At 48.5% G+C, this 114420-nt stretch carries 116 protein-coding genes, 1 tRNA gene and 2 pseudogenes (2 of these 119 running past the window's edge); 51 read left to right on the forward strand and 68 right to left on the reverse strand.

Annotation, left to right across the window (positions count from 1 at the left end):
- On the forward strand, positions 1-1168 hold the 3' portion of the coding sequence (gene paaZ, locus FH968_RS00340; RefSeq protein ID WP_139876407.1) for a phenylacetic acid degradation bifunctional protein PaaZ. Its footprint begins 878 nt before the window's first position; the window shows 1168 of its 2046 coding nt (coding positions 879-2046); its start codon lies beyond the left edge, outside the window; the stop codon is at positions 1166-1168.
- A gap of 173 nt (positions 1169-1341) precedes the next feature.
- Positions 1342-3603 (forward strand): primary-amine oxidase, encoded by a 2262-nt coding sequence (tynA, locus tag FH968_RS00345; protein WP_139876408.1) that lies wholly within the window; start codon positions 1342-1344, stop codon positions 3601-3603.
- A gap of 51 nt (positions 3604-3654) precedes the next feature.
- On the opposite strand, the gene FH968_RS00350 is transcribed toward tynA, so the two are convergent.
- The 3 genes from FH968_RS00350 to FH968_RS00360 all read right to left on the reverse strand — a co-directional run bounded on the left by FH968_RS00350 (position 3655) and on the right by FH968_RS00360 (position 4956).
- Positions 3655-4290, reverse strand: coding sequence for a carbonic anhydrase (locus FH968_RS00350; RefSeq protein ID WP_139876409.1), 636 nt, complete (start codon positions 4288-4290; stop codon positions 3655-3657).
- 99 nt (positions 4291-4389) lie between these two features.
- The gene (locus FH968_RS00355) at positions 4390-4680 is read right to left on the reverse strand and encodes a hypothetical protein (protein ID WP_223271253.1); all 291 of its coding nucleotides are present in this window, start codon (positions 4678-4680) and stop codon (positions 4390-4392) included.
- A gap of 51 nt (positions 4681-4731) precedes the next feature.
- Entirely contained in the window at positions 4732-4956 is a 225-nt protein-coding gene (locus FH968_RS00360; RefSeq protein WP_139876410.1) for a DUF6500 family protein, read from the reverse strand.
- 276 nt (positions 4957-5232) lie between these two features.
- On the opposite strand from FH968_RS00360, the gene tyrP reads away from it, so the two are divergent.
- Positions 5233-6444: a tyrosine transporter TyrP gene (tyrP, locus tag FH968_RS00365; protein WP_139876411.1), complete on the forward strand. Its 1212-nt coding sequence runs from the start codon at positions 5233-5235 to the stop codon at positions 6442-6444.
- On the opposite strand, the gene FH968_RS00370 is transcribed toward tyrP, so the two are convergent.
- Entirely contained in the window at positions 6445-7338 is an 894-nt protein-coding gene (locus FH968_RS00370) for an ABC transporter six-transmembrane domain-containing protein (RefSeq protein ID WP_139876412.1), read from the reverse strand. It abuts the gene before it with no gap.
- A gap of 94 nt (positions 7339-7432) precedes the next feature.
- Between FH968_RS00370 and FH968_RS00375 the strand changes: the two genes are divergently transcribed.
- Positions 7433-8011, forward strand: a complete 579-nt coding sequence (locus FH968_RS00375; RefSeq protein WP_139876413.1) for a TetR/AcrR family transcriptional regulator — start codon at positions 7433-7435, stop codon at positions 8009-8011.
- 11 nt (positions 8012-8022) lie between these two features.
- Here FH968_RS00375 and FH968_RS00380 read toward each other — a convergent pair whose 3' ends face one another.
- The 8 genes and pseudogenes from FH968_RS00380 to FH968_RS00415 all read right to left on the reverse strand — a co-directional run bounded on the left by FH968_RS00380 (position 8023) and on the right by FH968_RS00415 (position 15667).
- Entirely contained in the window at positions 8023-8895 is an 873-nt protein-coding gene (locus tag FH968_RS00380; RefSeq protein ID WP_370451459.1) for an ABC transporter substrate-binding protein, read from the reverse strand.
- 33 nt (positions 8896-8928) lie between these two features.
- Entirely contained in the window at positions 8929-9708 is a 780-nt protein-coding gene (locus FH968_RS00385; protein ID WP_139876415.1) for an amino acid ABC transporter ATP-binding protein, read from the reverse strand.
- Complete coding sequence (locus tag FH968_RS00390) at positions 9692-10630, reverse strand: amino acid ABC transporter permease (RefSeq protein ID WP_139876416.1); 939 nt, start codon at positions 10628-10630, stop codon at positions 9692-9694. The genes FH968_RS00385 and FH968_RS00390 overlap by 17 nt, the downstream gene beginning before the upstream one ends.
- Before the next feature lie 9 nt (positions 10631-10639).
- The gene (locus FH968_RS00395; protein ID WP_139876417.1) at positions 10640-11149 is read right to left on the reverse strand and encodes a GNAT family N-acetyltransferase; all 510 of its coding nucleotides are present in this window, start codon (positions 11147-11149) and stop codon (positions 10640-10642) included.
- A 10-nt stretch (positions 11150-11159) separates the two neighbouring features.
- A pseudogene (locus FH968_RS24105) lies at positions 11160-12101 on the reverse strand (ABC transporter substrate-binding protein); the annotation flags it as partial.
- Positions 12102-12193: 92 nt separating this feature from the next.
- Positions 12194-13496, reverse strand: a pseudogene (locus FH968_RS24110) (LLM class flavin-dependent oxidoreductase); the annotation flags it as partial.
- Positions 13497-13512: 16 nt separating this feature from the next.
- The gene (locus FH968_RS00410) at positions 13513-14634 is read right to left on the reverse strand and encodes an amidohydrolase (protein WP_139876420.1); all 1122 of its coding nucleotides are present in this window, start codon (positions 14632-14634) and stop codon (positions 13513-13515) included.
- A gap of 10 nt (positions 14635-14644) precedes the next feature.
- Entirely contained in the window at positions 14645-15667 is a 1023-nt protein-coding gene (locus tag FH968_RS00415; protein WP_139876421.1) for an MsnO8 family LLM class oxidoreductase, read from the reverse strand.
- A gap of 313 nt (positions 15668-15980) precedes the next feature.
- Between FH968_RS00415 and FH968_RS00420 the strand changes: the two genes are divergently transcribed.
- Genes FH968_RS00420 through FH968_RS00430 form a run of 3 tightly spaced genes read left to right on the forward strand, consistent with a single transcriptional unit; the run spans position 15981 to position 17655 of the window.
- Positions 15981-16304 carry a helix-turn-helix domain-containing protein gene (locus FH968_RS00420; protein WP_139876422.1) on the forward strand — a complete coding sequence of 108 codons (324 nt, stop codon included), beginning with the start codon at positions 15981-15983 and terminating at the stop codon, positions 16302-16304.
- Positions 16289-16603: a HipA N-terminal domain-containing protein gene (locus FH968_RS00425; RefSeq protein WP_139876423.1), complete on the forward strand. Its 315-nt coding sequence runs from the start codon at positions 16289-16291 to the stop codon at positions 16601-16603. Before FH968_RS00420 ends, FH968_RS00425 begins: the two co-directional genes overlap by 16 nt.
- Positions 16604-16605: 2 nt before the next feature.
- Entirely contained in the window at positions 16606-17655 is a 1050-nt protein-coding gene (locus FH968_RS00430; protein ID WP_139876424.1) for a type II toxin-antitoxin system HipA family toxin, read from the forward strand.
- Positions 17656-17698: 43 nt separating this feature from the next.
- Here FH968_RS00430 and tsr read toward each other — a convergent pair whose 3' ends face one another.
- From tsr to FH968_RS00445, 3 genes are all read right to left on the reverse strand, one after another.
- Complete coding sequence (gene tsr, locus FH968_RS00435; RefSeq protein WP_139877184.1) at positions 17699-19363, reverse strand: methyl-accepting chemotaxis protein; 1665 nt, start codon at positions 19361-19363, stop codon at positions 17699-17701.
- Positions 19364-19451: 88 nt separating this feature from the next.
- On the reverse strand, positions 19452-20036 hold the full coding sequence (locus FH968_RS00440; RefSeq protein WP_139876425.1) for a PadR family transcriptional regulator: 585 nt from the start codon (positions 20034-20036) through the stop codon (positions 19452-19454).
- 10 nt (positions 20037-20046) lie between these two features.
- The gene (locus FH968_RS00445) at positions 20047-20808 is read right to left on the reverse strand and encodes a siderophore-interacting protein (RefSeq protein ID WP_139876426.1); all 762 of its coding nucleotides are present in this window, start codon (positions 20806-20808) and stop codon (positions 20047-20049) included.
- A 264-nt stretch (positions 20809-21072) separates the two neighbouring features.
- Between FH968_RS00445 and FH968_RS00450 the strand changes: the two genes are divergently transcribed.
- Complete coding sequence (locus FH968_RS00450; RefSeq protein ID WP_139876427.1) at positions 21073-21288, forward strand: YdcH family protein; 216 nt, start codon at positions 21073-21075, stop codon at positions 21286-21288.
- Positions 21289-21341: 53 nt separating this feature from the next.
- Here the strand turns inward: FH968_RS00450 and yqfB are convergent, their stop codons facing one another.
- Together yqfB and FH968_RS00460 are read right to left on the reverse strand one after the other, a co-directional pair.
- Complete coding sequence (gene yqfB / locus FH968_RS00455) at positions 21342-21656, reverse strand: N(4)-acetylcytidine aminohydrolase (RefSeq protein WP_139876428.1); 315 nt, start codon at positions 21654-21656, stop codon at positions 21342-21344.
- A 32-nt stretch (positions 21657-21688) separates the two neighbouring features.
- Positions 21689-21862, reverse strand: coding sequence for a GhoT/OrtT family toxin (locus FH968_RS00460; protein WP_139876429.1), 174 nt, complete (start codon positions 21860-21862; stop codon positions 21689-21691).
- Positions 21863-22029: 167 nt separating this feature from the next.
- Here FH968_RS00460 and FH968_RS00465 point away from each other — a divergent pair, with 167 nt between their 5' ends.
- From FH968_RS00465 to FH968_RS00480, 4 genes are all read left to right on the forward strand, one after another.
- Entirely contained in the window at positions 22030-22218 is a 189-nt protein-coding gene (locus FH968_RS00465) for a YegP family protein (RefSeq protein ID WP_139876430.1), read from the forward strand.
- A gap of 195 nt (positions 22219-22413) precedes the next feature.
- A complete protein-coding gene (locus FH968_RS00470; RefSeq protein ID WP_139876431.1) occupies positions 22414-22740 on the forward strand; it encodes a DUF3302 domain-containing protein in 327 nt (108 codons plus the stop codon).
- A gap of 4 nt (positions 22741-22744) precedes the next feature.
- Entirely contained in the window at positions 22745-23881 is a 1137-nt protein-coding gene (locus FH968_RS00475; protein ID WP_139876432.1) for an HlyD family secretion protein, read from the forward strand.
- A gap of 135 nt (positions 23882-24016) precedes the next feature.
- Positions 24017-24481 (forward strand): nuclear transport factor 2 family protein, encoded by a 465-nt coding sequence (locus FH968_RS00480; RefSeq protein ID WP_139876434.1) that lies wholly within the window; start codon positions 24017-24019, stop codon positions 24479-24481.
- Between the two features lie 59 nt (positions 24482-24540).
- On the opposite strand, the gene patD is transcribed toward FH968_RS00480, so the two are convergent.
- Genes patD through ydcS form a run of 5 tightly spaced genes read right to left on the reverse strand, consistent with a single transcriptional unit; the run spans position 24541 to position 29911 of the window.
- Positions 24541-25965 carry an aminobutyraldehyde dehydrogenase gene (patD, locus tag FH968_RS00485; protein ID WP_139876436.1) on the reverse strand — a complete coding sequence of 475 codons (1425 nt, stop codon included), beginning with the start codon at positions 25963-25965 and terminating at the stop codon, positions 24541-24543.
- Positions 25966-25984: 19 nt separating this feature from the next.
- Positions 25985-26791, reverse strand: a complete 807-nt coding sequence (locus FH968_RS00490) for an ABC transporter permease (RefSeq protein WP_139876438.1) — start codon at positions 26789-26791, stop codon at positions 25985-25987.
- Positions 26781-27719 carry an ABC transporter permease gene (locus FH968_RS00495; RefSeq protein WP_370451460.1) on the reverse strand — a complete coding sequence of 313 codons (939 nt, stop codon included), beginning with the start codon at positions 27717-27719 and terminating at the stop codon, positions 26781-26783. Before FH968_RS00495 ends, FH968_RS00490 begins: the two co-directional genes overlap by 11 nt.
- 7 nt (positions 27720-27726) lie before the next feature.
- Entirely contained in the window at positions 27727-28752 is a 1026-nt protein-coding gene (locus FH968_RS00500) for an ABC transporter ATP-binding protein (RefSeq protein WP_139876442.1), read from the reverse strand.
- Positions 28753-28765: 13 nt separating this feature from the next.
- Positions 28766-29911 (reverse strand): putative ABC transporter substrate-binding protein YdcS, encoded by a 1146-nt coding sequence (ydcS, locus tag FH968_RS00505; RefSeq protein WP_139876443.1) that lies wholly within the window; start codon positions 29909-29911, stop codon positions 28766-28768.
- Between the two features lie 288 nt (positions 29912-30199).
- Between ydcS and FH968_RS00510 the strand changes: the two genes are divergently transcribed.
- Positions 30200-31000: an MBL fold metallo-hydrolase gene (locus FH968_RS00510; RefSeq protein ID WP_139876444.1), complete on the forward strand. Its 801-nt coding sequence runs from the start codon at positions 30200-30202 to the stop codon at positions 30998-31000.
- Positions 31001-31189: 189 nt separating this feature from the next.
- Here FH968_RS00510 and benD read toward each other — a convergent pair whose 3' ends face one another.
- The 7 genes from benD to FH968_RS00545 all read right to left on the reverse strand — a co-directional run bounded on the left by benD (position 31190) and on the right by FH968_RS00545 (position 37393).
- The gene (benD, locus tag FH968_RS00515; protein ID WP_139877187.1) at positions 31190-31963 is read right to left on the reverse strand and encodes a benzoate diol dehydrogenase BenD; all 774 of its coding nucleotides are present in this window, start codon (positions 31961-31963) and stop codon (positions 31190-31192) included.
- A gap of 9 nt (positions 31964-31972) precedes the next feature.
- Positions 31973-32989: a benzoate 1,2-dioxygenase electron transfer component BenC gene (gene benC, locus FH968_RS00520; RefSeq protein WP_139876445.1), complete on the reverse strand. Its 1017-nt coding sequence runs from the start codon at positions 32987-32989 to the stop codon at positions 31973-31975.
- Positions 32990-33003: 14 nt separating this feature from the next.
- Entirely contained in the window at positions 33004-33492 is a 489-nt protein-coding gene (benB, locus tag FH968_RS00525; protein WP_139876446.1) for a benzoate 1,2-dioxygenase small subunit, read from the reverse strand.
- Entirely contained in the window at positions 33489-34874 is a 1386-nt protein-coding gene (locus FH968_RS00530; protein ID WP_139876447.1) for a Rieske 2Fe-2S domain-containing protein, read from the reverse strand. The genes benB and FH968_RS00530 overlap by 4 nt, the downstream gene beginning before the upstream one ends.
- A gap of 79 nt (positions 34875-34953) precedes the next feature.
- Positions 34954-35880, reverse strand: a complete 927-nt coding sequence (gene catA / locus FH968_RS00535) for a catechol 1,2-dioxygenase (RefSeq protein WP_139876448.1) — start codon at positions 35878-35880, stop codon at positions 34954-34956.
- Positions 35881-35955: 75 nt separating this feature from the next.
- Positions 35956-36246 carry a muconolactone Delta-isomerase gene (gene catC, locus FH968_RS00540; RefSeq protein WP_139876449.1) on the reverse strand — a complete coding sequence of 97 codons (291 nt, stop codon included), beginning with the start codon at positions 36244-36246 and terminating at the stop codon, positions 35956-35958.
- A gap of 10 nt (positions 36247-36256) precedes the next feature.
- The gene (locus tag FH968_RS00545) at positions 36257-37393 is read right to left on the reverse strand and encodes a muconate cycloisomerase family protein (protein ID WP_370451449.1); all 1137 of its coding nucleotides are present in this window, start codon (positions 37391-37393) and stop codon (positions 36257-36259) included.
- A gap of 370 nt (positions 37394-37763) precedes the next feature.
- On the opposite strand from FH968_RS00545, the gene FH968_RS00550 reads away from it, so the two are divergent.
- Positions 37764-38501 carry an IclR family transcriptional regulator C-terminal domain-containing protein gene (locus FH968_RS00550; RefSeq protein WP_223271271.1) on the forward strand — a complete coding sequence of 246 codons (738 nt, stop codon included), beginning with the start codon at positions 37764-37766 and terminating at the stop codon, positions 38499-38501.
- On the opposite strand, the gene FH968_RS00555 is transcribed toward FH968_RS00550, so the two are convergent.
- Positions 38498-39034, reverse strand: coding sequence for a GNAT family N-acetyltransferase (locus FH968_RS00555; protein ID WP_139876452.1), 537 nt, complete (start codon positions 39032-39034; stop codon positions 38498-38500). The genes FH968_RS00550 and FH968_RS00555 overlap by 4 nt on opposite strands.
- 2 nt (positions 39035-39036) lie before the next feature.
- A complete protein-coding gene (locus tag FH968_RS00560) occupies positions 39037-40449 on the reverse strand; it encodes a PLP-dependent aminotransferase family protein (RefSeq protein WP_139876453.1) in 1413 nt (470 codons plus the stop codon).
- A 150-nt stretch (positions 40450-40599) separates the two neighbouring features.
- Here FH968_RS00560 and FH968_RS00565 point away from each other — a divergent pair, with 150 nt between their 5' ends.
- From FH968_RS00565 to FH968_RS00575, 3 genes are read left to right on the forward strand one after another with little or no spacing between them, the layout of a single operon-like run.
- Positions 40600-42000 carry a cytochrome ubiquinol oxidase subunit I gene (locus FH968_RS00565; protein ID WP_139876454.1) on the forward strand — a complete coding sequence of 467 codons (1401 nt, stop codon included), beginning with the start codon at positions 40600-40602 and terminating at the stop codon, positions 41998-42000.
- A complete protein-coding gene (gene cydB / locus FH968_RS00570; protein ID WP_139876455.1) occupies positions 42000-43013 on the forward strand; it encodes a cytochrome d ubiquinol oxidase subunit II in 1014 nt (337 codons plus the stop codon). Before FH968_RS00565 ends, cydB begins: the two co-directional genes overlap by 1 nt.
- Positions 43013-43135 carry a DUF2474 domain-containing protein gene (locus FH968_RS00575; RefSeq protein WP_139876456.1) on the forward strand — a complete coding sequence of 41 codons (123 nt, stop codon included), beginning with the start codon at positions 43013-43015 and terminating at the stop codon, positions 43133-43135. The genes cydB and FH968_RS00575 overlap by 1 nt, the downstream gene beginning before the upstream one ends.
- On the opposite strand, the gene FH968_RS00580 is transcribed toward FH968_RS00575, so the two are convergent.
- From FH968_RS00580 to nrfB, 3 genes are read right to left on the reverse strand one after another with little or no spacing between them, the layout of a single operon-like run.
- Positions 43136-43999: a DUF4434 domain-containing protein gene (locus tag FH968_RS00580; protein ID WP_139876457.1), complete on the reverse strand. Its 864-nt coding sequence runs from the start codon at positions 43997-43999 to the stop codon at positions 43136-43138.
- On the reverse strand, positions 43999-46782 hold the full coding sequence (locus FH968_RS00585; RefSeq protein WP_139876458.1) for a tetratricopeptide repeat protein: 2784 nt from the start codon (positions 46780-46782) through the stop codon (positions 43999-44001). The genes FH968_RS00580 and FH968_RS00585 overlap by 1 nt, the downstream gene beginning before the upstream one ends.
- Positions 46779-49004, reverse strand: coding sequence for a cyclic di-3',5'-guanylate-activated glycosyltransferase NrfB (gene nrfB / locus FH968_RS00590; RefSeq protein ID WP_139876459.1), 2226 nt, complete (start codon positions 49002-49004; stop codon positions 46779-46781). The genes FH968_RS00585 and nrfB overlap by 4 nt, the downstream gene beginning before the upstream one ends.
- Positions 49005-49329: 325 nt before the next feature.
- On the opposite strand from nrfB, the gene FH968_RS00595 reads away from it, so the two are divergent.
- Positions 49330-49659 (forward strand): SMR family transporter, encoded by a 330-nt coding sequence (locus FH968_RS00595; protein WP_139876460.1) that lies wholly within the window; start codon positions 49330-49332, stop codon positions 49657-49659.
- Positions 49660-49868: 209 nt separating this feature from the next.
- Entirely contained in the window at positions 49869-50114 is a 246-nt protein-coding gene (locus tag FH968_RS00600) for a DUF2554 family protein (RefSeq protein ID WP_223271254.1), read from the forward strand.
- 305 nt (positions 50115-50419) lie between these two features.
- Here the strand turns inward: FH968_RS00600 and FH968_RS00605 are convergent, their stop codons facing one another.
- The 4 genes from FH968_RS00605 to FH968_RS00620 form a co-directional block, all read right to left on the reverse strand.
- Positions 50420-50974: a hypothetical protein gene (locus tag FH968_RS00605; protein WP_139876461.1), complete on the reverse strand. Its 555-nt coding sequence runs from the start codon at positions 50972-50974 to the stop codon at positions 50420-50422.
- Between the two features lie 475 nt (positions 50975-51449).
- Positions 51450-52568 carry an S-(hydroxymethyl)glutathione dehydrogenase/class III alcohol dehydrogenase gene (locus tag FH968_RS00610; protein ID WP_139876462.1) on the reverse strand — a complete coding sequence of 373 codons (1119 nt, stop codon included), beginning with the start codon at positions 52566-52568 and terminating at the stop codon, positions 51450-51452.
- 48 nt (positions 52569-52616) lie between these two features.
- Entirely contained in the window at positions 52617-52892 is a 276-nt protein-coding gene (locus FH968_RS00615) for a metal/formaldehyde-sensitive transcriptional repressor (RefSeq protein WP_139876463.1), read from the reverse strand.
- Between the two features lie 782 nt (positions 52893-53674).
- On the reverse strand, positions 53675-53959 hold the full coding sequence (locus FH968_RS00620; protein ID WP_139876464.1) for a hypothetical protein: 285 nt from the start codon (positions 53957-53959) through the stop codon (positions 53675-53677).
- Positions 53960-54306: 347 nt separating this feature from the next.
- Here FH968_RS00620 and FH968_RS00625 point away from each other — a divergent pair, with 347 nt between their 5' ends.
- Complete coding sequence (locus FH968_RS00625) at positions 54307-54816, forward strand: hypothetical protein (protein WP_139876465.1); 510 nt, start codon at positions 54307-54309, stop codon at positions 54814-54816.
- 87 nt (positions 54817-54903) lie between these two features.
- On the opposite strand, the gene FH968_RS00630 is transcribed toward FH968_RS00625, so the two are convergent.
- On the reverse strand, positions 54904-55452 hold the full coding sequence (locus FH968_RS00630) for a helix-turn-helix domain-containing protein (protein WP_139876466.1): 549 nt from the start codon (positions 55450-55452) through the stop codon (positions 54904-54906).
- 102 nt (positions 55453-55554) lie between these two features.
- Here FH968_RS00630 and FH968_RS00635 point away from each other — a divergent pair, with 102 nt between their 5' ends.
- A complete protein-coding gene (locus FH968_RS00635; protein ID WP_139876467.1) occupies positions 55555-56217 on the forward strand; it encodes an AzlC family ABC transporter permease in 663 nt (220 codons plus the stop codon).
- The gene (locus FH968_RS00640) at positions 56217-56540 is read left to right on the forward strand and encodes an AzlD domain-containing protein (RefSeq protein WP_139876468.1); all 324 of its coding nucleotides are present in this window, start codon (positions 56217-56219) and stop codon (positions 56538-56540) included. Before FH968_RS00635 ends, FH968_RS00640 begins: the two co-directional genes overlap by 1 nt.
- A 4-nt stretch (positions 56541-56544) precedes the next feature.
- Here FH968_RS00640 and cybB read toward each other — a convergent pair whose 3' ends face one another.
- Positions 56545-57075 (reverse strand): cytochrome b561, encoded by a 531-nt coding sequence (gene cybB, locus FH968_RS00645; protein ID WP_139876469.1) that lies wholly within the window; start codon positions 57073-57075, stop codon positions 56545-56547.
- A gap of 191 nt (positions 57076-57266) precedes the next feature.
- Here cybB and gap point away from each other — a divergent pair, with 191 nt between their 5' ends.
- Positions 57267-58268, forward strand: a complete 1002-nt coding sequence (gap, locus tag FH968_RS00650; RefSeq protein ID WP_139876470.1) for a type I glyceraldehyde-3-phosphate dehydrogenase — start codon at positions 57267-57269, stop codon at positions 58266-58268.
- A 46-nt stretch (positions 58269-58314) separates the two neighbouring features.
- Here gap and dbpA read toward each other — a convergent pair whose 3' ends face one another.
- Positions 58315-59688 carry an ATP-dependent RNA helicase DbpA gene (dbpA, locus tag FH968_RS00655; RefSeq protein WP_139876471.1) on the reverse strand — a complete coding sequence of 458 codons (1374 nt, stop codon included), beginning with the start codon at positions 59686-59688 and terminating at the stop codon, positions 58315-58317.
- Between the two features lie 224 nt (positions 59689-59912).
- Between dbpA and FH968_RS00660 the strand changes: the two genes are divergently transcribed.
- The 3 genes from FH968_RS00660 to FH968_RS23580 all read left to right on the forward strand — a co-directional run bounded on the left by FH968_RS00660 (position 59913) and on the right by FH968_RS23580 (position 63100).
- Entirely contained in the window at positions 59913-61355 is a 1443-nt protein-coding gene (locus FH968_RS00660) for a lytic transglycosylase domain-containing protein (protein ID WP_189388923.1), read from the forward strand.
- Between the two features lie 35 nt (positions 61356-61390).
- Positions 61391-62587 (forward strand): DUF2235 domain-containing protein, encoded by a 1197-nt coding sequence (locus FH968_RS00665; RefSeq protein WP_189388925.1) that lies wholly within the window; start codon positions 61391-61393, stop codon positions 62585-62587.
- A 144-nt stretch (positions 62588-62731) separates the two neighbouring features.
- The gene (locus FH968_RS23580; protein WP_189388927.1) at positions 62732-63100 is read left to right on the forward strand and encodes a hypothetical protein; all 369 of its coding nucleotides are present in this window, start codon (positions 62732-62734) and stop codon (positions 63098-63100) included.
- Positions 63101-63133: 33 nt separating this feature from the next.
- Here FH968_RS23580 and FH968_RS00675 read toward each other — a convergent pair.
- Positions 63134-63208 (reverse strand) — tRNA-Gly (locus FH968_RS00675).
- Positions 63209-63522: 314 nt separating this feature from the next.
- On the opposite strand from FH968_RS00675, the gene ttcA reads away from it, so the two are divergent.
- Positions 63523-64443 (forward strand): tRNA 2-thiocytidine(32) synthetase TtcA, encoded by a 921-nt coding sequence (gene ttcA / locus FH968_RS00680; RefSeq protein WP_139876474.1) that lies wholly within the window; start codon positions 63523-63525, stop codon positions 64441-64443.
- 440 nt (positions 64444-64883) lie between these two features.
- On the opposite strand, the gene zntB is transcribed toward ttcA, so the two are convergent.
- Complete coding sequence (zntB, locus tag FH968_RS00685; RefSeq protein WP_139876475.1) at positions 64884-65867, reverse strand: zinc transporter ZntB; 984 nt, start codon at positions 65865-65867, stop codon at positions 64884-64886.
- Positions 65868-66021: 154 nt separating this feature from the next.
- Here zntB and FH968_RS00690 point away from each other — a divergent pair, with 154 nt between their 5' ends.
- A complete protein-coding gene (locus FH968_RS00690; RefSeq protein WP_139876476.1) occupies positions 66022-66120 on the forward strand; it encodes a YoaK family small membrane protein in 99 nt (32 codons plus the stop codon).
- A 240-nt stretch (positions 66121-66360) separates the two neighbouring features.
- Positions 66361-66666, forward strand: a complete 306-nt coding sequence (locus tag FH968_RS00695; protein WP_139876477.1) for a hypothetical protein — start codon at positions 66361-66363, stop codon at positions 66664-66666.
- A gap of 200 nt (positions 66667-66866) precedes the next feature.
- Here the strand turns inward: FH968_RS00695 and FH968_RS00700 are convergent, their stop codons facing one another.
- Positions 66867-68486 carry an ABC transporter substrate-binding protein gene (locus tag FH968_RS00700; RefSeq protein WP_139876478.1) on the reverse strand — a complete coding sequence of 540 codons (1620 nt, stop codon included), beginning with the start codon at positions 68484-68486 and terminating at the stop codon, positions 66867-66869.
- 277 nt (positions 68487-68763) lie between these two features.
- Here FH968_RS00700 and mpaA point away from each other — a divergent pair, with 277 nt between their 5' ends.
- The gene (mpaA, locus tag FH968_RS00705) at positions 68764-69471 is read left to right on the forward strand and encodes a murein tripeptide amidase MpaA (RefSeq protein ID WP_139876479.1); all 708 of its coding nucleotides are present in this window, start codon (positions 68764-68766) and stop codon (positions 69469-69471) included.
- 6 nt (positions 69472-69477) lie between these two features.
- Here mpaA and ycjG read toward each other — a convergent pair whose 3' ends face one another.
- Entirely contained in the window at positions 69478-70443 is a 966-nt protein-coding gene (gene ycjG / locus FH968_RS00710; RefSeq protein WP_139876480.1) for an L-Ala-D/L-Glu epimerase, read from the reverse strand.
- A 142-nt stretch (positions 70444-70585) separates the two neighbouring features.
- On the opposite strand from ycjG, the gene tpx reads away from it, so the two are divergent.
- Positions 70586-71092: a thiol peroxidase gene (gene tpx, locus FH968_RS00715; protein WP_139876481.1), complete on the forward strand. Its 507-nt coding sequence runs from the start codon at positions 70586-70588 to the stop codon at positions 71090-71092.
- 34 nt (positions 71093-71126) lie between these two features.
- Here the strand turns inward: tpx and tyrR are convergent, their stop codons facing one another.
- From tyrR to pspA, 7 genes are all read right to left on the reverse strand, one after another.
- Positions 71127-72689: a transcriptional regulator TyrR gene (gene tyrR, locus FH968_RS00720; RefSeq protein WP_139876482.1), complete on the reverse strand. Its 1563-nt coding sequence runs from the start codon at positions 72687-72689 to the stop codon at positions 71127-71129.
- A gap of 158 nt (positions 72690-72847) precedes the next feature.
- Complete coding sequence (locus FH968_RS00725; RefSeq protein WP_139876483.1) at positions 72848-73912, reverse strand: YcjF family protein; 1065 nt, start codon at positions 73910-73912, stop codon at positions 72848-72850.
- Complete coding sequence (locus FH968_RS00730) at positions 73909-75306, reverse strand: YcjX family protein (protein ID WP_139876484.1); 1398 nt, start codon at positions 75304-75306, stop codon at positions 73909-73911. The genes FH968_RS00725 and FH968_RS00730 overlap by 4 nt, the downstream gene beginning before the upstream one ends.
- 122 nt (positions 75307-75428) lie before the next feature.
- Positions 75429-75650 (reverse strand): phage shock protein PspD, encoded by a 222-nt coding sequence (pspD, locus tag FH968_RS00735; RefSeq protein WP_139877196.1) that lies wholly within the window; start codon positions 75648-75650, stop codon positions 75429-75431.
- 84 nt (positions 75651-75734) lie between these two features.
- Positions 75735-76094 (reverse strand): envelope stress response membrane protein PspC, encoded by a 360-nt coding sequence (pspC, locus tag FH968_RS00740; protein ID WP_139876485.1) that lies wholly within the window; start codon positions 76092-76094, stop codon positions 75735-75737.
- The gene (gene pspB, locus FH968_RS00745) at positions 76094-76321 is read right to left on the reverse strand and encodes an envelope stress response membrane protein PspB (protein WP_139876486.1); all 228 of its coding nucleotides are present in this window, start codon (positions 76319-76321) and stop codon (positions 76094-76096) included. Before pspB ends, pspC begins: the two co-directional genes overlap by 1 nt.
- Before the next feature lie 67 nt (positions 76322-76388).
- Positions 76389-77060 (reverse strand): phage shock protein PspA, encoded by a 672-nt coding sequence (gene pspA, locus FH968_RS00750; protein WP_139876487.1) that lies wholly within the window; start codon positions 77058-77060, stop codon positions 76389-76391.
- A 173-nt stretch (positions 77061-77233) separates the two neighbouring features.
- Here pspA and pspF point away from each other — a divergent pair, with 173 nt between their 5' ends.
- The 6 genes from pspF to sapF all read left to right on the forward strand — a co-directional run bounded on the left by pspF (position 77234) and on the right by sapF (position 83603).
- Positions 77234-78202, forward strand: coding sequence for a phage shock protein operon transcriptional activator (gene pspF, locus FH968_RS00755; RefSeq protein ID WP_139876488.1), 969 nt, complete (start codon positions 77234-77236; stop codon positions 78200-78202).
- A gap of 123 nt (positions 78203-78325) precedes the next feature.
- Positions 78326-79966 carry an ABC transporter substrate-binding protein SapA gene (sapA, locus tag FH968_RS00760; protein WP_139876489.1) on the forward strand — a complete coding sequence of 547 codons (1641 nt, stop codon included), beginning with the start codon at positions 78326-78328 and terminating at the stop codon, positions 79964-79966.
- Positions 79963-80928, forward strand: a complete 966-nt coding sequence (gene sapB, locus FH968_RS00765) for a putrescine export ABC transporter permease SapB (protein WP_139876490.1) — start codon at positions 79963-79965, stop codon at positions 80926-80928. Before sapA ends, sapB begins: the two co-directional genes overlap by 4 nt.
- Positions 80915-81805 (forward strand): putrescine export ABC transporter permease SapC, encoded by an 891-nt coding sequence (gene sapC / locus FH968_RS00770; RefSeq protein ID WP_139876491.1) that lies wholly within the window; start codon positions 80915-80917, stop codon positions 81803-81805. Before sapB ends, sapC begins: the two co-directional genes overlap by 14 nt.
- A complete protein-coding gene (sapD, locus tag FH968_RS00775) occupies positions 81805-82797 on the forward strand; it encodes a putrescine export ABC transporter ATP-binding protein SapD (protein WP_139876492.1) in 993 nt (330 codons plus the stop codon). Before sapC ends, sapD begins: the two co-directional genes overlap by 1 nt.
- Positions 82797-83603: a putrescine export ABC transporter ATP-binding protein SapF gene (gene sapF, locus FH968_RS00780; protein ID WP_139876493.1), complete on the forward strand. Its 807-nt coding sequence runs from the start codon at positions 82797-82799 to the stop codon at positions 83601-83603. The genes sapD and sapF overlap by 1 nt, the downstream gene beginning before the upstream one ends.
- Before the next feature lie 52 nt (positions 83604-83655).
- Here the strand turns inward: sapF and FH968_RS00785 are convergent, their stop codons facing one another.
- Positions 83656-84066: an SRPBCC domain-containing protein gene (locus tag FH968_RS00785; protein WP_139876494.1), complete on the reverse strand. Its 411-nt coding sequence runs from the start codon at positions 84064-84066 to the stop codon at positions 83656-83658.
- Positions 84067-84313: 247 nt separating this feature from the next.
- On the opposite strand from FH968_RS00785, the gene fabI reads away from it, so the two are divergent.
- The 4 genes from fabI to pdeR all read left to right on the forward strand — a co-directional run bounded on the left by fabI (position 84314) and on the right by pdeR (position 90863).
- Positions 84314-85105 (forward strand): enoyl-ACP reductase FabI, encoded by a 792-nt coding sequence (fabI, locus tag FH968_RS00790; protein ID WP_139876495.1) that lies wholly within the window; start codon positions 84314-84316, stop codon positions 85103-85105.
- A gap of 278 nt (positions 85106-85383) precedes the next feature.
- Positions 85384-86553 (forward strand): CMD domain-containing protein, encoded by a 1170-nt coding sequence (locus FH968_RS00795; protein WP_139876496.1) that lies wholly within the window; start codon positions 85384-85386, stop codon positions 86551-86553.
- A gap of 92 nt (positions 86554-86645) precedes the next feature.
- On the forward strand, positions 86646-88580 hold the full coding sequence (locus FH968_RS00800; RefSeq protein WP_139876497.1) for an exoribonuclease II: 1935 nt from the start codon (positions 86646-86648) through the stop codon (positions 88578-88580).
- A 291-nt stretch (positions 88581-88871) separates the two neighbouring features.
- The gene (gene pdeR / locus FH968_RS00805) at positions 88872-90863 is read left to right on the forward strand and encodes a cyclic di-GMP phosphodiesterase (protein WP_139876498.1); all 1992 of its coding nucleotides are present in this window, start codon (positions 88872-88874) and stop codon (positions 90861-90863) included.
- A gap of 25 nt (positions 90864-90888) precedes the next feature.
- Here the strand turns inward: pdeR and FH968_RS00810 are convergent, their stop codons facing one another.
- Positions 90889-91263: a carboxymuconolactone decarboxylase family protein gene (locus FH968_RS00810; protein WP_139876499.1), complete on the reverse strand. Its 375-nt coding sequence runs from the start codon at positions 91261-91263 to the stop codon at positions 90889-90891.
- A 98-nt stretch (positions 91264-91361) separates the two neighbouring features.
- On the opposite strand from FH968_RS00810, the gene FH968_RS00815 reads away from it, so the two are divergent.
- The gene (locus FH968_RS00815; protein ID WP_139876500.1) at positions 91362-92270 is read left to right on the forward strand and encodes a LysR family transcriptional regulator; all 909 of its coding nucleotides are present in this window, start codon (positions 91362-91364) and stop codon (positions 92268-92270) included.
- A gap of 67 nt (positions 92271-92337) precedes the next feature.
- Here the strand turns inward: FH968_RS00815 and FH968_RS00820 are convergent, their stop codons facing one another.
- A complete protein-coding gene (locus FH968_RS00820; RefSeq protein ID WP_139876501.1) occupies positions 92338-93207 on the reverse strand; it encodes a crotonase/enoyl-CoA hydratase family protein in 870 nt (289 codons plus the stop codon).
- A 217-nt stretch (positions 93208-93424) separates the two neighbouring features.
- Between FH968_RS00820 and FH968_RS00825 the strand changes: the two genes are divergently transcribed.
- Positions 93425-93607, forward strand: coding sequence for a hypothetical protein (locus FH968_RS00825; RefSeq protein ID WP_139876502.1), 183 nt, complete (start codon positions 93425-93427; stop codon positions 93605-93607).
- Between the two features lie 42 nt (positions 93608-93649).
- On the opposite strand, the gene fsa is transcribed toward FH968_RS00825, so the two are convergent.
- Complete coding sequence (gene fsa, locus FH968_RS00830; protein ID WP_139876503.1) at positions 93650-94312, reverse strand: fructose-6-phosphate aldolase; 663 nt, start codon at positions 94310-94312, stop codon at positions 93650-93652.
- Between the two features lie 132 nt (positions 94313-94444).
- On the opposite strand from fsa, the gene FH968_RS00835 reads away from it, so the two are divergent.
- From FH968_RS00835 to osmB, 4 genes are all read left to right on the forward strand, one after another.
- The gene (locus tag FH968_RS00835) at positions 94445-95344 is read left to right on the forward strand and encodes a glycyl-radical enzyme activating protein (RefSeq protein WP_139876504.1); all 900 of its coding nucleotides are present in this window, start codon (positions 94445-94447) and stop codon (positions 95342-95344) included.
- A gap of 4 nt (positions 95345-95348) precedes the next feature.
- Positions 95349-97781: a formate C-acetyltransferase/glycerol dehydratase family glycyl radical enzyme gene (locus tag FH968_RS00840; RefSeq protein ID WP_139876505.1), complete on the forward strand. Its 2433-nt coding sequence runs from the start codon at positions 95349-95351 to the stop codon at positions 97779-97781.
- Positions 97782-97824: 43 nt separating this feature from the next.
- Positions 97825-98583, forward strand: a complete 759-nt coding sequence (locus FH968_RS00845) for a DNA-binding transcriptional regulator YciT (RefSeq protein WP_139876506.1) — start codon at positions 97825-97827, stop codon at positions 98581-98583.
- A gap of 267 nt (positions 98584-98850) precedes the next feature.
- Positions 98851-99069 (forward strand): osmotically-inducible lipoprotein OsmB, encoded by a 219-nt coding sequence (gene osmB, locus FH968_RS00850; RefSeq protein WP_139876507.1) that lies wholly within the window; start codon positions 98851-98853, stop codon positions 99067-99069.
- Between the two features lie 133 nt (positions 99070-99202).
- On the opposite strand, the gene yciH is transcribed toward osmB, so the two are convergent.
- The 5 genes from yciH to pgpB all read right to left on the reverse strand — a co-directional run bounded on the left by yciH (position 99203) and on the right by pgpB (position 102874).
- A complete protein-coding gene (gene yciH, locus FH968_RS00855; protein WP_139877199.1) occupies positions 99203-99529 on the reverse strand; it encodes a stress response translation initiation inhibitor YciH in 327 nt (108 codons plus the stop codon).
- 11 nt (positions 99530-99540) lie between these two features.
- Positions 99541-100281 (reverse strand): orotidine-5'-phosphate decarboxylase, encoded by a 741-nt coding sequence (gene pyrF, locus FH968_RS00860; protein WP_139877202.1) that lies wholly within the window; start codon positions 100279-100281, stop codon positions 99541-99543.
- A 204-nt stretch (positions 100282-100485) separates the two neighbouring features.
- Positions 100486-101655: a lipopolysaccharide assembly protein LapB gene (gene lapB / locus FH968_RS00865; RefSeq protein WP_139876508.1), complete on the reverse strand. Its 1170-nt coding sequence runs from the start codon at positions 101653-101655 to the stop codon at positions 100486-100488.
- Positions 101656-101661: 6 nt separating this feature from the next.
- Positions 101662-101967, reverse strand: coding sequence for a LapA family protein (locus FH968_RS00870; protein WP_139876509.1), 306 nt, complete (start codon positions 101965-101967; stop codon positions 101662-101664).
- Positions 101968-102109: 142 nt separating this feature from the next.
- A complete protein-coding gene (pgpB, locus tag FH968_RS00875) occupies positions 102110-102874 on the reverse strand; it encodes a phosphatidylglycerophosphatase B (RefSeq protein WP_139876510.1) in 765 nt (254 codons plus the stop codon).
- Between the two features lie 208 nt (positions 102875-103082).
- Between pgpB and ribA the strand changes: the two genes are divergently transcribed.
- A complete protein-coding gene (gene ribA, locus FH968_RS00880; protein WP_139876511.1) occupies positions 103083-103676 on the forward strand; it encodes a GTP cyclohydrolase II in 594 nt (197 codons plus the stop codon).
- Between the two features lie 36 nt (positions 103677-103712).
- Here the strand turns inward: ribA and acnA are convergent, their stop codons facing one another.
- From acnA to topA, 6 genes are all read right to left on the reverse strand, one after another.
- Positions 103713-106388 (reverse strand): aconitate hydratase AcnA, encoded by a 2676-nt coding sequence (gene acnA, locus FH968_RS00885; protein WP_139876512.1) that lies wholly within the window; start codon positions 106386-106388, stop codon positions 103713-103715.
- 179 nt (positions 106389-106567) lie between these two features.
- Complete coding sequence (ymiC, locus tag FH968_RS24095) at positions 106568-106666, reverse strand: small membrane protein YmiC (RefSeq protein ID WP_305038331.1); 99 nt, start codon at positions 106664-106666, stop codon at positions 106568-106570.
- 285 nt (positions 106667-106951) lie between these two features.
- Complete coding sequence (locus tag FH968_RS23585) at positions 106952-107116, reverse strand: hypothetical protein (protein WP_189388929.1); 165 nt, start codon at positions 107114-107116, stop codon at positions 106952-106954.
- A gap of 2 nt (positions 107117-107118) precedes the next feature.
- Complete coding sequence (locus FH968_RS00890; protein WP_370451450.1) at positions 107119-107259, reverse strand: YmiA family putative membrane protein; 141 nt, start codon at positions 107257-107259, stop codon at positions 107119-107121.
- Positions 107260-107718: 459 nt separating this feature from the next.
- Positions 107719-108693: an HTH-type transcriptional regulator CysB gene (gene cysB, locus FH968_RS00895; RefSeq protein WP_139876514.1), complete on the reverse strand. Its 975-nt coding sequence runs from the start codon at positions 108691-108693 to the stop codon at positions 107719-107721.
- 290 nt (positions 108694-108983) lie between these two features.
- A complete protein-coding gene (gene topA / locus FH968_RS00900; protein ID WP_139876515.1) occupies positions 108984-111581 on the reverse strand; it encodes a type I DNA topoisomerase in 2598 nt (865 codons plus the stop codon).
- A 401-nt stretch (positions 111582-111982) separates the two neighbouring features.
- On the opposite strand from topA, the gene FH968_RS00905 reads away from it, so the two are divergent.
- Positions 111983-112234: a YciN family protein gene (locus FH968_RS00905; protein WP_064546355.1), complete on the forward strand. Its 252-nt coding sequence runs from the start codon at positions 111983-111985 to the stop codon at positions 112232-112234.
- Positions 112235-112296: 62 nt separating this feature from the next.
- Here the strand turns inward: FH968_RS00905 and sohB are convergent, their stop codons facing one another.
- The gene (gene sohB, locus FH968_RS00910) at positions 112297-113346 is read right to left on the reverse strand and encodes a protease SohB (RefSeq protein ID WP_139876516.1); all 1050 of its coding nucleotides are present in this window, start codon (positions 113344-113346) and stop codon (positions 112297-112299) included.
- A gap of 272 nt (positions 113347-113618) precedes the next feature.
- Here sohB and FH968_RS00915 point away from each other — a divergent pair, with 272 nt between their 5' ends.
- Positions 113619-114380: a YciK family oxidoreductase gene (locus FH968_RS00915; RefSeq protein WP_139876517.1), complete on the forward strand. Its 762-nt coding sequence runs from the start codon at positions 113619-113621 to the stop codon at positions 114378-114380.
- On the forward strand, positions 114377-114420 hold the 5' end (the start) of the coding sequence (gene cobO, locus FH968_RS00920; RefSeq protein WP_139876518.1) for a cob(I)yrinic acid a,c-diamide adenosyltransferase. Its footprint extends 547 nt past the window's final position; 44 of the gene's 591 nt are visible here — the first part of the coding sequence; it begins with the start codon at positions 114377-114379; the stop codon falls past the right edge of the window. The genes FH968_RS00915 and cobO overlap by 4 nt, the downstream gene beginning before the upstream one ends.

Below are 114420 nucleotides of genomic sequence, written 5' to 3' on the forward strand. Positions count from 1 at the left end.
AAAATGTACTGCTATTCGCCGCATCATCGTCCCACAGGCGCAGCTCGAAAATGTGGTGCAGGCGCTAAAAGCGAAGCTTGAAAAAATCCAGCCCGGTGACCCAGCATTGGAAGGCGTGAAAATGGGCGCGCTGGTGAGCATTGAGCAGCGTGATGATGTGCAGCAAAAAGTCGATCAGTTGATTGCCGCAGGCTGCAAAGTTGTTATTGGCGGTAAAGCAGATACTTCACGCGCTGGCGCGTTCTTCCCGCCAACATTGTTGCTTTGCCAACAGCCAGATGAAACGAGTGCAGTTCATGAACTCGAAGCTTTCGGCCCTGTCGCCACGGTAATGCCTTATCAGCATGCCGAACATGCAATGGAGCTGGCGCGAGCGGGCCAGGGAAGCCTTGCGGGGACGCTGGTAACGGCAAGTGGCGACATTGCGCGCCAGTTTATTCTCGGCGCAGGCCGCGCCCATGGGCGAATCCAGGTGCTGAACCAGGAATCATCGGTGGAATCTACCGGACATGGTTCACCATTGCCGATGCTGGTTCACGGCGGCCCAGGGCGTGCGGGTGGTGGTGAAGAACTTGGCGGGCTACGAGCGGTTAAGCATTACATGCAGCGCACCGCTATTCAGGGCAGCCCTTCGATGCTGGCCGCCGTTAGCAAGCAGTGGAGTTACGGCGCGGCGGTACAAGAAAATCCGGTTCACCCATTCCGCAAACATTTTGAAGATCTGCAAATTGGCGAAAGCTTACTGACGGCACGCCGCACCATCACCGAAGCCGATATTGTGAATTTCGCCAATTTGAGCGGTGACCACTTCTACGCGCATGTCGATAAAATTGGTGCGGCAGATTCGTTCTTCGGTGAACGCGTGGCGCATGGTTATTTTGTTGTTTCTGCCGCGGCAGGATTATTTGTCGACCCAGGTGTTGGGCCGGTTATCGCCAACTATGGTATGGAAAACCTGCGCTTTATCGAACCGGTGAAAATCGGCGATACCCTGCAAGTGCGTCTGACATGCAAACGCAAAACCGCCAAACCACAAAAAACTGCGCAAGATAAACCCGTCGGCGTTGTGGAATGGGCGGTAGAAGTGATGAATCAGGAAAACCAGTCTGTGGCGTTGTATTCCATTTTGACTTTGGTTGCACGTAAGCACGGGGATTTTGGCGCTTAACTTCCCCCGCATTCCAACCCTCTTCTTCAGGAAGAGGGTGTTGTTATTAATTTGGCAAAACCAGCAAAGAGATTGGCAAGCAGCACAATATATCTTGCCGCAGAAGTTGTTATGTTGAATTCATTCCTGTTTATAAACCACACAACAATAAAACATCCTAAAGTGAGAATTTCATGAATTTAATAACTGGAAAGAAAGCGCTGGCTTTAGCAATTGCACTCCTGACCTCCTCTGCAGCTTTCGCCCACGGCGGTGAAGCACATATGGTGCCGATGGAAAAAACACTGAATGAATTTGGTGCCGATGTGCAATGGGATGATTACGCGCAGATGTTCACCATCGTCAAAGACGGTGCCTTTGTAAAAGTAAAACCGAATAGTAAATCGGCGATGGTTAACGGCAAAACATTGCAGTTGCAGGTGCCGGTTATCTTCAAAAATAAAACCGCTTATATTTCTGAAGACTTTATTAACGAAGTTTTCCAGTCCGGGCTTGATCAAACCTTCGCTGTTGAGAAAAAACCGCACCCGCTTAATTCATTAACCTCAGATGAAATATCCAACGCGGTAAAAATTATTCAAACGGCACCAGATTATAAACCGGGTACCCGCTTTACTGAAATATCGTTGCATGAACCGCCCAAAGATCAGGTGTGGCAGTTTGTGATGACAGGCCAGGCTGTGACGGCACCTCGTATGGCGGATGTCATTATGCTCGACGGTATTCATATCGTCGAAGGCGTAGTGGATTTGAGCGCTGGGAAGGTTGTTTCCTGGAAACCGATTGAAGGCGCGCACGGCATGGTTCTGATTGATGATTTTGTCAGTGTGCAAACAATCATCAACAACAGCAAAGAGTATGCCGACGCGCTGAAAAAACATGGTGTGGACGACCCAACTAAAGTTGTTACCACCCCGCTTACCGTTGGCTATTTCGATGGTAAAGACGGGCTGGAACAGAACCAGCGATTGCTTAAAGTGGTGAGTTACCTCAACACCGGCGACGGTAACTACTGGGCGCATCCGATTGAAAACCTGGTGGCGGTTGTTGACCTCGAACAGAAGAAAATCATCAAGATTGAAGAAGGTCAGGTGATACCGGTGCCGATGAACCCACGCCCGTTTGATGGCCGTGACCGCAAAGCTCCGTTAGTTAAACCGTTGGAAATTATCGAGCCAGAAGGCAAAAACTACACCATTACGGGCGATACCATTCACTGGCAGAACTGGGATTTCCACCTGCGTTTGAATTCGCGCGTCGGTCCAATTCTCTCGACCGTGACGTATAACGACAACGGCAACAAACGCAAAGTGATGTACGAAGGGTCGCTCGGCGGCATGATTGTGCCTTATGGCGACCCGGACGTTGGCTGGTATTTCAAAGCCTATCTGGATGCAGGTGATTACGGTATGGGCACGCTGACATCCCCTATTGCTCGCGGCAAAGATGCGCCGGGCAACGCAGTGCTGCTGGATGAAACCATCGCTGATTACACCGGCAAACCAACCACAATTGCGCACGCAGTTGCTATTTTTGAACGCTACGCAGGACCTGAGTACAAGCATCAGGAAATGGGCCAGCCAAATATCAGCACCGAACGCCGCGAATTAGTGGTGCGCTGGATTAGCACCGTGGGTAACTATGATTACATCTTCGACTGGGTATTCCATCAGAATGGCACCATCGGTATTGATGCTGGCGCAACCGGTATTGAAGCGGTGAAAGGCGTAAAAGCGAAAACCATGCACGATGAGACAGCCAAAGATGACACGCGCTACGGTACGTTAATCGACCACAATATCGTTGGCACTACGCACCAACATATCTATAACTTCCGTCTTGATATGGATGTGGATGGTGAAAACAACAAATTGGTTGCCCTGGATCCGGAAGTGAAACCAAATACCGCTGGCGGCCCACGCACCAGTACCATGCAAATTAAACAGTACGACATCAGTACCGAACAAGAAGCTGCGCAGAAATTTGACCCAAGCACTATTCGCTTGCTGAGCAATACCACGAAAGAGAACAAGATGGGCAACCCGGTTTCCTATCAAATCATCCCTTATGCGGGTGGCACGCATCCGGTGGCAACTGGCGCGAAATTTGCCCCTGACGAGTGGATTTATCATCGTCTAAGCTTTATGGATAAACAATTGTGGGTAACGCGCTACAACCCGGACGAACGTTATCCGGAAGGCAAATATCCAAACCGTTCAGCACACGATACCGGACTTGGTGCCTACACCAAAGATAACCAGTCACTGGATAACAGTGATGACGTGGTCTGGATGACAACCGGTACTACCCACGTTGCTCGTGCAGAAGAGTGGCCAATCATGCCTACAGAGTGGGTTCACGCGCTGCTTAAACCATGGAACTTCTTTGATGAGACGCCAACGCTGAATCTGGCGGGAAAGAAGGAAGATAAGTAAGTTATTTGTTCTTGCGCCAGGCCTGAGTAACAGGTCTGGCGCAATGCCCTTCTAAGATGCCGTCGCACCTGGGTTATCTGATAATGAAATGAACTTCCCGCATTTGCTGTCAAAGGCTTCAATGCACCCAGATTCAATATCATAAACCCAACCATGCAGCGTAATGTTGCCTTTCGCAAGCGCTAACGCAACACAGGGATGCGTGCGTAAATTCCCCAGTTGAGCAATCACGTTTTGGTGCACCATGCCGTCCACGCGGGATTGGGTTGTGGTGTGCTCTTCCGATTCGTTAATGGCTTTTGCTGCATCTGCATAACGCAACCAGTGGGCAACGGCGGGCATATGGTCAAGACACTGGCAGTTGGCAACGGCAGTCATTGCCCCGCAGTCAGAGTGGCCACAAACCACGATGTCACGAACGCCGAGCGCCATCACCGCATATTCAACCGAAGCTGAAACGCCGCCCGGTTCAGGCCCGAACGGTGGCACAATATTGCCTGCGTTTCGAATAACAAACAGTTCACCCGGTTCACGTTGGGTCACTAATTCGGGGACTAACCGGCTATCAGAGCAGGAAATAAAAAGTGTTTTAGGGTTTTGATTTGAAGCGAGTTTTTTGAATAGTTTGGAGCGTTGAGGAAATGCTTCTTTCTGAAACCTCAAAAAACCTTCAATAACGTCTTTCATCATAAGTCCTGGATATCTTTCGTGCCGTTATGATGCCACGCTGAAAATGGCAGATCAATTAGCGAGCATTCGGTATATATACCCATATATTTACTGGAGTTATATTGCATCGTTACCCAATCCGGTAATAACCCCTGGAATGCTTTGGCGTGGGCCGCTGCGCCATTCTTCACTGCTATAAAAGTCCATCTGAGCGTTTTTCAACTGGGGTAAATCTTCAAAGGCTCTTATCAGGCAGTAAGCGTCGGGGTCATCGAGCGAATTGCCAAAGGATACGATATCGATTCCAGCTGCACGATGAAGCGGCACACTTTGCTCCATCATTATCTTGTGATAATCCCTCTCCTGTTCCCGGCTTAAGGGTATATAGCAAGAACTCCACTGTTTCATCGTTATCTTCCTAAGTGATTTCCCCATCCCTTGAAGGATGTGGGTAAGTGCCTATGCGGTCTTAGCAGGTGTTACAAGTGATATGATTTTTCTGGCCTTTTCAAAGTGGTCCAGTTTCATTTCTATGATCCACCAGTGAGCCACTTCCATAAGTAATTCGGGGTCATCATTCTTGTTGGCGAAAAAAGCATAAAATGACACGCCAACGCCCTCACCTTTAGCAGCCATTTTGGCTTCACACACTTTCACTATCTTCGTTCTAATACTGGCTCTCATTACCTTCCCCTGGTGATTACATGCTGCTGCGGCATTACAGCTAACTGAAGTTATATTCAATTCAGGCGGCGAGCCACAATTACAGCACCTCAATCAATTCAGTCATCTGCGTTATTGACCCGTAGAATTTTAGTCTGCAATTGAATTCATGCTCTTCACATCGAATTCGTAAATATAAAATTACACTCATTGTAAGCCTCATTTGACGGTTGCATTACAATCCCTTACCCTGCGCGGCACAATGTCGTTATAACAAGCGTAAATTCAGAGGGAAGCGTGAAGAATCGCACTCTTGGTAGTATCTTAATCGTCGCCGGAACCACTATTGGCGCAGGAATGTTGGCAATGCCGTTGGCTTCGGCGGGCGTTGGGTTTGGTGTAACGCTGCTTTTACTCGCCGGCCTGTGGGGGTTGATGTGTTATACCGCGCTGTTGCTGGTTGAAGTATATCAGCACGTTTCCGCTGACACCGGGCTTGGCAGTCTGGCGCGGCGCTATCTTGGTAAACCGGGGCAATGGATAACCGGTTTTAGCATGTTGTTTTTGATGTACGCTCTGACGGCTGCGTATATCAGCGGCGCTGGCGAGTTGCTGGCAGCCAGTCTTAGCCAATGGTTTTCGACCTCGATTTCGGTCACCACCGGTGTACTGCTGTTTACTGTGGTTGCCGGAGGGATTGTCTGTATTGGCACGCATATGGTGGATATGTTCAACCGTGTGTTATTCAGCGCCAAAATAGTGATGCTGGTGGTGATGCTGGCGTTGATGATGCCGCATATCCATCACACTAATTTGTTGACGTTACCATTAGAAAAAGGCCTCGCACTTTCCGCTATTCCGGTGATTTTTACCTCTTTTGGTTTCCATGGCAGCGTACCGAGTATTGTCAGTTATCTGGATGGCAATCTGCGTAAATTGCGCTGGGTATTTATCGTCGGTAGTGCCATTCCGTTAGTTGCTTATATTTTCTGGCAAGTGGCAACACTTGGGGCGATTGATTCGGGTGTATTCCGCGGGCTTCTGGCTAACCATTCAGGACTGAACGGTTTATTACAGGCTGTTCGCGAAGTCGTCGCTTCACCCCATGTTGAACTCGCTGTGCATTTGTTTGCCGATCTGGCGCTGGCAACATCATTCTTAGGCGTGTCTTTGGGGCTGTTTGATTACCTGAGCGATTTGTTTAACCGCAATCACAAAGCGTCGGGCCGTGCTCAAACAGGGCTGATGACCTTTATTCCACCTCTGGTCTTTGCCCTGTTCTATCCGCAAGGTTTTGTGATGGCGTTAGGTTATGCCGGTGTGGCGCTGGCGATACTTGCGTTAATCATCCCTTCGTTGTTGGTGTGGAAAAGCCGCGAGGTACAAAAAGAGTCGAGCTACCGCGTGGCTGGTGGCAAACCGTTGCTGATACTGGTGTTCTTCTGCGGTATTGCCGTCATTGTTATTCAGGCATTGATTGCCACGGGCGCATTGCCAGCAGTGGGTTAATTACACCAGTCCGGTGTTCACGCGCTTGCCTATCTCTTTTAGCTGCGAATATTTTTCCAGCAGCGATGGGCCGTCATCCAGGCTCATGGCGAACATCCACATGTAAGTCATGACCGAGTAAATATGCCCGGCGTTCCCAACCCCTTTCACCGTCATCAGCCAGATGGTCATCGAGAACAGGAACGCTGCGGCAGTACCAATCGACAAGTAGCCAATGGCTTCTCTGTCGGACAGACGAATGCGCACTCGCGCCAAAAAGTTGTAATGCTTGTTCAGCGTGTTTTCACTAGCATAACCGACGAATCCGACCTCTTTTTCCAGACGATCGTTAAGTTTCTCATACAGTATTTCGTTCTTGCGCGTATAGCCTGGCAGGAACAACGAGAAGAAAACTAATACCGCCAGACAAGCGACCCCAGCCCAGAATTCAATCGTCAGCAACATAATCACCGCACCGATGATTGAGGCCACCGAAGTAATCAACAGTGGCAGGTGCGTTTCAAAGAAGTCGACAAATTCACGTGACAATGTCACGCGGGCAGCGATAGTGGAATGGTCATGGTTGTCTTTACGCTGTGCGAGAATAACCGGCACCGCAAGCCCGGCATAAATTATTGTGAAAGTTCGCGTATCCATGCTGCGGCGTGCAGCGCCAATCGCCCACATAATAAAAACCACCAGCGCATACAGTAATGCATGCAACGGTTGCCCTTTTATAATGGCATTGATGGCGAAACCGGCCATTAACGGATAAAGCAGGTAAATGATGTTCTCAGCGACCACCAGCATCAGCGTAACAATCAGCTTTTTGTTATGGAGTTTTGCGAGTTTTTTTAAGGTATTTAATGCACCGCGCGATGGCGTAAGCCCGGCGGTGTGATGGGAAGTATGCATGACTTTATATTCTTAGATTGTTATTCTTGAGCGGTTGCTCAAGAATGTAAGAATTCTATTTGAGCGCTTGCTCAAAGTCAATGAAGGTACCGAGATGAAAGAAAAAACGTCTGTTCTAAAAGAGAATATTCTTGATGCCGCAATCGTGCTGTTCACCGAAAAAGGGGTGGAAAAAGTCACCACCCGCGAACTAACAGAACAAGTCGGGATTGCGCGTAGCCATATTTACCACTACTTCCCGGACTGGCAAACGCTGTGTATTGAAGCGTTTTCACGTTTTATGTATGCCGAACTGGAAACCTTTACCCTTAAAACGCGCGCTTTGCCGCCCGAACAAGGGCTGGTTGTTTTTGTGGAAGATTATTTACCCGATCGCGCCGATGCCGTTTGGGAGCTGTATGGCTCGCTGTGGCGTCTTGCGGTACATAACAAGGTTTACGCCGACCTTGCCTTAACGCTGACAGAAAAGTGGGATGCGTTGCTGGCGAGTATTATCGAAGCCGGTATTCAGAGTGGCGTTTTTCGTCAAACCGATGTTTTGCGTGTTACCCGCCAACTTGGTGCCTTGCTGAACGGGTATTCGGATCAATTGATTATCGACAACGCGCCGCTCGCACGCGTTCAGGCTTTGGACGATATTAAGGGCTTTTTAAGCCAGGTTCTTCTGGCTTAAAACAAGCAGTGCTACGGGTAAGTAATCCCGGGAAGATTAACCTCCGAGCTAGCCACTTCTTCGCCCTTTTCTCCCCAACGCACCAGAACTTGCTGATATTCGCCACGTTTAGCCGTGCCATCCAGCGCGGCTTGTAACGCATAAACCAGCCCGTTACCTTTTTTGGTGGTGGTAGCGACATACGCTTTCTTCGGACCAAGCCCAACCACACGCGTTTTACCCGTTAACGCTGCTTTATAGGCCGCAACACTTTGCGGGCCAAACATGGCATCCGCCCTTCCTGCCTGAATATAAAGATTGCCAGAGGCATCATCAGTCAGATAAATCGGCTGCGCCGGTTTTAGCCCTGCGCGTTCATTTTGCTCATTCCATCCCAACAAGATTTTCTCCTGATTGGTACCCGAACCTAAAATGATGCGCAATCCAGCGACATCTGCTGGATGAGTGATTTTTTGAATCGGACTGTCTGATTTCACTGAAAACGCCAGTGAATCTACGCGATAAGTCGCAAAATCAAATTTCGTTTTACGCTCCTCGGTTACAGCAATATTCACCAACGCCACATCATATCTGCCAGAGCTAATCCCAAGTGGCCAGTCTTCCCAGGCTGTAGGCACCAGTTTAAGTTTCAAACCCAGGCTATCGGCCAGCAAACGAGCAATATCCGGATCGCTGCCGATCCTTGTGCGGTTATCACTCGCCAGCATGGCAAGCGGTGGCGAATTTAGCGCAGAAATTGCCACCGTCAGCGTGCCGGGTTCTACAAACTTATAATCCGGTGGAATTTTGCTTATCGCTATCGGGTCTTTCACAGTATGAATCGGTTGCTCGTTAGCTTTAAGGTCAAGCGTTCCTTGGGCATAAAGAGTGGTACTAAACAGCATCAGCGCCAGTGGGACTAATTTCATATCTGCTCCTTAAAGAACTTTTGATAAGAACTGACGCGTTCGGGAATGCTGCGGATGGTTAAGCACTTCGTCGCTGCTGCCTTGCTCAACAATTTTACCATCCACCATAAACACCACGTTATCCGCCACTTCACGGGCAAAACCGATTTCGTGCGTCACCACGACCAGCGTCGTGCCGGAACGGGCGAGTTTTTTAATCACATCCAGCACTTCGCCGACAAGTTCCGGGTCCAGTGCCGAGGTAGGTTCATCAAACAGCATCACTCGGGGGCGCAACGCCAGTGCGCGGGCAATGGCAATACGCTGCTGTTGCCCGCCGGAAAGATGTCGCGACCAGGCATCCGCTTTATTGCGCAGCCCCACCACATCCAGCAATTGATAGGCCTGTTCAATGGCGTCTTTGCGATTAAGTTGTTTGTGTGCAATCGGCGCTTCTATCAGATTTTCCAGCACCGTGAGATGAGGGAACAAATTAAAGTTCTGGAACACATAACCGACGTTCACGCGCTGACGCAGGATCTCTTTCTCTTTGAGCTCATACAGTTTGTCTCCCGCCAGACGATAGCCAATGTAATCGCCATCAATTTGTATAAAGCCTTCGTCTACACGTTCCAGATGATTGATGGCGCGCAGCAAAGTCGATTTACCCGAACCCGATGGCCCAAGGATCACGGTTACCGAACCTGGCTCAAGCTCCAGAGAAATATTATCCAGTGCCTTATGGCGGCCAAAATATTTACTGACTCCGGTAATCGAAATATGGCCCGTCTGATTATGGGAGTGGTGCATGAGCAACCTCCTGGGTTGGCAGCACGGGTTGGCGTGATGTATTACGTACCGGGCTTTGTTGATTAATGGCGGAGCGGCGTTCGCTGCGGGCGAGCCAGCGCTCAACCAGATGTTGAATCAGTGACAGCACGCTGGTGATAACCAGATACCAGACGGCACCTACCATCAGTAACGGAATAACTTCCTGGGTGCGGTTATAGATCATCTGAATGGTGTAGAAAAGTTCAGGCATCGCCAGCACATAAACCATCGCCGTGCCTTTCGCCAGGCTGATAATTTCATTGAAACCTGCGGGTAAAATAGTGCGTAACGCCTGCGGCAGAATAATGCGCAGTGTCCGTCGCCATGCCGGTAATCCTAATGCCGCGGCCGCCTCATATTGCCCGTGGTCAACACCCAAAAATCCACCACGAATAATTTCTGCGGTATAGGCGCTTTGTACCAACGTCAGCCCAACAACAGCGGTAGAAAACTGCCCAAGCACGTTGATGGTCTGGTAACTGCCCCACTGAATCTGGGTAAACGGAATGCCGATTGATAGCGTGTCGTACAGATAAGAGAAGTTATATAAAATGATCAGCACCACAATCAGCGGTAGCGAACGAAATAGCCAGATGTAACCCCAGGCCAGGCTGTTTAGCAGCCACGAAGATGAAAGTCGCGCCAACGCCAGTAAACCGCCAATCACCACACTTAATGCCGTACCAATCAGCGTTAGCAGTAATGTTTGCGCCAGTCCTTCCAGAATCACCGGGTCAAAGAACCAGCGTGCAAACACGCTCCATTCCCAACGCGGGTTAAAGGCAACCGACTGGACAACAATCCCCAGCACAAACAGTGCGATGACTGCCCCCAACGTTCGCAGCGGGTAACGCGCTGGAACAACTTTAATGGTGGATGGTCTGTTTGAAGATCTCGTCATAATGATTCCTCAGGCCGTTTTGCTCAGGTGAATCGGTGCCAGCGCTTTGGTGAAACGCAAGCGCCCATCAAAAGGAGCCACGCCGTACTCTTCGGGATTGCGGTGTACATCGAATTGCGGCTGATAGCCGAGGCTTAAATACAGCTTTACCGCTTCTGGCTGGCGAAAACCGGTGGTCAGGTAAACGTGGCGATAACCGGCAAACTGCGCCCTGCTTTCAAGTTCACGCACCATGCGCTGAGCAAGCCCTTGCTGGCGCAATGTGGGATGTGTCCAGATACGTTTTAACTCGGCGGTATGCTCATCAAAGGGCTTATACGCGCCGATGGCAATAATTTCGCCGTCACGTTCCAGAACAATGAATAGCCCCTGTGGCGCCAGATACCATTCGGTTAATTCCACTTCGGTATCACGTGAAAAGTAGTCCCCGTAACGGGCTTCATATTCACCAAACAGCCCGCTAACAATCGGCTGGAGTTCCGGCGCTTGCGGTGAGACATCACGAAATTGTTCACTCATGGTCTGCTCCTTAGTCGCCAAGACCGGCTGGGTTAATTTCAGATGCCGGGATTTGTTCAACACTTTCCCCCCAGCGGCTCAGCACTTTGTTGTAATCACCGTTTTTGATGACGCCATTGAGTGCAATTTGCACGGGCTCGGCCAGGCCACTTCCTTTTTTGAGTGTGACCGCGATGTGAGCCGCCTTCGGCCAGCCACCATCAACAACACCCACTAGCTGCGTTTTCTGCGTGAGTGCCGCTTTCCAGGCGCCAGTCACGTTCGGGCCAAAGAAGGCATCGGCGCGACCCGACTGCAATGCGAGGGTTTGAGCTGCATCGTCTTTGGTATAAACCGGCGTGAACGTTTTAAGCCCTTTCTTTAGGTTCTCAGCATTCCACGCCAGCAGGATAGATTCCTGGTTGGTCCCTGAGCCGACAATAATGCGCAGCCCGGCGATATCGTCGGCTTTCTCAATTTTCTTAATTGGGCTGTTCGACTTCACATAGAAACCCAGCGAGTCCTTACGGTAGGTCGCAAAGTCGAATTTCTGTTTGCGATCTTTGGTGACGGTAATATTGCTGATCGCGGCATCATATTTTCCCGAGGTCACACCGAGTGGCCAATCTTCCCATGAGGTAGGCACCACGTTCAGCTCAAGCCCTAAGCTATCGGCGACCAGGCGCGCAATATCCACCTCACTCCCCAGCAGCGTTTTATTATCTTCGGCAAATACGGTTAACGGTGGCGAATTGAGTGCTGCCACTGCCACAGTGAATTTACCGGGTACAGCAAAACGATAATCTTTTGGCAGTTGCGCCACTGCCTGCGGGTTTAGCGCCGTGTTAACCGGAGCTTTGTTGGCTTCGAGACTCACTCCCGTACCATTAATGGTGACGCTTTGTGCCCAGGTTGCCGTTGATGAAAATGCCAGAGCGATTGCAAGGATTAGCGATGATTTATGCATAGTGTGTCTCTTTTAATGGGTTTTAATGTCGGATGTCGCTAACGCTAATCCGACCTACGGAAACCGGTGGTTAGCGACATCCACCCTTTTTTACGAAAATTGATTGATCGGGTTGGCGAGCCCAAGGCTTTCACGCAGCGTGGTGCCGGGATATTCCTTGCGAAACAACCCGCGTGCTTGCAGTACCGGAACCACTTCATCGACAAAACGTGGGAAGGTATCTGGCGTGCCGCCCTGAATAATGAAACCGTCTGCGGCATGGCTCTCGAACCATTGTTGCAGCCCATCAGCGACTTGTTGCGCGGTGCCAGCAAAACGTGGGCGCGGCGATGCGGCTTCCAGCGCTACCTGACGTAAAGTCAGCTTGCGTTCGCGGGCATTACGTTTAATTTCATCGGTGGTGCTGCGGAAGCTGTTCTGCCCCAGGTCTCCGATATCCGGGAATGGTGCATCCAACGGATACTGTCTGAAGTCGTGGTGCTCAAAATAACGACCCAGGTAATTAAGAGCATCGTTTATGGATACCAGTGCTGCCGTAGTTTGATATTGGTTTTCTACGTCATCAGCATCTTTGCCGACAATGACGCTGACGCCCTGGAATATCAGCAACTCATCAGCCTTGCGGTCATGGCTTTCCAACTGGCTTTTAACATCGCGATAAAAATGCTGCGCTTCTTCAATGAATTCATGATGGGTGAAAATGGCATCCGCATGGCGGGCCGCTATTTTTTTGCCATCGTCGGAAGCACCTGCCTGAAATATAATTGGTCGACCTTGTGGTGTGCGGGAAATATTCAGTGGGCCAGCCACCTGGAAGAAGTCGCCGCGATGATCCAGTGTGTTCAATTTATTCGGGTCAAAGAATTGCCCACTTTCTTTATCGCGAATAAAAGCGTCTTCTTCCCAGGAGTCCCACAACCCTTTCACCACATCAAGATATTCATCGGCAATGCGATAACGCAGCGCATGCTCAGGGTGTTTTTCACGCGAGAAGTTCTTAGCTGAACCTTCCAGCGGTGATGTCACCACATTCCAGCCCGCACGGCCTTTGCTTAAATGATCAAGACTCGCGAACTGGCGCGCTACGGTGAAGGGTTCGCTGTAAGAAGTAGACAACGTGCCAACTAAACCTAAATGCGTGGTGACGCTGGCTAATGCTGACAGCACTGTTAGCGGTTCAAATCTATTTAAAAAATGAGGGATGGATTTATCGTTAATATATAATCCGTCTGCGACGAATAAAAAATCCAGCTTCCCCTGCTCGGCTTTTAATGCCGTATCTTTTACAAATTCAAAATTAATACTGGCATCGGGAATAGCCGCTGGGTGACGCCACGCCGACATGTTTCCTGAAGCACCATGCAGTATTGTGCCAAGGCGCAATTGTCGATTATTAGACATAGTTAACTCCGAATTATTAATTTACCCGTAGCGCCTGTTCAGCAAGCGTTGCGAAATATCTCGCGGCATCTTCAATTAATGCTTCATCCGGATTAAAGGCCGAATGATGCAAACCATATTCACTTGCGCTGCCAATGCTGACAAACGCACCGGGAATGGTTTGTAAGTAAACGGCGAAGTCTTCACCGCCCATATGTAATTTGGAAGTTTGTGTCTTATAACCCACGTCTTGTGCAACCCGGGTCGCAAACGCTGCCCATTTATCATCATTGATTAACGTGACTGGCCCGTTAAACCACTCCACGTCAATCTGCGCACCAAACGCACTGGAAAAACCGGAGGCTATTTCGTTGACGCGCTTTTCGACCTGCCGCTGAATGTCGGCGCGATGGGTGCGTACGGTTCCTTCAAGCTCAACGCTTTCAGGCAATACATTCCAGGTATTTCCACCTTGAATACGCGTTACGCTAACAATCACCGAATCCAGCGTGTCGATATTGCGACTGGCAATGGTCTGCAATGCCACCACTAACTGGCTGGCAAGAACAATGGCATCGTTGCCCTCATGTGGGCGTGCGGCATGCGCGCCTTTGCCTTTCACCCGTAAAACGAAGCGATCGACGTTGGCATAAAACGCGCCACCACGCGTGGCGAAAGTGCCAACCGGCAAACCGGGTTCGTTATGCATCCCGAAAATGGCAGACACGTTTTCTAGCGATCCGGCTTTTATCAACGCCTTTGCCCCTGTGAAGTTTTCTTCCGCAGGCTGAAACAACAAACGAACACGGCCTGTTAATTGAGCTTCACGTTGTTTGAGTAACAAGGCGGCTCCCAGAATCACGCTGCTGTGAACATCATGCCCACAGGCATGCATTACGCCCTCATTTTGCGAACTAAACGGCACACCGCTCGTTTCCTGAATGGGCAGTGCGTCAATATCAGCTCGCAGCGCAATCACTTTTTCGCCGTGTCCCACTTCTGCCACCACACCGGTTGCGAGTGAATACGGTAACAAACGTAAACCTGCTGATTCCAGCCAGTGGCGGATCCTGGCCGTCGTTGCCACTTCCTGACCAGATAGCTCCGGGTATTGGTGTAACTCGCGTCGCCAGTTAACAAGCTGTTGTGCGAATGTCATCAGCGTCCCCTTACCATGCTTCATGTTCAGCGGCAAAATCAGAGACAGATTTCACGGGTTGAACGCCTGCCAACAAACGCAGCGACTGAAAACGTGCAGTGGGATCGGCAATGGGAGTGTCGATAATGAATTCATCAATGCCAAATTCCTGGCTCAACGCCGCAAGCCCGGCACGCACAGTTTCGGCGGTTCCTTTCAGTAATAAAGGTTCACGGCGTGCGATTTTTTTGATGGCGCTACCGGCCTGGCGAGCAAATGCCTGCGCCTGTTCTTCACTGACGACACTCACGCGCTGTGCGTTTTCCAGTTCAACACTCCAGATTTGAATCAGGCTTGCCAGTTCATCGGCTTTTTGCGCGTCTGTCGCGACAATAACCTGCACCGCCACCAGCGTGTCGCGCTGGCTTTTATTGCGCCAGCCGTTGAGCACTTCGTGCATTAAGGTTTTGTCGCCATTTAAGTGCGCGGCATAAACAAAGTCCCAGTTCAGATTTGCGGCCAGTGCCGCACTTTCAAGGCTTGCGCCCAGCAGGAAACGACTGGCACTTTGGGCTGGAACCGGTGTCGCGCGTAAGATTTCCTCTGCGTCTTTGCCTGCGGGCAAAGAAAGCCAGTTATCAAGTTGGGTGAGCTTTTCGGCAAACGTCTCTTTATCTTGCACACCGCGTTGCAACGCCTGCGTAGAAAGCGGCAATCCACCAGGTGCTTTTCCCACGCCCAGATCAATTCGCCCAGGTGCCAGGCTTGCCAGCAGATTGAAATTTTCGGCCACTTTATACGGGCTGTAATGTTGCAGCATCACCCCGCCGGAACCGACACGAATACGTTGTGTCTGCCCTGCCACCCACGCAATAAGCAACTCGGGTGATGGGCTCGCCAACTGTGAGGTGTTGTGATGCTCGGCAATCCAGAAGCGGTGATAGCCCCACTCCTCAGCAAGTTGCGCAAGACGAAGCGTATGTTTTAGAGCGTCGCCTGGGGTGTCATCCTTAGCGACTGGGCTTTTATCCAACAGGCTGATTCGATAAGACATGCAATAAACTCGTATTGATTAACATGCCTTCATTAATAAGGTTTCCGCTCAAACGAGTGAAACAATTAATTTACATTTGGTTAGCAATAATCTGGATAAGCCACATCTGCGACAGCGAATAAGCTTGTTTATGAGCTATAATTACAAATAAAAGTCACAAACAGACTTTTATTGAGCCTTTAAGTTGACAAAAAACCGTAAATGAACCATTTATTGTATATAGAAAGAGATAAGGTCTATTTATGACACTCAATCGCATTAATGAATCATAAAAAAGCCAAATATCTACTTTAACAAATATTAAAGGTCAAATATGAACCATGACAATGCATCGCTCGCAGAAAAATTGCACACCATGAGTGAGTTATTGAATGACGTTAAAAAAGCAGTGATGCTGCGGGCGCAAGAATTTGAGTTGGCAATAGACGAACAAGTCATCTCTGATTCCGCGCAACTGGGGCAACAATTGAACCAACGTCGCAAAGAATTAGCTATCGATATGGTGACGCTTGAGTTGCAAACGGGTGTATCGGTATCAACACTAAAACGGCTGTTCAAAGATCCTGAACAGGTCAAATTTGGCACAGTTCTGCGTGTCGCGGATGCGCTGGGTGTGAAATTATGCGCCGCCGTGTAGAAGTGTGGTTATACGGCGAAGCCGTGGGTGAACTGAGCCAGGATGACGACGGATTTACGTTCAACTATCGCGCTGATTATATTGGCCCCCCGCTGTCACTAAGCCTACCAGTGCGCATCGGCCACTTTCACAGCAATTCCTTGCCGCCTTTTTTTGCTTCACTGGCACCAGAAGGCTGGTTGAAAATGCGCTACAGCCAGTTACAACAACGCGACGAGCATGATTTGCTCGGAATGCTTATCGACAATGGCAAAAACCTGATTGGTGCAGTGCAATTGGTCTACACGCAGGAGGATTAACGATGGAATTAGCCACACGTTGCCACATTCTTTTGACTCCTCTGGTGCAGGCCAAAGAGCAAGAGTCCGGTTATTCGACGAAAGGTCTGAAGCACCTGACAGGTTCAGGTAAAGTAAACCCGCAACTGAGTTTTACGCGCAGTGAATTTATTCACGAATTGCCAAAGACCCAACGCGGTATGAGCATTTCCGGGTATCAGCCTAAGTTGCAGATGGTGGTGCAGGATGGTGAGTTCGCCGTAGTTGAACACCAGGGCGAATACATCCTCAAACCGTCTCCGGCTGAATTCCCACATCTGGCAGAAAACGAACACGCAACCATGACGCTGATGGCACGGCTTGGTTTTGATGTGCCACCGCATGGGCTGGTGAGTTTTGCGCGTGAGCATGCCGATAGCAAAAATGAACTCGCTTTTGTTGTCCGCCGCTTCGACCGTGATATGCAGACCGGTGCCGCGATTCATCAGGAACAGCTTGATGCGGCCATGAACGTTGGTGAGAAATACGGAAAAACGGGGAGCGACGGTAAGCAGTACGTCAGTTATCAGCAATTAGCTGAATTTTTGACTCAACATGTCAATAACAACCTCGCTTTCAAAATCGATCTGTTTCGGCGCATTGCTTATGCTTATCTGCTGGGCAATAACGATATGCACCTGCGTAATTTTGGTCTAATGCACCCGCGAATGGGCGAGCCTACGCTGTCACCGGTTTATGATTTCGTTTCTGTGGCACCGTATCCCGCCATATTTAGTTCTGGATTTATGGCCTTACCATTGCTGGCATGTGAAGAAGGTGACCGCGAGTTAGCCCCAGGTTTTAAAACGGCTTATGGCGAATACCTCGGGATGGATTTCACAGTGCTCGGGCTTAGCATGGGGCTGACAGAAAAACTTATCGTTAAACTGCTCAATGATTTGCAAAAAGAGAGTCGTGTGGTTGAAGCGGTATACCGTGATTCGTTTATGCCCGCAGACGCGATTGATGCCACGCTGCGTTGTTACTACCAGCGGTTGGATCGCTTGATGCGCTTAGATGAGGCGGAAATTTAGGATAAAAGCGGGTAATGGTTATTACCCGCGGGCCATTACACTATCAGAAGGTTTCCCAGTTATCGTTTGAGTCGCTGGCAGCTGCTTTGCGGCTCATAACCGGCGTGATAGCCAATTTAGGCTCCACAATACGGGTTTGTGCTTTTACATCCTGGTTAATACGAAATACGGCTACAGCCTGAGTCAGGCGGCTTGCTTGTTCTTCCAGTGCAGAAGCGGCTGCGGCAGATTCCTCAACCAATGCGGCATTTTGCTGTGTCACACGGTCCATTTCAGAAACTGCCAGCCCAACCTGGTCTATCCCACGGCTTTGCTCATCGGATGCCGAGGCAATTTCACCCATTATGTCCGTCACACGTGTTACCGCATTAACGATTTCATCCATCGTTTCGCCCGCGCTTTCAACAAGCGTTGAACCGGTATCCACTTTATTGACGGAATCTTCAATCAGGCTCTTAATCTCTTTCGCAGCTTGCGCACTACGTTGTGCCAAATTGCGAACTTCACCGGCAACCACTGCAAAACCACGGCCTTGTTCGCCCGCACGAGCGGCTTCTACCGCCGCGTTCAGCGCCAGAATATTGGTCTGGAATGCAATGCCATCAATCACGCTGGTGATATCGGCTATCTTTTTCGAGCTGCTGGCGATGTCATTCATGGTACGCACCACGTTATCCACCACTTTGCCGCCCTTCTGCGCGGTTTCGGATGCGCTTAATGCCAGTTGGCTTGCCTGACGGGCATTTTCGGCATTCTGCTTCACGGTCGCTGTAAGCTGTTCCATGCTGGCTGCAGTTTCTTCAAGCGATGCTGCTTGTTGCTCAGTACGGGAAGACAGGTCGTTGTTACCGATAGAGATTTCGCTGGCACCGCTATAAATCGCATTTGCTCCGTTACGAACATCACTCACCGTACTCATCAGCTCGGACTGCATATGGCGCAGACTCGCGGCCAGTTGACCCATTTCATTGGTGCCTTCCACATCAATGGAGCGCACCAGGTCACCGCTGGCAATATGACGGATGCTTTCAATCAGGCGATGAAGCGGTTCAATAAGGGTTTTCTTGATTCCTAGCCAGACAGTAATAATTGCCGCCGCAACCAACGCCAGAATCACAATAAGGATCCAGATAGCCTGCGAGTAAGACTGGTTATTGTCGTCTACTGCCGCCTGGTACAGGAGGTCATTTTGTTGCAGATAATTGACGTACTCTTTCTCGAAGCCATCCTGATATTTCTGCGTAGGTTGGTCGAAAAATTCGTTAATTTTGCCGGAGCCAAGCAGTTGAATTAGCTCCGCCAGTGCACCGTGGTAAATCGCGTAGTTACGCTTGATTTCAGCAATCGACTCTTCACTTTGACGCGGGTCGCGTGGCAAAGACTCATACTCAGCCCATTCAGTTTCAGCTTGTTTAAGAGACTGGCTGGCGATAAGCATCAACTCGTTCACAGTTGACCCGCTGCCAATATTGTTGGTATCCATCATATGGCGAATACCGGCACGGTTTAGTGTGTTACGCGTTTGCAAAAGCGCAACCCAGCTACCGTTGAGTGTGGACTGTTGCTGGCGAATAGTTTGCAGCACAGTGAAGTTTTCTTTGTCGTTTTTCAGCGCGTTGAAGAACAACCCGCCGGAGGTAATTTGTAAGGCACCAAATAAACCCAGTACAAACAATAAACTGGTTACAACTTTTATGCGATTTAACATGCTCATTTCGTCTCATGGCAACAGAAGCATACAGTTTCGGCAGTTATCGCTAAAACTTTATGCTTCATTTCGCCAAAGAGACGACATTTTAGCTGCGCTCTATGTCTTTCGCGGCTTGATCCAGGGTATCGATAATTTTATACAGCGTCTCTTTCGGCAGGTCGCTCTGCCCAAGTTTAGTGTTCAACGCCATTTTGAAATTGTGGATGGCGCGCTGTATTTCCGGAAGTCGGCGGTTATCACCCAAAACACCCAACGACTCGAGCTTAGCGACGATATGCCTCAGATGTTCCTGTTGTGCGGCGAGTTCGCCCTGGCCTTCTTCGGTTAGCATCCATGCTTTTTTGCTGCTATCGCCCTGCACCGCTGCGATAAATCCCATCTCTTCAAGCAAAGACAGGTTCGGGTAAATAATCCCCGGGCTTGGTACGTACTCGCCTTTAGCCATTGCCTCAATGGATTTGATTAGCTCATAACCATGCGCGGTGTTACCTGACAGGAAATGCAGAATCAGCAGGCGAATGTCATTGGCATCGAACAGGCGTTCACGGCGCATGCGCGATTTACCGTCCATGCCACCGTGTTCGTGATGACCGTGGCCGCCATGTGAACCCTGTCTTTCATGGCGTTCATGTTTTGCACAAAAGTGATGGTTAACGTGGTGAATTCTCATGGTTGTTTCCTTATTTGTTATGCCAGTAAGCCACGGCGCGAACATAATCCGCATCCAGGCCATGATTTTCCAGCAGTTCATCGCTGAGTTGTTTCACGTCATTCCCTTCCCCGGTTATCCAGATGAAGTAGTCGCTGTCCGGGAATTCAAAACTGCTGACGCGTTTTGCGATGGATTCGGTATCAAGCCACTCAATCTTTGCGTGTGTAAACTCACTGAGGTATTCGTGGGTGTGTGCGTGATGGCTATTAACCAGCACGGTTGGTGTGATGTGTTCCGGCAACGACAGCAAGCGACGGCGAACTGCTGGCAGGCCACTTTCATCGCAAATATAGAGTTGGAAAGAGTAATCGGTTGGGATAACCAAAGATCCTCTTGGCCCACCGATGAGTAGCGTATCGCCAACGGCGGCGTTATCCGCCCATAGGCTTGCGACACCGCCATCGTGAATATAGAAATCTAACGTCAATTCATTGCATGACGCGTCAAAGGCAAGCGGCGTGTAATCACGGGAAAGCGGGCGTTGGCCTTCCCCCCAGACAATGCCGTCGTCAGTGACTGATGGACGTGAAAAACCGCCATCCGTTGATGGGAAAAAGACCTTCACATGGTCATCAAATCCCCGAGAGGAAAAACCAGCCAGTTCTGGGCTCGTAAATACGACGCGGTGAAAACAACCTGCGACGGTGTGTTTGCTTTTAACCGTTAACTCGCGGAATTTGAGTTCGTTTTTCACGCGTTTTGGAAGATTAGGTTTGGTTTCGTGGGCCATTCGGTTCTCATTTTTGCAGTGTAAGATATATCATAGATATGTTTTAGCACATGAGGATGATGTTGTCGTTATCAATTTTTGTCATTTAGCAAGCCGCCATTTGCTGAAAATATAATCAACCTTGCTAACTCGCCTACGGGATCGCAAATTGACAAACCCTTACGATATTGCTCTTTCAATTGAGGCGAGACGGTACCTACACTGCAATTGGCAACAACTGCCAGCGATATTCCTTTCACCATCTAACAGTCCAGGAGGTTTGCAATGTTTCCTGAGTACCGTGAATTGATCACCGAATTAAAATCCGCTAACCCGCGATTCCTCAGCTTGTTTGACAAGCACAACCAGCTAGACGATGAGATTTTACGCAAGGGAGGACCGCAAGGAACGGGATGCAACGAGAAGGTCGTGCAGATGAAAAAAGAAAAGCTGCGGCTAAAAGATGAGTTGTATCAGATGTTGAAGAAAGCCAGTCAATAGATTTGTTTTCAGGAAGGGGTAACTCCCTTCCTTTGTTTTACCAGGGCTGAGTTCTACGCTTTAGCCACCAACGTAAAAACAATCGCATAAAGCTCATTCAAACCCGGATAAATTTCAGCAATCACCTCTTTGAGTTGTGGCAGCGTCATATTCTCCTGACGCGCATGCTCATCGGTCAGATGATCAAGTGCCACGGGCGTTACGCTGACCACTTCAATAGTGCAAAAATAAGCATCATCTTCATAACGCCCGACGCGTAATTGCTGGCCCGGCTTAAAATGTGATTCAGAAGCATCACGCAGTGTTATTGTTTTGCGCCCCGCGACAATATCGCTTTCAAAACGCTGAAAAAAAGTTATGTCATTCATAGCGCATCCTAACGTGTCGGTAATAAAACGAGTTAAAACAAAGAAAATATCAGCACAACCGGAAAACTGATCGGCCATGTTGCGCCGACCAACAATGCGCTTAACAGTCTAATTCGTTTGGTATCGTGAGACAAAAACCAGGTGATGAAAGCAGCGGCAAACGACATTACAGCGTAAAAAATCAACATTTTTTGATAAACGGTCATAAAAAATCGAGTGACTTGTTAAAATAATTTTGCAAAATATGCTCTTTTTTATGACTCGAATCAAGTTTTTGCACCCTCAGGCTCTGACTTGCCGCTCGGCTTGTTGATTGCACTATATTTAATCTATTCCGCAGGCATTGGGTCTGGGGTATGAGCGGAGATTTTCAATGGGACACTACGTTTTAAAGAAATCAACGAAGGCAACGGCAGAACCATTTTATTTCGTGTTGAAAGCGGCAAATGGGCAAGTTATTGCGCAGAGCGAAATGTACTCGTCAAAAGCCGCAGCGCACAAAGGGATTGAATCAGTCCAAAAAAATGGCGCATCAACTGATATCCGTGATGAAACTGAGTAATTAACAATAGATAAAAAGGATGACGCTCCGCTTTATGTTTACAACTTTTGTGCTAAAGAAAAGCGTGGGCGCCATCCCTTTCCTCTTAAATAGCAATAATTAATGACGCGCAATGAATTTTCTCATTTTCATAAACGCGTATCTGGATAACGTCTATCTTTAGTAAAGAAATGCAGTTTCTTTATAGGGGTCGCTATGTTTCTCAACTATTTCGCCCTTGGTGTCCTGATTTTTGTTTTTCTCATCATTTTTTACGGGATCATTATTCTTCATGACATCCCCTATTTGATTGCAAAAGCAAGAAATCACCCTCATGCCGATGCCATTCACGTCGCCGGTTGGGTCAGTTTATTTACTCTACATGTTATATGGCCGTTTTTATGGATTTGGGCTACGTTGTATCGCCCTGAACGTGGTTGGGGTATGCAGCAAAACCCCGAAGTAACACTAGCTTCATTACAGCAACGCGTGACAGAGCTGGAACAGAAGCTCGACGACAAAAAAATAACGCCATCGGAGTAATATCATGGATTTGCTCATTATCCTGACCTATGTTGCGATCGCGTGGTCCATATTTAAAATATTCAAAATACCGGTAAACAAATGGACAGTGCCCACCGCTGCATTAGGTGGCGTATTTTTAATTGGCGCACTTATATTATTAATGAACTACAACCATCCTTATACTTACCTGGCGCAAAAAGCCGTTATTTCTATCCCACTTACGCCACAAGTGACAGGTATTGTTACTGAGGTTACTAATAAACAGAACACGATGATCAAAAAGGGAGAGGTGCTGTTTAAATTAGAACCTACGCGCTACCAGGCTCGAGTTGACAGACTGCAGGCCGATTTAATGACCGCGATACACAATACTCAGTCACTGAAAGGCCAACTCGACGAAGCCATTGCCAATACCACGCGTGTTACCGCTGAACGTGACAGATTATATAAAGATTACCAACGTTATCTGCGCGGAAGCCAGGCGCGGGTTAATCCCTTCTCCGAAAGCGATATTGATAATGCGCGGCAGAATTTTCTGGCTCAGGATGCGCTAGTAAAAGGTTCCGTTGCCGAACAAGCACAAATAAGAAGCCAGTTAGACAGCATGGTTAATGGTGAACAATCTCAAATTGTCAGCCTCCGGGCTCAATTGGCAGAAGCTAAATACAATCTTGATCAAACCGTTATCCGCGCGCCAAGCGACGGATATGTCACACAAGTGCTGATCCGCCCAGGTACCTATGCAGCGGCTCTGCCTTTACGGCCCGTAATGGTGTTCATCCCGCAACAAAAAAGGCAAATAATCGCCCAGTTCAGGCAAAACTCGTTGTTGCGTTTAGAGCCGGGTGATGAGGCTGAGGTAGTATTTAATGCGCTGCCTGGGCAGGTTTTCGAGGGCAAACTCACCGTGGTTATTCCCGTGGTGCCTGGCGGTAGCTATCAGGCACAGGGTTCGCTGCAATCGCTAACTCTGACTCCCGGTTCGGACGGTGTCCTTGCAATAATTGAGCTTGCCCCCAATGCAGATGTTGACGCATTGCCGGACGGGATCTTTGCTCAAGTCGCGGTCTACTCCGACCACTTTAGCCATGTCTCCGTAATGCGTAAGGTACTGCTGCGGATGACCAGTTGGATGCATTATCTCTATCTTGATCATTAATATGAAGAGCTTATTAGAAAGATAGTAAACAAATTCTTATTTTGTTTTGCTCATTAATAACTGTGAATGACTGGCATTTATTTAAGTTGTTTTTAGATTACGATGAATTGCAATATGTCATACAAGGATTTGTAAATGGAACACATGCATAAGCAGATTGTCAGCACGATATTAGAAATTGAGCGCGCGGCAAGTGAGCGGTTCAATAAAGGGGATGCTTCCGGGTATCTGGATATTTATCATGACGACATTACGTATGTTGACCCGATGACGCCAGGTGTGCTTACAGATAAAAATGCGGTTAGGGCGTATTTCGATAAATCTTATTTAGGTATTCAGATAGAAAAGGCGGAGTGGTCAAATATTAATTTCGTCGTCAACGAACTGGCAAATACCGTAATTTTGACTTACAACCAGCAAAATCACATTCGCAGTAAAAATGATGGCGAATTACATCAAGTTCCGTTGTGGAACTGTACCGAAGTCTATCGACTAACCGATGGTCAATGGAAAATCGCCCATGCAAACTGGTCATTTTCTCAACACCCAGCCCTTCTCAACAGCCTGAAGACATTATTTGTGAAGCTGGGTTACGCGTAATCTGTATATGTATTTATTAAGGTGGATAGCGATAAACGCTATCCACCTTCTCAAAAAGCTTAGTGCTTAATCATTACGTGCCGAATAACAGTGTAATCTTCCAACCCAAACAGCGACATATCTTTGCCATAACCCGACAGTTTTTGCCCGCCGTGCGGCATTTCGCTTACCAGCATGAAATGGGTATTCACCCAGGTACAGCCGTACTGCAAACGAGCACTTAAACGATGTGCCCGGCCTACGTTTTGTGTCCAGACTGAAGAAGCCAATCCGTAGCTGGAATCGTTCGCCCAGCCCAGAACTTGCTCCTCATTGTCAAACGCTGTCACGCTGACAACTGGCCCGAATACTTCTTTTTGCACGATGTCATCTTCCTGCTTCGCACCGGCAAGCAACGTCGGCTGGAAGTAGTAACCCGGTCCTTCTACTTTCGCCCCGCCCGTCACCACCTTCACATGCGGTAGTGCTTTGGCGGCATTTACCGCTTTGCTCACCCGCTCAAGATGAGCGGCGGAACTGAGCGGCCCCAGTTCGGTGGATTCATCGTCCGGTGCGCCATATTTCAAGCTGCTAACCGCCTCACCCAGTTTCTCGAGCAGCTTGTCGTAAACCCCTTTCTGAGCATAGATACGACAAGCAGCGGTACAGTCTTGCCCGGCATTGTAATAACCGAAGGTACGCACCCCTTCGACCACCGCATCCAAATCTGCATCATCAAACACGATGACTGGCGCTTTACCGCCTAGTTCCATATGAGTGCGTTTAATCGAAGGCGCGGTATGGCTGATGATATGTTCACCTGTCGAAATCGAACCGGTTAACGAAACCATGCGCACTTTGCTATGACCGGTCAACACATCGCCGACCGTTTGCCCACGTCCGAACAGCACGTTCAACACACCTGCCGGGAAAATATTTTTCGCCAGCTCAGCAAGCTTAAACGCAGTAAGTGGCGTGATTTCAGACGGTTTGATCACCACACAGTTACCTGCGGCTAATGCCGGGGCAAGTTTCCAGGCCGCCATCATTAACGGGTAGTTCCACGGTGCGATGGACGCAACCACACCGACTGGATCACGGCGGACCATTGAAGTATGACCGCTCAGATATTCCCCCGCAGCCAGCCCGTTCAGGCAACGACTCGCCCCCGCAAAGAAGCGAAAGACGTCCACCACAGCAGGAATCTCATCATTCAACACACAGTGATATGGTTTGCCGCAGTTTTGCGACTCCAGACGGGCAAATACCTCGCCATTTTGCTCAATCACATCTGCCAGTTTCAGCAAATGTTCCGCACGCTCTTTCGGCGTGGTTTGCCCCCAAGTGAGGAATGCCTTATCCGCAGCCATCACCGCATCATTGACCTGTTCAGCTGTCGCTTCTGCTATTTCCAGCAGTACTTCTCCCGTTGCCGGATTGTAGACCGGTAACTTTTCACCCAGGCCGTCTACTAACTGGCCGTTAATTAATAGCTGGCTTTGCATAGTGATACCCTTCTCATATTTATTTACCGCTGCCCGCAACTTCATCTCCGCCACGGCTCAGCCAGTACGCCCCTAAAATCGGAATAGTGGTCATCAGCATCACCATTAATGCCACCACATTGGTTACCGGCACTTCACGCGGGCGGCCCAGTTGATTAAGCAACCACAACGGCAATGTGCGCTCATGTCCAGCGGTAAACGTAGTGACAATAATTTCATCAAACGATAGCGCAAACGCCAGCATGCCCCCGGCTAACAGCGCAGACCCTAGATTGGGCAAAATGACATAGCGGAAGGTTTGCCAGCCATCAGCGCCTAAATCCATCGACGCCTCAATCAAGCTGTACGAGGTGCGACGAAAACGGGCGATGACGTTGTTAAACACAATCACCACGCAAAACGTCGCGTGCCCTACCACAATCGTCAGAAATCCCGGTTCAAAATTCATCATTTTGAATGCGGTGAGTAATGCGATACCGGTAATAATTCCTGGTAACGCAATCGGTAACAGCAATAACAAGGAGATAGCGTTTTTACCGAAGAATTCCCGTCGCCAAAGTGCAGCGGCAGCCAGTGTGCCCAGGATCAAAGCAAGTATAGTTGCCAGCGTCGCAATTTTAAGTGACAACGTCACTGAATCAAGAATATCACCCCGTGATGCCGCCACGCTGAACCAGTGCAACGTCAACCCTTTAGGTGGAAAACTGAATGCCGCTTCCTCGGTATTAAACGCGTAAAGCGCAATAATCAGCAGTGGGAAGTGCAGGAAAATCACCCCGCCCCAGGCGGCGATTTTTAGCAGTAACGGTGCGCGTTCAGAGTGCATCGAAGGCCCCCAGTCGTTTCACCAGCGTGAGGTAAATGGCGATAAGCACTATCGGCACCAGAGTAAATGCAGCTGCCATCGGCATATTACCAATCGCACCCTGTTGGGAATAAACCATGTTGCCGATGAAATACCCCGGCGGCCCCACCAACTGCGGCACAATAAAATCACCGAGCGTTAGCGAAAAGGTAAATACCGATCCCGCGGCAACGCCTGGGATCGCCAGCGGCAGAATGACATGGCGGAAGGTTTGAGACGGACGTGCGCCCAAATCAGCTGAGGCCTGTAACAATGACGGTGGTAAGCGCTCAAGTGCGGCCTGAATGGGCAAAATCATAAACGGCAGCCAGATGTAGAGAAACACCAGGAAGCGCCCAAGACCTGATGTAGACAACGTATTGCCACCAACCGCCGGAATGGTTAACACCAGATTTAATAGTGGTTCCAGCCCCATATGCTGCAAAAACCACTGCGCCACGCCATCGCGTGAAAGCAACAGCGTCCAGGCGTAAGCCTTAACAATGTAGCTGGCCCACATCGGCAGCATCACAGCGATATAGAAAAACGCTTTGAGCTTGCCGCTGGTGTAGCGTGCCATGAAGTACGCCATAGGAAATGCCAGCACTGCGCTGGCGAGCGTCACGGCGATGGCCATTGTTAAGGTGCGCAAAATGATGTCGTAGTTAGCCGGGTTAAACAGCGCGGTGATATTGGCAAATGTCAGGTCAGGCGTGACTGACATGGTGAAATCATCAAAGGTGTAAAACCCTTGCCACAACAGCGTTAGTAACGAACCAAGGTAAATAACGCCAAACCACAGCAATGGCGGCAGTAATAATAACGCCAGCCAGAACCCGGGGCGCTGCCATAAAAATGTGGCGATGCGCCGCATTAGACGGTTATCAGGGTGGGATGCGGGAATACTCATATCCATTTCATCCTTCCCCCTGCAACGCAACCATCGCTGCACGGGGCCAAACCGCGGTAACTTGCTGGCCAATTTGATAGCGTTCTTCGCTGATAATGCGCTGCGGATTTGCTTCGCTAACCAACAACTTTTCGCCACCGGCAAGGCGCAATTCAAGGCGCGTCGCGGCTCCCTGATAGTGAATTTCCTGAATCATGCCGCTTACCTGAATTTCGCCGCTATTGGCAGGTTCATTATTCAGAACGATATGCTCAGGGCGCAGTGAAAACAGCCCTTCTTCCCCGCAGACTTTCCCGGAAAGTGCAGGCTGTAATACGTTCGAGGTGCCGACAAAACTCGCCACAAATGCGGTGCGTGGCTTCATATATAACTGGCGCGGTGTATCAACTTGTTCGATGCGCCCGTTATTGAATACCGCGACGCGATCCGACATCGACAGCGCTTCGCTTTGGTCGTGGGTGACAAAAATAAAAGTGATACCTAACTCGCGCTGGAGTTTTTTCAACTCGCCCTGCATTTGCTCACGCAGTTTGAGATCTAATGCGCCCAGCGGTTCATCAAGTAGCAACACGCGTGGACGATTCACTAATGCGCGAGCCAGTGCCACACGCTGACGTTGACCGCCGGAAAGTTGTGACGGTTTACGGGCATGAACGAACCCCAATGCCACACGATCCAGTGCTTCTTGCGCTTTGGCGAGCCGCGTTTTCTTATCAATACCTTTCACCATTAATCCGTACGCGACGTTTTCCAACACTGTCATGTGAGGAAACAAAGCGTAATCCTGGAAGACGGTATTCACATCGCGTTGGTAAGGCGGCACGTCCTGTGCCGGTTTACCAAAAATTGCGATTTCGCCGGAACTCACCTGCTCAAAGCCGGCAATCAGCCGTAAACAGGTGGTTTTGCCCGAGCCAGATGGCCCGAGCATCGAGAAAAACTCCCCGTCTTCAATATCAATCGACACGTTATCAACGGCTCGCACATCACCGTACAGGCGCGAGACGTTATGGAACTGTACGGCGTACGACATAACTCCTCCAGGCTTAACGGCCACCCATAATTGCGATGTAATCCTGGGTCCAGCGACTGTACGGCACGAATTTACCGCCTTCTGCTATTGGGGTTTTCCAGAACACAATCTTATCGAAGTAGTTATAACCGTTGGTTTCACAGCCTTTATCACCCAGCAACGTACTGGCTTTACAACCTGCGGCTACCGCGGGGAGCGAACCAAACCACGCAGCCACATCACCTTGTACTTTCGGGGTCAGTGACCAGTTCATCCATTTGTAGGCACAGTTCATGTGTTTCGCGTCAGCATGCAGCATGGTGGTGTCGGCCCAACCCGTCACACCTTCTTTCGGGAATACGGTGGCTATCGGCTGGCCTTCGCCTTTCAGGGCGTTGGCCTGATATGGCCAGGCACTGGAGGCCACCACGCCTTCGTTTTTGAAGTCGCTCATCTGAACGGTGGTGTCGTGCCAGTAGCGGTGGATCAAACCGTGTTGGTCACGCAGCACTTTCAGCACGGCCTGATATTGTTCTTCGGTGAGCTGGTAGGGGTCAGTAATACCGAGTTGCGGCTGAGTGGCTTTCACAAATAGCGCGGCATCGGCAATATAAATTGGCCCATCGTAAGCCTGCACGCGGCCAAGGTTGGTTTTGCCATCTGGCAAATCTTGTTTAACAAACACCACACCCCAGCTATCAGGCGGTGTCGGGAACGTTTTAGTGTTGTACATCAGCAGGTTTGGCCCCCACTGATACGGCGTGCCGTACACTTTGTCGCTGACGTTAAACCACGATCCTTTTACCAGACGCGGATCAACGTTTTTCCAGTTTGGAATAAGCGCGGTGTTAATCGGCTGCACGCGTTTGCCCATTATCAGGCGCAACGAGGCATCGCCAGAAGCGGTGACAAGGTCATAACCGCCCTTCGCCATTAAGCTGACCATTTCGTCCGAAGTGGCCGCCGTTTTCACATTCACCTTACACCCGGTTTCTTTTTCAAATCCTGTCACCCAGTCGTAGGCCTTATCGGTATCGCCACGTTCGATATAACCCGGCCAGGCGATGATATCGAGCTGCCCTTCGCCGGCACCAATTTTGTCTGGAAGCCCTGCCGCCTGTGCCGAAAGCACGGTCAAACAGAGAGAAGAAAGGGTCAATAGAGCCTGTTTTGTACGCATTGCTGCTACTCCTGTCTGTAGATAAAGGCGGCACGCCATTGGTGAGTACCGAAAGTGCAAAAAAAATCCCCGTAGAAAAACAATAGTCTGCGTAAATATGGCAAGCAGGCTGCTGACAGGAATTTTCACCAGGTTGTGATAGACAGCGCAGTAAAGCGCATACCCGGAATTATTCGCACGGTAAGATAACTGGATGATTTTTAAAGTGTAGATAAGGTGTAAGCGAGGCGGGAAATTCACGCCACCGATTTTCGCAATTATAGAAATTTCATATGGATGGAGCTAAGAGTGGCATTAACCATCAGGGTGTTACTGGAAAATCGGCTTGCTGGCAGCGCAAAAAAACCACTGTTGGCTAAGGCCGGACTCAGTTTGTTGATTGAGGATGAAAGTACGACAATTTTGTTCGACACCGGACCTGATGGCAGCTTCTTGCATAATGCCGCCCTGATGGGCGTCGACTTGTCCAGATTAACCGCTACGGTGCTCTCTCATGGCCATTATGACCATTGTGGTGGCGTGCCATGGTTGCCTGATAACAGCCGAATCATCTGCCATCCGCAGATAGCCAATGAGCGCTATTCATCAGTAAATTTTCTTGGTGTAACCAGGAAAATCAAAAAGTTATCATTAGACATTGATTACTCGCGCCACCATATGGAGTATAGCTGTACACCCTTGCATATCAGCGAACGCTTTATGTGGTCAGGTGAGATAGCTGTAGCCAAACCGCAGGCATATGGCGTGATTAGCGGCAAAAATGCGGCTTTGGATTACGTCATTGACGAGGGTGTACTGATTTATCAATCTGACCGGGGATTGGTAATTATTATCGGTTGCGGACATCGCGGGATCATCAATATCGTGCGCCATTGTCAAAAAATCACCGGTATAAATCGTATTCATGCATTGTTCGGTGGTTTCCATCTACGTAGCGCATCGCCCCATGAACTCTGGCAAGTCAGGCAGTTTTTGAATCAGGAAAAACCAGATAAAATAATGGGTTGTCATTGTACTGGTGCCTGGGGCCGATTATGGTTACCCGAGGCAGTAGCGCCAGCGGCAGGGGAAGTGTTTGTCCTGGAATGACATGTTATGAGGCCATTGAATTCACCTCCTGATGCTCAACGATTAATGCAGTTTTAAATAATACACTGGAGCAAAAAGACTCTATCAGGGCCAGTTAACGGCCCTGAGTTTTAATTAAGCGTAAATCTGACTGGCACTGGCGTTTTAACACTCAAGAGAAATCTTCATGTGCGCCAGCACTGAGCACAATCACCCCAAATCGCCTCCGCCAACTGGCAGTATTGTTCCCGTTATGTAGCTGGCATCATCACTTGCCAGAAACAAAATGGCATTGGCCTGCTCTGCTAACATTCCGTAGCGATGCATCAAGCTGCTGTCTTTCGTTTGATCCACCACTTGCTGATACCACTGTTGTTCTTGCGGGCCAGGGCTTTCATGATTGCGGGGCGTCAGACGCGCGGGTGCTTCAGTACCACCCGGCGCCGTGGCGTTAATTCGGATACCGCTTCCGGTATATTCCATGGCGAGTGATTGGGTAATCGCATTCACTCCGCCTTTGGCGGCGGAATATGGCACCCGATTGACACCTCGAGTTGCCACTGATGAAACGTTGACGATAACACCGCGTTGCTGCGCCAGCATATAGGGCAAGACAGCCCGACACCCCCAAAGCGTAGGAAACAGAGAACGGCGGATTTCTGCCTCAATTTGCTCCGGTTGGTACTCTGCATACGGACGAGCCCATATGGTGCCACCCACGTTATTTACCAGAATATCAAGCAGGCCAAAATGCTGATGCGCCTGCGCAAAAACCTGCTCGGTGCTTTCCCATTGCTCAAGATCAGCCTCTAATGCCAGCACTTGCGTTCCTTGCTGGCGCAGGTTTTCTGCCAGTTCATGTATATAGCGAGCCCGGTCGATTAATACCAGTCGAGCTCCTTCCGCAGCCGCCTGCTCTGCTACCTGGCGGCCAATACCTTGCGCTGCACCGGTGATAACTACCACTTTGTTTTGAAATCGCATCATGGTTCCTTATGCCGCAGCAACCAGGCCTGGGGCAAATTTTTCATAGTGAAAACTGGCGGGTGTAATCTGACGCTCGTGGAAGTTGCGTAGCACCGCATCAACCATCGGTGGTGGGCCGCAGAGATAGACATCCACGTCACCATTATTGAGCAGGGTTTCGCTGAAGTGATCGGTCACAAATCCCTTTTGCGGGCATGCAGACGCGGTATCAGTCACAATTGGCAGCCATGTTAAATTTGGCAGGCGTTGCGCTAGTTCATTCAATGCTTCTACCATCACCAAATCGGTATCTTTTGTAACGCCATAAAGTAGCGTTACAGGCTGATTCGCCGGGGTTTGCGCAAGGTGTTTTAGCATAGCCAGGAATGGTGCAAGGCCAGTACCGCCCGCAAGCATTAGCATTGGGCGTTGTGCCGGGCGCAGGTAAAAACTCCCCATCGGCCCAGAAAGCGTTAGCGCGTCGCCGGGTTTCGCCTGCTCTAACAACCAGGTGCTCATCATGCCGCCGGGTACATTGCGAATCAGGAAGCTTGCGTGCATATCGCCCGGTAATGAACTAAATGAGTAAGCTCGAATATGTGAGCCGCCTGGAACCTGGATGTTCACATACTGGCCCGGCAGGAAGTCGATCCCTTTTTCTAGCTCAACCACCAGTTCAATGGCGCTTGTTGACAGCGCACGGCTGACAATAACGGTGCCCTGGTAACTGCCAATTCCCGTCTTACATGCAGACGCGGATACCGGGACATCAATCACGCAGTCAGAATTAGGTATCATTTGGCAAGTTAAAACCTGCCGTTGTTGCACTTCGTCGTCAGACAAAGCATCTTCCAGAAAATCGTCGCCCAGTGCATATTCCCCGCTGGCGCAGTGGCACTTGCAGGTTCCGCACACACCGTCTGAGCAATCCATCGGCAAATTAACTTTCTGGCGATAAGCTGCATCCAGCACTTTCTCGCCTGCGTTGCAGTGAATAAACCGCGTAACCCCATCTTCAAAGTTCAGGGCGATGTTAAAACTCATGGCGTTACCTCGTCTCAGACGTGATAGATGTCGATCACCTGACGGATGTAATCATTGTTTAGATGGATGGTTTTGCGCGTAATCTGCGGCAGGCTGTCGGTTTGTTGCAGCGTGCAAAACGTCGTACCGAAGAAGTAGCCGCTTTGCTGGTAACGATGGCTGTGCGTGACCCAGTTGTAGCGCACATCCACGCAGTCACCGTTGCTCCCGATAATCGCAATGTTGCTTATCATATGGGTTGTGCGCGGCTCTGGGGTGCTGGCGCCAGAGCGCTCAGTTTTAATGCGATAAACACGATCTTCCAGCCCTTCTCTATTCGGGTAATAGATCAGGGAAATCTGGCTTTGTGGATCGGTGGTGAGCTTATCGTCGTCGCCCCAGGCTGGCATCCAGTACACCACTTTTGGGCTGTAACAGCTTAACCACTCATCCCACTGGCGGTCGTCCAGCAGGCTTGCTTCGTGGTAGAGGAACTGGCTGATGGCGGTAATGTCCAGGCTCATGATGCCACCTCCACGCGTTGAGTCACGGTGGCGTCATATTGGCGTTGCTCTTTTTCGATGGCCGCCAGCATAGTTTGCTGCCAGTGATGATGATGAGCGATGTAAAGCGCTTCGTCTTCTGAGCGAATGCCGCTGATTTGTGGATTAAGCCCCGCCTGTTGCGCATGCTCATCCGGCCCATAAACCCAGTGCGTGGCTCCACGACTCAGGTCGCTCCATTCCAGATTTTGCGCGAGATAACCCTGCTGGCAGGCACGGAACTCTTCCAGGTCGTCAGGTGTTCCCATGCCGCTGACATTAAAGAAATCTTCGTATTGCCGAATACGCGTGGCGCGCGTTTGTGCGTCTTCACCTTTTGGCGCAAAGCAGTAAATCGTCACTTCGGTTTTATCCACGGCCAGCGGGCGAATCACGCGGATTTGCGTTGAGAATTGGTCCATCAGATAGACATTGGGATACAGACACAAATTGCGGGTTTCATTCACCATCAGGTCAGCGCGTTTTTCGCCAAACTCGGCTTTCAGCCTTTCACTTTGGGCAAATACCGGGCGCACTTCGGGGTTGAGTGCTCGCGTCCACAACAGCATATGACCATGTTCAAAACCGTAACCGCCGCCGACACTTTTCGACCAGCCATTGGCATCAACAGACTGTGTCCCTTCTGCTTCGTAATTGCGACGCGACATGGTCGAGGCGTAATTCCAGTGCACGACGCTAACGTGGTAGCCATCGGCACCATTTTCAGCGCCTAGCTTCCAGTTTCCTTCGTAGATGTAACTCGACGCACCTTGCAGGACTTCCAGCCCTTCGGGGGCTTGATCAACAATCAAATCAATAATTTTGCGCGTTTCGCCGAGGTAATCCTCAAGCGGCATAACGTCGTCAGAAAGACTCCCAAACAGGAAGCCGCGATAAGACTCAAAACGCGGCAGCTTTTTCAGGTCGTGGGAACCGTGCTGCTTAAAGGACTCTGGATATCCCCCTACACTTTCATCTTTGGCTTTTAATAATTTACCGTTATTACTGAACGTCCAACCGTGGAATGGGCAGGTAAATGAGCTCTTATTACCCGCTTTTCGGCGGCACAACATCGCGCCACGGTGAGCGCAGCTGTTAATTAACCCGTGCATTTCATTCTTTTTGTCACGAGTAATAATAATCGGTTGCCTACCCAAAGTTAAAGTAAAATAGTCTCCGGCATCCGGGATTTGGCTTTCGTGGGCAAGATACACCCAATTACCTTCGAAGATATGCTTCATCTCCAAATCAAATAATTGCGCATCAATAAATACATTGCGATTGCAACGGTAAATGTCATTCTCACGATCAACAATTAATGCATTGTTGATTTTTTTCTTTATTGCATCCAGTGTTTTTTGCATAGCACAACCTCCCGTTGAGGATAACTTTATATACACGTCCGTAATTGCAGATGAATGCCAGCTTTCGCTGGCATATTAGTTATTCTTTGGCACGGAGTCGGGTAATACGTGATTCATCTTCAGCGGTATGGGATTTGCAAATGGTGAAATCAAATTCAACTTCCGTGTGCTCGCCGCTTAAACCGCGTGATTTGATGATTTGCGGATCGGTAATGGTTACCGGTTCGGCAATTAACCCATCACGGGTTGCAAAAGCAAAGTCATCCCACAAGTATTTGTCGCCATTAAGGTTAATTTGGCTGGTGAGATGCTTGTGGCCTGCTGCAGAAACAAAGAAGTGAATATGTGCCGGACGATTACCGTGACGGCCAAGGCGGGTGAGCAGTTTCTGCGTTGGGCCATCTGGCGGGCAACCGTAGCCTGATGGAACAATACTTTGCACGCTGTAGCGCCCGTCGCTACCGGTTTTAATGCGGCGACGCAGGTTATATTCACTTTGGCTCTGGTCGAAGAAAGAGTATCCCCCCAACGTATTCGCATGCCAGATATCCACAATGGCATTGGCCACCGGGTTACCTTTGGTGTCGCGTACGGTGCCGTGCAACCACATGGTTTTGCCGTTATCAAGACCATCATCCATGCGTGTGTGGCCTTCGGCTAAAGGCGCATTGGCAACGTATAATGGCCCTTCGATAGTGCGTGGCGTACCCGACTCAAGCTGTGCGGCAGTATCCTGAGCGTCCTGGCGCAAATCCAGATAGTGTTCAAGCCCTAAACCTGCGGCGAGTAATGCAGCTTCCTGGCGGCCGCCAAGTTCATGCAGGTAATTCGCAGCATGCCAGAACTCTTCTTCGGTAATATTAAAATCATCAATCAAAGTGCAGATATTTTCTAACAAACGATGAATGATATTTTTAAAGCGTTCATCACCTTCAACACCATTTAAACCAGCACTTTCTCTTAATAATGCTTGCACTTCAGGCAGGCGAACAAAGTTGGTTGTCATAATTATTGTCTCATTGCTTATTTATAGGGGCCATACCCAGATACGGGCATGGCACAGATGAATTATTATTATTTTTTATTTATCGTCATTGCGAATAGATGATGGGTGGCGACATAATGCGTCAACAGAAATGTTCATGTACGGGTAAAGTGGCAAGCCCATTAATAAGTCATGCAATTCTTCAGCATCTTTAACATCAAAAATGCTGACATTAGAATATAAACCCGCAACACGCCATATATGTCGCCACTTCCCTTCTTGCTGCAATATTTGTGAGTAAGCCTTTTCTTTCGCTTTAATTTCGCGGGCTTCTTCCACTGGCATGTCGAGTGGAATATTTACCGTCATTTCAACTTTAAATAACATCTGGCTCTCCTTAATTCTTGCGACAGTAATAGGCTAATTTATCTTCATCAATCGTTACACCCAATCCAGGTGCTTGCGGTAAAGTCACGGCACTGTTCGCAAACTGTAGTGGGTTTTCCACAATATCGTCTTTCAGTAATAGCGGGCCAAACATCTCGGTTCCCCATTGCAATGGCAGTGTCGACCAGGCGTGAAGTGAAGCCACCGTCCCAATCGTGCCTTCCAGCATAGTACCGCCGTATAAACCAATGCCCGCCGCCTGCGCGACGTGAGCCAGGCGCAGTACACTTGCCGGGCCACCTGATTTAGCAATTTTTAGCGCGTAAGCGCCAGTAAATCCGCGTCGTGCAATATCATAGCCATCTTCACTGCTTGCCACTGCTTCATCAGCAAGAATGGCTGCTTTACCCTGGTGGCTCAGGCGAACGAGTGCTTCACGATCATGGGCTGCAACAGGCTGTTCAATTAAATCGATTCCCATCGCATCTAATTGCGCACAACCGCGCATGGCCTGGCTTGCGTCCCAGGCCTGGTTTACATCCACACGAATACTGGCACGGGACCCCAGCGCTTCAATGATTGCACGCGTGTGCTGCAAGTCCGCGCGTAAATCCCTTGCACCAATTTTCAGCTTAAAGGCGTTGTGTCGCCCTTCGGCCAGCAGTTTTTCACCTTCAATAATGTCTTTTTCGGTATCACCGCTTGCCAGCGTCCACAGCACCGGAAGTTGAGTACTTAGCGCACCTCCTAACAAAGCGCTTACCGGTAAGCCGAGCGCCTTGCCTTGCGCATCTAACAATGCCGTTTCGATAGCCGATTTGGCAAAGGTATTACCGCGCACGCATTTATTCATCAGCGTGACCAGGTGATTAACGTTATCCGCCGGTTGCCCAATCAACAGCGGGGCAAGATAGGTATCAATGGCCGATTTAATCCCTTCCGGGCTTTCTACGCCGTAGCTCAGCCCGCCAATCGTGGTGGCCTCTCCCAAACCGGTAATGCCGTCCGAACGGGTCATGCGCAAGATAACCAGCGTCTGACAACCCATCGTGGTCATCGAAAGTTTGTGCGGCCGAATGGTGGGTAGGTCAACAATCAGGCTTTCCAGATGTTCGATAGTGGCGCTCATATTCTTCCCATAGGGCATTGTTTTTGCGCCCTTATTATTATCATTATTACGTTTAAGCTTTCATTTCATTTGCTGGATAAATTCCCTGCAAACTGAACGGTGTTTTCTGACAATAGGAGCTACCCCACGGTAGCGTCAACGGCGGTAATCGAATTTATGTGCGATTATCGACACGTTACGGTTATTCGACAGAGTTTTGTGATCGTGGTGGAATATTCTGCACATCGCGTGGGGCAAAGTTGCCGGGTAAGTCGAGTTAGCGCATTCTGATGTCCATTCAGACTGGCGGGAGTAGCAACCAATGAAGAAGAATAACCCTGATAATCAAGATGTTATTTCTGATGATAACGAAGAAATTCAATGCGTTGCTAAAAGAGATCCCAATTTCATGCTGTCACTCGCTCGTGGCCTGGAGGTCCTTGATGCCTTCACGCCGCAACGTCAGCGGCTGACGATTTCACAACTCAGCCAGAAAACACATATTTCCCGAGCGGCGGTTCGCCGCTGCCTTTACACACTGGCGACGTTGGGGATGGTCCACAGCCCGGATGGGCGCAGTTACGAATTGCTGCCGCGAGTCTTGACGGTGGGTCATGCTTATCTTGCTGGCACCCCGTTGGCAAAAGTGGCACAAACTGCACTGGACAACCTGAGCAAATCGCTTAATCACTCGTGTTCGGTTGCTACGCTGGATGGTGACAACGTGCTCTATATTGCGCGCACGGCGGTCGATAATTTGATGAGTATTGATATTGGCCGTGGAAGCCGCCTGCCCGCATGGGCAACCTCGATGGGCCGCGTGTTACTGAGTGCATTACCGGAAGCCGAGCTGGAAATATATCTCGAGCGCGCAAAGCTTATGCGTTACACCCAGCACACGGTGTCAACCGTGGCGCAGTTACGTAACGAGATAGCACTGGCGCGTCGTCAGGGATATGCAATCAATGATCAACAACTGGAGATTGGTTTGCGGTCGGTTGCAGTGCCAATGCTGGCACGCGGGGGAAAAGTGGTTGCAGCGATGAATGTTGGCGTGCCCGCAAGCGAAGTCAGCGTCGCACAAATTCGCGAACATATTCTGCCGCCTTTACGTCGCGCAGCAGCAGAATTGTCGATGTCACTTTAGACGGTCTGCGTTTTGGCAATGCGATATAGCACGTGGCGGCGCAGCGGCGAGTTTTCCGAAACAGCCGGATGGTCAAATTCCTCACAGCGTCGCATGCCAATTTTTTCCATCACGCGCTGAGAGGCGACATTTTCAAGTGCGGTAAAAGCCACGATTTCTGCTATCCCGTACTGGTTAAAACCGATTTCCAAGGCTTTGGCTGCGGCTTCCGGGGCATAACCTTTACCCCAGAACGGTTTGTCCAGACGCCAGCCAATTTCGATAACCGGCGAGAACGGTAATTCGTAAGTCGGAATATTTAACCCAACAAAGCCGATAAACGCCCCACTACTTTTTTCTTCTACCGCCCACAAACCCCAGTCGTTAGCCGCCATCTTCTGCTCGATAATGTCCACCATCTTGTCGCTTTCTTCGCGCGTTAACGTTCTGAGCAGATAGCGCATTACTTCGGGATTGCTGTTTAAAACGGCATACGGTTCGCGGTCTTGTTGCCTCCATGGCCGCAAAATCAGGCGTTCGGTCTGGTATTCCATGTTCATTCCTTAAGTTGCTGTTGAATTAAATATGACAATGTCACCACGGCTTGTTGCTCTCGTTCTCCTAACGCCCATGAGGCATTCAGGCGGAAGTAGTTATCCCACGCCCGTCCGGTGGTGAACATTTTTCCCGGCGCAATACTGATTTTGTGTGCGATAGCGTGTTCACTCAACAGGCTGGCGTCCATACCTTCTGGCAGTTCAACCCACAGAAAATAGCCGCTTTCACTGCGGTGAATCTTCACCTCTGAGGGGAAGTGTTGGTGCAATGCCTGCCAGGTCTGCTGCTTACGCTCGGCAAGCGTTCGCCGCAATTTGCGCAGATAGGTGTCGTAACGTTTGGTCGCCAGATAATCGACCAGTGCCAGTTGCATAGGCGAACTGGTAGACAGTGTGCTCATCAACTGGAGTTGCTGGATGCGCCGTGCATGTTTCCCCGCCGCTACCCAACCAATACGAAAACCTGCAACCAGGCATTTTGAAAAAGAGGAACAATGGAGCGTTATGCCTTGTTGGTCATAGGCACGTGCAGGTAATGGGCGCTCCCGCCCATAATAAAGCTCGCTGTAAACATCGTCTTCTATCAGCACCACGTTGTGTTCTTGCAATAACTCAACCAGTTGCCGTTTCTTTTCAGGTGACAATGTCACGCCTAACGGGTTCTGGCTGTTGGTCATTAACCAACATGCTTTGACCGGATAATCATTCAGCGCCTGTTTCAGAGCGTGAAGATCAATGCCATTTTGTGGATCAGTTGCCACCGACAGTGCTTTTAAGCGCAAGCGCTCTAGAGCCTGCAATGCGCCATAAAAACAGGGGTTTTCGACAATCACCCAGTCTCCAGGCTCCGTTACTGCTTGCAAACTAAGGTTCAGCGCTTCGAGCGCACCCGCCGTTATGACAATTTCATCCGGCGAAACCTGCATTCCCTGTTGTGCGTAACGACGCGCAATAGCGTGGCGCAAGGCTTCATTTCCCGGTGGCAGGTTTTCAATCACGCTCATTGCCGTCGCCGTTTTACTGACAGTCGCAAGTGAACGGTTGAGCTGCTGGAGCGGGAATAATCGCGGGTCAGGAAATGCAGAACCAAAAGGCACCACAGAGGCATCGCAACTGGCCTGCAAGACATCAAAGATATAGGTATTGATATCAACCGACTCATCACGCGTGACTTTGACTGGTGCCGGAGCGCTGCGTACGGCCAGACGCGGAGCCACGTAATAACCAGATTGCGGCCTGGCCACAATCACCCCCTGGCTTTCAAGTGTTTGATAAGCATGACTGACCGTCATAAAACTCATACCGCTTAGGGTGACTTGCTCACGTAACGAAGGCAGTTTATCCCCCGGAAGCCATGCGCCAAGCGCTATCTGGTCGATGATTTGCTGTGCCAACTGCTGGTACTTTTTCATTTACTGACCTACGCTTGATATTTATATCAGTTAGCTAAAAATACGATAATTTTGCTAACTGTTATAGATAAATAACGCATTTCTGTTTCTGCTCAAGGTTGACGCATCGGATTACCCTACTGTTGACGTTCTTGTGCCATGAGGTTGTGCATGTTTGGTTTAGATGCTTTTCATCTTGCGAGGATTCAGTTTGCGTTTACTGTTTCCTTCCACATTATTTTCCCCGCTATCACCATCGGGCTTGCCAGTTATCTGGCGGTGCTCGAAGGGTTATGGCTGAAATCAAAAAATCCGGTTTATCGTTCTTTATACGATTTTTGGTCGAAGATCTTCGCCGTTAACTTTGGTATGGGCGTGGTATCTGGCCTGGTAATGGCTTATCAGTTCGGCACTAACTGGAGTGGTTTTTCGCAGTTCGCCGGAAGCATTACCGGCCCGCTGCTGACTTATGAAGTGCTTACGGCATTTTTCCTTGAGGCCGGGTTCCTTGGCGTGATGCTTTTTGGTTGGAAGCGCGTCGGGCCAGGGTTGCACTTCTTTGCCACCTGCATGGTGGCGCTGGGCACAATTATTTCGACCTTCTGGATACTGGCGTCCAATAGCTGGATGCAGACACCACAAGGCTTTGAAATCCACAACGGCCAGGTTGTGCCGGTTGACTGGTTTGCGGTGATATTTAACCCATCTTTCCCTTATCGCTTGCTGCATATGTCTGTAGCAGCATTCCTGAGCAGTGCATTTTTTGTCGGGGCTTCAGCCGCCTGGCATTTGCTGCGTGGTAATAAAACTCCTGCCATTAAAACCATGTTTTCGATGGCGCTGTGGATGGCGTTAATCGTTGCTCCGCTGCAAGCCATGATTGGCGATATGCACGGCCTTAATACGTTGAAGTACCAGCCAGCAAAAATCGCTGCTATTGAAGGACACTGGGAAAACGTGCCGGGCGAACCAACGCCACTGTTGTTGTTTGGCTGGCCGGATATGGAACAAGAGCGCACACGTTTCGGGCTGGAAATTCCCGCGCTCGGCAGTCTTATCCTCACCCATAGTCTGGATAAACAAGTTCCGGCGCTCAAAGAGTTCCCAAAAGAAGACCGTCCTAATTCCACCATGGTGTTCTGGTCGTTCCGAATTATGGCGGGGCTGGGCATGTTGATGATTCTGGCTGGGGCATTCAGTTTGTGGTTACGCTATCGCCATCGATTGTACGAAAGCCGCCCGTTCCTGCGATTTATGCTGTGGATGGGACCATCCGGACTTATCGCCATTCTTGCTGGTTGGGTGACCACCGAAGTGGGCCGCCAGCCTTGGGTGGTATACGGTTTACTACGCACCAAAGACGCCGTTTCGGCACATGGCGATTTGCAGATGAGCATCAGCCTGCTGACCTTCTTTGTGGTTTACATGTCGGTATTTGGCGTGGGTTACAGCTACATGGTTAGGCTAATCAAAAAAGGGCCGCAGCCGTTTGATGATGACACCCCTTCCGCTCACGGCACTCCTTCGCGCCCGCTTTCTGCGGTAACAGAATCACTTAAGGAGCCACACTAATGGGCGTTGATCTGTCAGTTATCTGGTTTGTGATTATTGTGTTCGCCACGTTGATGTACATCGTGATGGACGGTTTTGACTTGGGCATCGGCATTCTGTTCCCTTTTGTGCGTGGAGCAGAAGACCGCGATGTGATGGTTAATAGTGTGGCACCAGTGTGGGATGGCAATGAAACCTGGCTGGTGTTAGGCGGTGCTGCATTATTCGGCGCGTTTCCGCTGGCCTACGCCGTCATTATTGATGCGCTGACCATTCCGCTTTCCTTTATGCTTATTGGGTTAATCTTTCGCGGTGTCGCTTTTGAGTTCCGCTTTAAAGCAACGCCTGCACACCGGCCTTTCTGGGATAGAGCGTTTATTGGCGGCTCGATTCTGGCGACATTTTGCCAGGGCGTGGTAGTTGGTGCGGTAATCGAAGGCTTCCCGGTAACGGGGCGGGCATTTAGCGGCACACAACTAGACTGGATAACACCGTTTAATCTGTTCTGCGGCGTCGGACTGGTCGTGGCTTATGCACTGCTGGGTGCAAGTTGGCTGGTGATGAAAAGTGAAGACCCGTTGCTAAAAACGATGCGTAAAGTGATGAAGCCGCTATTGCTCATCATGCTGGCAATCATCGCGATTATCAGTATCTGGACGCCACTTACGCACCCGGCGATTGCCGAACGCTGGTTCAGCCTGCCAAATATCTACTACTTGTTACCCGTTCCGATTCTGGTGGTGTTGTGCAGCATCTGGTTATGGAAAGCCGTCGGTTCAGAAAACAGTTGGCACAGCACACCATTTTTACTGACGTTAGGCCTGATTTTCCTCGGTTTTAGCGGGTTGGGTATCAGTATCTGGCCGTATATCATTCCGCCGTCAATTACCATTTGGCAAGCCGCAGCACCACCGCAAAGCCAGGGCTTTATGCTGGTTGGCGCGCTCTTTATTATCCCAATAATTCTGGTTTACACCTTCTGGAGTTACTACGTTTTCCGTGGAAAGGTACAGCATGGTGAGGGGTATCACTGATGAAACAGACCGCGAGTCGTTTAATGTGGATGGTACTGTTATGGGGCGGCAGTGTTTTGGCACTGACCGCAGTGGGGATGGGGTTCCGGCTACTGATGAACGCAGCCGGATTTAAGTCCTGATTATTGGGCCAACACACCGTTGGCCGCATTCATATAACGTAGCGAGAAGTAAACCCTGTCCTGCCCATGCGGGACGGGAGTCGACAACCACTTCTGTTGATAAGCCGCAGGTGCCGAAACCGCTTTAAATGGTGTGGCATGTTTGTCCTGGCGAAACAGCTCTATCACGTGACCCGCAGCAGGTGCTTTCAGATACAACTCCCGCTCAGTCTTCGTCAGTACTTGTGTTCCTGCACCATCTTGCACCCATACTTTCACACCGCTGTGACTCAGCGTTGCCACCCATTTACGGTAAGTATCCGGCGTCATGTTTCCGGCAAAAAAACTGCTCACGGCCACCGGTTTATCGGCAACGGCTGCCAGCGATAAACGCGTTTTATACAGCCAGTCTTGCGCTATTTGTTGCATTTGCGGGCCGCGCCAGCGCCGGTCATCAAGTTCGCTGCTGATATACCAGCCAGCTATCGACTTATCACCCAGCACCTTGACCCAACGCTTTGCTACCGCAACGTCATCTGCACGCAAATGATTGAGATAGTTTTCCAGCGCGGATGGCGGCTGTTTTTGCCGTTCGAAGAATTGCCCGTCAGCCGCAAGGCCGATAACCAGTTTCAGGCCATTGGCGGTAGTCAGCTGTGCTTTGTGTTCAAGCCAGGCGCGGGATTCACCGTCACGAAACGCATCATCATAGCGGCTCCACTGCAACACCAGCGTGTTAATTCCCTGCCCTTTAAGTTTGCTCAACACGCTCTGCCACTGTGCGTCAGTCACGGTGGTGTCGCGTAATTGCGGTTGATACATCACTGCGTTCATAGCATTGGCAAAGGGAGAAACCAGCAGCAACGTGGTTATTAGAATTTTCATTACCAGCGTGCTCCTAATGTCAGGAAAAGGCTATTTCTGGAATCCATATCGCGGTTATGACCTGAGAACGCATGCTGATATTCCAGGCCCACACTCACTTTGTGTGGGTAGGCGTTGTAATGTGTCTCACCAAACCACGTATTGAATCTCACACCAACGCCACCCAGTGTGTTATCGCGATACGGGGAATCGGTGCTGACGTTGTACTGGGCATGCCAGTAAGGCTCAATCGTTTGGTGCTGACTCGTTTTCTGATGCCAGCTCATGCGGTAATCCGCGGTATAAAGCTGATAATCGGCTTTCACGAAATGCGCCGCATCCAGATATAGGTTTTGTGCCATCCAACCCTTTCCGGTTGGATGCCAGTCATCGCTATATTTCCCATCGTTAAAGAACGAGGCACTGGCGCGTAACATGACGTCGCTTTTGCCATCATGATGTCCAAGTGGAATTTGTTGTTCAGCCGCCAGATAAATAACCTGGTTTCGCAGCGGTTTCCAGCGAACACCGACGCCAAGCATCGGCTCATACACTGGCATAAAGTTGCTATTGCCATCGCTTTCGCTGCCGGCAAAAATGCGGCTGTAAACGGAAAGTTGGTCACCGTCGATGATTTGGTTTTTACCAATGCGGTACTCCGCCTCAACTTGCTCATAGCTACGGTAGCTTTTGTTTTGCTGCACACCGTTGCCACCACCTGCACTATTAAGGGAGTTTGGCGTTAAACCAAACGAGCCGTCATAGGTAAATGTCCAACGACGTTCACTGTCCTCGTGAATACGACGAAACTCAAAACGATCTTCTTTTTGCTTGTCACTCAGTTTTTGATGCGGCGTGAGAGTGTTATCAATGTCATCCACTACCCGCTCGCTGTATTCGCGCGTTTTCGGTTTATCGTCCAAACGCTCGTTGAGATACACCAACTGTCGGGTAATTTCAGGCGAGTGTGGATAATAGGCTGCCCGAGCTTTTTCCAGGGCATCACGGGATTCACGATACTTCCCTTGTGCTAACAGCGCGAACCCACGGGAAGCATCGTCTTGTGCAGTCACTGAATCGAGTTTCAGATCTGGCATACCACGTTGCCAGGCAAGATTTTGCCAGTACGCAAACGCCTTATCATCCCCCAAAATTTTCGCACCGCGCGCGGCTGCCTGTACGTCGTCATCCACCATTTCAGCAACAGGGACCTGTGCCCAGCTCGCTTGCGCCAGTTTGTAGTCTTCTGCAGCATAGGCCAGATAAGCCACCTGGCGCTGATAGTAAGGTGACGCAGAGCGAGTTACGGCTTGTTGCGCGGCATATAAAGCAAGACCCGGCTGCCCTGGATAACATTGCGCCAGGTGAGACCAACTTTCAGCGTCATACTGCGACGACAAATCACCCAATAAATTGCGCACAATGGTGCAGTTTTCTGGGCCCTGGAACAACCGCGCCTGAGCCATACGTTGTGAAGCTGTCGGTAACGGTTTGGCCATCCGAGCTTTACTTTCGTCAGCCAGCCATTCCGGGTGCTCATTAAGTTGGGTATACAGACGAGTGCTCAGAGAATGCTGAAACTGACCAGCCTGATTAAACGGCCAGTAATGCAGCAGCAACTCGGTGGCCATTTTCTTTTGTCCCTGTAAAACCAGTTGATAGCTGACGGTTTCCAGTTCACGCGGTGATAAACCACGCGTTTTGTTGATTACATTAGTGAGCTGCATGATCGACTGCGTATCTTTACGCGCAAGGCTTAATGCCAGTCGCTGGTCGAGTGCTTGCGTTCCAGGGAAGGTGTTCAGCAGGTCATTCGCCCCTTGCCAATCACCTTTTTGAATACTGATTGGGACTAAGGTTGTTAAGAAGTACTTTTTGTTTTCCTGATACTTAACTGCCCAACCGGCTACGGCACTACCAGGGGTCTGGCTGTATGTCGCCAGTAATCTTAGCCAATTACGTTCTTCTGCCGGGGTATCAAATACCGGTTTATGGCTTGCAAGATAACGGCGCAGTGGCGTCAAAGCATTACGTTCAGCCAGCGACTGTGCGTAGGCAAGTTGCATACCGGCACTGTTCATCACGCCCTGGCTTTGCAAATCTAAAATTCGTTGGTCACGCTGCATGTGCAACAAAATAGCAAACCACTGTTGATACTGCGCTTCACTCAGTGTTGCTTCGCCATCCAGTAGTGCAAATCCTTGATCCGCTGCGGTCCACTGTTGCAGGAAAATGGCACGTTGTGTGTAGTTATCCGCTAACTGACGCCCTTCTTTCGAGTGACGGAATTGCGCGTCAGAAAGTTGAGCGCGAGCAATTTCTAATTGCTTGAGTTTGAGAGCGTAGTTCCCCACTTCACTGCGACAGCGAATAGTTGGCGCTGCGTCGCAATGTTGTTGCAACGCCCGCAACTGCTCAACGGTTTTGATTTCCGGAGCAGGTACAGGAATGACCTCCAGTGCACGCTGAAGGTCTGGATTTTGCGGTTTATTCTTCAGCGCATTTTCCAGCAATGCCTGCGCTTTCTGGTTGTATCCAAAATGGCGATACGCCTCTGCCAACCATAAAGTCAGGCGCACACTTTCAGGCGCCATTTCATGCGCATGTTCAAAACTACTCAGCGCCCGGACTTCATCGTTCGCTTTCATGGCTTTCTGCGCCCGCTCAATGTGTGGATACACCTTGAAATAGCGGTAATCATTGAGGCCAAGATCTTGTTTTGATCCTTCCTCAGCAGCCTGTGCTGGGGTGGCGACCAGTACGCCACAAATTAGCGCCGCCAGTGGGGCCATCCGTCTGTTCATGACGCATCCTCTACCAGGCGTGCCTGTTGTAAACGGCTGATACCGATGTTTTGCAATAAGGTGGCCATTGAAGGTTGCAGTTTCTTCTGCTGGTTCAGCGCATGGTTAACAATATGCTGACTTACAACACCTTCCTGCACCAGAAACTCACCAAACATCAAATCACTGCGTTCATAGCGCAACAACACCGCGCGAAGAACCGCCTCATTTAAATGAGATTCGTTGCTCAATACTTCGGCAAATAAAAGCTGGCCAGAGACATAGGTATCCCAGATTTCATCAGCCTTTTCCTGAGTGAGCAGATGATCTTTCACTGCATTTTCCAGTAATTGCTTTTCTTTCGTTGATTGCCCGTTACCGTACCAATGACGCAGGCCAATAACGACCTGGCCTCTTGGCACAATGACATAACTGACGTTACGCCCAACTTTACGGCCAAGAGCCGCCAGTGAAACCGGATCAATGCTGCTTTCACAAGCGAGCACCAGGGTTTCTCCTTCAAGGCGCAACGGCAATACTGCATGATGCTGTGCTACTTTCGCGGGAACACTTTGTATCAGCTCGACATCAAGCGCGAGAGGATCGATAGACTCCATCGGTACATCAGCCTGTTTCGCTAACGCCACAGCAAGCTGCTGCGCCGTGATATAACCCAATTTTACCAGGCTACCACCCAACTTCAGGCCAGGAATACGGTTTTGCAACGCCTCTTCAAGTTGCGCCTGAGTAATGACGCCAGAATCCACCAGGATATAACCCAAAGGTTGAGCGGAACGATGATTGCTGACGGTCGGGAAATCATGCGTGGTTTTATCCCATGCAACGCGACGAGGATCACCGTGCTGGATAACCTGCTTAATCGCCCGCCAGTTCGCCATAAAGTTAATCAGGTTGCCCCAGAACAGACGAGGAATCACAAGCAGGCCTTGCGCCAACCCGTAATAGCCCGTGACGAAAATCATGCGTTGTAGGATGCGGTTGGACATCAGAAGAAAGTTAATCCACAGCAGTAGTGTCAACCATGAACCGCCAACAAAGATGGACAGGAATTGCCATGCACCATCAACGGAGCGTTGATAAATCATAATGGCGACGAGTTGCAGCATTAGCAGCATCGCAGCAAAGCTTAGAAAGTTTGCAATTGCACCTTTACGGTCACGCCATAGGAAATAGTTCAGGATTGGGCTTGGGCTCCAACGGTGTGTTTTAAATCCCTGGAAGACAATACCGATGATCCAGCGTGATTTTTGTCGTACCGCTGTCGCGAAGGTGTCCGGGAAATATTCGCGAACACAGATAACATTTGCAGTACGGGTGCGTTGACCAAAAGGTTTTGAAGAAGTGTCGCTTTTATCCACCACGGGAAATCGACAAAAAATCTCTTCCATTCCTTTTTGGCGCAAACGGAAGCCGATATCGTAGTCCTCGGTCAAACTCTGTACGTCAAACGCAATGCCATCACCATCGGCCAACAGCGCCAAAACCGCACGGCGGCTAAAACATGTACCAACGCCTGCGCTAGGCACCTGCCCGGCTAATGCTTCACGAACCGGTACGTCTTTACCATGTAGTTCAGAAAACTCATCCAGATAGCTCAGGCTAGTGAAGTGCGTCCATTTGCGCTCAAACGGATAGACAGGAATTTGAATTAAGTCTTTGCGATCGACCAGATAGTTGAAAAGACGTAGCTCAAGGGGAGAAATAACATCTTCCGCATCGTGAAGAATAAACCCAGAAAAGTGAAAACGTGCGCTACGTTCAAACTGCAAAATTGCGTCGAGAATATTGTTCAGGCAATCCGCTTTGCTGGTGGGACCAGGTCGTGCGCACACCACTTTGTGAACGTTAGGAAAGCGAGCACAGACTTCATCGACATCGCGTTGGGTATCCGGATCATTAGGATAAGTGCCGACAAAGATATGGTAATTCTCATAATCCAGAGAGTTGGCGGCAAGACGCGCCATGTTACCGATAACACCAGTTTCATTCCATGCGGGAACCATAATAGCCAGCGCTTTTTCTTGTGGCTCATAAAGGGCTTTATAGTCCAGATGATCGTTAGTACGGTATATCGTAGCGGAACGCCATACGCGACGAACCCAATACACAATATCAATAAATAAGTCATCAATTCCGCTAATTAGCATCAATATCGCTAGTGTAATAGCGATGATTTTCAAACCGTAGAGATACGTTGAAAAGTAATCAACAAACCAGTCCATTTTCTACCCCGGAGGCCATGTGAAACCCAGTACTACTATCCACAAGAGGTCTGACGTAGTGATGATTAGGCCTCGCATGTTACCGGTATCATAAAGCAATAAAATAATTCCACAAAGATTATAAATTCATAATTCACTTTGTAAGCAACAATGAAAAGTTTACATAAAGTGTAAAGCCAGTGTTTACAACCACAATAACCATCAACCACAGAATATAAATAACATGAAAATGATAAGCATATTTTCATGGTAAAGATTCACATTTCTTGCCATGGCTAGCTTTCGTCATTACATTGACGGCCTGAAACTGTGCGGGGGAACGGACATGACTTACATCTGGCTAATTGTGGCAATCGTCGCAGAAGTGATTGCGACCACTTCACTGAAACTCTCGGAAGGCTTCAGCCGTTTATGGCCGAGCGTGATTACCATCCTGTTCTACGGCGTGGCATTTTATTGTCTTTCTATAACTATGCGCACTGTCCCTACCGGCATTATTTATGCGATATGGTCAGGTGCCGGAATTGTACTGATTGGTGCGGTGGGCTGGATATTTTTGGGACAAAAACTCGACTGGCCTGCGATTGCTGGAATGGCATTAATTATTTTGGGCGTGTTAGTCATCAATCTGTTTTCAAAATCGGTCGCGCATTAATCTTCGCTTCAAAACTGTGCTGCCGCCCTGTTCTACAGCCAAAGGCGCAGCAGTATGCCATATCAATTGTTAACCAACGGTATACCAAAACTCATCTGATTAACCTTTTACACTGCTGACATTTCTTTTGTTTTCTTTCTAAAAGCTGAATAGTAACTGATCGAAATTATCTATACAGTGAGTCCGTCACGTTAATGAGGTTGAAGGTAATGGTTAAACAATTGAGGTCAAAAGCAGGGATGATTTTGTTGCTGATAAGTGCGGCGCTATTTTCAGGCCAAACGGCGGCACAACGTCATGGCCATCTTTATTTGATTATCAAAAGTGCAGATATGCTGCTGCGCCACCAGGCAGACAGTGATGAACTCCGCCAGGCCGCCGAAGATTCCGCCGCTGATTTACGTGAACACCATTACCACGTAAATCAGCGGCGTCCGGGAAGTTATCTACTATAAGCTTCTCACATTACTCAGTGAGGCATCATCAGCGGCGTCACCCTGCCTTTGTAAGGCATAAACCATTTCCTGTGTATCTATAGCCCGCAAGGCTTGAACCAGAGGCAAGCAACAGAACGATGGCCACTATAATATTATTATCCATAAGAACAATACCCACCCTTATTTTTCTCATTGCTAATTTCTGCTAATCGTTGCGTTGAATCCCTTACTCCATATACCATATAAAATTAAATACATTCTATTTTATGGGTATCTTACACTCCCTCTCTCCATAAAAAGCGTGCAAATGTATTTCAGATATATTAATGATTATCTACAGTAGAGGGTTCCTCATTATCACCATATAGGTTGTCTGCAAGTTCACTTGGCCACTCTTGCAACAAGCTACATTCATAAACATGCGAACCTAAAGACATCGTATAATGTGTGGCCTTTTTATCATCAGAAACACTACCCCATATAATAGAAATGAGTTCATTGTCTATAGGAATATATTCTTTAGATATGGCATCATATTTTACAGGAGAGTATTTAGTGATTTGGTGTTCATTAGTTAAAGCTACTTCTGATTGAAACAAATCCATTTGATTTGTTTTTTTATTTATTAGCCCGATGATGGCTAAACCTTCCTTGGTAGTTGTCATCTGGAGTTGAATGTTTTTCCCACAGACCTGATGCGCTTTAGCTGCTATTCCACCTAACATTGGTGCGCCAAAAGCAAAGGCGGAGCCTGGCAACATGACGGAAAAAATGAAAAGCACTCTAATGTTTATTCTTTTCATCTTTCCCAATTGTAATTTCGTATGATTTCTCAGTCCAAAATTGGACTGAGAAATCACTTCCAATAACTTATTCATAAACAACACCTATTGATTGATATTTATTATACACTGAGGTTATATGTCTGACTTGCTAGCAAATCCACACCGCAGTTTATTAATTCGTATTTTTGAAACGTAGCAGAAAATGCGCAAATGCGTATTGGAAAGATAAATACTGATACTTTATTGACCTGCAACCTACAAAACGTTACAGATTGATGGTGAATAAAGATTAGGGACAGTTTAGTGATTAATAGCACTCGGTTCATTCGAGCACTCAAATAGAGCTGGCGCGCCAGTTAAGGCTATATAAATCAAGAAGCTTTAGTTCACGTGAAAGTACTGCCAAGAGTGGAATGTCAGATTACGGAATTTAGTAACTTTATAAAGACGACGCTGGACTCATTAGCGGATTGAATGCGAGAACATAGCGAATGTCTGGAAGAGTGAATGTTAGGAAACCCCTCACCAATTTGCTCAATTGTTAAATCGGTGAGGGTTAGCTTAGCGGTTATTTATCGCCAAAATGGATAACGGTACGAATCGACTTCCCTTCGTGCATCAGATCGAAGGCTTCGTTGATTTGCTCAAGCGGCATACGGTGAGTGATAAACGGATCGAGGTTTATTTTGCCAACCATCGCGTCTTCCACCATGCCAGGTAATTGCGTGCGCCCTTTCACACCACCAAAAGCCGAGCCACGCCAAACACGCCCCGTCACCAACTGGAATGGACGCGTTTTGATTTCCTGGCCTGCACCTGCAACACCGATAATCACGCTTTCACCCCAACCTTTATGACAACACTCGAGTGCTGAGCGCATCACGTTCACGTTACCGATACATTCAAAGCTGAAATCCACCCCGCCGTCGGTCAACTCAACAATCACGTCCTGAATCGGTTTTTCGTGATCTTTCGGGTTGATACAGTCAGTTGCACCCATTTCGGTGGCAAGTTTGAATTTCTCCGGATTAGTGTCGATAGCCAGAATACGTCCAGCTTTCGCCTGCACAGCCCCCTGAATTACTGCCAGACCAATACCGCCCAGGCCGAACACCGCAACGGTATCGCCCTCTTTCACTTTCGCCGTATTGTGTACCGCGCCGATGCCCGTGGTTACGCCACAGCCTAGCAAGCAGACTTTATCCAACGGTGCCTGTGAGTTAACTTTAGCCAGTGAGATTTCAGCAACAACGGTGTACTCACTGAACGTGCTGGTGCCCATGTAGTGGTATATCGGCTCGCCATTGTAAGAAAAACGCGTGGTGCCATCTGGCATCAGGCCTTTACCTTGCGTTGCGCGTACGGCCTGGCAAAGGTTGGTTTTGCCGGATTTACAGAACTTACACTCGCGACATTCTGCGGTGTATAAAGGAATGACATGGTCACCAGGCTTTAGGCTGGTGACACCTTCACCCACTTCGACAACAATCCCACCGCCTTCGTGTCCGAGTACCGCAGGGAATACACCTTCAGGATCGTCTCCCGATAAGGTGAATGCATCGGTGTGGCACACACCGGTATGAGTAATTTTTACCAGCACTTCGCCTTTACGCGGCGGTGCTACGTCAATTTCAACAATTTCCAGCGGTTTACCTGGGCCAAATGCAACTGCAGCACGTGATTTCATGTTCTTCTTCCGTCGTCAGGTGGGAGTGAGTTTTGTTTTTGATAAGAACTATTTTAGATATGAGCGGATTAAATTACCGACTTCCGCCATGCGCACAGCACGTTGGTCTTCGGATGTATCCCCCGCGACCAGTTCGTCTTTTAAATGGATTTCCATCATTTCGCCCATCAGGCCATTGGCGGCACCGCGCACGGCGGCGATTTGTTGCAAAATTGCGATGCAAGGATCACCATTTTCCAACGCGCGCTCCAATGCTTCAGTCTGGCCGCGAATTCGTCGTACGCGAGTAAGAATGCGTTTTTTGTCTTCAGGTGAATGTGGCATCTTGGCCTCCTGATACTATAGGGGGGTATTGTACATTAAATTTTATCTTATTGATAAAATTGTATTTACTATAATTATCAATGAATTATGCAATCCTGTGACAGACATAGACATGCAGATAAATTCGATCGCGTAGCTCGGTGTGCCATGCATCAAAGGTTCTCTTTATGAAATAGCATAGTGGGAAGCGCTAATAACGATTACTTACGTGATAGCCGTCAGTTTTTAAACGTAAACTTTGTGTCATTTTTAACGGCTTTTAATATAAAAACCTTCAGGCATTAACCGACGATATTTAATAAGGTAATCACACGTGGAAATATTTATCTCGATATCCGGAATTATTATGGCTGTGATTGTGTATTTTTGGATATTCCCGTCTAGCAATAGCCCATTTACATTGCTTTGGGAGGACTTACCTAAAAAAGAACAATATATGCAAGAGCATCCTACCGAGGTGAACGCAGAAGGATCTCCGCAATGCTTCCATTGCCACTCAGACAAATTACTTGATACCGGGCTTAACCACTTTACAGACTACAGGCGTATTACCACATGCACAAAATGTAAAAGTAGATTATGGCGAGAGCAATTGTAAAGAATTTTTATATATGCAAAACGATGGGGTGTCACGAGCAATAGCTCGCAAACGAGTCACTCTACCTGAACGCAATCAGATATCTATAATAGCGGCATTTCAACTTTGCTATTTCATCTACATCCTCAAGCCATGAAAAAGCCCCGGCATATACCAGGGCTTGAAAATAAAATGCTTAGCCTAATTAGTGATGATCGTCATATTGGTGTTCAATTACCATGCCTTCAGCAACACTGGCAACATGGCGTGCACGCTGGTGGTATACCGGTGTAGGTACAGCCACTGGTGCTGGGGCAACATATACAGTTTGTGGTGCTGTGCTGGCAACATTGATAGCCTGGGAGACGGTGACAGATGAAGGTACCACCACCACTTTATAACCGCTAGGCACATCCACCGTTACATTTTGCGCCATTGCTGAACTCATCCCACTAACCACAACAATTGCCAGAAAGAGAACTTTTTTCATAAAAACATTAATCCGCTATGTAATTAGAATGTGCAACATGCGTAACAAATATTAAGTTGCACTTTTATGGTCATAAAAACATGAAGAGCCTTTAATATAAAAATAGAAACAACAAGCCAAACAATAAATAATGTAAGAATATGATTCCGCCAGCACAGTAACGCTGCATGACAATAATCAATTTCAAATAAATTCAATTAGCTTTAAGTGCGATTGCTATAGAGATTAAATTATACATAAAAACAATGGTTTATAACCTTACATTCACCGTAAAAATATTATTCAGCCATTTTAATCAAGCAATTCCTCGCGGAGTCCTTATGATGCTGATCTTTTAGGAGAAATTCATGTATAAAAAATTTTGTGTTATCTTCATGGCAACGCTTTGTTATCTACCCGTAGCTCAAGCATCATGGAAAACAACAACAGAAGATGATGTGTTCACCGCGCAAAAGAAAGCACAAATGGATGCTGATATATCTGGTCATAATCAGGCTTTAATCTTTAACTGCTCACAAAATAATTTAACGATGAGTGAGGTTGAAAAAGACCCAAACACTTCAGTTACTACTATAAAAAAATATACAACAATAGTGAAAATTGATAACAACGATCCGGTAGTTTTTGACACTACTTTAAGCCGCAGAAACCCTGATTACCTACAACTTAAAACAAGCCAAACTGACAAGATAAAAATCGTTCTTAAACAGCTTAAAGACCAATCGTCCAAAAAAGATTTTATGATAGGAACAGCAGATAGTAAGGGAACCCCTTTATCCTCTTACACAGGTTCCGTATCGTTTGCTAAAAAGGCAATAAATAAATTTATTGCCACCTGTAATATCAAGATTGACTAAAACTTCAATAGCAAAATAGAAGGTTAAATAACCCCTTTTACTATAAAGGGGTATATCTCTCTTATATTCAGAGAATTATTCAGTCTTTTAATTCTGCTCAGCAATTAGAATCGCCATCGTATCGGCTTCCAGCGCTTTAAACAGATGCCCCTCGTCTGCCGGGTAGCAAATATAGTCACCTGTCATCAACTCCTGCGCGTTGTCTATCGTGCCGACCAACGCCTTACCCTGCGTAACAATAATGTGCTCTACGGAACCCGCAGGATGGGGATCCGAACGTCGTTCTTCGCCGGGTTGCGTCATCAATAAGTAAACGTCACGCCTGGCTCCCGGTGGGCATGTCGCCAGCAATATAGCCTGGTAGTCCGCGTGTTCTGACACCACTTTGGTACCTTCCCCCTTGCGGATAACCTGCGTCTGGCTACCTTGTGGCTCAAGCAGCTTCGCAAAAGGAATGTTGAGCGCTCCACATAGTGCCCATAAAGTTTCAAGACTCGGGTTTCCGTTGCCAGCTTCTAATTGAGAAAGCGTGGATTTCGCAATGCTGGCGCGTCTGGCGACTTCTGCGAGTGATAAATTGGCCCTTTCGCGTTCTCTGACCAGGCTCTTAGCAATGATGTCGATCGGTTGTGTCATCGTCATATCCATTTCGTTCGTTAAATCGAACAAATCGTTCGCTTGAACATTTTATAAATTGTGTTCATTATAATGCACATTACGTTCGTTATGAGAAAAATTATGTTGCCTGCACGTTTCTCTGCCGTGTCCAGCGAATCTAAAAAAGCGATTTTTTTGATTTGCCTCGCTGTTGGTGTGGTGGGAATTTCTTACGGTTCGCTATCTATCGCTTACGGTTTCCCTCTTTGGCTTCCCGTCCTCTCCTCGATAGTGGTATTAGCGGGTGCATCAGAATTCATGTTTATTGCCATTATCGCCAGCGGTGGTAGTCCTATTGCTGCCGCGATTGCTGGTCTGTTGGTTAACGCTCGTCATTTCCCTTTCGGGATTGCGGTGCGTGAGTTGGTAGGCTCGCGTATGGCGAGCTATATCGGCTGCCATATTATGAACGATGAAAGTGTGGTGTTCGGTTTGTCACAGTCGACTCCCGAAGCGCGTAAAGCAGCTTATTGGCTTTGCGGGATTGGGGTTGCGATATTCTGGCCACTCGGCACGCTGCTTGGCAGCGTTGTTGGCAAGCTGTTACCTGCACCGGAAATTATCGGCCTGGATGCGGTGTTCCCGACGATATTATTGGCATTGGTTATTCCCGCATTTAAAAACCGCACCACCGCACTTCGTTCTATGGCTGGTGCCGCAATTTCGTTGGTTGCAGTTCCCTTTACGCCGGTTGGCATTCCTGTTTTGTTATCACTGCTGGGAATATTCGCGAGGAAGAAATAATGACCGAAACTATGAAGATTATTGCGGGCCTCGCCTTATTATCTACCGGAACCTATTTGATGCGTCTGGCTGGGGCGAAACTGGGTAACCGGCTTGTATTCTCTGAAGCGGCTAAATCACGGCTTTCAGATGCGGCAACCATATTGCTTTTTTCGGTCGCCATCGCCACCACCTTTTATGAGAATGATCATTTTGCTGGCATGGCGCGAGTGACTGGCGTAGCAATTGCCGTATTTCTGGCATGGCGCAAAGTACCACTGATTATCGTGATTGTTGTATCCGCGTTAATCACTGCAACATTGCGCCATTTCGGGCTAGCGTAGCCGCTTACTGTTTTTTCCCAGGCATCATGCGCAGCAGCGTATTGTCCTTCCACACATAATGGTGGAACAGCGCTGCAAATGCATGAATACCAATAACAAAGTAGCCAATGTTGGCGATAAGTTCATGGTAGCTTTTTAGAGCGAACTCCATATCTTCATCAGGTTCAACGGCATGCGGCATCGAAATGCCAAACACTGACCAGTCGCTACCTTTGAAATACACTGTCATGAAGCCCAAAATCGGGAGCACGATAAACATCAAATAGATGATCGTATGAAGCAAATGTGACATCCCCGTGATTGCCGGATGCTGTTTCGGTGTTATCGCTGGGGCTCGGTATTTGATACGCACCAGCAGGCGCGCAATCATCAAAAAGAACACACTTATCCCACACGTAACGTGAGTGGCGTTGAAGATTGGCCGATATGAACGCGGCGCAAAACCTTTCAATTCCATTGCGCAATAAGCCCCCACTATCAATAAAAAAACCAACCAATGAAGTGTTATCTGTAACGAGGTGTATTTGCTGCGCATTTAGGGAGTCCTGCTGAGTCATTATGATTTTTCCAGGATAGCGGCTAATACTTAGAAAATCATTAACATCCGGAGAATTTATCTAACATTTCCCTTACGCATGCTGGTTTGCGGCCTCTCTGTTTATGAACTATCACTAGTGTTGATTAAGAATTCAGCTCTTTTCCGCGATTAAAAGTGAGGTTCATGTCATGAAAAAAATCGGTATCAATGGTTTTGGTCGCATTGGCCGACTGGTATTACGCCGCGTTCTTGAGACAAAAAGTGAAGTGGAAATTGTCTCCATCAACGATCTTACCTCGCCAAAAGTTCTGGCTTACTTACTGAAATATGACTCCAGCTACCGTAACTTCGACGGAACGGTAGATTACACCGACGATTCGTTGATTGTGAACGGTAAGAAAATTGCGGTGTACGCCGAAAAAGACGCCAAAAATATTCCGTGGGGAAAAGACGGCGTTGAAATAGTGATTGAATGCACAGGTTTCTATACTTCAGAAGAGAAAGCTCACGCACATTTGGATGCAGGAGCGAAGAAAGTGCTGATTTCAGCACCCGCTGGTGACATGAAAACCATCGTTTTCAACGTTAACTGCAACACCATTACGGCCGAGGACAAAATCCTCTCCGTTGCGTCCTGCACCACTAACTGCCTCGCACCAATGGCGAAAGCGTTGCACGACAACTTCGGTGTTAAACTCGGAACTATGACCACTATCCACGCTTATACCGGTACGCAATCGCTGGTTGATGGGCCGCGCGGTAAAGATCTACGCGCTTCTCGTGCCGCTGCACAAAATATCATTCCACATTCTACTGGTGCGGCGAAAGCGATTGGTCTGGTTATCCCTGAACTCCAAGGCAAGCTCAAAGGACACGCGCAACGTGTGCCGACGCTCACAGGTTCAGTGACTGAATTGGTGTCGATTCTCGAGAAAAAAGTCACAGTTGACGAGATTAACGCTGCCCTGAAAAAGGCGACGGAAGGCAATGAATCGTTTGGTTATACCGATGAGGAAATTGTTTCGTCTGATATCGTCGGCACACACTTCGGTTCAGTGTTCGACGCGACGCAAACTGAAGTGACGGAAGTCGGTGATTTACAACTGGTGAAAACGGTGGCCTGGTACGATAACGAGTACGGGTTCGTGACGCAGTTGGTGAGAGTATTAGACGCGGTTGCGAAAGAATAAAGGTGGCCTTCTCCCTGCTGGAATAGCAGGGAGAGGTTTTAAAGAGTTACTTCAGCAAACGTACGCGAACCCCTTTGCCCTTAATCTTACCTTGCTGTAACTGCTTCCAGGCATTACTCGCAACAGACTGGCGAACAGCAACGTAAACATGCATCGGATGCACATCAATTTTACCGATATCCGCGCCATCCAGACCCATGTCTCCCGTCAACGCACCGAGAATATCACCTGGGCGCATTTTCGCTTTTTTGCCGCCATCAATGCACAACGTGGCCATTGCCGCTTCAAGAGGTTTGATGGTGCCGCCGGTTGGTGCCGGCTGCCAGTTCAAAGACAAATTCAGCATTTCAGCTAACACGCTGGCACGTTGCGCTTCTTCTGGTGCACACAGGCTAATTGCCAGGCCACTTTCACCAGCGCGAGCTGTACGACCAATACGGTGAACGTGAACTTCCGGATCCCACGACAGCTCGTAGTTAATGACCATTTCCAGCGCTTTAATATCCAGACCACGCGCGGCAACATCGGTTGCCACCAGCACACGGCTACTGCCGTTAGCAAAACGCACCAGCGTTTGATCACGGTCGCGCTGTTCCATGTCACCATGAAGTGCAAGCACGCTTTGGTTGCTTTCGCTCAATGCATCGCATACGGCCTGGCAGTCTTTCTTGGTATTACAGAACACCACGCAAGATGCGGGCTGATGCTTGCTCAGCAATTTTTGCAGCAGGCTGATTTTACCGTTGCGCGAGATTTCATAGAACTGCTGTTCCACGGACGGTAATTCATCTACTGAATCAATTTCGATAGTTTCAGGTGAACGCTGAACACGAGAGCTAATAGCCGCAATTGCCGTCGGCCAGGTTGCAGAGAACAGCAACGTTTGTCGATCCTGCGGCGCATGACTAATCACTTCGTCGATTGCGTCGGCAAAACCCATATCCAGCATACGGTCGGCTTCGTCCAGCACCAGAGTTTGCAGAGCATCTAACTTAACCGTCTCTTTTTTCAGGTGATCGAGCAAACGGCCTGGCGTTGCCACAATCACATGAGGAGCATGTTGCAGTGAGTCACGCTGCGCACCAAATGGTTGACCACCGCATAACGTCAAAATTTTAATATTCGGCATATAACGCGCAAGGCGACGTAATTCTTTAGCCACCTGGTCGGCCAGCTCGCGCGTTGGGCACAAAACTAACGACTGAGTAATAAACTGGCTAGCGTCAATGTGTTGCAGTAAACCCAAACCAAATGCAGCCGTTTTACCACTGCCGGTTTTCGCCTGAGCGCGGACATCTTTCCCAGCCAGTATCGCGGGTAATGCAGCCGCCTGAACAGGCGTCATGGCGTGATAACCAAGTTCAGTGAGATTGGCGAGTTGCTCTGCTGGCAGAACGTTTAGGGTAGAAAAAGATGTCACGATTATACTCTCAATTAATGGGCTGTCAGACAGCGTCTGGCGCGCATGTTAGCAGATTTGAGGGGGTAACGCGGCAGTTTCCAGTAAATTAGCTAGCCTGGATGGTGACTCACGCCTGACGGCATCTATTAGAAATCATTTTAAAATCATAAAAACAGATGAGGGTTAGCCATACAACCAGGGATTTAACTGTAGTAACGGCCTTTCACACAACGAGTTCTACAATGAACATACCTGACAATATTAAACTCTTAATTAAGAGCGTTGCGCCGACACTATTAACCGCACTCAGTCTCCCTCCCCCACTTAACCTTATTGCTGCAACCGTTGTCTCTGGCATTCTTAATAAATACCTACCAGAAAATGTCATGCAGCATACAGATAATGCGGGGAACTCAATAAATCCTGCGGCAATGACACCTGAGCAAATTGTTACGGTTATAAACGATAACCAAACGTCTCCCGCCATTGTTAGTGATCTTAAAAATGCTGAAGAGAGTTTAAGGCAATATGAACTCACATCGGGCATTCGCTTTGCAGAATTAGCACTTCAGGAAAAACAAAGCATTCAGGACTTTCAAATCAATTCAGGTATCGCTGGTAATGTTTTTAATTCAGGTATCAAAATTGTATGGGTTGCGATGGGCGGATTATTGATAGTCGTAGTGATTGCCCTGTTACTGCTTATTCCAGGCATTAGCATTCCTGAAGGAAAACAAAGTATTGTCACTGCTGTTTTTGGCATCATCGGTACGGTAATAGGTTTTATCAATGGTCTGGCATCAAACATTGTTGGGTACTATTGGGGTAGCAGTCAGGGTTCAAAAGACAAAGGTATTGAAATGGCCAGTAGTTTCAAGGCGCTTGGTGATAGTGTGGCGAAATCACTGGAGTCCAAAACTACACCAACAAATACTCCCCCTTCCGCAGTAACTACAGGAGAACAACCCAAAGCGGCTTCGACTTCAAACCCACCTTATTCCGGAGACATTTCATCTCCACCCAATCCCGCCAAAAAAAGTCTGCTCATGGATACTAAAAGTGAATTGGTCACTCCACATAACTTTATCAAAAGTGGTGTTAATTGGAGTTTGCAAAAAGAAGGTATCTCAATTGATGGAACCCTTCCTACTGGCACTCAGGGAAAACCGACAACTGTCGAGAAAATATGGGATCTTTATGGGCAGCATTGTTTACAAGCCTCTAAAATGTATGGCGTCCCCGTCGAGCTGATTATCGCAACTATCGCAACCGAAAGTGGTGGAGATAAAAATGCCAGACGCCCAGAACCACAAATCAATGATGAAAGCGTGGGGCTGATGCAAACACTGGTCAAAACCGCTCGTGGTGCATTAGGCCGGCCTTCACTTTCAGGTGACGATTTGCTTGACCCAGCTACTTCAATAGAAGCAGGAACGGCTTATATTGCCCATCAACGTTTCGTCACCCATTTTGATCCACCCAAAGTCGCGGCTGCCTATAATGCTGGCTCACTGCGAGTGGATAATGCTGATGCTAATCGCTGGAAAATGCACTGCTTTCCTAAGGGAACCGGCAGGCACATTGATAACTATGTCGCGTGGTTTAATGATTGTATGAAAGACGAAATCCAATCGAAGCTGGATGAGAATAACGATGTCAGTACATTTGGCACTATATTCAAATAGCTATCAACTCATACAGATTTAAGATGAGGCCACATATGAGTAAAAATATAGTTTTTTGTGCTGATGGTACCTGGAACGGCCCTGAAAAAGATGATGTTGGCGATGATTCCTCTTATAACACCAATGTGTTACGTCTGTTTTCTGAACTGGATGGGGATGCCGATACACCGGATATGTTCCTGCGCGGTGAACAAGAAAAAATAGCCAAAACAAAATCTGGCGCGGTGTATCAGGTCAGTAAATATTTACATGGTGTAGGTGATTCTAATAACTGGCTGGAAAAAATAATGGGTGGTGTGTTCGGTGCAGGTATGGTTGAACGTATCGTGCGTGGTTATACATTTATCAGCAGGAATTACAGCCCAGGAGACAAGATTTATCTTGTTGGATTTAGCCGTGGTGCTTACACCGTCCGTGCTCTTGCGGGAATGATTGGAAAGTGTGGGCTGTTGGATGCCACTAAATACGATCTTGAAAATAATAAAGAAGATGCTTATCGACTGGGCACATCGGTATGGAGAAGCTACCGAGAACATTCTAATGTAGACAGCAATTTACTAGACAAAATCATCGCTGACGCACCTCACTTTCTTCATGTCGATGTTGATCCTAATAAGATGCTTTATTTTGTTCCAATAGAGGTAGTTGCTGTTTGGGAAACAGTAGGTTCGTTAGGGATCCCAAAATATTGGGATGATGCCCGAGTTGATGTCTACCGTTTTACTGACACAAGCCTTGGCGAACACGTCAAGTATGGCCGACAAGCATTAGCAATTGATGAGATGCGGCAGGATTTCACTCCCACTTACTGGGATCAAAGAAATAATATTGTCCAGGTTTTGTTCCCGGGTATTCATGCTGATATTGGCGGTGGTTATAGTAGCGTAAACAATGGCAACGGCTTATCTAATGCTGCGTACTTATGGATGAGAAATGAATTGGTGAATCTTGGTGTAAAACTGCAACCGGAAAATTGGGTTGCTGATTTTTGTGGGCAAATCCATTGTGAATGGTACAAGATTAAATATCCGCTTGCCGTTCGCAAGCTAAAAATGCCTATATCTGCTGATATGGCAATACATAATTCAGCTATTTCAAGAATTAACTACCCTGATCCATTACCCGTTCAAGACAATAAAGGACAATGGACCACCCAGATTTATCGACCGGCCTCGCTCAAGTCATTTTTTGATAGCCAGTGGAAAGCATTGCCAAATATTTTCATCGTATAAGCAATAGTATTTCTTCAAATAGACCAGATTATCGACGTTCTGTACTGGAAATGATCCTTTGCAAGGATGCAAGGGCCCAAAATTTAATTTCTATGATGATTCATGTTACCCTCGCCTCACAATGTACTCTAAATAAGAGCTTTCATGAAACTTATTATTTTAATTAGCCTTTTAGGTTTTGTTCAATCATCCGTATTTGCCGCCACTGCCACCAGGCTTTCATGCTCATTGCGAGAAAATGTAGTTATCTCACGCTTTGACCATAACCTCTCTACGATGAAATGGGATGATCATTTCCTGGTTGCGTCAGGTATAAAGAAGACCAAAACAAAGAATGACGTACCTTTTCGCGTCACCACTTTTCAAAATGGTGACGACTTAGTTTTCTTCCCGGAAAAACAGACTTATTTCTTTTTCTATTCTGGAAGTTCTGAGCCTGACAGATGCATAGTGCTTGGCACAAGTACGTATCAAATTACTCAGTTACCGCGATATGAAAAGCCGGGCGCATAGTCCATCAAACATTATTTATGAGGTTTAATTGTCTGGAGCGGTCAGCGGGAATCGAACCCGCATCATCAGCTTGGAAGGCTGAGGTAATAACCATTATACGATGACCGCTTTGGTCCGCCACCGGAGCCTCGAACCCCGTACTACAACACTGCGGCTGCCGCTCTTCCCGATGAGCTAGTGGCGGTTTGGTAATATTAGCTGAATTTACCTGCGCTACCTCATTAGAGGTAAATCACTGGCGGCGCATGATACATAACTAAAATTACCCATGCAATCTATATGCCTTTATAGCAGTGACATTATTACAAAGTGGCATTACTCAATGGCCCACTACTGCAAAACGTGCTGGCATTCGCCGCTGCAATCCGTACCATACACGCCAGAATTACGCCTTATGCGTGTCGGTTTAGCCTGAGAATTCCATGACCAGTCAAAAAGAAATTTACAACCTCAACAAATTACAGAAACGCCTGCGTCGTAACGTAGGTGAAGCGATCGCCGATTACAACATGATTGAAGAAGGCGACCGCATTATGGTCTGCCTTTCTGGCGGCAAAGACAGCTACACCATGCTGGAAATCCTGCGTAACTTGCAGCAAAGTGCGCCAATTAACTTCAGCCTGATTGCCGTCAACCTCGATCAGAAGCAACCGGGTTTCCCTGAGCACATTCTGCCGGAATACCTGGAAAGCATTGGGGTTGAGTACAAGATTGTTGAAGAGAACACTTACAGCATTGTTAAAGACAAGATCCCAGAAGGCAAAACGACTTGTTCTTTATGCTCACGTTTACGCCGCGGCATTCTTTATCGTACAGCTACCGAATTAGGTGCAACGAAAATCGCTCTTGGCCATCACCGTGACGACATTCTTCAGACACTGTTCCTGAACATGTTCTATGGCGGCAAAATGAAAGGCATGCCACCAAAGCTGATGAGTGATGACGGGAAGCACATTGTCATTCGCCCGCTGGCTTACTGCCGCGAAAAGGATATTGAGCGTTTCGCCACTGCGCGCGAATATCCGATTATTCCGTGTAACTTGTGTGGTTCGCAGCCTAATTTACAGCGTCAGGTCATCGGTGACATGCTGCGCGACTGGGATAAACGCTACCCTGGCCGTATCGAAACCATGTTTAGCGCTATGCAAAATGTGGTGCCTTCTCATATGTGCGATACCGAGTTGTTCGATTTCAAAGGCCTTAAACACGGTGCCGAAGTCGTTGACGGTGGCGATTTAGCTTTTGATCGCGAAGAGTTGCCGATGCAACCTGCGGGCTGGCAGCCTGATGAAGACGACGGCGAGACGCCACTCCAACGCCTCGACATCCTCGAAATCAAATAGTCATCCTTCCCCCTCTCTTACCCGAGAGAGGGAAAACCTACCTGTACGGCGGCGGATCAATAATTGGCTTTGGATCGGGGTCTAGCGGCGGGTCAGGTATCGGTTGCGGCTTGGGAATGTGCTCTGGAACTGGCACCGGGTCAGTCGGAATGGAATCTCTGATATATATGCTCATAATTTCCTCCATTTATCTCTCCCTTTAAGCATAGAACAACAAATCGCAGGCAAAAAAAAGCCGACTAATAGTCGGCTCGTACGAATCAATTGTGCTATGCAGTAATTCTAAAAAAGGAAGTAAGACAATATGGAGCGCAACGCCCATCGCTTGACGTTGCATTCACCTGCGAGAGAGATAGTGCCTTGAACCAGCGTTCCAGTTATTGACCTCGCTCAATTATCGCCGCCTTTTTTAGTCTGCATTATGTTAAAAATGTTAAATTTTACAGCCATTTACTACGATGTAACCACCAGGCAACACCACCTATAAGAACCACCAACATGAAGCAGAACAGGCTGAAACCAAAATACCAGCCACCGCCAGGAATTCCGCCTAAATTCACGCCAAACAGTCCAGTCAAAAAAGTGCTGGGTAAAAAGACCATTGCCATTAACGACATAGTGTAGGTTCGTCTTCCCATCGCTTCTTGCATGACCTGTGCAATTTCATCTGCCATTACCGCTGTACGTGCGATACACGCATCTATTTCATCTAATCCGCGCCCTAGCCTGTCTGAAATATCCTGCATACGACGGCGATGATCATCCGTCATCCAGGGTAAACGCTCACTCGAAAGGCGGGCGTAAACATCACGTTGTGGAGCCATATAACGGCGCATCACAATTAACTGCTTACGCAGAAGAGCCAGATAACCACGCGGCGGGACTTGTTGATCCAGAAGATTGTCTTCCAGGTCGATAATTTTTTCATGCAGTTGTTCAATAAATTCACTGGTGTGGTCGGTCAGCGCATCGCAGACATCGACCAGCCAACTGCCACTATTGATTGGGCCGGTTCCTTCATTGAGGTCGTTAACCACATCATCAAGTGCGAGTACCCGCCGCTGACGTGTTGAAATAATCATCCGCTCGTCAATATACAAACGCATAGCGACCAACTGGTCTGGGCGCTCATCGGTGCTGCCGTTAATGCATCGCAGAGTTAACAGTGTGCCTTCGCCTACGCGCGAAACGCGCGGCCGGGTGCTTTCACCAGCCAGAGCATCCCGGGCATAATTGGGGAGCACGTGCGTGTTGGCAAGCCATTCTACACTGTCACGATAGGTATAATTCAAATGCACCCAACATGGATGCTCGCAATCGGCAGTGTCATCTTTAACAATGGGTCTGGCTCCACCCTTTCCATCTAATTGCCAGGCGAGCACTGCATCCGGCACCATTAACTCGTCTCCCTTGATAGTTTCCACTGCAATTTCTCCATGCGTGACCACAATACTGCCTTCAGTCTAGCCGTGTTCTTTTGTTATGTAACGCTGAAAATTATGCAAACACGCTGAATTTGTTCAATAAAAAATGTTACATTTATAGTCTATTGACGATGACATAAAAAATGAGAAATAAATGAAAATTGGCGTTCTGTTTCCTATAGCGATTATTGCTGCTGCAATCATATTCATCATCTGGTTTATTGTCGGCGGATACGCGACATCAGCTTCCTGATGAAAATGTTTCTATCTGTTGTTTCACCTACGATGGAATAGTTGAGGCTTTCCACCAGCACGCTAAATTAGGGTGACTCGTGCTCTGAAATTTGTGTTGGTTCACGTAGACCGGTGAATATAGAAGGCTGGAAGCACGAGTAAAGGCCATAGTTGTTTAAAAATGAACAATAATGCCAATTGCCTTACTGTGGTTATTATTGATATTTTCACTCGCTTATAATTTGAGTGGGAAATAGCCATGTTTAAAAACTACACGAGTAACGCGAAAGTATTTATTACCGGCATTATTCTCATAGGCTGTATTTCCTTTATAGCTCTCATTTACCCCATGATTAATGGTGGGCACCACCAAAACAACACTCAAACATTCAGCCCCGCATCTGAACTCAAACAATCATCCATACAATGCGTAAAATTGATCGATACTGTTTCTGATGCTGACCTGGCAGGAAAGCTCAATTTTTACAGCGCCCCTGCGATGTGTGTACAGAAAAAAGGGCCGGGGAAATGGCTGATTTACACCGCGAGTCCGATACGTAAGTAATCCTCAGTCTCCGAAGCCACACTTTCGTCGGAGTGATTGCGTATGGCGACCTGGAAAGTCTGAATCAATACTCTTTATCCCATCAAAAATTGCTCCTTTCTGAATGAGTTATCACGGGTTAAAAAGATGTGCTGACAAAGAAAACCTTGCCAGCACTATATTTAGACGTGGTTACCAATGGCTAACTGTAGCCTATATAATTAATGAGCCACGATATACATCGTGCGGCTGTAGGCAACATCTTCCGGGTTATTAATTGGGTAACCCTTCAACCACGGTTTGATTAAACGCCCGTTGGTGTACTGATAAATTGGAGCTATTGGCGCTTTTTCCTGGATAATTTTCTCAGCCTGGTTGTAATCCTTATTACGCGCAGCATCGGTCGTTTCCTGGCTTGCCTGCTCCAAAATCTTGTCGTAGTCCGGTGCATTAAAGCGCGAAATATTGCCGCTATGGGTTGAGGTTAGCAGCGACAGGAAAGTAGACGGCTCGTTGTAATCCCCTACCCATGAGGCGCGAATCACGTCGAAATTACCGGTGTTACGGCTATCGATGTAGGTTTTCCATTCCTGATTTTGCAGTTTCACATCGACACCCAGATTTTTTTTCCACATGGATGCTACCGCAATAGCAATTTTCTGGTGGTTTTCAGAAGTGTTATACAACAGCGTTAGTTTAAGCGGCTTGTTTGGGCCGTAACCTGCGGCTTGCAGCAAGGTTTTCGCCTGGGCATTAGCTTCTTCCTGGCTCATTTGCTCAAGCGCAGAAGGTTCTGGCTTGAAGCCCGCAGTGACATCTGGAGTAAAGCGCCATGCAGGTTTTTCACCCGTCCCAAGTACTTTTTCAGCCATGATATGGCGATCAATTGTCATACTGAGTGCCAAACGCACACGCTGGTCAGCAGTCGGCCCTTTTTGCGTGTTAAAGGCGTAATAATACGTTCCCAGCTGAGGCGGAGTATAAACCTGGCCTGGAATGTCTTTTAACAGCTTCTGATAGAGATTTTTGGGGAACGACTCGGTGATATCAATATCCCCAGCCAGATAGCGTTTGGTCGCCGAAGATTCCTGATTGATAGGAATAAACGTGACTTTAGTGATCACCGTTTTGCTGTTATCCCAATAGTTTTTATTCTGCACAGCCACTATTTTTTCGTTAACGATGCGGTCTTGAAGAGTGTATGCGCCGTTGCCGACTAAATTACCAGGTTTCGTCCAGTCATTACCGAATTTTTCAACAACGGCTTTGGGAACCGGATACAACGAGAAGTTAGCCGTCAGACTCGGGAAATATGGCACCGGTTTATCTAACTGGATACGCAATGTTCTGGCGTCTACCGCCGTCACGCCCAATTTATCAGCTGGCATTTTGCCATCAATAATAGCCTGTGCATTACTGATCCCCGCCAGCGCCGCAAACCAGGCAAACGGTGAAGTATTTTTTGGTTCAACCAGACGCTGCCAGCTGTAGACAAAATCTTGTGCCGTAACAGGCGTGCCGTCCGACCAACGGGCGTTATCACGCAGAGTAAATGTCCAGACACGGTTGTCATTACTTTGCCATTTTGTGGCAACACCCGGCTCAAGTTGGCCCTTTTCATTCTGGTTAACCAGGCCTTCAAACAAATCGCGGATTACCTGAATTTCAGGCAAACCCACGGCTTTCGCCGGGTCAAGGGATGCAGGCTCATCTTTAATATGGCGCACCAGACTCTGGTCAGCCGCAAGTTTGGTGCCCGCAGGAACATTAGCCGCCCAGGAGGTTGAAAAGGAGCTGGCGATCGCTAACGCGCAACAAGTAGTCAAAAAACGCTTTTTCATTGTTTACCCTTATGAATAATTTTGTTTGGGGCAGCACTACGCTCACGCCAGTGACAGACAAACAATGTAACGCAATCAACTGTTTTGCCAATAACAAAACTAAATAACGTGATAGAAATCTATCAACCGTCAGATAAATCATGCCAGTAGCCACGGAAATGTCGTTAATCAGGTTAATTCTGTAACTGGTCTGACAGGAGATTGTTTCTGATGAGTTTTTTTTAAATCACTGCTATTACTATCAGCAAGAAAAATCTAAAACGCTTTAAGGAATACTATGTCTGGCCACCGTCCTCGCTCGCAACGAGGCCATTTGCCGCAAGGCTCCGAACGTTATGGCAAAACTGTTTTTGGCGCACCGCTTATTTGGTTCCCCGCAGCATCCAGTGAACAGCGCAGTGGATTGATTATTGCGGGTACGCATGGTGATGAAAATGCCGCGATGGTTACGCTGTCTTGTGCGTTACGTACGCTAGAACCAGAACATCGTCGCCACCATGTGGTGCTGGCTGTAAACCCTGACGGCTGTCAGCTCGGTTTGCGCGCTAATGCGAATGGTGTGGATCTGAACCGTAATTTCCCTGCCGCCAACTGGAAGTCTGGTGAGACGGTGTATCGCTGGAACAGCAGCGCAGACGCTCGAGATGTGGTGCTTTCTACCGGTAAAAAACCAGGCTCCGAGCCAGAAACCGCCGCGCTATGCCAATTAATTCATACTTTGCAGCCAGCGTGGATTGTCTCTTTCCATGATCCTTTAGGGTGCATAGAAGATCCGGATAATTCAGCGCTGGGTGCATGGCTTGCGAAGGAGTTTGAATTGCCGCTGGTCACAAGCGTCGGTTACGAAACACCTGGTTCTTTCGGTAGTTGGTGCGCAGATTTAGATTTGCCTTGTATTACCGCAGAGTTCCCGCCCATCTCAGCTGACGAAGCGAGTGAGCGGTATCTGGATGCTATGATGGGTTTGTTGCACTGGCAAAAGTAATACCTATTACGGATAAAGTTTGCCGGTTTCGAAATGCAACCCTGGCTCAACATCAACGGCCAGCCATGTTGGACCATCGAGATCGGCAAAGCGGACTTTAGCTGCCAGCGGCAACGCTGCGGCTATCGCCCGCGAAGTGCATAGCATGCAGCCTAGCATCACATCAAAACCTTGTTCACGAGCGGCTTGAGTTAATGCCAGCGCTTCGGTTAATCCTCCGGTTTTATCCAGCTTCACGTTCACCATGTCATAAAGCCCTTTGAGCGCAGGCAGGCTTTCGCGGGTATGGCAACTTTCATCGGCACAAATTGGCAATGGATGAATAAAGTTCGCCAGTGTACTGTCCTGGCCTGCCGGTAACGGCTGCTCGAGCATCGCCACATTCAAGTCGGCCAGTAACTGGCAACGCGCGGCCAATCCATCGCTATGCCAGGCTTCGTTGGCATCCACGATTAATACCGCTTCAGGCACCGCAGCACGGATCGCGACCATACGCTCGGTGATCAATCGGTCATCGAGTTTAACCTTTAACAAACGCGCGCCTTTATCCCACAACAGTTTTGCTGCCGCTGCCATTTGTTCTGGCTCGGCAATACTGACGGTTTGTGCAGTGGTGACTAATTCAGGGAGTTCGACACCCGCAATATACGAAAGAGTCCTTTTTTGGCGACGTGCTTCCAAATCCCACAATGCGCTATCAACTGCGTTACGCGCAGCTCCGGCAGGCAGCGCCTCTTGTAATTGCGCGCGTGTCATCCCTTGTTCTAACTGCGGCAGGATCGTGGTTATCTGTGCCAGCACAGATACATCGCTTTCGCCATAGCGTGGATATGGCGTGCATTCGCCCACGGCTTTAATACCCTCTTCTTCAAGCTCCACCACCACAACGACCGCTTCGCTGCGGGTTCCGCGTGAAATCACAAAAGGAGTGTGGAGCGGCCATGCTTCCTGGTAAACCTTCACTGTTCTCATTGTTGTTCCTGTTGTTTTACGTTATTTGCTGAGTATAGCCAGAGAACACTTTTACTTGCAGTATCAGTTTTTTATATTCAGACGATGAATACTGACATACACTGTTCGCGGCGTTAATTATATGTAAACAGGAAAATTAAACATGTCACAAATCGTTCATTTCCAGGGCAACCCTGTAGCGGTTGCAGGTCAAATCCCACAAGCTGGCAACAAAGCTGAAGCTTTCACTCTGGTAGCAAAAGATCTTTCTGATGTTGCACTGAGCCAGTTCGCCGGAAAACGTAAAGTACTGAATATTTTCCCAAGCATCGATACCGGCGTTTGTGCCGCCTCCGTGCGCAAATTCAACCAACTGGCGACTGACATGGATAACACCGTTGTACTGTGTATTTCCGCCGATCTGCCATTTGCACAATCTCGCTTCTGCGGCGCAGAAGGTCTGAGCAACGTGGTAACACTGTCTACCCTGCGTAACCCTGAATTCCAGCAAGCTTATGGCGTTGGTATTTCTGAAGGTGCACTGAAAGGCCTGACGGCTCGTGCAGTTGTGGTTATCAATGAGAAAGATGAAGTGGTATTCAGCCAGTTAGTGAACGAAATCACTAACGAGCCGGATTATGCCGCAGCACTGGAAGCCCTTCAGGCTTAAGTGTGAATGCCCCCGAGAACCGGGGGCATAAATGTTACTCTTCTGTTTTACGCTGACTCAAACCGTATTCACGTAACTTATTCGCAATCGCAGTGTGCGAAACCCCCAGGCGTTTAGCAAGCTTACGCGTACTTGGATAAGTACGATAAAGCTGTGTCAGCACCGAGCGTTCAAAGCGGCTGGTAATATCATCCAGCGACCCTTCCATAGCCTCTTCCCCAACAACCAAACTTGCGGTGTCGAAATCTGGCAACAGGATGTCTTGCGGACGCAATTCATAACCTTCCAGTTGCGTTAATGCGCGATAAATCGCATTTTTCAACTGACGTACGTTGCCCGGCCAACCATAACGCGTGAGTACATTGCTCAAATCATTCGCCAGTTTCGGACGTGGTACCCCTTGTTCATCGGCAAATCGCGCCACAAACAATTCAGTCAGCGGCATGATGTCTTGCGGCCTGTCGCGCAACGGCGGTAAATTCAGTGTCAGTACGTTCAGGCGATAATAAAGATCTTCGCGGAACTCACCTTTTTGCACCATCTCAATCAGGTTCTTTTGCGTTGCGCAAATCACGCGTACATCGACATGCACTTCATGTTCTTCACCCACGCGACGGAATGTTCCATCGTTGAGGAAACGCAACAGTTTGGTCTGCATACGCGGTGACATTTCGCCGATTTCATCCAGCAGAACCGAACCGCCATTTGCCTGTTCGAAGAAACCTTTTTTACCTTCGACAGCATTCGCGTATGCACCTTGTGCATGGCCAAACAGTTCGCTTTCAACTACATCATCAGGCATCGAGCCGCAATTGAGTGCCAGATAAGGTTTTTGCGCACGCGGGCTGCCAAGATGGCAGGCATGAGCCAGCAAATCTTTACCGGTACCGGTATCGCCAACAATCAGCAGCGGCGCATTAAGTAACGCAAGTTTATGCGCCTGATCGACGACGTGACGCATTTTCGGGCTAACAGCAACGATTTGGCTGAATGCGCCAACATCGGTATTAGAGAGGTTTTGCAGCTGGCGACCCATTCGTACCGTTGAGCGCAACATCACCACCGCACCGACTAACGATGACTCCTCGTTTTCGCCATCCAAATGTACTGGGGTGATTTCCATCAGGAAGTTCTGGCCGTTGATAACGACATGCTCGGTGTGCGATTCAACCGGCGCGCTTTCCAGCCAACGCATGAAGTTGAAACCATTCACCAGGCTTGCGGCGTTATGGTTGCGCAATTTATCTTCGCTTTGGCCAAACAGCGCGCAGCTTGCAGGGTTTGCCAGCTCCACTTTGCTTTTCATATCCAGCGACAGTACGGGTTCAGGCAGCGCTTCAAGCAATGCACTAAGCGCTCGATGCTCACGTTCAGAAGGCATCCACGGCACGGTACGCACGTCCGTTACCCCTGGGATGCGGCGAATTTCAGCCATCAAACTACTAAACGTATCAAAATCGAGGGTAGAAAAATTCAGGTAGATTCGCCCAATTGGATCAATTTCGATACCTCGTAAATCGATGCTACGCAGCACAAGTAAATCAAGTAATTCTCGAGTCAGACCAAGTCGGTCCTGGCAAAAGACTTCCAGACGCATGGAGGTGTCCTTCAAATGCAATAAGCGGAATCATTGGGTGGCGTGATGATACTCCAGATAACTTGCGGTCAGAAGAGATGTGTGAAGAAAAGTTGACAGATAAGTCTATGAATACGGGTAATGCCGTAAACCTGGACAGTCACGGCATTACCAAAGTGTCACTCAACGGACTTGGTTTTGCTCGTACTCATCGTCTCTTTGAGCTGAACCAGCAACTGTTTGCGGAAATCCCCGAGACGCGGTTTATCACCCTCAATCCACGGCAGCGGGCGACACAATTCCATCGCTTTAATCCCCAGGCGCGCCGTCAATAACCCGGCACCAATGCCTTGTGCCGCACGTGTGGAGAGTCGCGCTGCAAGATCCTGGCCTATCCAGTCCATACCCACTTCACGCACCAGCTCACTGGCTCCGGCGAAGGCGATATTCAACAGCACCAGACGGAACAAGCGGATGCGGCTGTAATAGCCCAATTCAATTCCATACAGCGCGGCGATGCGGTTAATCAGCCGCAAATTTCGCCAGGCAATAAACGCCATATCCACCAGTGCTAACGGGCTTACGGCGATCATCAGTGTTGATTCTGCTGCAGAACGGCTGATTTCCCGACGAGCCTGGTTATCCAACACGGGCTGAACCAAACGTGCGTACAACTCAACAACTTCGCGGTCGTTTTGCGTTTCATGAATCGCTGCATACCAGCGTTGTAGCGCAGGATGCCCGTGATCAAGCCCGGCCTGACGTGCCAGTTTCTCGCAAAAGGCGCGGCCTTTGCCCATACCGTGGCTGCTCATCAGATAACGCGCTTCATCACGTTCTTCCGCTCGCTGCCGCAAACGCCATAAACGACGCCATTCTGTCGCAACCGAGCCAACCCCTGCGGCAATAATTAAACCGCCCGCAACACCGCCACCTAATGCAATCCAGTCTTGAGTAACAAACGCGTTATGCGTCCACTGGATACCTTGTGCCACCACGCTGACACCAAACAGCCCAAGTCCGACCTGAACCATGCGCCGCCATAAGCTGCGCTTTGGATGCAACGCCGCTTCTATTACCGCTTCCGCCTGCCCGTCATCTTCTACTTCATCAAGCGAGCCAAGCGCCGGGGTAAATTTCTCTGCTTCCGGCTCACTGAAAGCATGCTGTGCTTTGTAGATATCTTGTTTTTCCACATCCAGTGGTTGCGCGAAATCGATACGCGGTTTTAATGGTTCGTTCATCGCAATTTATCCCCAATCAAAAACTCCAGCGCTGCATCCATACGAATGTGTGGCATCGGTCTATCGACATCCATCACTTGCGGGCGGAACTGTTCAAACTGAAAGCCCTGTTTTTCCCAGAATGCGCTGCCTGGCAAACGCGCAGGAACTTCGCCGGGATAAACAGTCAGCGGCACGCCATCGATCAAGCGATTACCACGTAAAGCTGGGATTTGCTCCCCTTTCACATCGACCAGACCACTTTGTGTTGCCTGCACCGAAGCAAGCCCCATACAGTCCATATCAATGCCTTCAAACGCCGCGTTTTGCCAGGCGTCTTGCACCAGTTGCTGAAGCAACGCCACCATATTGGCATGTTGATCAACCGTAACGTGATCAGCCTTGGTAGCCGCGAATAAAAGTTTGTCTATAACCGGTGAAAACAGGCGTCGGAACAGCGTGCGCTGGCCATAATGGAAACTTTGCATCAGTTGCGTAAGTGCCAGACGCATGTCGTTAAACGCCTGTGGACCGCTGTTCAATGGTTGCAGGCAATCCACCAGTACAATTTGCCGGTCAAAACGCAGGAAGTGGTTTTTATAGAACCCCTTCACCACTTTTTCACAGTAGTAGTCAAAACGTGTCCGTAGCATGCCGATATTGGTGGTTTTATCTGCCTGAGCGAGTTTTGATTCGCCAACGGCATCAACATCCGGCCATGGGAAGAATTGCAAGGCTGGTGCGCCCGCCATATCGCCGGGTAGGACAAAACGGCCCGGTTGGATAAAGTGCAATCCTTCACGTTTGCAGCGCAACAGATAATCCGTCCATGCTTCTGAAATAGCCGCAAGGCGGTTTTCATCCGCTGGTGCGAGTGGGTCTAACCCTTCACACAGTTTGCGCCATTGCGCTGACCACTCAGCCCTGTCGCCATGCAATAGCCCGGTCATTTGGCGTGACCAGCTAAGGTAGTCTTGTGCCAGCATCGGCAAATCAAGCAGCCACTCGCCAGGATAATCGACGATTTCCAGATACAGCGTTGAGGTGTCTTTGAAATGGCGCAGCAGAGAATCGTTGGAACGATAACGTAGTGCCAAACGCATTTCGCTGACGCCACGAGTTGGCGTAGGCCAGCTTGGCGGGGAGCCATAAAGCTGCGCCAGCCCCTCATCGTAAGTAAAACGTTGAATCCCTAAATCACGCTGTGGAACGCGTTTTACACCGAGTAAACGCTCCTCGCGCACCGCATTGAGCAGTGGCAAACGCGCGCCGTTATGCACGCTCAATAATTGATTCACCATCGCGGTGATAAAAGCGGTTTTTCCGCTGCGGCTTAAACCTGTTACCGCGAGGCGTAAATGCCGGTCTACGCCCCGATTCATCAGGGCATTCAGTTCATTCTTGATTCTGTTCATATGCGTCCTGGTTGCGCCCGTCCCCCTCAACTGAGGAGAATATTCATTGATTGTAATAAATATGGGTTGTTAATGCCGAATCAATGGCAAATGAATTGGAAATCAAAAACGTGGAGAAAAGCTTACTTCGCGGTACGCGCCGAAATTTTACGAAAAACACGTGCCAGCAAAGGCTCAAGCGTCAGTGCCAGCAACATTTTCAACGGACGTCGCGCAACGGATTTTACTGCCCAACCCGCAACGCCTGCGGGACCATAGCGCAGAGCTGTCAGCAAGACTAATTTACCGACAATTTTCAGGCCCGGCTTAGCCTTGTTCGCAGCCGTCTGGAATTTGGACATTATTTCTCCTGGGAATGGGTAAAGTGTTGTCATTAAATCTGCTAGCCCTCACCCCGACCCTCTCCCCAGGAGAGGGTGAAAACGGAATTAAAGCTGGCGAAAGCGGCTACGTAACGTGAAGGTATCAGAGGTTATATAGCGCTCCATTGAGCGTAAACGCTGTTCACCCGCGGCTAATTCAGCATCGACTTCGTCGAGCAAGTCACGATTGGTTGGTTGTAGCTTTTCCTGCGATGCGCCCGCAGGCATCGGATCAAGGATAAAAGTCAGTGCGATGTAGGCCACCATCACAAAGAAAAACAGGCCAAAAATCATCGCTAAAACAGTAATCAGGCGCACCAGTTTTACTGGGACATCAAGGTATTGCGCGATACCCGCACAAACACCTTTTACCATCCCTTTTTCAGGGATACGCCACAACTTACGACCGGAAAATGAATTCGCCATTATTTGTCTCTCCAGTTCGGATGTTCTGCATCAAGGATCTGCTCCAGCGTCTGAATGCGTTCACGCATACGGCGTGCATCGTCAGTCAACTGTGCCAGCCGCTGTTGTTCACCCTGCGAAAGCTGCCCGCCGTTTGCGGCACGGTTGTTGTAGTGCAACCACAGCCAAATCGGGGCGACAAACAACACAAAAATGGTTAACGGAATGGCAATAAAAAGCGCGCTCATGTGTACTCCTTTTACAAATCAGGCTTTGAGTGCGGCGAACATAAGTAGCTCGCCGCAGTGCCGTTATTTACCCACGATCCTGGTTGTTCATTTTAGCTTTCAGCGCAGCCAATTGTTCGCTGATTTCGTCATCTGCTTTCAGTTCAGCAAACTGCGAGTCGAGACTTTTTTGTTTGCCAAAACTGTGGCTTTCCGCTTCTGATTCCATCTGGTCGATACGACGCTCGAAGGATTCAAAACGTGCCATGGCTTCATCGATTTTTCCACTATCCAACTGGCGACGAACATCACGTGAAGAAGAAGCCGCCTGGTGACGCAGAGTTAATGCCTGCTGGCGCGCGCGGGTTTCGCTGAGTTTGTTCTCAAGCTCGCCAATTTCTTTTTTCATGCGTGCCAGTGTTTCATCGACATGCACCACTTCATCTTCCAGGGTGGCTATCATGTCAGTCATTTTTTGTTTTTCGATTAACGCTGCACGCGCCAAATCCTCTTTATCTTTACGCAGCGCCAGCTCAGCTTTTTCTTGCCATTCAGCTTGCTGTGCGGTCGCTTGTTCTACACGACGGGATAGCTGTTTCTTTTCAGCCAGCGCACGGGCAGAGGTAGAACGCACTTCAACCAACGTGTCTTCCATTTCCTGAATCATCAGGCGAACCAGCTTTTGTGGATCTTCAGCTTTCTCAAGCAGTGAGTTGATGTTGGCATTCACGATGTCGGCAAAACGAGAAAAAATACCCATAATTCAATCCTCTTTAGTCATTATTTCAGGTGCCTGGCACCCTGCACGAGATGAATATTGCAAACAGTATGCCAACTTTTTATTTTATTGATTTAAAAGGAAATGATTAAATTTGACTCAAGAACCACAACGGCTATAGTGGTTTAAATAACTAACTATTGGTTAATTTAATCATGGCAGATAGCAAAGATAACTTGATTGGCGAGGCGAACAGTTTCCTTGAGGTTCTGGAACAAGTTTCACGCCTGGCACCGCTTGAAAAACCGGTGTTAGTCATCGGCGAACGAGGCACCGGTAAAGAACTGATAGCCAATCGCCTGCACTTCCTTTCTCGCAGGTGGCAAGGACCATTCATTTCGCTTAACTGTGCGGCACTTAACGATAATTTGCTGGATTCCGAACTCTTTGGTCATGAAGCTGGGGCTTTTACCGGGGCACAAAAACGCCATCCTGGCCGCTTCGAGCGTGCAGATGGAGGCACATTATTCCTGGATGAACTGGCAACTGCGCCGATGATGGTGCAGGAAAAACTGCTGCGGGTGGTGGAATACGGTGAACTTGAGCGCGTGGGTGGCAGCCAGCCATTGCAGGTGAACGTACGGTTGGTCTGCGCCACCAATGCAGATTTGCCAAAACTTGCCGAAGAAGGGAAATTCCGCGCGGATTTGCTCGACCGTCTTGCTTTTGACGTGGTTAAACTCCCCCCACTACGCGAGCGCCAGTCCGATATCATGCTGATGGCCGACCATTTTGCGATAACGATGTGCCGCGAATTACAGTTACCTTTCTTTCCAGGATTTACCGAAGAAGCTCAATTAACGCTGCTCAATTACGCCTGGCCGGGAAATATCCGTGAGTTAAAAAACGTAGTGGAACGTTCCGTTTATCGCCACGGCACCAGTGAAGAACCGGTTAATGAAGTCATCGTCGATCCTTTTGGTCGCCCCACAAATCATGTTGAACCTGATGCCACAAGCCTGTTACCTGTACTGCCCGTAGATTTAAGACACTGGCAAAATGAGCAAGAAAAGCAGTTGCTGGAGAAAAGTTTGCAACAGGCCAATCACAACCAACGACGTGCCGCAGAGTTATTAGGGCTGACCTACCATCAGCTGCGCGCCATGATGAAAAAACACCAATAGCGATTAAGAATGATGTATTTATCAGCACTCTGAATAGAAAGTTAGCAATTACCCTTAGTTATTTTGGGAAGCAGGCCCGAGTGAGATACACTTTGCCTATCACCCGAGAAAACTCAAAAACTTATGCGCGGAATTGTCTCCTCCCTGTTACTGGCGTTCAGTTGCCTTAGTGGCGCAGCATTTGCTGCCTCACCTGTTGAAAAACCAACAGATATCCGTAACAGCGGATTTGTTTATTGTGTCAATGGTCAGGTCAATACTTTTAATCCGCAGATGGCTAGCGGCGGTTTGACTGTGGACACCCTTGCCGCACAGTTATATGACCGGTTACTGGACGTTGATCCTTATACTTACCGCCTTGTGCCAGAACTGGCGGAAAGCTGGGAAGTGCTGGATAACGGTGCCACCTACCGTTTCCATTTGCGACCTAATGTTCAGTTCCAGACCACGCCGTGGTTTACGCCAACACGCACACTAAATGCCGATGATGTGGTATTTAGTTTTCAACGCATCTTTAACCGTAATCATCCCTGGCATAACGTCAATGGCGGCAACTATCCCTATTTCGATAGTCTTCAATTCCCTGATTCAGTCAAGAGTGTCCGCAAACTCGACAACAACACGGTCGAATTCCGCCTCGTAAAACCGGATGCCTCTTTCCTGTGGCACATGGCAACCCACTATGCTTCGGTGATGTCTGCGGAATACGCAGCACAACTGACCAAAGCCGACCGTCAGGAATTAATGGACCGCCAACCGGTGGGTACAGGACCATTCCAGATCACTGAATATCATGCAGGGCAATATATTCGCCTGGCTCGACACCCTCATTTTTGGCGTGGTGTGCCGCTAATGCCGCAGGTAGTGTTGGATTTGGGTGCTGGTGGCACTGGGCGTTTATCGAAACTGCTGACTGGCGAATGTGATGTATTGGCCTATCCTGCCGCAAGCCAGTTGACTATTTTGCGTGATGACCCGCGTTTGCGCCTGACATTGCGCCCGGGAATGAACATTGCTTATCTGGCATTTAACACCAACAAGGCACCATTAAATGATCCTGCTGTGCGCCACGCGCTGGCACTGGCGATTAATAATCAACGCCTTATGCAGTCGATTTATTACGGCACAGCAGAAACGGCTGCTTCTATTTTACCGCGGGCATCATGGGCCTATGACAGTGACGCTAAAATTACTGAATACAATCCAGAAAAAGCACGCCAGCAACTAAAAGCACTGGGGCTTAATAATCTGGTATTGCGTTTATGGGTACCAACCAGTTCTGAGGCATGGAATCCAAGCCCGTTGAAAACAGCAGAACTTATCCAGGCTGATATGGCACAAATTGGTGTGAAGGTCATTATCGTACCGGTTGAAGGCCGCTTCCAGGAGGCGCGCTTGATGGATATGACCCATGATTTAACACTGGCAGGCTGGGCGACAGACAGCAACGACCCTGACAGTTTCTTCCGCCCAATGCTAAGTTGTGCCGCGATTCGTTCGCAGACCAACTATGCTCGCTGGTGTGATCCTAAATTTGATGAAGTGCTACAAAAAGCGTTGTCTTCTCAGCAACTGGCGTCGCGCATCGAGGCTTATCGTGAGGCTCAGGATATTCTGGCTAAAGAGTTGCCGGTACTGCCGCTGGCATCATCGCTGCGCCTGCAAGCCTATCGCTACGATATTAAAGGACTGGTGCTAAGTCCGTTTGGTAACGCATCGTTTGCAGGGGTTTCCCGTGAACATGTTGAGGTGAAAAAACCATGATTATTTACACCTTGCGCCGCTTGCTGTTGTTGCTGGTAACACTGTTTTTCCTGGCCTTTATCAGCTTTAGTCTCAATTATTTTACCCCTCACGCACCGCTGCAAGGCGCGTCGTTTTGGAATGCCCTGGTATTTTGGTTTGAAGGTGTTCTGCACTGGGACTTTGGCGTATCAAGTATTAACGGCCAGTCAATTAACGAACAGTTGCGCATTGTGTTCCCCGCCACCATGGAATTGTGTCTGTTGGCGTTTGGCCTGGCGTTAATAGTCGGTATTCCAGTGGGAATGCTGGCCGGAATTATGCGCAACAAGTGGCAAGACAAACTCATCAGTGCGCTGGCATTAGTGGGGTTTTCAATTCCGGTTTTCTGGTTCGCACTGCTACTGACCATGTTTTTCTCACTGACCTTAGGCTGGTTGCCGGTTTCCGGGCGCTTTGATTTGCTTTATGAAGTGAAATCGGTGACGGGTTTCGCGCTGGTTGATGCCTGGCTGTCGGACTCCCCTTATCGCGATGAGATGATAATGAGTGTGCTGCGGCATATGGTTTTACCCGTGGTCACCCTTGCGGTAGCACCAACAACCGAAGTGATTCGTTTGATGCGAATCAGCACCATTGATGTGTTTGACCAAAATTATATTAAAGCTGCGGCAACACGCGGTTTATCTCGTCTGACTATTCTTCATCGCCATGTGCTGCATAACGCGCTACCACCAGTTATTCCGCGCCTCGGCCTGCAATTCTCAACCATGCTAACGCTGGCAATGATCACCGAAGTGGTGTTCAGCTGGCCAGGACTTGGACGCTGGCTGATTAATGCCATCCGTCAACAAGACTACACGGCGATTTCTGCGGGTGTGATGGTCATCGGTTCATTGGTTATTATCGTGAACGTTATCTCCGATATTTTGGGTGCGATGGCAAACCCACTGACACATAAGGAATGGTATGCCCTACGATAGCGTCTATCGCGAGAAGCGCCCGCCGAGCACACTACGCCTGACCTGGCAGAAATTTTACGGCGACACAACGGCGATGATTGGCCTGTACGGTTGCGGGGCTTTAGTACTGCTATGCGTGTTTGGTAGCGTCTTTGCTCCATATGGTATCGACCAGCAATTCCTCGGTTATCAATTGTTACCGCCTTCGTGGTCACGCTATGGTGATGTCTCGTTCTTCCTGGGCACAGATGATCTGGGACGTGACGTTTTAAGCCGTTTATTAAGTGGTGCGGCCCCAACGGTAGGCGGTGCGTTTGTCGTAACACTGGCCGCTGCGATTTTCGGTATTATTCTGGGCGTGTTTGCTGGCTCTACTCACGGCTTGCGCTCTGCGGTACTCAATCACATCCTCGATACACTTTTATCTATTCCTTCCCTGTTGCTGGCAATTATCGTCGTCGCGTTTGTCGGACCACATTTGGTTCACGCTATGTTTGCTGTTTGGCTGGCGCTGCTCCCTCGCATGGTGCGTTCAGTTTATAGCGCAGTGCATGATGAGCTGGATAAAGATTATGTTATCGCTGCCCGCCTGGATGGTGCGTCAACACTCAATATTCTGTGGTTTGCGGTGATGCCGAATACTGCGGCAATTCTGGTGACTGAAATCACTCGCGCCCTGTCGATGGCAATTCTTGATATTGCCGCACTGGGTTTTCTGGATTTGGGCGCCCAGCTCCCATCGCCAGAATGGGGTGCAATGTTAGGCGATGCACTAGAGTTGATTTATGTGGCTCCGTGGACGGTCATGCTGCCCGGTGTTGCTATCATGACCAGTGTATTGCTGGTTAACCTGCTGGGCGACGGTTTACGCCGCGCAATCAATGCGGGGGTGCAATAATGCCATTACTTGATATTCGAAACCTGACCATCGAATTTATGACGTCCGAAGGTTGGGTTAAAGCCGTTGACCGCGTCAGCATGACCCTGAATGAAGGGGAAATTCGCGGTCTGGTTGGGGAGTCGGGTTCAGGAAAAAGCCTGATTGCTAAAGCTATTTGTGGCGTGACGAAAGATAACTGGCGCGTCACTGCAGACCGTATGCGCTTTGACGATATTGACCTGCTGCGTTTGAGTGGCCGTGAACGGCGGCGTCTGGTGGGCCATAACGTGTCAATGATTTTTCAGGAACCGCAGTCGTGTCTTGATCCATCAGAACGTGTCGGCCGTCAGCTCATGCAAAATATTCCTGGCTGGACCTACAAAGGCCGCTGGTGGAAGCGTTTTGGCTGGCGAAAACGCCGTGCGATTGAGCTCTTGCACCGTGTCGGGATTAAAGATCATAAAGACGCGATGCGCAGTTATCCATATGAACTCACTGACGGTGAATGTCAGAAGGTAATGATAGCCATTGCGCTGGCTAACCAACCGCGTTTGTTGATAGCCGATGAGCCAACCAACGCCATGGAACCGACCACACAATTACAAATTTTCAAATTGCTGACGCGGCTTAACCAGTACAACAACACCACCATTTTGCTCATCAGCCACGACTTGCAGATGCTAAGCCAGTGGGCCGATAAAATTAATGTGATGTACTGTGGGCAAACCGTAGAAAGCGCAACCAGTGAAGAACTAATAGCAACGCCCCATCACCCATATACCCAGGCACTGATCCGTGCGATCCCGGACTTTGGCAGCCCAATGCCTCACAAAAGCCGTCTGAACACCATGCCTGGTGCAATTCCTTTGCTGGAACAATTGCCGATGGGTTGCCGACTCGGGCCGCGTTGTCCTTATGCGCAGCGTGAATGTATCGAAACACCGCGCCTGGTGGGGGCCAAAAACCATCTTTATGCCTGCCACTTCCCGCTGAATATGGAGAGCCATTAATGGTCGAAACGCTGCTCGAAGTTCGTAATTTAAGTAAAACGTTTCGTTACCGGACGGGTATGTTTCGTCGCCAACATGTTGACGCGGTGAAACCGCTGAGTTTCACATTACGTGAAAAACAGACGCTGGCTATTATTGGTGAAAACGGCTCAGGTAAATCTACGCTTGCAAAAATGCTGGCGGGAATGGTCGAACCGACAACAGGCGAAGTGGTGATTAACGACCATTTGTTGCATTACGGCGATTATACTTACCGAAGCCAGCATATTCGGATGATTTTCCAGGATCCCAGCACTTCACTTAATCCTCGCCAACGTATTTCCCAGATCCTGGATTTCCCGTTGCGCCTGAATACCGACCTTGAGCCGGAAGCACGCCAGAAGCAGATTGTTGAGACGTTAAGAATGGTGGGGTTGCTTCCCGACCACGCCAGTTATTATCCGCATATGCTTGCCCCAGGACAAAAACAGCGTCTAGGACTTGCGCGTGCGTTAATTCTGCGACCGAAGGTGATAATTGCCGATGAAGCGCTGGCCTCTCTTGATATGTCCATGCGTTCGCAACTGATTAACCTGATGTTAGAACTACAGGAAAAACAGGGCATTGCTTATATTTATGTGACACAACACATTGGCATGATGAAGCACATCAGCGACCAAGTGATGGTGATGCATCAAGGTGAAATTGTTGAACGTGGAAGCACGGCAGATGTGCTCGCATCTCCGTTACATGACCTGACTAAGCGTTTGATTAACAGTCATTTTGGCGAAGCTTTGACTGCGGATGCGTGGCGGAAAGATCGGTAGATTTAGCAATAAAAACGGGCGGTACTTCATTACTCGCCGCCCAACATCCCCCCTATTTCTTCTCCTCCGTATAACGCGCAAAGTTATCCAGAATTGCCTGCCAACCATTCTTTTGATGCTCGATGGGATATTGATTATCAGGATCAAATTCCAAATAAACTTTCACACCGATATCTTCCTGTGAAAACTCGACCTTCGCTTCACGGTCGCCAAATGTGTATTCAATCAGTTTATTGGGAACGATATGTGTATATACACCTGCAAAATCAAAACCCATGCTGCCGTCTTTGGCTTCCATACGAAATGAAAACTCCCCACCTTCTCTGAAATCGGCTGCAGCCGTTGGGGTGTGCCAGTCAGGTGAAGCAGTGTTCCATTGCTTAACATCTTCAGGATTGATATAGGTTTGCCAAACCTTTGCTATCGGTGCTTTAACGTGTGATTCAACCGAAATTTTCATCATTTTGCTCCAAAATAGTGAATGGTGTGCACATAACTATCGGACAAATAGTAGTCTCAAAAATCGATCATAGCTGTTCAGACCTCTGGCGACGTGATAACCAGTCAATCGCAGTCAGAAAAATAACGTGACACAACAGACGCGGAGTGGGATATAATTTCAATTTCGTGTTGAAAAATTGTGACTAATCAATCGTAACCGAATGATTATCAAGTCATAAAATTAGCAGAAACTATAAGGATTCAAAGCTATGGGTTTTCTTACCGGTAAGCGCATTCTGATCACTGGCGTCGCCAGTAAACTCTCCATTGCCTACGGTATCGCACAGGCTATGCACCGCGAAGGTGCTGAACTGGCTTTCACTTACCAGAATGAAAAACTGAAAGGCCGTGTTGAAGGTTTTGCTGCAGACCTGGGTTCAAGCCTGGTTCTGCCGTGCGACGTGGCAGAAGACGCAAGTATCGACGCGATGTTTGCTGAGCTTGCGAAAAGCTGGCCGAAGTTTGACGGTTTCGTTCACTCTATCGGTTTCGCGCCTGGCGACCAGTTAGATGGCGACTACGTCAATGCCGTTACCCGTGAAGGCTTTAAAATCGCTCACGACATTAGCTCTTACAGCTTTGTTGCGATGGCAAAAGTTTGCCGTGAAATGCTCAATCCTGGTTCTGCTCTGCTGACTCTGTCTTATCTGGGTGCTGAGCGCGCAATCCCTAACTATAACGTTATGGGTCTGGCTAAAGCGTCTCTGGAAGCTAACGTGCGTTATATGGCGAATGCGATGGGTCCAGAAGGTGTGCGTGTGAACGCCATTTCTGCGGGTCCAATCCGTACTTTGGCAGCTTCTGGCATTAAAGATTTCCGTAAAATGCTGGCACATTGCGAAGCGGTTACCCCGATTCGTCGCACTGTGACAATTGAAGATGTGGGTAATTCCGCTGCGTTCTTGTGTTCAGACCTGTCTGCCGGTGTTTCTGGTGAAGTTCTGCACGTCGACGGCGGTTTCAGCATCGCTGCAATGAACGAACTGGAACTGAAAGACTAATTCGGTTCTTTGTGGGGTGGGTAACCACCTGCCCCATACTCCCTCCTGCTTTGCCTCCTGCCCCATGTTGTTCCTTTTCTATATCCATTAGCATTCGAGTGCAGCCAACACCTCTGCAGCTTGCAGGATGATGGAGAGAGGCACGGTTATAGCTTTCTGATATTTGTTATCACCTATCATTCTTTTGTCACCCTCCATGGTTACGCCAGGATAAAGCAGCAAACCAGGCCGTCTGGTGTTTTCTCCGGGCTTGTAAACTCTTTTACCAAGGAACGACCATGGAACAACGCCGAATTTCTGGCAAAGGCCACTGGTATCATGAAACTCAATCCAGTCGCAGTGATGCCGTCGTGTTACCGTTAGTACCCGAGGCAGCATTTCTCGAAGACCGGTTTTTACTCGACTTAGAACTCAGCACAGAACAACTCTGCGTTGAAGCGGCCTGGCTTTCGGCTGCACGAAATGTATCTGAATGCTTGTTGCCGGATAATAGCGCTGTGACCCGCTTACACACACTGAGCAGCTATGACCGCCTGAGTACAGCACTCACGGTGGCGCAAGTTTTCGGCGTTCAGCGATTGTGCAATCACTATGCTGCACGGCTAGCTCCCCAACCAGGTCCGGATTCTTCCCGTGAGAGCAATCGCCGCCTGACGCAAATAACCCAATACGCCCGTCAATTAGCCAGCCAACCGACTCTCATTGACGATGTTTCGCGTCAGCAGCTTGATGAAGTCGCGCTCTCAGTCAATGACATTGTGACGTTTAACCAATTGATTGGATTTATCGGCTTTCAGTCTCGCGTGATTGCCGTATTCCAGGCGCTTCAAGGGTTACCTGCACGCTGGCTTCCGGGTCTTCATGCACAACAAGATGCCAACGCCGAGTTATTCCTTGAAGGAGATTCTCAATGGCAAGCAGGCTTGCCCGCAGTAGAACAACGCTACGCCAATACTGACCAGCTTGAAGTACTAAACATTAGCCAAACTCAACATGTCTTACAGGATATGAGTTGGCTGCTGGTTCATAATACCTCGGTGCTTTCCGCTCTCAGCAATTTGACCCATTTATTGCTCCCGCACACGGCTCAGGCGAGTCACGATCACATTCTTGTGGGTTTGTTAACGGCACGCATCAATGGCAGCGTAGGTTGCTTCACCGATTTTGCCAACGCATGGCATGGTGAAAGCGGTTTACCCGAGGCCATACGTAATGGTGAAAGAGCGCTGCAGGCGTGGAGTCATAACCATCCTCGAGAACGGGCTGTTATCCAGGCAGTACGTGTGCTGACCCGTGCTCCGGGCAGTTTTAGTGCGGCCCAACTTCAACCCCTATTCGAACAGGGTTTTACAGAGAACGAAGCATTGCAGCTCATGGTAAGTTCAGGGCTGTATGGTTGGCTAAATCGATTGAAAATCGGGTTGGGAAACACCAGCCGGGTATCGTAACTCCCGCATTTTTACGGCAAACAGCGCTTGCCGCAAAGGGTGGATTCGCGTAAAACTGTCAGCCGCTCTTTTGGCCACGAAAACTAAAAAACATGTTCCAGGATAACCCGCTGCTCGCGCAGCTTAAACAGCAACTGCATTCCCAAACTCCGCGCATTGAAGGCGTGGTTAAAGGCACGGAAAAAGGCTTTGGCTTCCTAGAAGTGGATGCTCAAAAAAGTTACTTCATTCCACCGCCGCAGATGAAAAAAGTGATGCACGGTGACCGCGTGAGCGCGGTGATTCATACCGACAAGGACCGAGAAACCGCTGAGCCAGAAGAGCTTATCGAACCGTTCCTGAACCGGTTTGTTGGCCGTATACAGCGTAAAGATGACCGCCTGTCTATTGTCCCGGATCATCCATTATTAAGAGATGCTATCCAGTGCCGTGCTGACCGTAACGTCACCCATGATTTCCAGAATGGAGATTGGGCCGTCGCTGAAATGAAACGCCACCCGCTGAAAGGTGACCGCGGTTTCTACGCTGAATTAACCCAATTCATCACCTTTGGTGACGATCACCTTGCACCATGGTGGGTGACACTGTCACGCCATAATCTCGAGCGTGAAGCGCCTAATGGTGTGGCGACTGAAATGTTGGATGAAGGTCTGGTGCGTGAAGATTTAACTGCCCTGGATTTCGTTACCATTGACAGCGCCAGTACCGAAGATATGGATGATGCTCTGTACGTTGAAGAACTTGCCGATGGCAAGCTGCAATTGACGGTGGCCATCGCCGACCCTACTGCCTGGATTGCCGAAGGCAGCAAGCTTGACGATATCGCGAAAGTTCGCGCATTCACCAACTACCTGCCCGGCTTTAATATTCCGATGTTGCCGCGCGAGTTGTCTGACGATTTGTGCTCCCTGCGTCCCAACGTAACGCGTCCGGTAGTCGCATGTCGCATGACTATTGCGCAAGACGGCACTATTGAAGATGGAATTAACTTCTTCGTGGCGACCATCGAGTCAAAAGCCAAACTGGCGTATGACAATATTTCCGACTGGTTGGAAGGAAAAAGCGACTGGCAGCCACCAAGTGAAGCGATTGCTAAGCAAATCCGCTTGCTGGAACGCGTTTGTCTGAGCCGTGCCGACTGGCGTCGTACCCACGCACTGGTATTCAAAGATCGTCCTGATTACCGCTTCGTATTGGGTGAGAAAGGCGAAGTGCTGGATATTGTTGCAGAACCTCGCCGCATCGCAAACCGCATTGTTGAAGAATCAATGATTGCCGCGAACGTTTGTGCTGCCATTGTGTTACGTGAAAAACTGGGCTTCGGCGTTTATAACGTCCATACCGGTTTTGACCCTGCAAACATTGAGCAACTTGCCACAATGCTCCAGGGCCATGGCCTTGATGTGGATGCACAAGAAGTTCTGACGCTTAACGGTTTCTGCAAACTGCGCCGCGAACTCGATGCCCAACCGACCGGTTTTCTTGATACCCGAATTCGTCGTTATCAATCGTTCGCTGAAATTAGCACTGAACCAGGCCCGCATTACGGCCTTGGCCTGGAAGCTTATGCGACCTGGACTTCACCTATTCGTAAATACGGCGATATGATCAACCATCGTCTGTTGAAAGCGATAATCAAGGGTGAAACCGCGACACGTCCGCAAGATGAAATCACAGTGCAGATGGCAGAACGTCGTCGTCTGAATCGCATGGCGGAACGTGATGTTGGTGACTGGTTATATGCTCGCTTCCTGAAAGACAAACCCGGGACGGATGCTCGCTTTGCGGCTGAAATCATTGATGTTAGCCGTGGTGGGATGCGTGTGCGTCTGGTTGAAAATGGTGCAGTAGCCTTTATCCCTGCTCCGTTCCTGCATGCGGTACGTGATGAATTGGTTTGCAGCCAGGAAAATGGCACAGTGCAAATCAAGGGCGAAGTCGTCTTCAAAGTGACTGATGTAATTGATGTGACTATCGCTGAGGTTCGTATGGAAACCCGTAGCGTGATAGCGCGTCCGGCAATCTGACGGCGAGCTAGAAAGTAAACGTTAAAAAGCTGAACCGTCATGTTCAGCTTTTTTTTTACTTCATTGCCAACAGGATTTAAAGGGCAATAGTCACATCGAGGAACTGATTAGCCGTTATAACTATTTTTATCCTTGCTATAAATCACGAAAAACTGCCAATCTATCTGTGAATATTCAGATTTCTCACATCTTGTGCAAAAACAATGTCTTTAACTCACGGTTGTCGCTTTAAATATTGCTAATATAAATACCAGACTGACACGCTATGTCGGCCCCGGTTCAGGAGAGAGCATGAAAGACGATTTGGAGCAGAATCTGCTCTACCGTTATTTAGGGACAACCAGCCCGTATTGGCGTTTGCCTGGCGACAGCAACGCTCTGCAGCTGGCCGCCAGCGAAAGTTCGGATATTATCCAAGTAATCGCTCTTGAGCCTGAGCAGGCAGAGCTAATCCGGCTGATGACAGTCATTACGTCAAGCGTCACTATGTCGATTTCACTGTTTGGCAGTGAAGTCTCGGTACATTTGGTAGGACGCAAAGTATCAAAAAAGGAGTGGGCAGGCTCAGCATCAGCCTGGAACGACACTCCCTCCGTCGCCCGCGATTTGGTGCAAGGGCTGTCGTTTGCTGAACAAGTGGTATCAGAAGCTAACTCGGTTATTGTTATTCTGGACAAACTTGGAAACATACAACGCTTCAACCGGTTGAGTGAAGAATATACCGGTCTGAAAGAGCAAGAAGTTATTGGTCAGAACGTCTTTAAATTGTTTATGAGTCGTAGCGAAGCCGCTGCGTCAAAGCGAAACATTAGCGGCTTCTTTCGTAACGGGAATTCTTATGAAGTCGAACGCTGGATAAAAACCTGCAAGGGGCAGCGGCTGTTTTTGTTTCGCAATAAATTCGTCCACAGTGGCAGCGGCAAAAACGAAATTTATCTGATTTGCTCCGGCACTGACATCACCGAAGAACGCCGAGCTCAGGAACGCCTGCGCGTACTGGCAAATACTGACACTATTACTGGCCTACCCAATCGCAATGCCATCAATGATTTAATTACTGCGGCAATTGATAATCGCGGTGAAACTCAAGTGGGTATTGTTTATCTCGATCTAGATAACTTTAAAAAAGTGAATGATGCCTACGGACATATGTTCGGCGACCAGCTATTGCAAGCGGTGTCGTTGGCCATTCTGAGTTGTCTTGATGAAGGCCAGATTCTGGCGCGCCTCGGCGGTGATGAGTTTATTGTGTTAGCGACCGATACTTCGCAGGCTACGCTCGAAGCCATGTCGTCACGGATTCTTACCCGCCTTAAACTACCTTTCCGTATTGGTTTAATTGAAGTTTATACCGGCTGTTCATTAGGTATTTCACTGGCTCCGCAACATGGTGAAGACAGGGAAAGTGTTATCCGAAATGCGGATACTGCAATGTATACCGCCAAAGAGAGTGGTCGCGGCAAGTTTTGCGTCTTTTCTCCTGAAATGAATCAGCGTGTATTTGAATATTTGTGGCTCGATACGAACTTGCGTAAAGCGTTAGAAAACGATCAGCTGGTAATTCACTATCAACCAAAAATGACCTGGCGTGGTGAAGTCAGAAGCCTTGAAGCGCTGGTTCGTTGGCAATCGCCAGAGCGCGGGCTGATCCCTCCTCTGGATTTTATCTCTTACGCGGAAGAGTCTGGATTAATCGTTCCACTTGGACGCTGGGTGATGCTAAGCGTGGTTCAGCAGGTTGCGAAATGGCGCGACAAAGGCATCAATTTACGCGTTGCAGTAAACGTGTCTGCCCGCCAGTTAGCCGACCAAACAATCTTCAGTGACCTAAAACAAGCCCTGAAAGATCTCAACTTTGAATACTGCCCAATTGATGTTGAGCTAACAGAAAGCTGCCTGATTGAAAACGAGGAACTCGCGCTTTCGGTTATTCAGCAATTCAGCCGCCTGGGTGCACAAGTACATTTGGATGACTTCGGGACGGGATATTCTTCACTTTCTCAACTTGCTCGCTTCCCGATCGATGCGATTAAGCTCGACCAAAGTTTCGTGCGTGATATTCATAAACAATCGGTATCACAATCACTGGTGCGCGCCATTGTCGCAGTTGCGCAGGCGCTGAATTTACAAGTGATTGCCGAAGGGGTTGAAAACCAGAAAGAAGACGCCTTTCTTACCAAGAATGGCGTCAACGAACGGCAAGGTTATTTATTTGCCAAACCCATGCCCGCAGCTGTATTCGAACGTTGGTTAAAGCGTTATCAAGCACGGACTGCACGTTAGCTATTGAATAGCCAGGGAAACCTGGCTATTTGCCTTGAGCAAAAACCTCCCTGGCAGCAAATAGTCCGTTAAGAGCCGCAGGGAAACCCGCATAGACCGCCATTTGCATCATCACTTCAATTATCTCTTGTTCAGAACAGCCGACGTTGAGGGCCCCTTGTATGTGCACTTTGAGCTGAGGCAGCGCATTTCCTAGTGAGGTCAATGAAGCGACTACCGCAAGCTCTCTGGTCTTTAAATCAAGTCCCGGTCTTGAGTAGATGTCACCAAATGGAAACTCAATAAGCAACCGCGCAAAATCCGGTGCGATATCGCGCAAGCTCTCAATGACATGTTCACCACCATGACCATCAATCTCTTTTAGCTTCGCAAGGCCTCGTGTATAGCGTTCGTTGTCCATTTTTAATTCCTTAGAAAAGGTGTTTTCATTGCTGGTGAACTCACTCTAAATTTTGCGCTGCAATGCATCCAATACCCTTTTTGTGATACCTTTTTGGTATGAATGAATCCATCGATCTGCGACAACTCCGTTATTTTCTTGCTGTGAGTGAAGAACTCAATTTCAGCCGTGCCGCATTACGGCTGCATATTTCTCAGCCACCGTTGAGCAGGCAAATTCAACAACTAGAAGACCAGCTTGGCGTGCAGTTATTTATTCGCAGCAAAACAGGTGTGACGTTGACCGAAGCGGGCATGGCATTCTTACCCGAGGTTAAACAAACGCTGCTTCAGGTAGAAAAAGCGATTGAAGTAGCTCGAGCAACGCGGGGAATTGATAGTGGGAAGTTTGTTGTAGGCTACACCACTGTTTTCGAACGAAGTGCGATACCCGATGTGATAGAGGATCTGCACCAACGCTATCCAGGCTGGCAGTTTCTCACCAGAGGGCATTATTCGATTAATCTTGTTCGCGAAGTGAAGAACGGAACGATGGACGCCGCTTTTATCGGGTTACATACTGAGACTCAGGATTTAGCGGTAGAGAAAATTATCGACGATCCACTTGTCGTGGCTATGCCATCCACACATCGACTCGCACAAAAGCGCAGTATTAGTTTCAAAGATCTTTGTGATGAACCTATATTTTGGTTTCACCGGCGATTAAATCCCGGTTTCTATGATCACTGTCAGGAATTTTTCAATCGCATCGATTTTAGAATTAATGCTATTCCGGAACCGCCAGACCATCACATCATGTTGGGTCTGATTGCCGAAGGAAAAGGGATGGCTCTGGTTCCATCCTCTTTACAGCGAATCAAGAGGCAAGGTGTTATTTTCCGCAAGCTTAAGGAAGAGCCAAATCGGCTGTCTATGGGTATTGCTATTGCCTACGTTAAACAAAATACTTCACCTATTCTCCAGATGTTTCTTGAGCTAATCCGGAAATCCGGCTCGTCACCCCGTTAGGAAAGACGCCTTTCTTACTAACAAGGCGTCAAGTTGATTAAAGCTAAATTAAAGTATGAACAGCGCGTTAACTGGCTTTACGCAAAGCCGTCGAAGAATGTCGGGTTTGCAAAAGGACTAACCTTTCCATATAAGCAATATCCTTATCTTCAAGACAAAAAGCAGCGTCAACCCAGTCTTCGGTGATATCCATAAGTTCCGCTCGCGGTAACTGGAGAACACGTTGACGTGCACGCAGCATGGCGCGAACACCATTAAGTTTAGGTTGTAAGGTATCAATGAAGGTTCGTGTCGCGATGTAACCCTGGCCCGGTTCAAAAAGCTGATCCACAAGGCCAAATTGCTCGTGCCACTCTGCTGTATGTGACTCCCCTTTATAAATCAGCTCCTCGGCCAGTTTCATGCCTGAACGGCGTGCAACCAGTGAATAAGCCCCCATTCCGGGAAACAAATTAAAAGCAATTTCAGGGAACCCGAGACGAGCATCCCTTTGTGCCAAAACAAAATGGTGTGCCAATGCGGCTTCAAATCCCCCGCCTAGTGCACTGCCTTCGACCATCGCAAGGCTTATGGCACCACTATCAAATCCACGGGATGCAGCATGGACGCAATCAACACAAGCTCGCGCATAAGCACGAAGCGCTTCGCGTTTACCTTGTTGTATTGATTCAACAAAAAAACCAAGATCTCCACCGGTATTATACATTCCTTGCACAAGTGAACCGGTCACCCAAAAATCTACTGCAAACCCCTCTTTTTGAACCAGATACCGCAGGTTCATGATTTCTTCGATCAGTTTGTGATTGAAGCATGGACGAGGTTGCGCTCTTAACATCATCCATACCGTACGACGCTCTGCTTCGTAATAGCCCGACAACTGGGTGAATCGTGCAGAATCCGTAAACAATTTACAGGTTGGTTGGTTAATTACTGTCATTATCTTATCCTCATGTTATGAAAGTGCGTTACACGCAGGATCAGACTAATTCACTACCGCAATGGTATGAATGCACTTGAGCATTTAATAATGATTACTTATATATTGTTCGATAATTGATTGATGGATAAAGCGAATAAAGCACACCCGCGGCTTCTCTTTCATCATATTTTTTTACATTATGAAAGCAACTTTTTAACTGAAAACAGGATGCACTATGCCTTCAGTGGACCTTCTGCAACTCGCAAAACGCATTGATACTGTGCTGGATATTTTGGTGGGAGGCGATCATGCATCCGCCATTAATAATCTGGAAATTTTAAAAGCAGAATTACTTAACCTCGCCGCTGGCGAAGAAAGTAAAAAAGGCGATCTGCAAAAGTCGCCATGGGAGATTTAAATTTAACGTCGGTGCAAATCGGCGCTATTTAAAACCTTCGCGCTACAAAGTTAGTGAACCGAATGCACCCTGCCAGTCTTTCTCAAAAGTCGCAATTGCAGCACTGACGGCTGGGGTGGTTAACAGTTGTTCGGTGACATCAACAGGTAACGTTATCGCTTCACAACCTGCCAACAAGCATGACATTGCCTGATGAGGTGTGCGGAAACTGGCGGCAAGCACTTTTGATTGCGGGACATGCAGCGTCAGCAATTGCTGTAAATCCTGCACCATTTGAATGCCATCTCCGCCCTGCGCATCCAGACGATTGACGTATGGTGCCACATATTCCGCACCAGCTAATGCCGCGAGCAAACCTTGTGTTGCACCGTATACGGCGGTGCCGAGTGTTGGAATTCCCAGCACTTTCAATTGTTTCATGGCTGCCAAACCTTCAACCGTGCAAGGAACTTTCACTACCAGGCCCGGTACGCGTTGCACCAACAGTTCAGCTTCTTTGACCATCTCATCAGCTTGCGCTGCAATAACCTGAGCAAACAGTTTGCCCTCCCCGCCCAATGCATCTTGCAGCGCGGGGAGTACTTCCCACAACGAAATACCCGCTTTCGCCACAATTGATGGATTAGTTGTTACGCCTTGCAAAGGTAGAACTCGAGCCAGGCGCTTAACTGCGGCAACATCAGCAGTGTCTAAATACAGTTCCATAATTTCTCCAGATTTGTTGTGTATCTCATTGCCGACATGATAACGCCACTGTCTGTCCTTTATCTGATCAAAATCAATAAAACTTTCATTCGAAAGTAATCTAATTTACGAACAGAAGATAAGGGCGGACTTATGCTATTTAATATCCAACGATACTCAACACATGATGGCCCGGGTATCCGTACAGTGGTGTTCCTTAAAGGCTGCTCACTTGGCTGTCGCTGGTGCCAGAATCCAGAGAGCCGCGCACGTGACCAGGATGTGTTGTTTGATGAGCGTTTATGCCTTGCAGGCTGCGAGCTTTGCCCGCAGGTTACCCCACACGCGATTAGCCGCATTGACGGCGCTTTGGTTATCGCTCGTGAGAAATTAATGCCCGCGGATATGACCACATTGAAAGATTGTTGCCCTACTCAGGCATTAAGCGTGTGTGGTGAAACCCAAAGCGTTGATGCCATCATGCAAAAAGTTTTACGCGATAAGCCGTTTTATGACCGCAGTAGTGGCGGCATTACGCTTTCAGGTGGTGAACCCTTTATGCAGCCTGATGTTGCCGAGCAATTGCTGAGAAAAAGCAAAGAGGCAGGTATTCATACTGCAGTCGAGTCATGCCTTCATGTGCCATGGAAATATATCGAACCGTCCATCGAACACCTCGATTTACTGCTCGCCGACCTCAAACATGTCGACGCACAACGCTTCAAACAGTGGACTGACGGAAGCGCTGAGCGCGTTCTGGATAACTTCCGAAAACTTGCAGCACGTAATGTAGAAATGACCATTCGAGTGCCGCTAATCCCAGATTTTAATGCTGACGAGCAATCTATTCGCGCGATCAGCGATTTTGCCGCCGATGAAATTGGCGCGAAAGCGATTCATTTTTTGCCTTACCACACCTTAGGTATCAACAAATACAAACTCCTGAATCTCCCTTATCTGGCTGCGCACCAACCCCTTGATGCGCCAGAACTGCTGCAATTTGCTGAGCAGTATGCAAGCCAAAAAGGGATGACCGCATGGATAAGAGGATAAACCGATGACACAACTGAATTTGAACACGCTGAGCCAAAGAATCAAAGATCATAAAGAAGCATTGATTCATATCGTTAAGCCACCAGTTTGTACTGAGCGCGCGCAACATTACACGGCCATTTATCAGCAGCATCAGGACAAACCGTTACCGGTACGCCGTGCGCTTGCCCTCGCCCACCACCTCGCTGAGCGAACCATCTGGATTAAACACGATGAAATGATCGTTGGTAACCAGGCAAGCCATGTTCGTGGTGCACCTTTCTTCCCTGAATATACCGTTGGCTGGATTGAAACCGAGATTGATGAGTTGGGCGATAGACCTGGTGCTGGTTTCTCAATTTCTGACGCAGACAAAGCCGTAATGCATGAGATTTGCCCTTGGTGGCGTGGACAAACTGTGCAAGATCGTTGCTACGGCATGTTCACCGATGAGCAAAAAGAGTTGCTGGCAAGTGGCATCATTAAAGCCGAAGGGAACATGACTTCTGGAGATGCGCATCTTGCGGTTAACTTCCCTTTGCTACTGGATTTAGGCCTTGATGGTTTGCGTGCAAAAGTAGCTGAGCGCCGCTCTCGTCTTCAGCTTACTGACTGGGAAGACCTGCATAAAGAGCAGTTCCTTAAAGCTATTGATATTACGTTTGTTGCGTTGAGCGACCATATACTACGGTACGCTGCACTCGCCAAAGAAATGGCATCCAGCGAAAAACGCGTCACACGTCGTGATGAGTTACTGGCGATTGCGGAAAACTGCGAACATATCGCTCACCATAAACCGACCTCTTTCTGGCAGGCTTTGCAGTTAAGCTACTTCATACAGCTAGTGTTGCAGATTGAATCAAACGGGCACTCAGTTTCTTTTGGTCGCCTCGACCAATATCTTTATCCGTGGTATCGCCGTGATGTCGAGCTTGAGCAAACTCTTGGACGTGATCAGGCTATCGAGTTACTGCAAAGTTGCTGGTTGAAACTGCTGGAAGTTAACAAAATTCGCTCAGGTTCTCACTCCAAAGCTTCTGCAGGTAGCCCGCTTTATCAAAACGTAACTATTGGTGGCCAGATGCTGGTAAATGGTGAAGCCGTCGATGCGGTCAATCCACTTTCTTATGCAATTCTGGAGTCCTGCGGCCAGTTACGTTCAACACAGCCAAATTTGAGCGTGCGTTACCACGCCGGAATGAGCAATGACTTCCTGGATGCCTGTGTTCAGGTTATCCGCTGTGGTTTCGGTATGCCTGCGTTTAATAACGATGAAATCGTCATCGAAGAGTTTATCAAGCTCGGGGCAAGCCGCGAGGATGCCTATGACTACGCAGCCATTGGTTGTATCGAAACTGCGGTGGGTGGCAAATGGGGCTACCGTTGCACCGGCATGAGCTTCATCAACTTTGCTCGTGTCATGCTGGCAGCGCTTGAACATGGGCGTGATGCAACCAGCGGTAAAATTTTCCTGCCACAGAAACAGGCATTGTCCGCAGGCAACTTCGCGCAGTTTGATGAAGTGATGGACGCCTGGGATACTCAGATTCGCTATTACACCCAAAAGTCTATCGAAATCGAATGCGTTGTAGATACCGTTCTGGAAGAAAATGCCCATGATATTCTTTGTTCTGCACTGGTGGATGACTGCATCGAACGCGGTAAGAGTATCAAACAAGGTGGCGCAAAATATGACTGGGTTTCCGGCCTACAAGTGGGTATCGCCAACCTCGGCAATAGCCTTGCTGCGGTGAAAAAACTGGTCTTTGAGCAAAGTACTATCGGCCAACAACAGCTAGCCGAAGCTCTGGCTAATGATTTTGATGGTTTGACCGGTGAACAATTACGCCAACGTTTGATTAACAGTGCGCCAAAATACGGCAATGATGATGACGAAGTTGATTTGCTGCTGGCCCGCGCCTATCAAACTTACATCGATGAATTGAAGCAGTACCACAATACCCGTTTCGGCCGCGGCCCTATCGGTGGGACTTACTACGCAGGCACATCGTCTATTTCAGCGAACGTCCCTTTTGGCGCAGCAACAATGGCAACGCCGGATGGCCGTAAAGCAACGACTCCGTTAGCCGAAGGCGCAAGCCCTGCTTCAGGGACTGACCGACTTGGGCCAACGGCGGTAATAAGCTCTGTGGGCAAACTGCCAACCAGTAAAATTTTGGGTGGTGTTTTGCTTAATCAGAAACTGAATCCGGCAACGCTCGATAACCCGCGCGATCGTGAAAAATTGATGCTTATGCTGCGCACATTCTTTGAGGCGCACAAAGGCTGGCATGTGCAATACAATATTGTTTCCCGCGAAACACTGGTAGATGCCAAACAACATCCTGATAAATATCGCGACTTAGTCGTGCGAGTAGCAGGTTATTCTGCATTCTTTACTGCCTTATCTCCAGACGCTCAGGATGATATTATAGCCCGTACAGAACATACACTTTGATAATCCCGGCGGTGCTACATGCGCCGCCGCATAATTGGCTGATATGAACTCCAGACAACAAATAATTTTACAGATGGTGATTGATCAAGGCCGCATGAGTGTGGCCGATCTCGCTAAAACAACCGGTGTCTCAGAAGTGACTATTCGCCAGGATCTCAATCTGCTGGAGAAAAAGAGTTATCTGAAACGTGCTCACGGTTATGCCGTACCACTTGATAGCGAAGATGTCGAAACCCGAATGATGAACAATTATTCACTTAAACGACAACTTGCTGATTTTGCTACGACGTTAGTCAACGACGGTGAAACGATCTTTATTGAAAATGGAAGCTGTAATGCCCTGCTGGCGCGAGCTCTGGCCGAGCAGAAAAAGATAACACTAATTACCGTTAGCAGTTACATCGCCCATCTGTTGAAAGATACTGATTGTGAAGTGGTGTTGCTTGGCGGCATTTACCAAAAGAAAAGCGAAAGTATGGTTGGACCTTTGACTCGCCAATTCCTCCAGCAAGTGCATTTCAGCAAAGCATTCATCGGTATTGACGGTTTTTTGCCTGAAACCGGATTTACCAGTCGCGATATGATGCGTGCCGATGTAGTCAATACTGTGTTGGAAAAAGGCAGCGAGACCATTGTTCTGACGGACAGCAGCAAGTTTGGCGCAATGCATCCCTACACTCTTGGTCCTATCGCGCGCATTAACCGAGTAATCACTGATGACGGTCTTAGTGAAGGCTCTGCCCGGCAGTTGCAGGACAGTGGTGTTCAGGTGAATATCGTTAAACAATTTCCTATCGCATAGCCCTATTTTTAACTGTCTGCATTCATTGCAGGCAGTTCTATTATCAGAATTATCCTGCCCGCCCTTTAAGACTATTTACCTGTTGTTATTTACCATAGAAATTAGAATATTAATTAGCGATATAACAGGAAGTGATAATCACTGGTGTTATCTTTTAGGTCTTATATCGCCATGCAGTTTTGCAGGAACTTCTTTTAAGTCGGCAAATAGCCACTATACTTTTGGGGAGACTTATTCCCGTGAATCAATAATTCAGGAGAAAATATTATGACCTTAAATAACAAAAAAGTTGCCGCCGTTGTGCTGGCCCTGACCGTTGCTATGTCTCTGAGCGCGTGTTCCAACTGGTCAACACGTGACCGCAACACCGCAATTGGCGCAGGTGCAGGTGCCGTAGGTGGCGCCGTTTTAACTAATGGTAGCGCTTTGGGTACAGTAGGTGGTGCCGCGGTTGGTGGTATTATTGGCCATCAGGTAAGCAAATAAAACTAGATGCCTGCAAAAGCGTAAAACGCTTCAACAAATTATAAATAGTTTTAATATTCAGGTCTGACTTTCAGCAGTCAAAATAAAAAAGCCACGGTATCTTCACCGTGGCCTTTTATTTTTAGCAAACGAATCAACCGCCTGCTAATTTCACTTTCATACCTTTCGACTCAAGCAGAGATTTTATCAGATCGCGCTTGTCGCCCTGAATCTCAATAACACCGTCTTTTAGCGAACCACCACAGCCACATTTTTTCTTGAGCTCGGCAGCTAATGCCGCTAATTCAGCGTCACTTGCATCAATGCCAGTGATTAGGCATACCCCTTTGCCCTTACGACCACTGGTTTGGCGTTGGATACGTACCACTCCATCACCTTTTGGACGAACCGGTTCCGCTTTCGCCTCATCAATTCGCCCTGTTTCAGTGGAGTAAACTAAGCGGCTGTTATCGTCTGTCATCATGCCCCCTGTTACTGCTGAACTGAAAGTAATGACTCACGGATATCACACAACGTCTCGGCAGGATTTGCAGATTGGGTGATCGGGCGTCCAATTACCATAAAGTCCACTCCAGCGATTTGCGCTTGTTGTGGCGTCATGATGCGACGCTGATCGCCTGCATCACTTCCCGCAGGGCGAATCCCCGGGGTAACGAGTTTAAATGCCTTGCCCAATTCACTTTTAAATCGCACAGCTTCATGTGCAGAACAAACCACACCGTCTAACCCGCAATTTTGTGTCAAACGTGCCAAGCGTTCAGCATATTCAGCAGGCGTTACCGTGATACCGAGATCGGATAAGTCACTGGCTTCCATGCTGGTTAGCACAGTCACTGCAATCAGAAGTGGTGCATCTTTGCCAAATGGAAGCAGTGCTTCACGCGCCGCTGCCATCATACGTGCCCCACCGCTGGCATGAACGTTCACCATCCATACGCCCAGTTCCGCAGCTGCTGCAACGGCACGCGCAGTCGTGTTTGGGATATCGTGAAATTTCAAATCAAGGAATACATCAAACCCGCGCTGCTGGATATCATGTACCAGTTGTGGTCCGAACAGAGTAAACATCTCTTTGCCTACTTTCAGGCGGCAATCACGTGGATCAATGCGGTCGATGAACGCTAATGCTTTGTCACGATTATCATAATCAAGTGCGACGACAATGGGAGAATCGGTGGCAACACGGGAGGAGGAGGATGCAGTTGAATTCATGGCTAAACCTTCTGACTGTTGAGCACCGACGCGGCGCAAAGAGATAAACGGCAAGCATTCTACTCGGGGAACACTCAAAATTACAGTTGCCATTGCACCTTGCAAGGCACAAACGACTCGGAGTTGAGATAAAGTGGCAATTAAATTAATTAGTATGTTGTAACTAAAGTATGTCGTTTTTTTATTATCATACCTGACTAACCGCTATTGCCCGTCCAGACCGCGAATAGGTTTAATCGTTGACCATGCCCGGCAAGATGGGCAATGCCAGTACAGCGTAAATGCAGTGAAACCACATTTTTGGCAACGATAGCGCGGCTTGGTACGCACTTGTTCACCAACCATATCACGCAGCACCATCAAACTTTCTTTTGCACGCCCTTCTTCCGCCTCTTGCAAGTGATAATCCATCAGACGATGGAACACACGCATGGTTGGATGACGCTGGAGCTGGCGATTGATGTAAACCTGCGCGACTTCAGACCCTTCTTTGCGTTCAAGGATCTCGGCCAGCATCAGTTCTGCCCCCGCACCAGTATTCTCTTCAACACAACGTTTCAAGAACGCTTCCCACTCTTGTGGTTTGTTTAACTGCAAATAGCAAGTCTGTAGCATCTCCAGGGTTTCGCTAACTAATTCGCTGTCTTGATCAATAACGCGCTGGAGCGACTCAACAGCTTTGGCATATTCATTACGCGCCATGAAAATACGGCCCATCATGATAGAAATTCGCGCACAATTTTTGTCTGCGGCAGCCCCTTTCTTAAGCAGTGACATGGCACGGTCGAGATCGTCGCTGCCCATCAATTGCAGAGCTTGTTCACAGTAAAAGTGAGCAATTTCGGTACGCTGTTTGTCTTTGCCAAGTTTAACCAGACGCTCTGCCACATCAATGGCTTTTTGCCAGTCGCTGGTTGCCTGGTGGATAAGCAGTAATTGTTGCAAGGCACCAATGCGAAAGTCTGTCTCATCAATCAGTTGCACGAACATATCTTCGGCGCGGTCATACAACCCGGCAGCCATATAATCGCGGCCCAGTTGTTGTACCGCCAACAGACGTTGTTCGTAAGTTAGCGAGGCACTTTCCATTAAGGATTGATGAATACGGATGGCGCGGTCGACTTCACCACGAGATCTGAACAAGTTACCCAGCGTGAGATGAGCCTCAACGGTGCTGGTGTCTTCCTTGAGCATATCAAGGAATAAATCAACTGCTTTATCTTGCTGGTTCGACAGCAAGAAGTTCACCCCCGCCACATAGTCACGCGACAGACGGTTAGCTTCTTGTTGCTTATCTTGCTGCGCGCTTCTGCGCCCCATATACCAACCGTAGGCGGCGGCAATAGGCAACAGCAGAAACAACAATTCCAGCATGGCAGGTTATTCCTTCACAGCCGGCACAACCAAAGTGGTGGCGTCAGAATCTGTAGTGATTTGCTGCTCAAGACGTTTGATCTTGCGATCGGCACGAGCAAGTGAAACACGCAATCGCAACCAGAACAGGCCACAAATCACCCAGCCCAGTAAAAAACCCGCAGCAAAAAGAGTCGCCAGTAATGTGGAGACACGGTATTCGCCTTGTGCCAGCAGATAGTTAAAATTAACTACCTGATCGTTTTGCGCGCCCAGAGTGACAGAAATCACAAAAATCGCTAGCACCAGTAAGAAAATGAATAAATATTTCACATTACTTCCCGTCATGTGGTCTTACGCAACGACTAAATTATGCCCTAATGCTTTCTAACGGTATAAATTACCATTTCCCGGTTGTTCGGGGAATCCATTAGCGGCATCCAATTCATAAGAAATGGGGATTAAATCAATAAACTCAAGCTTCAGAGTCTCGTTCGGCTATTTCGTCAGCTTCTTGTGGAGGCGGAGATAACGGGCCGCATAACTTTTGAGCAAACCAGGTAGCTAATGTTATCAATATCCAGGATATCAGTGTGGCTACGACTAAATCCCGTGGCCAATGCATGCCAAGCAGCAATCGACTCCCCATCACACCAGTGGCCCAAACCAATAATAATGCAATAGTCCAGGTGCGGCGGCGGGGCCATAACAACCCGACACCCAATAATGCCCAACTCGCTGCAAACATTGTATGTCCCGATGGGAATGCAAAACCGGTTTCTTTTTGCCAGTGTTTGCGTAACCAGCCAGGAACTTCAGGTTGAGTCTCAAGCTGGCTTTTTACCAATTCACTACGCTGCTTACGTTTTAAATTGTAGAACTCATTTGTCGGAATATGTTGTGTCTTCTCAAGCCACACGACAAAAGGACGAGGTTCTTGCACTTTGTCTTTAATAACCGATTTAACGCCCTGCCCAATAAGAATAGCCGCGCCCAGAATAGCAAATAGCATGATGGCAGCTTTTAGGCGAAACCTCAGACACCACAAAAACCAACCACACAGCAAAACATGGGTGATAATGCCCCAAGGTTGGGTCACTGTTTCTGTCACCCAATACATCATTTTTAGCCATGCAGTGTGCCCTCCTGGCACCCACTGCCAGCCTGAAATCCATACAGCTAAAGGCATGACTAAAAGTAGCCCGGCCCCTATAGTCGTTCGTTTCGCTATTGCCCGCATCACTTACCCTTATGCATTTTGTACATTAAGAATACCTGAAAAAACGCACCTAAGGGAAAACGTGGAATCGCACTAAGGGTAAAAATAAGAACATGCCCAGTCTATTAGGCGAAGTGCCAGGCGCTGTGGCAAAATAGCCAGTAATAATTAAACAAGCCAGACAGCTGGCAGGCACGATGAGTGCCAATATAAGTACCTGGAGAATCACATGCAGCTTAAACGTGTGGCAGAAGCCAAACTGCCAACCCCATGGGGCGATTTCCTGATGGTGGGCTTTGAAGAACTTGCAACCGGACAAGATCACGTTGCTCTGGTTTTTGGCGATGTTACGGGAAATGGCTCTGTTCTGGCACGTGTACATTCAGAATGTTTGACGGGTGATGCCCTTTTCAGCCTGCGTTGCGATTGCGGTTTCCAGCTTGAAGCGGCTTTGAGCCAGATTGCTGAAGAGGGACGGGGCATATTGTTGTATCACCGCCAGGAAGGCCGCAACATCGGTTTGCTCAATAAAATCCGTGCTTATGCATTACAAGATAAAGGCTACGATACTGTTGAAGCAAACCACCAGTTGGGTTTTGCCGCCGATGAGCGCGACTTCACGCTCTGTGCCGATATGTTTAAATTATTAGGTGTCGATGCCGTACGTTTGCTGACCAACAATCCGCAAAAAGTAGAAATTCTTACCGAGGCGGGAATTAATATCATCGAACGTGTGCCGCTAATTGTGGGCCGTAATCCAAAGAACGCACATTATCTGGATACCAAAGCGGCTAAAATGGGCCATCTGCTGTCAAAAGATTAAGTGCATTTCTCCCCCAGCGCTGGGGGAGAAATCCCTCTAACTCAGCATGTTGCGAATCACATAGTGCAAAATGCCGTCATTTTTGAAGTACGTCAATTCATTGCCAGTATCAATACGGCAGCGGCACTCAACCACCTCTTTTTTACCATCAGCAAAGGTTAATGACACAGGAACCGTTGCACCAGGGGTTAGGTTATTAAGCCCGCTGATATCAACAAATTCCTCTCCAGTTAGCCCTAACGTTTTGCGCGTCACACCTTGCGGGAATTCCAGCGGCAAGATGCCCATACCAATCAGATTCGAACGGTGAATACGCTCAAATGATTCGGCAATAACTACCCGCACACCAAGTAGGCGTGGCCCTTTCGCTGCCCAATCACGACTAGAGCCTGAGCCATACTCTTTCCCAGCAAAGACAGCCAGCGGGATGCCCTTCTCTTGATAACGCATCGCGGCATCATAAATAGAGATAACCTCATCGCCTGGTAGCAGTCGCGTCATACCACCTTCAACGCCCGGAGCCATTTCGTTGCGGATACGGATGTTGGCAAACGTCCCGCGCATCATCACCTCATGGTTACCTCTGCGCGAGCCATAGGAGTTAAAGTCTTTGCGCTCAACACCGTGATTTTGCAGGTAACGCCCTGCCGGGCTGTCGGGCTTAATGCTCCCCGCAGGCGAGATATGATCGGTGGTGACCGAGTCGCCAAGCATAGCAAGAATGCGGGCACCATGAATGTCTTGCACCGGTTTAGGCGTTGCTTCCATATCGTCAAAGAATGGCGAAAGGCGGATGTATGTGGAATCACTTTGCCAGCCGTAAGTATCTGAACGATCTACCTCAATGTTGCGCCATTCCGGTGTGCCTTCGAAGACCTCAGCGTACTCTTTGTGGAACATAGCCGTAGAAACTTGCGCAACCGCACGGGCGATTTCCTGGCTACTCGGCCAAATATCTTTGAGATAAACCGGGTCACCTTTTTTATCATGCCCAAGTGGATCGGTAGTCAGGTTAATGTTCATGTTCCCTGCGAGCGCATACGCCACCACCAGCGGTGGTGATGCCAGCCAGTTCGTTTTCACCAACGGATGAATACGCCCTTCAAAGTTACGGTTTCCTGACAGAACCGCACCGACAGTAAGGTCGCCCTTCTTGATGGCAAACTCGATCGGATCGGGCAACGGCCCAGAGTTACCAATGCAGGTTGTACAGCCATAACCCACCAGATTAAATCCTAACTCGTCGAGATAAGGTGTTAATCGAGCCTTCGCCAGATAATCCGAAACCACTTTCGAACCGGGCGCCAGAGAAGCTTTCACCCAAGGCTGGCGTTTTAAGCCCAGTGTTACTGCTTTTTTAGCCAGTAAACCTGCCGCCATCAAGACGCTTGGGTTTGAGGTGTTGGTGCAGGAAGTGATCGCGGAAATGACGACAGCCCCATCAGGCAGCTGATATTGGTGACCGTCCATGGTGTAGTCAACCGGGACGCGATCTTTTTGGCTGGTGTTAAGCTCTAGCTCATTGCTGGCGTTAAAGGCTTTTGGAACATCACCCAGCGGGACACGATCCTGTGGGCGTTTCGGCCCTGCCAGACTGACTTCAACCTCGTTCATATCCAGTGCGAGTGTACTAGTGAATACAGGCTCATCGCCGGTGTTTCGCCACATTCCCTGCGCCTTCGAATAGGTTTCAACCAACGCAATTTGCTCTTCGCTTCTACCGCTCAGACGCATGTAGTCCAGTGTCACACCATCAATCGGGAAGAAACCGCAAGTTGCGCCATATTCAGGTGCCATATTCGCAATAGTCGCGCGGTCGGCCAATGGTAACGAGTCCAACCCATCGCCGTAAAACTCAACAAACTTACCGACAACACCATGTTTACGTAGCATTTGCGTAACGGTTAGCACGAGGTCGGTCGCAGTTATACCTTCTCGCAGTTTGCCATCAAGCTTAAAACCTACAACATCCGGGATCAGCATAGACACAGGCTGGCCTAGCATAGCCGCTTCAGCTTCAATACCCCCGACACCCCACCCCAATACGCCAAGCCCGTTAATCATGGTGGTGTGGGAATCCGTACCCACCAGCGTGTCAGGATAAGCGACTAGATCATCACCCTGCATTTCGCTCCATACCGCTTTACCGAGGTATTCCAGGTTGACCTGGTGGCAAATACCCGTTCCCGGTGGCACCACACTAAAGCGGCTGAAGGCTTGCTGGCCCCAGCGCAGGAAAACATAGCGTTCGTGGTTGCGTTCCATTTCCAGGCGAACGTTTTCTTCGAAAGCGCCATCGTTGCCAAAATGATCGACGGTTACAGAGTGGTCAATGACCAGGTCGACAGGTGAAAGTGGATTTACTTTAGCAACATCGCCACCAAGACGTTTTACAGCTTCACGCATGGCGGCTAAATCAACCACCGCGGGCACACCCGTAAAATCCTGCATCAGGACACGTGCAGGTCGGTACGCAATCTCTCGATTAGCATGAGCGTCTTTTAGCCAGCTGGCCAAGGCATGGATATCATCTTTAGTAACGGAGTCTTCATCCTGCCAGCGCAGCAGGTTTTCGAGCAGAACTTTTAGCGACTTGGGTAAACGCGTGATATCCCCAAGTTCCTTTGCGGCCAGTGGCAAACTGTAATAGTGATAGGTTTTATTCAGCGCCTGTAGAGTGTCCTTACTGGCCTCTCGTAGGGTTAACGACATAGCTCCTCCTTAAATTTCTTAGGATAGCGGTATCCCGGATGAAGATCAGGGACAGTATTAAAGATAACACAAAGATGTCGTAACGATTTGATAACAACCCGAATTGATAAATCAGAGGGTGTACACAGAAGGGGAAGGATTTGATGACACCCCGGCGCAGGCCAGGGTGCAGGGAATAATTAGTTTGTCAGTATACAGACCATTTGTACCCAAAAAATAAACGAAACGGTAAATACACTAAGCCACGACCAGTACTTGACGCTACGGTAAGTATTCATAAGCCACTCACTTCATACCCATCATACTTCAAGTTGTGAAGGTGTTGTCTGCACCCGCTTATCCCAGTCACTGACTAAAGTAAGCTCCCGGGGATAAGTTCACTTAACGCCTATCCTCAACTCGGATTATTTGGGATATATACATTTGTAAACACTATGACTGAATAACTAATCAGTCTCATTAATATTGCTGTGTGTAGTGATTACCTAAAGAGAGCTCTGTTAATCACGTTTAATTAAAAAGTGTGATTAACCGCAAGTTAAATAAAAGTAAATAAAATACGCTTATAATTTTATATGGTCGTCTGTTGAAAACAGTTCGATAAAATCTTTTTGCTGTTTAGTCAACAGCCACGATTCTGGAATCTTAACTTCTCCAGAGTTTGCCTCTTGCAGCGGCTTGTCATCTTGTTGATGTACAGCTTTCTGCGCTTGACCAAGGGTTGTCATGGTTACCCCCAAAAATGCCAGGCTGCCAGTGCAATAACCAGCCAGAACAGACCTGATACGAGAAACACCACCATCCAGGCTTTACGTTTAAGCCCAGTTTCCCTTTGCGGTTGTTCACTTCCTGAAGGCATTGCTAACCTCATACAATCGGCACCACTTATCATAAAACCTTAAACAATCGGTATAATTAATCGCTAGCTGGGATTAATCCTAAAGAAACTCTAGTACAAAAGCCAGCGAAATTGCTCCTCCATTGCAGGAAAATATTTAATCTTTTGACCTCAAATAAATAATTGAAACATCAAATTTGCAGAGTGGTTAATTATTATCTACGTTTGTCTCTTAAATGAGACAAATTAACCACTTAAACGGTATGGGTAAGTAAGCTGTGAGGGATATTTAAAACGCAGAGGGTTAACACATATTCTTTATATGTAAATGAGGAGAGGTTTCTTTCGCTATATACCCGCCATACTTCGAACTACAGGGGGCGACGTTTACTGCACTCCCTCACCCCAGTCACTTACTAAAGTAAGCTCCTGGGATTCGCTAGCTTATCGGCACTCGAATTATTACGGGTATAAAAAAGAAACCTTCAGATATTATTTGGCGGGTAACTTAATATCTTTGAACATTGCTTCAATATCTTCATTAGAACGCAATGCTACGGCAGTATCGACCACATCACGAGTCAGATGTGGTGCGAATCGTTGAATAAAATCATACATGTAACTGCGCAAGAAGGTGCTGCGACGGAAACCAATTTTAGTGGTGCTGTGGCTGAACACACCCTTTGCTTCAATACGCACCAGATCCGGATCCGATACCGGATCAACAGCCATACTGGCGATTACACCAACCCCTAATCCTAGTCGTACATAGGTTTTAATCACATCAGCATCGGTCGCGGTGAATACAATACGAGGAGTTAAGCCGGCACGATTAAATGCAGTATCCAACTCAGAGCGCCCGGTGAAACCAAAGGTGTACGTTACCAGCGGATACTGCGCCAATTCTTCGATAGAGACTGATTCTTTTGACGCTAATGGATGATCCGGCGTGACGACAATAGAGCGGTTCCAGTGGTAACACGGCAACATCACCAAATCATCGTAAAGATGTAACGCTTCAGTCGCTATTGCAAAATCGGCATTACCTTTAGAAACCGCTTCAGCGATTTGCGTAGGCGAGCCCTGATGCATATGCAACGATACGCGCGGATAGCGCTCAATGAACCCTTTAATCACATTGGGCAGCGCATAGCGAGCTTGCGTATGAGTCGTAGCGACGTACAGCGAGCCTTTGTCAGGCCAGGTGTGCTCACCGGCAACCGACTTGATAGCATCCACTTTTGACAGCACTTCGCGGGCAATACGAATAATCTCCTGCCCCGCAGGGGTGACCTGAGTCAGGTGTTTGCCGCTACGCGCAAAGATCTGAATCCCCAGTTCATCTTCTAACATACGAACTTGTTTACTGATCCCCGGCTGAGAAGTGTAAAGCCCTTCTGCCGTCGACGATACGTTGAGGTTGTGATTGACCACCTCTACGATATAACGAAGTTGCTGTAGTTTCATGGCGTTCCATCCGCAGTAAAAGCAGCCCCGACACGAACAACGGCGGGGATCAGACAAGGTAAAATTCTCTTAAGCCACTATATCAGTTATGCCCTATTTGTATAGTTTGAAAGAAAAAATAATAATCAGGTTATATACGCTAAATAATTAGAGTTGCAAATTGGCGGCAAGGTAGTGAATCCCAGGAGATTACTTTAGCAATTACTGGGGTGAAGAATGCAGGTAAGTGGCGAATATTGGGGATATAAAAAAGCCGGAGCATTGGCCCCGGCTTTCAACATTAAAGGCTGTTACTTCTTGCCTTCAACCCACTTGCCATCCACAAAGAATGCTGACCAACCCGTCGCTTTACCTTCCTTCTCGGAAGAAACGTACTGCTGTTTAGTCTTACGGCTAAAGCGAACAACCGCTTTGTTACCGTCAGCATCTTGTTGTGGAGCATCAGCCAAATAACGCAGTTTTTCTGGCAGACGGTCACGGAAGCGATACAGCTCTTCCACTAATGGCGCACGTGTTTCACGAGATTTCGGGAAGGTGTTCGCCGCAAGGAAAACACCCGCAGCGCCATCACGCAGCACAAAGTACGCATCTGACTTCTCGCAAGGCAACTCAGGTAATGGAACAGGATCTTCCTTCGGAGGAGCAACTTCGCCATTACGCAAAATCTTACGGGTATTTTTACACTCGTCGTTCGTACAAGCCATGTACTTACCGAAACGCCCCATTTTCAGGTGCATTTCAGAGCCGCATTTCTCACACTCAACGATCGGGCCGTCATAACCCTTGATGCGGAACTCGCCCTCTTCGATTTCGTACCCATCACACGTTGGGTTGTTACCACAGACATGCAGTTTACGTTTTGGATCGATGAGGTAGCTGTCCATCGCCGTGCCGCACTTGGTACAACGACGTTTCGCACGCAATGCGTTAGTTTCCGCGTCATCGCCTTCGAGCACGTTAAGGACTTCGTTTTCCGGCACCAGGTTAATGGTGGTTTTGCAACGCTCTTTTACAGGTAATGCGTAACCAGAACAACCGAGGAATACACCTGTGCTTGCGGTACGAATCCCCATTTCACGACCACAAGTTGGGCAATCGATGCTGGTCAATACCATCTGATTTGGGCGCATACCGCCTTCTTCAGGGTCAAGCTCGGCCTTACTGAGGTGCTCGCTGAAATCGCTAAAGAAATTGTCCAGAACCCCTTTCCATTCAGCCTGGTTATTGGCGACCTGGTCGAGATTGCTTTCCATTTGCGCGGTGAAATCGTAGTTCATCAGCTCACGGAAGTTTTCTTCCAGGCGGTCAGTAACAATTTCACCCATTTTTTCAGCATAGAAGCGGCGGTTTTCTACACGCACATACCCACGATCCTGGATGGTAGATATGATTGAAGCGTAAGTAGAAGGACGACCAATTCCACGTTTTTCCAACTCTTTTACCAACGATGCTTCGCTAAAACGAGCAGGTGGTTTAGTAAAGTGCTGTCCTGGCAAGATTTCAACGAGTGCGAGTTCATCGCCCGGCTCTACAGCTGGCAATGTACGGTCTTCGTCACCTTTGCGTAGCGCAGGCATCACTTTGGTCCAGCCATCGAAACGCAACGTACGACCGCGCGTTTTGAGGCGGAAGTCACCGGCCTTCACCGTTAAGGTGGTTGAATCGTATTGCGCAGGTGTCATCTGGCACGCAACAAACTGACGCCAGATTAACTGGTAGAGTTTTTGCGCATCAGCTTCCATATCTTTGAGCGACTCAGCAACAATACTGACATCAGAAGGACGAATCGCTTCGTGCGCTTCCTGAGAGTTTTCTTTGTTGGAGTAATGATTAGCCGCTTCCGGGAGATATTTCTTACCGAAATTATCCTCGATGTAGCCGCGCACCATGCTCACTGCGTCCTGGCTCAAGTTGGTTGAGTCAGTACGCATGTAGGTGATATGACCCGCTTCATAAAGACGCTGTGCCATCATCATGGTTTTCTTCACACCAAAACCAAGACGGGTGCTTGCGGCCTGCTGCAACGTGGAAGTGATAAACGGCGCGCCAGGTTTACTGCTGGTTGGTTTATCTTCACGCTCAAGCACTGAATAACGGGCTTTTTCCAGCTCGCTAACCGCAGACATAGTCTGTTCACGATTAACCGGACGGAAAGGTTTGTCTTTATGGTGGCTGACCTGAACCGGCAGACTGTCGCCTTTCGGCGTTGTCAGATTCGCGTCAACTTCCCAATATTCTTCAGGTACAAACGCTTTAATTTCGCGTTCACGATCAACAACCAGACGCACAGCAACTGACTGTACACGTCCGGCAGACAAACCGCGGGCAATTTTTTTCCACAGCAGTGGCGACACCATGTAACCCACTACGCGGTCCATAAAACGGCGCGCTTGTTGTGCATTAACACGGTCGATATTCAATTCGCCCGGCTTTTCAAATGCCTGTTGAATGGCATTCTTTGTAATTTCGTTAAACACCACGCGACTGTAGCGTGAATCATCACCACCGATAACTTCCCGCAGGTGCCATGCAATGGCTTCCCCTTCGCGGTCAAGGTCGGTTGCGAGATAGATATGGTCTGCTTTTTCAGCCAGTGATTTCAGTTCCGAAACCACTTTTTCTTTGCCGGGCAGCACTTCGTACTGTGCTTCCCAGTTGTGCCATGGATCGACACCCATACGATTTACGAGCGCGCCGCGTTCATCCTTTTTGACCTTTTTGGTCGTTTTGGTGGAGGCGGAGTCAGCGCTCTTCTTGGTGGTTGATCCACTGGTCGGCAAATCACGGATATGACCGACGCTGGACTTAACCACGTAGTCGTTACCGAGATATTTGTTGATCGTTTTGGCTTTTGCCGGGGACTCAACGATGACGAGAGCTTTACCCATATTCACCTTTACCTAATGTAATTCTTCCAGGAGACGTCGCACGCTAGTTACACCTTCCACTGGCGACGCGCTTTTTATATTGCGGCAGCATCAATGGATATCAACTCTTTTTTCATCACCGGCCAGATTAAGCGAACATTCGCAGGTGATTGAGATAATGAGTCTTTCGCGCTGGTGACATAGCACGACGGAACTTTGGTTGAATGTCAAGCAATTCCGTTGCCAGATTTGCGAAAGCGTCACACTCTACCTGATAAAATGAGTTACGCAACTTTATTAGCACGCAACGACGATTCCTGCCAGCACAGTAAACTGATTAAATCACCTGAGGTTTACAGGGAGATATTGCCCTTTGCAGTATAGCGGAAGTACACTAGCGCCAGTTTTTAAAGGAGGAAATCATGAAACCGACCACTCAACCAATCGATAAACAGTCGCTACTCGTTGAAGCCAATAAAGTCATTCGTGCACATGAAGACTTCATGCATGGAATGGAAGCAACCGATGTAGAGCAAAAAAATGGGGTGCTGGTGTTCAAAGGTGAATACTTCCTTGATGAGCAAGGCTTACCTACAGGGAAAAGCACCGCGATATTTAATATGTTTAAGCATCTTGCGCATGTATTTGCTGATAAATATCACCTGCAAGATTAAGTAAAAAACGAGGCCAAATGGCCTCGTTTTTCATTTCAGTTCTGATGATACTCTGATTCTAACTAGAGCAGCGGCTTTTCACCGCGTTGCCACCAGCGCATCAACAGGTTGTCAACGCTGTTTGCCGCACTACCGGTGAATCTATCCATCATCTTTTTACGACGCATATAGTGCACATTAATCACTTCACGATCTTTCATCAGATTTATCAGTAAATCGTCACTGGTGCTGACCGCATCAACCAGACCTTTCTCCAAAGCCTGCGTACCATACCAATGCTCACCTGTCGCTACAGCATCGATATCAAGCATTGGGCGCATGTCATGAACAAACTGCTTAAATAGCAGGTGTGTTTCATTAAGATCTTCACGGAATTTCTCACGTCCTTGCTCAGTGTTCTCACCAAACAATGTTAACGTGCGCTTGTACTGACCGGCAGTATGCAGCTCTACATCTATATCATTGCGTTTTAGCAAGCGGTGGAAGTTAGGAACCTGCGCCACAACACCAATCGAACCAATAATAGAAAATGGTGCTGCGACGATTTTATCCGCCACGCAAGCCATCATATAACCACCGCTGGCGGCTACTTTATCTACGGCAACTGTCAGACGAACTTTACTGTCGCGTAAGCGCTGCAATTGTGACGCCGCAAGCCCGTAGCCATGCACTACCCCACCAGGGCTTTCCAGACGTAGCAAAACTTCATCTTCGGGTTTCACCACGGCCAACACTGCGGTAATCTCTTCACGCAAAGAAGTGACCTCATGGGCATCCATACTTCCTTTAAAATCCAGCACATAAAGTGTTGGCTTATCAGAAATAACCTTTTCGCCACGTTTCGCACGTGCTTTTGCTTGTTTCGCTTCGAGTTTGTGTTTTTTCTTTTGAGTTTTATGCCAGATTTTTTGCTGATGAGCATCAAGTCTTGCCACCTGCATTTCTTCCTGCATTTCCTGGTATTGTTCACTTAAATTGGTGAGCCTAAGCTCGCCACGCTGGTGCCTTTTACGCCCGGCAACATTCACAATAATTGTGATAAGAATGCCAATAGCAGCAACGACAGTGACAATCTTTGCCAAAAACAGCCCATAGTTTGCAATCAGATCCACGCTTTCCGCCTTCCATTCAGAGCATTAAATATCTATCGCCCAGTGTAACCGAGCGGTGTTTCCACGCCTGCATCCAACTATAAATGCTGCGAGGCGCATTCCTGAACGTCTTTAATGCAATGAAACTTTTGCAAAATGTTAATCAAAGGTATTGTCTCCTGTTGCCTGATTGAAATAAGGCGCTATTTCAGGCATAAAACCTGGAAGCTATAAATCCCCAGCTATTTCCGAGAATTAAGACGTGAGCGTAAGCATCGCGCGAGGAGTTGAAAGTGCACTATCAACCGAAAACTGATTTACTGCAAAATCGCATCATTTTAGTCACCGGGGCCAGCGATGGCATCGGTCGTGAAGCCGCCCTAACTTACGTACGCTTCGGCGCAACTGTTATTCTACTCGGGCGCAACGAAGAAAAATTACGCACCGTAGCTCAGGAGATCAACGCAGGCTACGGGAGTTTGCCGCACTGGTTTACCCTCGATTTTGCTACTGCGACACCCGATGATTGCCACAGTCTTGCGCACAAGCTTTCAGGGCTCATCCCTCGCTTAGACGGTGTATTGCACAATGCCGGGATTCTCGGCGATATTTGCCCGATGGACGAACAAGATCCGCAAACATGGCAAAACGTGATGCAGGTAAATGTTAACGTAACCTTCTTTCTGACACAGGCATTGCTTCCTTTATTACTGAAATCAGATTCAGGATCACTGGTGTTTACAAGCTCTAGTGTTGGCCGTCAGGGACGCGCGGGATGGGGAGCCTATGCGGTATCAAAATTTGCCACCGAGGGTATGATGCAAGTACTCGCGGATGAATATAAACAGCATAACTTACGCGTCAATTGCATTAATCCAGGTGGTACTCGTACCGCCATGCGCGCCAGTGCATTCCCAACTGAAGATCCCGAAAAGCTGAAAACAGCTCGTGATTTAATGCCGCTTTATTTGTGGTTAATGGGCGATGACAGCCGTCGTAAAACAGGCATGAGCTTTGATGCGCAACCAAACCGTAAACCAGGAATTTCCGAATGAGTGAAGATCGTTACCAGCAACGCCAACAGCGGCAGAAAGA

This window comes from Buttiauxella sp. B2 (assembly GCF_006376615.1).
In the GTDB taxonomy this organism is placed as follows: Bacteria; Pseudomonadota; Gammaproteobacteria; order Enterobacterales; family Enterobacteriaceae; genus Buttiauxella.

Excerpts from the sequence above, each read along its gene's own strand:
- FH968_RS00390 (WP_139876416.1), bottom strand. The coding sequence starts at position 10,630 with ATGACGAGATCTTCAAACAGACCATCCACCATTAAAGTTGTTCCAGCG.
- FH968_RS00430 (WP_139876424.1), top strand. The coding sequence starts at position 16,606 with ATGGAATTAGCCACACGTTGCCACATTCTTTTGACTCCTCTGGTGCAG.
- FH968_RS00660 (WP_189388923.1), top strand. The coding sequence starts at position 59,913 with ATGAACATACCTGACAATATTAAACTCTTAATTAAGAGCGTTGCGCCG.
- sapB (WP_139876490.1), top strand. The coding sequence starts at position 79,963 with ATGATTATTTACACCTTGCGCCGCTTGCTGTTGTTGCTGGTAACACTG.
- cydB (WP_139876455.1), top strand. The coding sequence starts at position 42,000 with ATGGGCGTTGATCTGTCAGTTATCTGGTTTGTGATTATTGTGTTCGCC.
- sapF (WP_139876493.1), top strand. The coding sequence starts at position 82,797 with ATGGTCGAAACGCTGCTCGAAGTTCGTAATTTAAGTAAAACGTTTCGT.
- pspB (WP_139876486.1), bottom strand. The coding sequence starts at position 76,321 with ATGAGCGCGCTTTTTATTGCCATTCCGTTAACCATTTTTGTGTTGTTT.
- topA (WP_139876515.1), bottom strand. The coding sequence starts at position 111,581 with ATGGGTAAAGCTCTCGTCATCGTTGAGTCCCCGGCAAAAGCCAAAACG.
- FH968_RS00375 (WP_139876413.1), top strand. The coding sequence starts at position 7,433 with ATGAAAGAAAAAACGTCTGTTCTAAAAGAGAATATTCTTGATGCCGCA.
- FH968_RS00700 (WP_139876478.1), bottom strand. The coding sequence starts at position 68,486 with ATGAAAAAGCGTTTTTTGACTACTTGTTGCGCGTTAGCGATCGCCAGC.
- FH968_RS00355 (WP_223271253.1), bottom strand. The coding sequence starts at position 4,680 with ATGAAACAGTGGAGTTCTTGCTATATACCCTTAAGCCGGGAACAGGAG.
- FH968_RS00695 (WP_139876477.1), top strand. The coding sequence starts at position 66,361 with ATGTTTAAAAACTACACGAGTAACGCGAAAGTATTTATTACCGGCATT.
- FH968_RS00565 (WP_139876454.1), top strand. The coding sequence starts at position 40,600 with ATGTTTGGTTTAGATGCTTTTCATCTTGCGAGGATTCAGTTTGCGTTT.
- tynA (WP_139876408.1), top strand. The coding sequence starts at position 1,342 with ATGAATTTAATAACTGGAAAGAAAGCGCTGGCTTTAGCAATTGCACTC.
- FH968_RS00785 (WP_139876494.1), bottom strand. The coding sequence starts at position 84,066 with ATGATGAAAATTTCGGTTGAATCACACGTTAAAGCACCGATAGCAAAG.
- FH968_RS00620 (WP_139876464.1), bottom strand. The coding sequence starts at position 53,959 with ATGAAAAAAGTTCTCTTTCTGGCAATTGTTGTGGTTAGTGGGATGAGT.
- FH968_RS00350 (WP_139876409.1), bottom strand. The coding sequence starts at position 4,290 with ATGAAAGACGTTATTGAAGGTTTTTTGAGGTTTCAGAAAGAAGCATTT.
- benB (WP_139876446.1), bottom strand. The coding sequence starts at position 33,492 with ATGAGCCTGGACATTACCGCCATCAGCCAGTTCCTCTACCACGAAGCA.
- sapD (WP_139876492.1), top strand. The coding sequence starts at position 81,805 with ATGCCATTACTTGATATTCGAAACCTGACCATCGAATTTATGACGTCC.
- FH968_RS00475 (WP_139876432.1), top strand. The coding sequence starts at position 22,745 with ATGGATTTGCTCATTATCCTGACCTATGTTGCGATCGCGTGGTCCATA.
- FH968_RS00625 (WP_139876465.1), top strand. The coding sequence starts at position 54,307 with ATGTATAAAAAATTTTGTGTTATCTTCATGGCAACGCTTTGTTATCTA.
- cybB (WP_139876469.1), bottom strand. The coding sequence starts at position 57,075 with ATGCGCAGCAAATACACCTCGTTACAGATAACACTTCATTGGTTGGTT.
- FH968_RS00585 (WP_139876458.1), bottom strand. The coding sequence starts at position 46,782 with ATGAACAGACGGATGGCCCCACTGGCGGCGCTAATTTGTGGCGTACTG.
- FH968_RS00460 (WP_139876429.1), bottom strand. The coding sequence starts at position 21,862 with ATGACCGTTTATCAAAAAATGTTGATTTTTTACGCTGTAATGTCGTTT.
- yciH (WP_139877199.1), bottom strand. The coding sequence starts at position 99,529 with ATGACAGACGATAACAGCCGCTTAGTTTACTCCACTGAAACAGGGCGA.
- ttcA (WP_139876474.1), top strand. The coding sequence starts at position 63,523 with ATGACCAGTCAAAAAGAAATTTACAACCTCAACAAATTACAGAAACGC.
- fabI (WP_139876495.1), top strand. The coding sequence starts at position 84,314 with ATGGGTTTTCTTACCGGTAAGCGCATTCTGATCACTGGCGTCGCCAGT.
- pdeR (WP_139876498.1), top strand. The coding sequence starts at position 88,872 with ATGAAAGACGATTTGGAGCAGAATCTGCTCTACCGTTATTTAGGGACA.
- FH968_RS00820 (WP_139876501.1), bottom strand. The coding sequence starts at position 93,207 with ATGACAGTAATTAACCAACCAACCTGTAAATTGTTTACGGATTCTGCA.
- FH968_RS00845 (WP_139876506.1), top strand. The coding sequence starts at position 97,825 with ATGAACTCCAGACAACAAATAATTTTACAGATGGTGATTGATCAAGGC.
- FH968_RS00825 (WP_139876502.1), top strand. The coding sequence starts at position 93,425 with ATGCCTTCAGTGGACCTTCTGCAACTCGCAAAACGCATTGATACTGTG.
- FH968_RS00615 (WP_139876463.1), bottom strand. The coding sequence starts at position 52,892 with ATGCCACATTCACCTGAAGACAAAAAACGCATTCTTACTCGCGTACGA.
- FH968_RS00415 (WP_139876421.1), bottom strand. The coding sequence starts at position 15,667 with ATGTCTTATCGAATCAGCCTGTTGGATAAAAGCCCAGTCGCTAAGGAT.
- FH968_RS00610 (WP_139876462.1), bottom strand. The coding sequence starts at position 52,568 with ATGAAATCACGTGCTGCAGTTGCATTTGGCCCAGGTAAACCGCTGGAA.
- FH968_RS00465 (WP_139876430.1), top strand. The coding sequence starts at position 22,030 with ATGGGACACTACGTTTTAAAGAAATCAACGAAGGCAACGGCAGAACCA.
- FH968_RS00370 (WP_139876412.1), bottom strand. The coding sequence starts at position 7,338 with ATGCATACTTCCCATCACACCGCCGGGCTTACGCCATCGCGCGGTGCA.
- FH968_RS00420 (WP_139876422.1), top strand. The coding sequence starts at position 15,981 with ATGAACCATGACAATGCATCGCTCGCAGAAAAATTGCACACCATGAGT.
- pspC (WP_139876485.1), bottom strand. The coding sequence starts at position 76,094 with ATGGCGAATTCATTTTCCGGTCGTAAGTTGTGGCGTATCCCTGAAAAA.
- FH968_RS00550 (WP_223271271.1), top strand. The coding sequence starts at position 37,764 with ATGCTGTCACTCGCTCGTGGCCTGGAGGTCCTTGATGCCTTCACGCCG.
- FH968_RS00575 (WP_139876456.1), top strand. The coding sequence starts at position 43,013 with ATGAAACAGACCGCGAGTCGTTTAATGTGGATGGTACTGTTATGGGGC.
- benD (WP_139877187.1), bottom strand. The coding sequence starts at position 31,963 with ATGCGATTTCAAAACAAAGTGGTAGTTATCACCGGTGCAGCGCAAGGT.
- FH968_RS00555 (WP_139876452.1), bottom strand. The coding sequence starts at position 39,034 with ATGGAATACCAGACCGAACGCCTGATTTTGCGGCCATGGAGGCAACAA.
- FH968_RS00665 (WP_189388925.1), top strand. The coding sequence starts at position 61,391 with ATGAGTAAAAATATAGTTTTTTGTGCTGATGGTACCTGGAACGGCCCT.
- fsa (WP_139876503.1), bottom strand. The coding sequence starts at position 94,312 with ATGGAACTGTATTTAGACACTGCTGATGTTGCCGCAGTTAAGCGCCTG.
- tpx (WP_139876481.1), top strand. The coding sequence starts at position 70,586 with ATGTCACAAATCGTTCATTTCCAGGGCAACCCTGTAGCGGTTGCAGGT.
- FH968_RS00385 (WP_139876415.1), bottom strand. The coding sequence starts at position 9,708 with ATGCACCACTCCCATAATCAGACGGGCCATATTTCGATTACCGGAGTC.
- gap (WP_139876470.1), top strand. The coding sequence starts at position 57,267 with ATGAAAAAAATCGGTATCAATGGTTTTGGTCGCATTGGCCGACTGGTA.
- FH968_RS00380 (WP_370451459.1), bottom strand. The coding sequence starts at position 8,895 with ATGCTGTTTAGTACCACTCTTTATGCCCAAGGAACGCTTGACCTTAAA.
- pspA (WP_139876487.1), bottom strand. The coding sequence starts at position 77,060 with ATGGGTATTTTTTCTCGTTTTGCCGACATCGTGAATGCCAACATCAAC.
- FH968_RS00360 (WP_139876410.1), bottom strand. The coding sequence starts at position 4,956 with ATGAGAGCCAGTATTAGAACGAAGATAGTGAAAGTGTGTGAAGCCAAA.
- FH968_RS00815 (WP_139876500.1), top strand. The coding sequence starts at position 91,362 with ATGAATGAATCCATCGATCTGCGACAACTCCGTTATTTTCTTGCTGTG.
- tsr (WP_139877184.1), bottom strand. The coding sequence starts at position 19,363 with ATGTTAAATCGCATAAAAGTTGTAACCAGTTTATTGTTTGTACTGGGT.
- FH968_RS00630 (WP_139876466.1), bottom strand. The coding sequence starts at position 55,452 with ATGACACAACCGATCGACATCATTGCTAAGAGCCTGGTCAGAGAACGC.
- mpaA (WP_139876479.1), top strand. The coding sequence starts at position 68,764 with ATGTCTGGCCACCGTCCTCGCTCGCAACGAGGCCATTTGCCGCAAGGC.
- ribA (WP_139876511.1), top strand. The coding sequence starts at position 103,083 with ATGCAGCTTAAACGTGTGGCAGAAGCCAAACTGCCAACCCCATGGGGC.
- FH968_RS00500 (WP_139876442.1), bottom strand. The coding sequence starts at position 28,752 with ATGTCGTACGCCGTACAGTTCCATAACGTCTCGCGCCTGTACGGTGAT.
- FH968_RS00690 (WP_139876476.1), top strand. The coding sequence starts at position 66,022 with ATGAAAATTGGCGTTCTGTTTCCTATAGCGATTATTGCTGCTGCAATC.
- lapB (WP_139876508.1), bottom strand. The coding sequence starts at position 101,655 with ATGCTGGAATTGTTGTTTCTGCTGTTGCCTATTGCCGCCGCCTACGGT.
- FH968_RS00835 (WP_139876504.1), top strand. The coding sequence starts at position 94,445 with ATGCTATTTAATATCCAACGATACTCAACACATGATGGCCCGGGTATC.
- acnA (WP_139876512.1), bottom strand. The coding sequence starts at position 106,388 with ATGTCGTTAACCCTACGAGAGGCCAGTAAGGACACTCTACAGGCGCTG.
- FH968_RS00410 (WP_139876420.1), bottom strand. The coding sequence starts at position 14,634 with ATGACATTCGCACAACAGCTTGTTAACTGGCGACGCGAGTTACACCAA.
- osmB (WP_139876507.1), top strand. The coding sequence starts at position 98,851 with ATGACCTTAAATAACAAAAAAGTTGCCGCCGTTGTGCTGGCCCTGACC.
- tyrR (WP_139876482.1), bottom strand. The coding sequence starts at position 72,689 with ATGCGTCTGGAAGTCTTTTGCCAGGACCGACTTGGTCTGACTCGAGAA.
- FH968_RS00440 (WP_139876425.1), bottom strand. The coding sequence starts at position 20,036 with ATGAGAATTCACCACGTTAACCATCACTTTTGTGCAAAACATGAACGC.
- pyrF (WP_139877202.1), bottom strand. The coding sequence starts at position 100,281 with ATGAATTCAACTGCATCCTCCTCCTCCCGTGTTGCCACCGATTCTCCC.
- FH968_RS00890 (WP_370451450.1), bottom strand. The coding sequence starts at position 107,259 with ATGAGGTTAGCAATGCCTTCAGGAAGTGAACAACCGCAAAGGGAAACT.
- FH968_RS00445 (WP_139876426.1), bottom strand. The coding sequence starts at position 20,808 with ATGGCCCACGAAACCAAACCTAATCTTCCAAAACGCGTGAAAAACGAA.
- FH968_RS00480 (WP_139876434.1), top strand. The coding sequence starts at position 24,017 with ATGGAACACATGCATAAGCAGATTGTCAGCACGATATTAGAAATTGAG.
- FH968_RS00530 (WP_139876447.1), bottom strand. The coding sequence starts at position 34,874 with ATGCAAAAAACACTGGATGCAATAAAGAAAAAAATCAACAATGCATTA.
- FH968_RS00605 (WP_139876461.1), bottom strand. The coding sequence starts at position 50,974 with ATGAATAAGTTATTGGAAGTGATTTCTCAGTCCAATTTTGGACTGAGA.
- FH968_RS00560 (WP_139876453.1), bottom strand. The coding sequence starts at position 40,449 with ATGAAAAAGTACCAGCAGTTGGCACAGCAAATCATCGACCAGATAGCG.
- FH968_RS00795 (WP_139876496.1), top strand. The coding sequence starts at position 85,384 with ATGGAACAACGCCGAATTTCTGGCAAAGGCCACTGGTATCATGAAACT.
- FH968_RS00450 (WP_139876427.1), top strand. The coding sequence starts at position 21,073 with ATGTTTCCTGAGTACCGTGAATTGATCACCGAATTAAAATCCGCTAAC.
- ymiC (WP_305038331.1), bottom strand. The coding sequence starts at position 106,666 with ATGAATACTTACCGTAGCGTCAAGTACTGGTCGTGGCTTAGTGTATTT.
- FH968_RS00545 (WP_370451449.1), bottom strand. The coding sequence starts at position 37,393 with ATGCCCTATGGGAAGAATATGAGCGCCACTATCGAACATCTGGAAAGC.
- FH968_RS00810 (WP_139876499.1), bottom strand. The coding sequence starts at position 91,263 with ATGGACAACGAACGCTATACACGAGGCCTTGCGAAGCTAAAAGAGATT.
- FH968_RS00640 (WP_139876468.1), top strand. The coding sequence starts at position 56,217 with ATGACCGAAACTATGAAGATTATTGCGGGCCTCGCCTTATTATCTACC.
- FH968_RS00905 (WP_064546355.1), top strand. The coding sequence starts at position 111,983 with ATGAAACCGACCACTCAACCAATCGATAAACAGTCGCTACTCGTTGAA.
- sapA (WP_139876489.1), top strand. The coding sequence starts at position 78,326 with ATGCGCGGAATTGTCTCCTCCCTGTTACTGGCGTTCAGTTGCCTTAGT.
- FH968_RS00580 (WP_139876457.1), bottom strand. The coding sequence starts at position 43,999 with ATGAAAATTCTAATAACCACGTTGCTGCTGGTTTCTCCCTTTGCCAAT.
- sapC (WP_139876491.1), top strand. The coding sequence starts at position 80,915 with ATGCCCTACGATAGCGTCTATCGCGAGAAGCGCCCGCCGAGCACACTA.
- ydcS (WP_139876443.1), bottom strand. The coding sequence starts at position 29,911 with ATGCGTACAAAACAGGCTCTATTGACCCTTTCTTCTCTCTGTTTGACC.
- ycjG (WP_139876480.1), bottom strand. The coding sequence starts at position 70,443 with ATGAGAACAGTGAAGGTTTACCAGGAAGCATGGCCGCTCCACACTCCT.
- cysB (WP_139876514.1), bottom strand. The coding sequence starts at position 108,693 with ATGAAACTACAGCAACTTCGTTATATCGTAGAGGTGGTCAATCACAAC.
- benC (WP_139876445.1), bottom strand. The coding sequence starts at position 32,989 with ATGAGTTTTAACATCGCCCTGAACTTTGAAGATGGGGTTACGCGGTTT.
- FH968_RS00730 (WP_139876484.1), bottom strand. The coding sequence starts at position 75,306 with ATGAACAGAATCAAGAATGAACTGAATGCCCTGATGAATCGGGGCGTA.
- FH968_RS00595 (WP_139876460.1), top strand. The coding sequence starts at position 49,330 with ATGACTTACATCTGGCTAATTGTGGCAATCGTCGCAGAAGTGATTGCG.
- FH968_RS00725 (WP_139876483.1), bottom strand. The coding sequence starts at position 73,912 with ATGAACGAACCATTAAAACCGCGTATCGATTTCGCGCAACCACTGGAT.
- pgpB (WP_139876510.1), bottom strand. The coding sequence starts at position 102,874 with ATGCGGGCAATAGCGAAACGAACGACTATAGGGGCCGGGCTACTTTTA.
- FH968_RS00470 (WP_139876431.1), top strand. The coding sequence starts at position 22,414 with ATGTTTCTCAACTATTTCGCCCTTGGTGTCCTGATTTTTGTTTTTCTC.
- FH968_RS00800 (WP_139876497.1), top strand. The coding sequence starts at position 86,646 with ATGTTCCAGGATAACCCGCTGCTCGCGCAGCTTAAACAGCAACTGCAT.
- FH968_RS00840 (WP_139876505.1), top strand. The coding sequence starts at position 95,349 with ATGACACAACTGAATTTGAACACGCTGAGCCAAAGAATCAAAGATCAT.
- nrfB (WP_139876459.1), bottom strand. The coding sequence starts at position 49,004 with ATGGACTGGTTTGTTGATTACTTTTCAACGTATCTCTACGGTTTGAAA.
- FH968_RS00425 (WP_139876423.1), top strand. The coding sequence starts at position 16,289 with ATGCGCCGCCGTGTAGAAGTGTGGTTATACGGCGAAGCCGTGGGTGAA.
- pspF (WP_139876488.1), top strand. The coding sequence starts at position 77,234 with ATGGCAGATAGCAAAGATAACTTGATTGGCGAGGCGAACAGTTTCCTT.
- FH968_RS23580 (WP_189388927.1), top strand. The coding sequence starts at position 62,732 with ATGAAACTTATTATTTTAATTAGCCTTTTAGGTTTTGTTCAATCATCC.
- yqfB (WP_139876428.1), bottom strand. The coding sequence starts at position 21,656 with ATGAATGACATAACTTTTTTTCAGCGTTTTGAAAGCGATATTGTCGCG.
- FH968_RS00395 (WP_139876417.1), bottom strand. The coding sequence starts at position 11,149 with ATGAGTGAACAATTTCGTGATGTCTCACCGCAAGCGCCGGAACTCCAG.
- FH968_RS23585 (WP_189388929.1), bottom strand. The coding sequence starts at position 107,116 with ATGACAACCCTTGGTCAAGCGCAGAAAGCTGTACATCAACAAGATGAC.
- catC (WP_139876449.1), bottom strand. The coding sequence starts at position 36,246 with ATGTTATTTAAAGTTGAAATGACGGTAAATATTCCACTCGACATGCCA.
- patD (WP_139876436.1), bottom strand. The coding sequence starts at position 25,965 with ATGCAAAGCCAGCTATTAATTAACGGCCAGTTAGTAGACGGCCTGGGT.
- FH968_RS00490 (WP_139876438.1), bottom strand. The coding sequence starts at position 26,791 with ATGCACTCTGAACGCGCACCGTTACTGCTAAAAATCGCCGCCTGGGGC.
- FH968_RS00495 (WP_370451460.1), bottom strand. The coding sequence starts at position 27,719 with ATGAGTATTCCCGCATCCCACCCTGATAACCGTCTAATGCGGCGCATC.
- FH968_RS00600 (WP_223271254.1), top strand. The coding sequence starts at position 49,869 with ATGGTTAAACAATTGAGGTCAAAAGCAGGGATGATTTTGTTGCTGATA.
- FH968_RS00635 (WP_139876467.1), top strand. The coding sequence starts at position 55,555 with ATGTTGCCTGCACGTTTCTCTGCCGTGTCCAGCGAATCTAAAAAAGCG.
- catA (WP_139876448.1), bottom strand. The coding sequence starts at position 35,880 with ATGACAACCAACTTTGTTCGCCTGCCTGAAGTGCAAGCATTATTAAGA.